The organism is Rubripirellula tenax, assembly GCF_007860125.1.
Lineage (GTDB): Bacteria > Planctomycetota > Planctomycetia > Pirellulales > Pirellulaceae > Rubripirellula > Rubripirellula tenax.
Map to the genome: position 1 here is coordinate 1417243 of NZ_SJPW01000001.1, position 95812 is coordinate 1513054.

Annotated in this window: 67 protein-coding genes, 1 tRNA gene and 1 CRISPR repeat array (1 of these 69 cut by a window edge); of the genes, 33 read left to right on the top strand and 35 right to left on the bottom strand. The window is 56.6% G+C overall.

What is annotated here, in order from left to right; genetic code table 11:
• Window positions 1–1365: the 5' portion of a hypothetical protein gene (locus Poly51_RS05270; RefSeq protein WP_146454886.1), read on the bottom strand. The gene continues 3 nt to the left of window position 1, outside the view; 1365 of the gene's 1368 nt are visible here — the first part of the coding sequence; its start codon is at window positions 1363–1365; its stop codon lies beyond the left edge, outside the window.
• Between the two features lie 160 nt (window positions 1366–1525).
• On the opposite strand from Poly51_RS05270, the gene Poly51_RS05275 reads away from it, so the two are divergent.
• Window positions 1526–2728, top strand: a complete 1203-nt coding sequence (locus tag Poly51_RS05275; protein ID WP_146454888.1) for a hypothetical protein — start codon at window positions 1526–1528, stop codon at window positions 2726–2728.
• Window positions 2729–3032: 304 nt separating this feature from the next.
• Window positions 3033–3578: a hypothetical protein gene (locus Poly51_RS05280; protein WP_146454890.1), complete on the top strand. Its 546-nt coding sequence runs from the start codon at window positions 3033–3035 to the stop codon at window positions 3576–3578.
• Between the two features lie 73 nt (window positions 3579–3651).
• On the opposite strand, the gene fhcD is transcribed toward Poly51_RS05280, so the two are convergent.
• The 4 genes from fhcD to Poly51_RS05300 form a co-directional block, all read right to left on the bottom strand.
• Window positions 3652–4575, bottom strand: coding sequence for a formylmethanofuran--tetrahydromethanopterin N-formyltransferase (gene fhcD / locus Poly51_RS05285; RefSeq protein WP_146454892.1), 924 nt, complete (start codon window positions 4573–4575; stop codon window positions 3652–3654).
• Window positions 4576–4578: 3 nt separating this feature from the next.
• Complete coding sequence (locus Poly51_RS05290; protein ID WP_146454894.1) at window positions 4579–5178, bottom strand: 5-formyltetrahydrofolate cyclo-ligase; 600 nt, start codon at window positions 5176–5178, stop codon at window positions 4579–4581.
• An 88-nt stretch (window positions 5179–5266) separates the two neighbouring features.
• Window positions 5267–6772, bottom strand: coding sequence for a rhamnulokinase (locus tag Poly51_RS05295; protein WP_146454896.1), 1506 nt, complete (start codon window positions 6770–6772; stop codon window positions 5267–5269).
• 694 nt (window positions 6773–7466) lie between these two features.
• On the bottom strand, window positions 7467–7943 hold the full coding sequence (locus Poly51_RS05300) for an NUDIX hydrolase (RefSeq protein ID WP_146454898.1): 477 nt from the start codon (window positions 7941–7943) through the stop codon (window positions 7467–7469).
• Between the two features lie 28 nt (window positions 7944–7971).
• Here Poly51_RS05300 and Poly51_RS05305 point away from each other — a divergent pair, with 28 nt between their 5' ends.
• From Poly51_RS05305 to hrpB, 4 genes are all read left to right on the top strand, one after another.
• The gene (locus tag Poly51_RS05305) at window positions 7972–9300 is read left to right on the top strand and encodes a CCA tRNA nucleotidyltransferase (protein ID WP_146454900.1); all 1329 of its coding nucleotides are present in this window, start codon (window positions 7972–7974) and stop codon (window positions 9298–9300) included.
• A gap of 36 nt (window positions 9301–9336) precedes the next feature.
• The gene (locus Poly51_RS05310; protein WP_146454902.1) at window positions 9337–10404 is read left to right on the top strand and encodes a succinylglutamate desuccinylase/aspartoacylase family protein; all 1068 of its coding nucleotides are present in this window, start codon (window positions 9337–9339) and stop codon (window positions 10402–10404) included.
• A 263-nt stretch (window positions 10405–10667) separates the two neighbouring features.
• Window positions 10668–11771: an endonuclease/exonuclease/phosphatase family protein gene (locus Poly51_RS05315; RefSeq protein ID WP_146454904.1), complete on the top strand. Its 1104-nt coding sequence runs from the start codon at window positions 10668–10670 to the stop codon at window positions 11769–11771.
• Between the two features lie 167 nt (window positions 11772–11938).
• Window positions 11939–14461 carry an ATP-dependent helicase HrpB gene (hrpB, locus tag Poly51_RS05320; RefSeq protein WP_146454907.1) on the top strand — a complete coding sequence of 841 codons (2523 nt, stop codon included), beginning with the start codon at window positions 11939–11941 and terminating at the stop codon, window positions 14459–14461.
• A 9-nt stretch (window positions 14462–14470) separates the two neighbouring features.
• Here hrpB and Poly51_RS05325 read toward each other — a convergent pair whose 3' ends face one another.
• Window positions 14471–14902 carry a cytidine deaminase gene (locus Poly51_RS05325; protein ID WP_390621745.1) on the bottom strand — a complete coding sequence of 144 codons (432 nt, stop codon included), beginning with the start codon at window positions 14900–14902 and terminating at the stop codon, window positions 14471–14473.
• Between the two features lie 54 nt (window positions 14903–14956).
• The gene (locus tag Poly51_RS05330) at window positions 14957–16270 is read right to left on the bottom strand and encodes a thymidine phosphorylase (RefSeq protein ID WP_146454911.1); all 1314 of its coding nucleotides are present in this window, start codon (window positions 16268–16270) and stop codon (window positions 14957–14959) included.
• A gap of 121 nt (window positions 16271–16391) precedes the next feature.
• Here Poly51_RS05330 and Poly51_RS05335 point away from each other — a divergent pair, with 121 nt between their 5' ends.
• A complete protein-coding gene (locus Poly51_RS05335; RefSeq protein ID WP_246114270.1) occupies window positions 16392–17705 on the top strand; it encodes a S1C family serine protease in 1314 nt (437 codons plus the stop codon).
• 57 nt (window positions 17706–17762) lie between these two features.
• Here Poly51_RS05335 and Poly51_RS05340 read toward each other — a convergent pair whose 3' ends face one another.
• Together Poly51_RS05340 and Poly51_RS05345 are read right to left on the bottom strand one after the other, a co-directional pair.
• Window positions 17763–18824, bottom strand: coding sequence for a transglutaminase-like domain-containing protein (locus Poly51_RS05340; RefSeq protein WP_246114271.1), 1062 nt, complete (start codon window positions 18822–18824; stop codon window positions 17763–17765).
• A gap of 216 nt (window positions 18825–19040) precedes the next feature.
• Window positions 19041–19643 carry a hypothetical protein gene (locus Poly51_RS05345; RefSeq protein WP_146454915.1) on the bottom strand — a complete coding sequence of 201 codons (603 nt, stop codon included), beginning with the start codon at window positions 19641–19643 and terminating at the stop codon, window positions 19041–19043.
• 213 nt (window positions 19644–19856) lie between these two features.
• Here Poly51_RS05345 and Poly51_RS05350 point away from each other — a divergent pair, with 213 nt between their 5' ends.
• From Poly51_RS05350 to Poly51_RS05365, 4 genes are all read left to right on the top strand, one after another.
• A complete protein-coding gene (locus tag Poly51_RS05350) occupies window positions 19857–20840 on the top strand; it encodes an alpha/beta hydrolase (RefSeq protein ID WP_146454917.1) in 984 nt (327 codons plus the stop codon).
• A gap of 6 nt (window positions 20841–20846) precedes the next feature.
• Entirely contained in the window at window positions 20847–21722 is an 876-nt protein-coding gene (locus Poly51_RS05355) for an aminotransferase class IV (protein ID WP_146454919.1), read from the top strand.
• A gap of 66 nt (window positions 21723–21788) precedes the next feature.
• Entirely contained in the window at window positions 21789–24998 is a 3210-nt protein-coding gene (locus Poly51_RS31165; protein ID WP_146454921.1) for an amidohydrolase family protein, read from the top strand.
• Window positions 24995–26311, top strand: a complete 1317-nt coding sequence (locus Poly51_RS05365; RefSeq protein ID WP_146454922.1) for an amidohydrolase family protein — start codon at window positions 24995–24997, stop codon at window positions 26309–26311. The genes Poly51_RS31165 and Poly51_RS05365 overlap by 4 nt, the downstream gene beginning before the upstream one ends.
• 47 nt (window positions 26312–26358) lie before the next feature.
• On the opposite strand, the gene Poly51_RS05370 is transcribed toward Poly51_RS05365, so the two are convergent.
• A complete protein-coding gene (locus tag Poly51_RS05370) occupies window positions 26359–27561 on the bottom strand; it encodes a RimK family alpha-L-glutamate ligase (protein WP_146455259.1) in 1203 nt (400 codons plus the stop codon).
• 252 nt (window positions 27562–27813) lie between these two features.
• On the opposite strand from Poly51_RS05370, the gene Poly51_RS05375 reads away from it, so the two are divergent.
• Window positions 27814–29379, top strand: coding sequence for a carbon-nitrogen hydrolase family protein (locus Poly51_RS05375; protein ID WP_146455261.1), 1566 nt, complete (start codon window positions 27814–27816; stop codon window positions 29377–29379).
• A gap of 10 nt (window positions 29380–29389) precedes the next feature.
• Here Poly51_RS05375 and Poly51_RS05380 read toward each other — a convergent pair whose 3' ends face one another.
• The 9 genes from Poly51_RS05380 to Poly51_RS05420 all read right to left on the bottom strand — a co-directional run bounded on the left by Poly51_RS05380 (window position 29390) and on the right by Poly51_RS05420 (window position 45556).
• Complete coding sequence (locus tag Poly51_RS05380) at window positions 29390–30622, bottom strand: MFS transporter (protein WP_186775352.1); 1233 nt, start codon at window positions 30620–30622, stop codon at window positions 29390–29392.
• Between the two features lie 88 nt (window positions 30623–30710).
• On the bottom strand, window positions 30711–31604 hold the full coding sequence (locus Poly51_RS05385) for a lipase (protein ID WP_146454926.1): 894 nt from the start codon (window positions 31602–31604) through the stop codon (window positions 30711–30713).
• Window positions 31601–34249 carry an amino acid adenylation domain-containing protein gene (locus Poly51_RS05390; RefSeq protein WP_146454928.1) on the bottom strand — a complete coding sequence of 883 codons (2649 nt, stop codon included), beginning with the start codon at window positions 34247–34249 and terminating at the stop codon, window positions 31601–31603. The genes Poly51_RS05385 and Poly51_RS05390 overlap by 4 nt, the downstream gene beginning before the upstream one ends.
• Complete coding sequence (gene ectB, locus Poly51_RS05395) at window positions 34246–35595, bottom strand: diaminobutyrate--2-oxoglutarate transaminase (protein ID WP_146454930.1); 1350 nt, start codon at window positions 35593–35595, stop codon at window positions 34246–34248. Before ectB ends, Poly51_RS05390 begins: the two co-directional genes overlap by 4 nt.
• A 188-nt stretch (window positions 35596–35783) precedes the next feature.
• Window positions 35784–36107, bottom strand: a complete 324-nt coding sequence (locus Poly51_RS05400; protein WP_146454932.1) for a hypothetical protein — start codon at window positions 36105–36107, stop codon at window positions 35784–35786.
• A 94-nt stretch (window positions 36108–36201) separates the two neighbouring features.
• Window positions 36202–39567, bottom strand: a complete 3366-nt coding sequence (locus Poly51_RS05405; RefSeq protein WP_186775353.1) for a hypothetical protein — start codon at window positions 39565–39567, stop codon at window positions 36202–36204.
• A 53-nt stretch (window positions 39568–39620) separates the two neighbouring features.
• Window positions 39621–41231: a hypothetical protein gene (locus Poly51_RS05410; RefSeq protein WP_246114272.1), complete on the bottom strand. Its 1611-nt coding sequence runs from the start codon at window positions 41229–41231 to the stop codon at window positions 39621–39623.
• A 5-nt stretch (window positions 41232–41236) separates the two neighbouring features.
• Window positions 41237–42277 (bottom strand): glycosyltransferase family 2 protein, encoded by a 1041-nt coding sequence (locus Poly51_RS05415; RefSeq protein ID WP_146454936.1) that lies wholly within the window; start codon window positions 42275–42277, stop codon window positions 41237–41239.
• Window positions 42278–42463: 186 nt separating this feature from the next.
• Window positions 42464–45556, bottom strand: a complete 3093-nt coding sequence (locus Poly51_RS05420) for an FG-GAP-like repeat-containing protein (protein WP_222435788.1) — start codon at window positions 45554–45556, stop codon at window positions 42464–42466.
• Between the two features lie 558 nt (window positions 45557–46114).
• Here Poly51_RS05420 and Poly51_RS05425 point away from each other — a divergent pair.
• Both Poly51_RS05425 and Poly51_RS30290 read left to right on the top strand, forming a co-directional pair.
• Entirely contained in the window at window positions 46115–47434 is a 1320-nt protein-coding gene (locus Poly51_RS05425) for a DUF1559 domain-containing protein (protein ID WP_146454940.1), read from the top strand.
• A gap of 127 nt (window positions 47435–47561) precedes the next feature.
• A complete protein-coding gene (locus Poly51_RS30290; protein WP_186775355.1) occupies window positions 47562–47735 on the top strand; it encodes a hypothetical protein in 174 nt (57 codons plus the stop codon).
• Between the two features lie 109 nt (window positions 47736–47844).
• On the opposite strand, the gene Poly51_RS05430 is transcribed toward Poly51_RS30290, so the two are convergent.
• The 3 genes from Poly51_RS05430 to Poly51_RS05440 all read right to left on the bottom strand — a co-directional run bounded on the left by Poly51_RS05430 (window position 47845) and on the right by Poly51_RS05440 (window position 53246).
• Complete coding sequence (locus tag Poly51_RS05430) at window positions 47845–49821, bottom strand: tetratricopeptide repeat protein (protein WP_146454943.1); 1977 nt, start codon at window positions 49819–49821, stop codon at window positions 47845–47847.
• Window positions 49822–49848: 27 nt separating this feature from the next.
• Entirely contained in the window at window positions 49849–52926 is a 3078-nt protein-coding gene (locus Poly51_RS05435) for an FG-GAP-like repeat-containing protein (protein ID WP_146454945.1), read from the bottom strand.
• Window positions 52927–53172: 246 nt separating this feature from the next.
• A tRNA-Pro gene (locus Poly51_RS05440) sits at window positions 53173–53246 on the bottom strand.
• 132 nt (window positions 53247–53378) lie between these two features.
• Here Poly51_RS05440 and Poly51_RS05445 point away from each other — a divergent pair.
• From Poly51_RS05445 to Poly51_RS05470, 6 genes are all read left to right on the top strand, one after another.
• Window positions 53379–54383: an NAD-dependent epimerase/dehydratase family protein gene (locus Poly51_RS05445; RefSeq protein ID WP_146455265.1), complete on the top strand. Its 1005-nt coding sequence runs from the start codon at window positions 53379–53381 to the stop codon at window positions 54381–54383.
• A 162-nt stretch (window positions 54384–54545) separates the two neighbouring features.
• Complete coding sequence (locus Poly51_RS05450; protein ID WP_146454947.1) at window positions 54546–55805, top strand: beta-ketoacyl-[acyl-carrier-protein] synthase family protein; 1260 nt, start codon at window positions 54546–54548, stop codon at window positions 55803–55805.
• A 74-nt stretch (window positions 55806–55879) separates the two neighbouring features.
• On the top strand, window positions 55880–56140 hold the full coding sequence (locus tag Poly51_RS05455; protein ID WP_146454948.1) for an acyl carrier protein: 261 nt from the start codon (window positions 55880–55882) through the stop codon (window positions 56138–56140).
• Window positions 56141–56169: 29 nt separating this feature from the next.
• Window positions 56170–56601, top strand: coding sequence for a hypothetical protein (locus Poly51_RS05460; RefSeq protein ID WP_146454951.1), 432 nt, complete (start codon window positions 56170–56172; stop codon window positions 56599–56601).
• 286 nt (window positions 56602–56887) lie between these two features.
• The gene (locus Poly51_RS05465) at window positions 56888–57274 is read left to right on the top strand and encodes a hypothetical protein (protein WP_146454953.1); all 387 of its coding nucleotides are present in this window, start codon (window positions 56888–56890) and stop codon (window positions 57272–57274) included.
• A 240-nt stretch (window positions 57275–57514) separates the two neighbouring features.
• Entirely contained in the window at window positions 57515–58090 is a 576-nt protein-coding gene (locus Poly51_RS05470; RefSeq protein ID WP_246114273.1) for a cytochrome c oxidase subunit 3, read from the top strand.
• 7 nt (window positions 58091–58097) lie between these two features.
• Here Poly51_RS05470 and Poly51_RS05475 read toward each other — a convergent pair whose 3' ends face one another.
• Together Poly51_RS05475 and Poly51_RS05480 are read right to left on the bottom strand one after the other, a co-directional pair.
• Entirely contained in the window at window positions 58098–58766 is a 669-nt protein-coding gene (locus Poly51_RS05475) for a bifunctional 4-hydroxy-2-oxoglutarate aldolase/2-dehydro-3-deoxy-phosphogluconate aldolase (protein ID WP_146454957.1), read from the bottom strand.
• Between the two features lie 28 nt (window positions 58767–58794).
• Window positions 58795–60507, bottom strand: coding sequence for a hypothetical protein (locus Poly51_RS05480; RefSeq protein ID WP_146454959.1), 1713 nt, complete (start codon window positions 60505–60507; stop codon window positions 58795–58797).
• Window positions 60508–60601: 94 nt separating this feature from the next.
• Here Poly51_RS05480 and Poly51_RS05485 point away from each other — a divergent pair, with 94 nt between their 5' ends.
• A complete protein-coding gene (locus Poly51_RS05485) occupies window positions 60602–62128 on the top strand; it encodes a sulfatase family protein (protein WP_146454961.1) in 1527 nt (508 codons plus the stop codon).
• A gap of 46 nt (window positions 62129–62174) precedes the next feature.
• Here Poly51_RS05485 and Poly51_RS05490 read toward each other — a convergent pair whose 3' ends face one another.
• On the bottom strand, window positions 62175–63512 hold the full coding sequence (locus Poly51_RS05490; RefSeq protein WP_246114274.1) for a leucine-rich repeat domain-containing protein: 1338 nt from the start codon (window positions 63510–63512) through the stop codon (window positions 62175–62177).
• A 253-nt stretch (window positions 63513–63765) separates the two neighbouring features.
• Between Poly51_RS05490 and Poly51_RS05495 the strand changes: the two genes are divergently transcribed.
• The 3 genes from Poly51_RS05495 to Poly51_RS05505 all read left to right on the top strand — a co-directional run bounded on the left by Poly51_RS05495 (window position 63766) and on the right by Poly51_RS05505 (window position 68184).
• Entirely contained in the window at window positions 63766–65205 is a 1440-nt protein-coding gene (locus tag Poly51_RS05495) for a Gfo/Idh/MocA family protein (protein WP_146454962.1), read from the top strand.
• 169 nt (window positions 65206–65374) lie between these two features.
• Window positions 65375–67537, top strand: a complete 2163-nt coding sequence (locus Poly51_RS05500; protein ID WP_222435789.1) for an ATP-binding protein — start codon at window positions 65375–65377, stop codon at window positions 67535–67537.
• Entirely contained in the window at window positions 67537–68184 is a 648-nt protein-coding gene (locus Poly51_RS05505; protein WP_146454966.1) for a response regulator transcription factor, read from the top strand. The genes Poly51_RS05500 and Poly51_RS05505 overlap by 1 nt, the downstream gene beginning before the upstream one ends.
• A 296-nt stretch (window positions 68185–68480) precedes the next feature.
• Here Poly51_RS05505 and Poly51_RS05510 read toward each other — a convergent pair whose 3' ends face one another.
• From Poly51_RS05510 to Poly51_RS05520, 3 genes are all read right to left on the bottom strand, one after another.
• Entirely contained in the window at window positions 68481–70394 is a 1914-nt protein-coding gene (locus Poly51_RS05510; protein WP_146454968.1) for a sodium/solute symporter, read from the bottom strand.
• Window positions 70391–70681, bottom strand: a complete 291-nt coding sequence (locus Poly51_RS05515) for a DUF485 domain-containing protein (protein ID WP_146455269.1) — start codon at window positions 70679–70681, stop codon at window positions 70391–70393. Before Poly51_RS05515 ends, Poly51_RS05510 begins: the two co-directional genes overlap by 4 nt.
• A gap of 123 nt (window positions 70682–70804) precedes the next feature.
• Window positions 70805–72949: a vWA domain-containing protein gene (locus Poly51_RS05520; RefSeq protein WP_246114290.1), complete on the bottom strand. Its 2145-nt coding sequence runs from the start codon at window positions 72947–72949 to the stop codon at window positions 70805–70807.
• 296 nt (window positions 72950–73245) lie between these two features.
• Between Poly51_RS05520 and Poly51_RS05525 the strand changes: the two genes are divergently transcribed.
• The 8 genes from Poly51_RS05525 to Poly51_RS05560 all read left to right on the top strand — a co-directional run bounded on the left by Poly51_RS05525 (window position 73246) and on the right by Poly51_RS05560 (window position 87944).
• Complete coding sequence (locus Poly51_RS05525) at window positions 73246–73902, top strand: metallophosphoesterase family protein (RefSeq protein WP_146454970.1); 657 nt, start codon at window positions 73246–73248, stop codon at window positions 73900–73902.
• Between the two features lie 159 nt (window positions 73903–74061).
• Window positions 74062–75639, top strand: coding sequence for a BBP7 family outer membrane beta-barrel protein (locus Poly51_RS05530; RefSeq protein ID WP_146454972.1), 1578 nt, complete (start codon window positions 74062–74064; stop codon window positions 75637–75639).
• 37 nt (window positions 75640–75676) lie between these two features.
• Window positions 75677–76090, top strand: coding sequence for a PaaI family thioesterase (locus tag Poly51_RS05535; protein WP_146454974.1), 414 nt, complete (start codon window positions 75677–75679; stop codon window positions 76088–76090).
• A gap of 105 nt (window positions 76091–76195) precedes the next feature.
• Window positions 76196–77027: direct repeats of the CRISPR family, unit length 36 nt; unit sequence GCTTCAACGAAGCCGCGTTCTTTCGAACGCGGAAAG.
• 123 nt (window positions 77028–77150) lie between these two features.
• Window positions 77151–77480: a hypothetical protein gene (locus tag Poly51_RS05540; protein ID WP_146454976.1), complete on the top strand. Its 330-nt coding sequence runs from the start codon at window positions 77151–77153 to the stop codon at window positions 77478–77480.
• Between the two features lie 278 nt (window positions 77481–77758).
• Window positions 77759–83713: a lamin tail domain-containing protein gene (locus tag Poly51_RS05545; RefSeq protein ID WP_146454978.1), complete on the top strand. Its 5955-nt coding sequence runs from the start codon at window positions 77759–77761 to the stop codon at window positions 83711–83713.
• A 38-nt stretch (window positions 83714–83751) separates the two neighbouring features.
• A complete protein-coding gene (locus Poly51_RS05550; protein WP_146454980.1) occupies window positions 83752–84420 on the top strand; it encodes a hypothetical protein in 669 nt (222 codons plus the stop codon).
• Between the two features lie 67 nt (window positions 84421–84487).
• Window positions 84488–85477 carry an NAD-dependent epimerase/dehydratase family protein gene (locus Poly51_RS05555; RefSeq protein ID WP_146454982.1) on the top strand — a complete coding sequence of 330 codons (990 nt, stop codon included), beginning with the start codon at window positions 84488–84490 and terminating at the stop codon, window positions 85475–85477.
• A gap of 529 nt (window positions 85478–86006) precedes the next feature.
• Complete coding sequence (locus Poly51_RS05560; RefSeq protein ID WP_246114275.1) at window positions 86007–87944, top strand: glycoside hydrolase family 2 TIM barrel-domain containing protein; 1938 nt, start codon at window positions 86007–86009, stop codon at window positions 87942–87944.
• A gap of 301 nt (window positions 87945–88245) precedes the next feature.
• Here the strand turns inward: Poly51_RS05560 and Poly51_RS05565 are convergent, their stop codons facing one another.
• From Poly51_RS05565 to Poly51_RS05585, 5 genes are all read right to left on the bottom strand, one after another.
• The gene (locus tag Poly51_RS05565) at window positions 88246–88785 is read right to left on the bottom strand and encodes a hypothetical protein (RefSeq protein WP_146454985.1); all 540 of its coding nucleotides are present in this window, start codon (window positions 88783–88785) and stop codon (window positions 88246–88248) included.
• A gap of 537 nt (window positions 88786–89322) precedes the next feature.
• Window positions 89323–89454 carry a hypothetical protein gene (locus tag Poly51_RS31550; RefSeq protein ID WP_261344105.1) on the bottom strand — a complete coding sequence of 44 codons (132 nt, stop codon included), beginning with the start codon at window positions 89452–89454 and terminating at the stop codon, window positions 89323–89325.
• A gap of 39 nt (window positions 89455–89493) precedes the next feature.
• Window positions 89494–90120: an SGNH/GDSL hydrolase family protein gene (locus Poly51_RS05575; protein WP_146454987.1), complete on the bottom strand. Its 627-nt coding sequence runs from the start codon at window positions 90118–90120 to the stop codon at window positions 89494–89496.
• A 631-nt stretch (window positions 90121–90751) separates the two neighbouring features.
• Entirely contained in the window at window positions 90752–91144 is a 393-nt protein-coding gene (locus tag Poly51_RS05580; RefSeq protein ID WP_146454989.1) for a hypothetical protein, read from the bottom strand.
• 652 nt (window positions 91145–91796) lie between these two features.
• Window positions 91797–92252 (bottom strand): hypothetical protein, encoded by a 456-nt coding sequence (locus tag Poly51_RS05585; RefSeq protein WP_146454992.1) that lies wholly within the window; start codon window positions 92250–92252, stop codon window positions 91797–91799.
• A gap of 370 nt (window positions 92253–92622) precedes the next feature.
• Between Poly51_RS05585 and Poly51_RS05590 the strand changes: the two genes are divergently transcribed.
• Window positions 92623–92973 (top strand): hypothetical protein, encoded by a 351-nt coding sequence (locus Poly51_RS05590; protein WP_146454994.1) that lies wholly within the window; start codon window positions 92623–92625, stop codon window positions 92971–92973.
• A gap of 930 nt (window positions 92974–93903) precedes the next feature.
• Here the strand turns inward: Poly51_RS05590 and Poly51_RS05595 are convergent.
• Both Poly51_RS05595 and Poly51_RS05600 read right to left on the bottom strand, forming a co-directional pair.
• Window positions 93904–94443, bottom strand: coding sequence for a hypothetical protein (locus tag Poly51_RS05595; protein WP_146454996.1), 540 nt, complete (start codon window positions 94441–94443; stop codon window positions 93904–93906).
• A 120-nt stretch (window positions 94444–94563) separates the two neighbouring features.
• Window positions 94564–95130 (bottom strand): hypothetical protein, encoded by a 567-nt coding sequence (locus Poly51_RS05600; protein WP_146454998.1) that lies wholly within the window; start codon window positions 95128–95130, stop codon window positions 94564–94566.
• Window positions 95131–95812 lie beyond the last annotated feature (682 nt).

Here is a 95812-nt window from a genome sequence, read left to right on the forward strand (position 1 = left end):
GCGTTTGACGGCGACTTCTCGACAGGTTCGGTCGTACACGGCGACCTGCTCGGTCCACTGCTGGCGCAACCGACCGGGCACATCGACGCCGCCAATCACATCGCTAAGTGCGGCGCCGAACGTCGACAAGGTTGCTTCGCTGAACATCGGGTCGATCCAAGCTATCATCCCTCGATCGTCCATGATCGACGCGGCGCCAGGATCCAGCTCGATCGCCGCGGATACCTTGCCGTCACCATCAACAATGACCGGGACCGTTACTTGGTCGGGAACGAAACTCGCCGCGTCTGTGTCAACCAAAATCGCGAACCGCAGTTTGTCACGCAGTTCGTTCGGTAACCGATCCGACCAATTTTGGGCCGTCGCCACCGCGACCATGGTCAGGGGATCGCTGGACATGCGGACCCAGATCGTGATCGGCCGATCGGATCCCCAATCCGTAAACGTGATTCGGTTTTCCGAATCGGTCACGCGAAACGACGACGGCTTTGTCCCCAGGATGCGGGCCGGCCGCGACGGCGGCAGCGGAACAAACCGACGCACCCATTTCGGTGATTCCGGCAGCGGCTCAATCGTCGGCGCTCGATCGGGTGGGTTCACCGTCGCGCCAACCAAATCGATGCTCAACCGAATCGGTTGCGGCGCGGCGCCGGGGCGAAGCGGCGCGACGACATCGGGTAGATCCACCCGGCGCACCAAGGATGCCCGTTCGTCAATCCAGAACTGAAACGTCTGATCACCGGCTGCGACGACCACGCTGCGACATGTGCGACCGTCGACGATATCCGTTTTGCCGAAGTCGAATCGATGCTCGGCCTGGAAGAGCGACTTCATCGGTTCAGGCGAAAACAGCCATTCCAACTGCGGCGGCGGCCCCGCTAAACCGTTGGTGATGCGGCCAGCCAGGATCGGATCTTCCAGCAACTGCGAAACATCAGGACGTCCTGCGATTGCCGCAGACTTCAAAACTTGAGCGTCAAAGTTTTCCGACGATGGATCGGCAATCCAGGCCGTGACGCTCTCGGGATCGCTGGTCAAACGAACGTCGTAGGTTTCCAAATACAGTTCGTTTCGGTCGAACCAAATCCGCATCGGCGCAGCGCGAGTCTCGGTCGAGTTGCCGACCTCGTAGCTCATTTTCACACGTCCGCTGTCACGATAGGACGCCACGGCGCGATACCGGGAAAGCGTCATCCCGAGCAGGTCACGGGGCGATTGAGAGGCGAACGATGCGGGCCGAACGGAATCGATCGGAACGTCAGCGACTTGCGGGGGCGATGGCGAGCAACCGGCCAAAAACAACGTGAAGGCGGTGGCCCCGATTCGACAACATGCGCGGCGGTGAAGGGTGTTTGGCGATTTCACGATGGCAGATTCCGGTGGCATGCGACTTCTCGAACCTCGCCAAACCTACTAAAACCACCAGAACCGTCACAATCGCGATCTCGCGCGTCGCTTCTAGCTTCTAGCTTCTAGCTTCTGGATCCTGGCTTCCTGTCACCTGCCCCCAAAACCTACTCCCCATATGCCGCTGAATTTCTCGCGAACGATCGACGTCCTGGCCAGCGAACAGGTCTGGCAATACGACGCCGTTTCACCCGACCGATGCGGCGACGTGGCCGCGACGACGTATGCCGCGCTGCATCGACCCGATGATTTTCCGCCGCTGGGATCGGCGATCGTACCGGGCGACCGCGTCACCTTGGCTGTCGACCCGAACGTGCCGATGGTGGCCGAAGTCGTTCGTGGTGTGCTGCGTGCGATCAGCGAAACGGAAGCTGAAGGAGTGGACGTGCTGGTCTGGGACGAGGCCACCGACGCTACAATCGAAGCGATCCGCGCCGAACTGCCACCAACCTCGCGAGTGGTGCGGCACCGTAGCGCCGATCGGCGTTCGCTCAGCTACCTTGCCGCCGATCCGGACGCGGACCCGATCTATCTGAATCGGTTGTTGGTGGATGCCGATTTCGTGCTGCCGATCATGGCGGGCCGGCCGATCGTCAAGTCGGCACCACGTGATGTGACGGGCATTTACCCGTGGCTGGCCGACTCGGGGGCTCGGGCCCGGTATCGCGATGCGCCGCCCTCCCAATCGAAGGCCAACGCCAAAATGGCCGTCGAGACGACTTGGTTGCTGGGCGTTCAGATGATGGTGTGCGTCGTGCCGTCGATCGACGCCATGGTAGCCGACGTGATCGCCGGAACGATCCCGGCGATCGACAAACGATTGACCGTTGAAACTGACGAAGAGCACGATTTTCCGCCGCCGGCGGAATTGGTGGTAGCGTCGCTGGACGGTGACACCCAACAACAAACGTGGGCCAACGCCGCCCGCGCCGCAGTTGCGGCCGTGGATCGCGTGCTGCCCGGCGGGACCATCGTCGTGTGGACGGACATCAACGAATCGCCCTCGGATGCAATGCTGCGTCAAGCGAATCGCGACGCCGAGGAAGACGCGTCGAACGAGGAAGCCGAATCGGAATCCGACACAGAGAATAGTGCCGCGAAAGACGACGATATGGAGTTCCCCGCATGGGACGAATCGATCGCACTTTCACGGGCGCTAACGGACATCGCCGCCGAATATCGGCTACTCATTCGCGCGGCGATTGACGATCAAACGATCGAAGCGCTGGGGCTTGGATCGGTCGCCGATGGGGCCGGGTTGTGTCGATTGAGCAAGTCATTCGGCGGTTGCGGCGTGCTGCGAGCGGCTCAGTTTGCGTGAAACGGAATGATTCGTCGCGACAGAAATGGGGCACGCAAAACGCTTCGGAAACGCCATGATTTGCTAGCCAGACACCGAATCGTGATAAACCGTTCCGCTCGTAACGATCAGGGGATGCTCGGGCTTCCAAATTTCTTTGCAAAGGTCTGTTTTTGCTCAATTCCACGTTGAGCGGATAGCCGTGACGGATAGGATCGGAGTCATACCAATGGGTGATGCGAACGGCACAGCGACGGACGCTGGTCGATTCACCCAACGAAACGAACTGATAGCCCCCTGCCGACGAGGCGAGCATTCTATGGACATGAGCGAGACGAGCCGACCGATCGTCGATGAAGTCGACTTGATGTTGGCAAACGCCCGCTTGCGAGACGAATTGGAACCGTACCGGGACGAGTCGATCGATGCTTCGATCCATCGTATGCCGCTGCGAACCGAAAACGAATATCTCGCATCGATGTTGGCTTGGGAACGAGCCCCGGCGCTTCCAATCGCAAGCTGGTTTACTCCCGTGATGGAGTTACCAGCACCGGATTCATTGTCGGACGAGTCGCTGAAGGAATTGCTGATCGGAACAATCATCCGCCTGCATTCCCAACGCGTCGTACTGCGTTGCACGGACCACCTGACGGATCGCGAACTCTACAAGATCATCTACCGCGACATCCTGCCGTGTTGTGAGAAGAAGGTCGAATTGCCAGGCAAGTTCCTGGAGTGGCGTTGCATCGAAGACAACGAAACGTGGCTGCGATTTTACGCCGACGCCGTCGAGCGACGACGCTTCCAAGAAGAATACGACGTCGAATTACCACCTAGCGAAACGCCGCCGTTTCATCGTGACTTGCCGTAGTCGAATAGGCCAGCCCGCCCCCGCGAAAGAAGTCGCGGGGGCCTCTCGTGCGCCAGCGACGCTTAACAGGCTGCTAACCAATCAGTTCGTGCAAGTGCACGAACGTCTTCCCCAAGCGTCCGCCGTAGTTTCCGGCACTGATTCGGACCAGACCCGGCGTCTTCGCCGCCGCGTGAATCGCGTTTCGCGTCGCGCTCTGCAATGCTTCTAAGTCACGGCCGTTGACGATGATTTCCATGATGCTGTTCACGCCGTCGGGAACCTTCGACTTTTCGCCCAGCTTGTCCTTCAACGTCGGACAAAATTCTGCGTAGGTCGCGGCAATCAAGAAATCGTAACTGCTGCCGGCCTTGGATCCGCTTGCCGCCACGCCACCGGGGAACGTCGTGATCACATCCGGCGTCGACTCCGCTGCGATCGATGCTGCTTCGGCCGCGTCCAATGCCGTCGCCTCGTCGGGACCAAAGAACCACAGATTGCCACCCATCACTCCGTCGCGAAACCCGAAACGCCGCGACAAAAAGAACTCGCCACCGAGCGTCGGAATCACCCACCCGGGATGCCCGAAGCGTGTATCACGAAATTGATGCCGATCACCGAACAGGGCGATCTTGCGTCCTAACTTGAAATAGTTCTCGGTATCAAGTTGGTTGAATAGCGCCGTCGTTGGACACGTCAACACGTTCTGGCTTAGCCTCGCCAGCATCACCTTCTCTAAGTGCTTTTCACGGTTCTTTACAAACCTTGGCACGTGAAATTGAACAACCGCGCCGATGCGACCGTCGGGGGTTTCATCGGCGCTGACCCAACGCGACACACCCGCTTCGCAGTCGCAAAGGATCGTGCTGGACGCATGTCCGGTCACCGCGGCTACACAGTGCCGCAGCCAGCGGTCGTCGCGTGCCGTGATCAACACCTCGCCATAGATGCTGCGAAAGCCTTCGGCGTACGTGTCTTCGACCAGTTGCTTCAGATTCAGTTGATTCGAATCGGCCATTCCTTAACCCCGCCCTTTTCCCTGAAAAGCATTTTCTTCGGTAACCACGGTGTCCATGAAGATATCGTGGTCGTGCATCGGAATCTGATCAAACATTTGGCACTCAAATGCCAATGACACCAACGGTGTATCCGCGCGAGCGTTTTCAAGCAGTTTGTCGTAGTAACCTTTGCCATGGCCGGTGCGACCGCCGGTTCGGTCGAACGCGACACCGGGCACCAGAATCAGGTCCAATTCTTTGACGTCGATTTTCTTGGCCGCAACCTCACGAAGGTCCTCGCGTGGTTCCAAAATTTTGTACATGCCGACGGCCAATTCATCCATCGACTCAAGCAAGAACAGTTCCAACTCGCCGTCGACACAGTACGGAATAACAATGCGTTTATCGCTGGCAACAGCGTCGGGAAGCGCGTGGCGTGTCCGCACTTCATCGCGAACGTCGACGTACCACATCACACAGCCCGCCGATTGATATTCGCTCAACGCCATCACGCGATCGGTGATCCGTTGACTGACGCCGTCCTTGTCGGCTTGGGCTTTGCGAGCGGCATGGGCCGCTTTGCGAATTTCGTCTTTTCGAGCAGCGAAGGGATCAACGGTCATCAGTGAGTCTCGGGTGCAAAGATTAGTGACTTGAGATTAGTGACTTGAGATTAGTGATTTGAGATTAGTGATTTGATTGGTGATTGGTTTACAACGTCGCAAACTGCTTGGCCGGCTCGGTCCAAACGTCGGAATTTTGTGGCTGATAAACCGTCGGCTCGAAACTCGCCCGCACCAACGCGCGAGCTTCATCGAACGATTTCAGTTTCCCCAGCCCGACCATCTGCATCAGCACGTTTCCAATCGCGGTCGCTTCCACGGGACCGGCAACCACCGTTCGCTCGCAAGCATCGGCCGTCATTTGACAAAGCAGCGCATTGACCGAACCGCCGCCGACGATATGAATCGTCTCGATCGAGTGGCCGAGCATCGATTCCAACATGCCCAAGCAAACGCGATAACGAAGGGCCAAACCCTCTAGCGCCGCTCGATAGAGGACACCGTCACTGGCGGGCTTCGCCTGACCCGTTTTCTCTGCCAACGCGACGATCGCTTCGGCCATGTCGACGGGCGCGACCAATTCGGGCGCGTCGGGGTTGATCAGCAATCCGAACGGCGGCGCCTCGGACGCCTGTTCGACCATCATGTTCCAGTCCACTTCGTTGCCTCGACGGATCATCGATTGGCGTATCTGTTGAAAGATCCAAAGACCGCCGATGTTCTTGAGCAGTCGAGTGCTGCCGCCGACGCCTGATTCGTTGGTGAAGTTCAGTTCGGCACATCGATCTGTGATCATCGGCTCGGGCAATTCACATCCCATCAACGACCATGTCCCGCTGCTGATGTAGCACCATGACGGCTTGGCGGGCGCGAAGTCTTCGGCCGGAACCGCCAACACGGCCGACGCGGTATCGTGAGTGGCGGGCACGACAACCGGAACACCTTCCAGCCCCGTGACCGACGCGACCGAAGGTTGAACCGGCCCCAGATTTGTACCCGGCAGCGTTACCTCGCCGAACAACTTGGCCGGCAAACCCAATCCGGCGATCAGCTTGTCGCTCCACCGACCCGCCCGAGGATCGAACAACTGAGTCGTCGAAGCGTTGGTGACCTCGTTGCTGGGCCGCCCGGATAACAGCCAGTGGAAATAATCGCCAATCAACAGCATCGTCTCGGCCGTACCCAACGCCGGGTCATCGGCCAACTTTGCGGCCAAAAATTGGTAGATCGTGTTGATTTCCATGAACTGGACACCTGTGGCTTGAAAGATCTCGTCTCGCGAAACCAGCTCACACGCCCGCTCGATCATGCCTTTCGTTCGTCGGTCCCGGTGATTGAAACAGGAACCCGCGAATTGTCCGGCGCGATCGATCAGGACATAGTCGACACCCCACGTATCGACCCCCACCGATCCGATGTGGGCGTACTTCGATGACGCCATTCGCAGTCCCGTTTGGATCTCTCGCCACAAGCCCAGAACGTCCCACTGCAGCGAATCGTGGACTCGAACCGGTTCATTGGAAAACCGATGGATCGCCTCGAGCGTCAATTTCCCATCGACGACGACCCCGGCAATCACGCGACCACTACTGGCTCCCAAATCAACGGCGAGGTGAGCGGTTTGGCCGGAGTCCGATACAGCGTTTGCAGTCATAGGAGTCGAAATTTTGTGACGAGGTGCGACATCCGCGGCATGACTTGCGCGGCTGTTTTCGCCCTAGGTTATCGCACCGAAAGCACGTCGGCCAGACGCGACAATTACCACAAACCCCTCTACAGAGCAATGGCTTTGCTATCTTGTTTTCGCGGCTGGGGAGGGCCGGGCGGCGACACCGAAAAAAAGGGTCCAAGAATGTAACTCGGGGTCCATCAACGCTTTACTGACGACAGCCGGGCACATGGGGGTCCAAAAGCGAAATTCTGGAGTTGACCGGTCCGGCCAAGGGCGTAATCTAACTCTACCGAAGCGACGAACGGCGTGCGAAAACCAAAGTCACTTCGGCACACCAACTTCCGCTGAAATTCGAATGTAAGTCGTTGACAGCATTCGGGTTGCGCTAGGATGCCGCGGCCTCCCTTTTTGGGGGATGGTTGTAGGCTTGCCTTTCCGCAACCCTTCAGCAATCGACTCCGCGAGTTCGCCTTGCGTGAGGTTAACGCGGTCAGCTTGCGGCCACGGGCTGACGTTCGTCGTTGGAAAACGACCACTTTCGGGTGGTAATTTTCCGACGCTCGGAACCTCACGGGCCGGGTACAGGAGTACCCGGCCGCGAACGCTCGCAGGATCTGCTGTCACGCGATCGACGGCGGATTGTCGCCGCTCACCTGTCCGCGAAGCGCAAAGGCTTTTAGTGATCGAGATCGATCTCGCCCCGTCGCCAAGCGGCCACAAACGCCGGCAGACTGGGCAATACATCGTTGACGCTGTTGAGCTCGTCCGGCTTCATCCAAAAATACTCTGAAACTTCGGGTTCATACGGTACCGGCGTCACGTCTTGATCGAGTCGTGCCAACCACCACGCCAAGATCGTTCCCCAGGGCGTGACGCTTCGCCAACATAAACGAACCGGATCGACATCGATCGCCAACTCTTCTTGCATTTCGCGAACCAATGTCTCGTGCTCGACCTCACCCAATTCCATGGTTCCGCCGGGCAGACAAAGCTTTCCGGGTGCCGTCACGGTCAATGAACGTCGAATGATCAACAAACGTTCGTCACGAAAGATGACGCCGACCACTCCGCGCTTGCGACCAAAGTTGTCGGCCGGCCGGCGATCGGCTTTGGATGTATCGGAAGGCGGCGTCGGTGGTGGTATCCTGTTCATGCTGTGCTTTTAGCCGAAGCAAACGCCAATGACAATCGTGATCCGGTCGCGACCGAATCTCTCACCCAAGGCAACGCTCATCACCGCCGCTCAAACCGCATTTTTCCGGGGCCCCGAATCGGCGGAAGCCCTTCGCATCATAGACTGCTTGCGCCAATCTGGATTCGAAGCCGTACTGGCCGGCGGGTGCGTACGTGATGCGCTATTGGGAAAGCAACCCAAAGACTATGACGTCGCCACGAATGCGACGCCCGATGCGGTTCGACAAGTATTCGGGAAGCGAAGCACGCTTGCTTTCGGAGCCTCCTTCGGCGTCATCGGAGTCCTACCACCTCGCGGCGATCGATCCCCCGACGAAACCGTTCAACCGACCGAGGTCGCGACCTTTCGAAGCGACGGCGAATACAGCGACGGTCGACGACCAGATTCCGTCCACTACGGAAACGCGGAACAGGACGCGCTGCGTCGCGACTTCACGATCAATGGACTGTTCTACGATCCGATCTCCGATCAAGTCATCGACTACGTCAACGGCGTCAAGGATCTGCAAGCAGGACTCCTTCGCACGATCGGCAATCCCCATCTGCGATTCGGCGAAGACAAATTGCGATTGCTCCGAGCGGTTCGATTCACGACGACGCTGGGTTTCAAGATTGATCCAACCACCCGTCAAGCCATTCGATTGCACGCCCGCGACCTTCCGTTGGTCAGCGGCGAACGAATCGGTGCCGAGATGCGGCGCGTCTTCACGGCTCCGTCGTTCGTTGACGGACTCAGGCACTTGATCGACTGCCATCTGGATGAAGTCGTGCTACCCGAGCTAGTGAGCGTGGATCTGGATTCATTGAAAACCACGTCTGATCATTTGGCACGACGCGACTTCCCCATCGTGATGGCCTGCTTTTTAATACATGCCGATGCACCGGAGCATGCTCTTCAATCGATCACCCAGCGATGGAAACTTTCGAACGAGGAAGTTCGCCGAGTCACCGCCGCGATAACGCATCACGAAACCGTCATCCACGCCGATCGGCTCGCTTGGTCGACGGTCCAGCCCTGTTTGACCGATCGTGATGCCGATGTCATCATCGAAGTTGCGACGGCCATCACGCACCAACGCGGCCACGATGTCAACGGCTTGTCGATTGCCCGCAAAGCCTTGACGTTGCCAGCGGACGAACTCAACCCGCCACCACTGCTAACCGGCGACGTCTTGCGGTCGCTCGGAATTCCCGCCGGACCGCAATACAAAGCGATCCTGCAAGCGGTCCGCGACGCCCAGCTCGACGGCACGATTCGGACTCGCGACGAGGCGATCGCCATGGCCAGGATCGATAAGCCGGGAAGCACTTCTTGAATTCACCCACACCACTTCAACAACGCTGAGACTTCTATGACTGACGCGTCCGACACACAGCAATGGTTCGGCACCGACCTGGGCCCTGGACAATCGGTGAATACCGAAATTGAGGTGACCGAAAGTTACAGCGGGCGAAATATCGCGATCCCAATTCAGGTTCGGCGCGGGCTCCGCCCCGGCCCCACCGTGTTCGTCAGCGCCGCGCTTCATGGCGACGAACTCAACGGCACCGGTGCCATTCGCACGTTGATTGGTGATGATTCGTGGACTCTCGATTCCGGCACGCTCTTGATGATTCCGGTGCTGAATTTGTTGGGTTTTGAACGGCACTCGCGTTACCTTCCCGACCGCCGCGATTTGAACCGTTGCTTTCCCGGGTCGGCCGGTGGCAGTATGGCATCGCGATTGGCCAAAGTCATCTTTGACTCCGTCGTTGCACGATGCGACTACGGAATCGACTTACACACAGCCGCCGTCCGTCGCACCAACTTTCCGAACGTACGCGCGAACCTTGACCAAGACGAGTGCTTGCGATTGGCAACAGCATTCGGATGCGGAATCTTGCTCCACGGCATTGGTCCTAAGGGATCGCTGCGCCGCGAAGCGACCAATCTGGGATGCCCGACAATCGTGGTCGAAGGTGGTGAAGTCTGGAAGGTCGAGTCGTCGGTCGCCGAGTGCATGACGCGAGGGGTTTTGAATGTGATGAAGGAACTTGGCATGATGCAGGGCGAACCGATCTTGCCCGATTCGCAGGTCATGATTCGAGAAACGAAGTGGCTGCGAGCCGAACGGGGTGGATTCATGTCGATGCACTGTGCCCCAGGCGATAGCGTCGAGAAAGGTCAAGCGATCGCCACCAACAGCAGTTTGTTGGCCGAAGACCAAAACCGACTCGAAGCACCTTTTTCCGGAATCATCATCGGCATGACGACGTTGCCCGCCGTCCAACCGGGCGAACCCGTCGTGCACGTGGGCCGACTTGCGAATACCAAATCAGTCCGCCGACACGCGAAACAGGTCGCCGGCGACGATGTTCAGCGCACAGCGCACGAGCATTTGGCGACCAACATCCAAGTCACAACGCCGACGGAAGAATGATGCCAGCGGTTCGGCAATCAAGTAGCCATCAGGCCCCGTGCGGTGGCTACTTTACGTGACACGTCAGGGGGACACACATTCGGACTTGCACCGGGGGACAATCACCCGGTATGGAACAACTCACAAATGTTCAGAACGCAGTCGGCGGCCAAGGATGGCCGTGTCGATCAGGTTGCCCGTAAAGCACGCGGGCGACTCAGGCAGGGAGGCCTGGTGTGGCAAATACGCGGAGTCGCTCACGAAAAACATCGTGGTTTCCATCGATGTTCAAGATGCTGTTGCTGGCCGTTTTCGGCAGCGGTGGTGTCGGCTACTTCAAGCCCGACTTTCCGGTCATCGGCCCGATCGTCGCGAGCATTTTTCAGCGTGGTGAACCGAATCGCGATGGTGCGTCGGCGATCGATCGCATCACCCAAATCGATCCGGGACCCACATCGCCACAAACGACCGCTCCGCCGCGTTCGAACTCGTCGCCACCCGCCGGCAATCTGAATCCGCGTTCAACGAATCCCGTTCGGACGCGATTGGCATCGTCGCGGCGACCCGATGATCGAATATTGATCGCAACGTTCAACATCCAAGTTTTCGGCGAAAGCAAACTGGACAAACCCGATGTCGTCGAGACGTTGGCAAGCGTCATTCGTCAATTCGATGTCATCGCAATTCAAGAAATTCGCGCGCAAAGCGACGACATCCTGCCGCGTTTCCTGGAAGCCGTCAACGCCGACGGCAGCCGATACGCCTTCCTGATCGGCGAGCGATTGGGCCGCACCATCAGCACCGAACAGTACGCATTCCTTTACGATACGCGTCGCATCGAGCACGATCCCTATTCGTTCGGCACGATGACCGACAAGAACGACTTGCTACACCGCGAACCCTTTGTCGCTCGCTTTCGCGCGCGGACGCCTTCGCCCGAGCGAGCATTCACCTTCTGGTTGGTCAACATTCATACCGACCCCGACGAAGTGCCAGCGGAGATCGCTGCGTTAGCGGAAGTCTTTCCCGTCATGCAGTCGGCGCGCGCGGACGAGGATGATGTCATCTTGCTGGGTGACCTGAACGCGTCCGAACACGAACTCGGACCGCTCGGACGGTTACCGGGAATGGATTGGGTCGTTCGCGATACGAGTACGAACACACGACAAAGTAAAGCGTACGACAACATTTTGTTTGACCGACGGTCGACCCGTGAAGCGACCGGCCAATGGGGCGTGATGAACCTCGAAAGCGTTTTCGGCATCACCAGAGAACAAGCGATTGAGGTTTCCGATCACCTGCCAGTTTGGGCAGAATTTTCTGTGTGGGAATCCATCACACCCGGCGTCGCCAACAGCAACGATCCGGTGGATTCGCAACGAAGGTAGTGATCGATATCGGCATCAGCCGGGTATGATGCACCCAGCCAGCCGAATTCCACCAATGATCCGCGACTCTTTCGAATGACCTTGATCATTGCAAATATCTCGTTCGCGTCCAAAACCGCCGGACCCTGCTGCGTGACGCGTTGCGGCACAGCCATGGCGATCGCATCATGATCTCGCCCGACGAACCGCGACTACCGGTCTCGGATTGCTTGGTCGAAATCGGTGACGCGATCGCAAAGCAGCTCCCCGTTGTCTTGAAGGCTCCGCCGGGGGCCGGAAAAACCACGGGCGTCCCACCGTACCTGATGGAAACTTCCGTCTGTGGAAGTGGAAAAATTCTCTTGATCCAACCGCGTCGACTGGCTGCCCGTTCGGCTGCCGCACGACTCGCATCGATCGTTGGCACGACACTGGGTGACGACGTCGGCTATCAAGTCCGCTTCGACAAGAAGGTCACGCGGAACACTCGGTTGATCGCGATGACAACCGGAATCCTGATTCGCCGATTGCAGGATGATCCGTTGCTCGAAGACGTCTCGTGCGTCTTGCTGGACGAATTCCATGAACGAAGCCTCGAAGTCGACCTGGCACTGGGGATGTTGCATCGCATCCGAACGACGCTTCGTCCCGAACTAAGCTTGGTCGTCATGTCGGCGACCTTGGACCCGCAACCGATCGCCGACTTTCTTGGCAACGCACGTGCCATTATTAGCGAAGGACGAGCGTTCCCGGTAGACATCAAATACACCAAGACCACGTCGCGTGATCGGATCAGCGAACAGGTCGTCGGCGTTTTGCCCGATGTCCTGCGATCAACACCGGGTCATGTGCTCGTCTTCCTGCCGGGCGTCGGCGAAATCCGATCGACTCATCGAGCGATCGTCGATCGACGCCTTGATCGTGATGCGACCGTCATGGAACTGTATGGAGACCTATCGCCCGGCGACCAGGACGCCGTCCTTGGTCCGTCGGATGTTCGCAAGATCATTCTAGCGACCAATGTAGCCGAAACGTCGATCACGATTCCTGGTGTGACGGCCGTCATCGACAGCGGACAAGCTCGCGTGATGCGATTCGACCCCCACGTCGGCTTGCCCAAGCTGATGCTCGAATCCATATCGCAAGCATCCGCCGATCAACGCGCAGGCCGTGCCGGGCGGACAGCACCGGGCGTCTGCCATCGATTGTGGCCCGCAGCCGCGAACACAGCACGCCGACAACTCGATACACCGGAGATTGCTCGCGGCGATTTGTCCGACGCGGTCCTTACACTCGCCGCCTGGGGCGAAAAAGACGTGATGGCATTTCCTTGGTTGACCGCGCCGCCGTTGGACGCCGTCGATCAAGCCACGGAACTGCTGCGGCGCCTCAACGCGATCGACGAATCGCGAAATGTCACGGAAACCGGACATCGAATGATTCGCTTGCCGCTGCATCCAAGGATGTCTCGTTTCATGATCGAAGCCGCCCATGATTCGATCGTCCCCGATGCCGCTATCGTCGCAGCGATTCTGACCGAACGAGATCCGTTTCGTGGCAGAATGCGTCCGGTTGTCACGCATTTAGTTGCTTGTGACATAAGTGATCGACTGGAATGCATGAAACGGTTTCGCAACGGCGACTCATCGGCGGTCGAAAACGCACCAGCGGCACGGCAAATCCTTCGCGTTGCCGATCAAATCAAGCGAATGGTCGATCGCAGCGATGCCCAACCTTCACGCGTAGTCAGCGATCATCCGATCCAAGCGGCACTCTTAGCAGCGTATCCCGATCGAGTCGCCCGGCGGCGAAAGCCGGGTGATGCCCGCGGTTTGATGGTTGGCGGTCGTGGCGTCAAATTGGACCCTGGCTCGGCGTGTCGTGACGGAGATCTGTTTTTGTGCATCGACGTTGACGGACGTGGCACCGAAGCAAGCGTTCGCGCCGCAACCACAATCGATGAACGCTGGCTGGACAAGCGTTTGATGCTAGAAATCGACGAGCCGTTTTTCAATCCAACGCTGGCCGCCGTCGTCGCACGGCGTCGCCGCTACTTCGACGATCTGATGCTTTCCGAATCGCCGATCAAGTGCGAACCCTCAGCAGAGGTTGCGGCGTTGCTGGCTCGCCACGCGGCCTTGAACTTAGAAAACGTCTTCCCGGCGAAAGACAAAGACATCGCCGCGTTCATTGACCGAGTGAGATTCTTGACCGAGCATATGCCCGAACTTGAACTCTTACCCATGGACGATGCGGGCGTACGCGACGTCTTAGAACAGCTTTGTCAATCAAGAACGTCAATCAAGGAACTTAAAACGGCGCCATGGCTAGACCATCTGAAATCGCGATACGATTGGCAAACGCTGCAATCGATTGAGCAGTACGCGCCTGCGAAGATGAAGGTTCCCAGCGGCAATTCAATCACCGTTCACTATGCCGCCGATCGCAGACCTTGGATGGAAGTTCGCATTCAAGAATTGTTCGGATGGTCAACGACACCGAAGATTGCGGGCGGTCGAATTCCACTTCAACTTCATCTTCTGGGTCCGAACTATCGACCTCAACAGATCACCGAAGACCTTCAAAATTTCTGGAACGAAACCTACGCGCACGTGCGAAAAGAACTTCGTCGCCGATATCCGAAACACCATTGGCCCGACGACCCGACGGAGGCTGAAGCCACCACGCGTGGCCTTAAACCGAGACCGTGATTCACAACGTTAGCGATGACTTGGCAAGTGCGACGAATCGAACGCATCGGGCAACAACTGGTTCAGGTTTCGAGTCCGCCGCGCACCGTCGATCACGTCGACCATCACGACGAGTGTGTCGGTGCAAAACTCGGCCAAGAATTGGCGACAGGCGCCGCATGGCGTGACACCGCCAACACTGGCGATCGCGATCGCTTTCCAACGACGATGGCCCGCCGCAACCGCCGACGATGCGGCGACCCGTTCGGCGCAAAGGCACATCGAATAGCTCGCATTTTCAACGTTGCATCCGCAAACGATTGTTCCGTCGTCCATCAACATCGCAGCACCGACATAAAAATGACTGTGCGGGGCGTAGGCTTGGTCACGCGCGCTGATAGCGGAATGAACCAATCGGTCAATCTCGTGGGGTTTCAACTCAGTCATACTGCTAATCGAAATCGAATCATTGCGGTGAAAAAATTGTCGATCGACGCCCTCGGTTTCGTCGCCTCACTATCGGCCAACACCCAATCGGCCAAGGATCAACGGACTCTTGCAGACGGGGCCATCCACGACTTCAACGGCGTTGGCAAGTAGCTTAGCATAATCGTTTGCTTGGACCGTGGAACAATGGAGCGTCAAAATCGGCTCGCCACGTTTCACCGGGTCACCAACACTGTGATGTACGCGAACTCCGACAGCGTGATCAATCGGATCTCCCTTTTTGCGTCTCCCACCCCCCATGGCTACAACGACCTGCCCTATAGAACTGCAATCGAAACGGGCGACAAAGCCATCGTGATCCGCGGTAATTTCGGTTTGCGGGGCAAGGCGTCGCGGTTGGCTCAGTCGTCCACCCTGTGCGGCAATCATTCGTTCAAACCTTTCCATCGCACTACCGTCATCGAGCGTGGACGCCAAACGGGTTCGAGCCGAATCTAGCGAAGGCGCGACGCCGACTTGAACGAGTAAGTCGGCACAAAGTTCGATTGTCAAATCTCGCACGGCACCCGATTGCCCCGCCAAGACGTCGATCGATTCGTTGACTTCGATCGCATTGCCGATGGCGCGGCCGAGCGGTTGGTCCATGTCCGTGATCAACGCGGTCGTCGGCAATCCGGCCTCGCCGCCCACCGCAACTAACGAATCGGCAAGCCGCAGCGCGTCGGATTCGGTTTTCATGAATGCGGCTGAACCGGCTTTGACATCCATGACGAGAGCATCCAAATTGGCGGCCAATTTTTTGCTCAGGATGCTGGCCGTGATCAACGGTATCGATTCCACCGTCCCGGTCACGTCACGCAATGCGTACAGTCGTCGATCGGCCGGCGCGATCCGCTCGCTGGCACCGATAATGAACGCACCGACTTCTTTCAAAATCCGACTTGATTCCTGGTCGGACAAATCAACGGTGAATCCTTCGATCGATTCCAACTTGTCCAGCGTCCCGCCAGTCAACCCCAAACCGCGCCCGCTGACCATCGGAACGTCGACGTCACAGGCCGCCAGCAACGGCGCAAGGATCAAGGACACTTTGTCGCCCAAGCCACCCGTGCTGTGTTTGTCGACACGCGGTCGCCCGCTCGCCAGTCGTCCCTCGGCCAATCTGTCCGGTCGTGGCAGTCGATCCCCACTTTCCAACATCGCGCGGGTCAGCGTTGCGATCTCGCGTCGGTTCATGCCCCTTATGCAGATCGCCATCGCCAAAGCTGACATTTGGTAGTCGGTGACCGCTCCGGAACAAAATCCTTCGATCAAAAATCGAATTTCATCATCGGAAAGTTCATTGCCGTCGCGTTTTTTAACCAGCAGTGTGGATGCAAGCATGCCTGAGAGTGCTTTCTCGAATGTTCGGTCCGATACAGAAGTTGCATTGACCGTTATATTGTCTGCGGATGACCAACGCGATTCGCCTCGGAGCTCTCGGATGATCAAAGCCCCCCCATTTATGTCTAAACACATGACTCAGTTCATCGTATTCATGGCAGTTGCCGTCGGCTTGAACATCCCGACTCATGCGCAAACCTCTGCCACTGCCGAAATTCAAGCCGGCCCCCGAGCTTTGTCCAATGCCTTCCGGGCCGCAGCCAAGCAAGCCACGCCGGCGGTGGTCACGATTTTGTCGTACGGACAACCAGTCGCTCGCCCTAACCAATCGGGCACCGCGAACGAAAAGTCCGACGACAACTCGCCGATCGAGGCGGACGAAAAACAACTGACCGGCATCGGCAGCGGGGTCATCGTCGACGCCGACGGTATGGTCATCACGAACAACCATGTGATTGCCAATGCAAAACGCGTCGTTGTTCAGATGTCCGACGAAACGGAACACGAAGTAACGAAAGTCTTTGGCGACCCGGCCAGCGACGTGGCGACGCTAAAGATCATCAGCGACAGTCCACTTCCTCACGCGCAGGTTGGCGATTCGAACGCGATCGAAATTGGCGACTGGGTACTGGCCATCGGCAGCCCCTTTCGTCTCGAAGCGACCGTCAGCGCCGGCATCATCAGCGCCAAAAACCGCACCATCCGTCGCATCGACCGCGGCCGATTGATCCAAACCGACGCGGCCATCAACCCCGGCAACTCGGGAGGCCCGTTGATCGATCTGGATGGAAAAGTGGTCGCGATCAGCACGGCCATCGCCACACGAAACGGCGGCTATCAAGGCATCGGCTTCGCGATCCCCATCAATCAAGCCAAGTGGATTGCCGAAGAACTGGCCAAGCACGGCAAAGTACGGCGTGCGGCCATCGGCATTCGCATTGCCGAACTGACACCCAAGATTGCCAAGAAATTCGACTTGCCGGTCGGGCTGGGGATCCTGGCCTACCAAATCATCGAAGGATCGGCTGCCGAACGAGGCGGAATCCAACCGCTCGATGTGATCGTTGAGATTGACGGTGAATCAATCAATGATCCCGCCAGCCTGCAATCGGCGGTAGAACGCTTGCCCGTCGGTTCATTCCAAGAATTCAAAGTCTTTCGCGCCGGCAAGGAAGTCACGCTTCAAATTGAAATCGCGTCGATGGAGGATCCGACGTTGTCAAAGGATGCAGAATCGACATCGAAAGATCAAACCCCCGAACAAACCAATGCACCGGATCGCACCACGGCACCCGATCCGGTCGCCGCCGATGACGACGCAGATCGTGAAAATGGCGAATCGGAAAAAGCGGCCGAAAAGATGGACGAAGCGGAAATCGACCAAGCCGATGCGTCGGGCGTGCCTTCTGATATCCCGGTATTGCCGAAACCCTAAACGGGCAATCTGCCAACGTGATTCATTCGCCGGCATTTGGGTCGCGAACGGTTCCGATCAAACGTCGATCAATTCACGGATGAACTTGGGACGCGGGTTACCTTTGCCCTTCCGATCGCACTTGAAGTACTCGCTGACGTAGCGAAGTTGCGTTGAGCTCTCGGGAACTTTGAAACGATCACCCTTTTGCAGCACGGGACGATACTCGTCCATCCGGCCGAATTGTCGCGTCCCCGCCGCCTGACAGGGAAACCAGATTCCCGTCGAAGGCTGGCCATCACTCGGCGGCGTTTCCAAATAGAATTCTGGGTAACAGTGATCCGGAATCCAAACCATGCGAGCGGGGATGCCGCTGTTTCGACACATCGCGACGAACAGGCTGGTCATGTCTTCGCAGTCGCCTTTCCCATCTTTCAACGCATCGGACGCGTTTCGAATCGGTCCCTCGACATACTCGACATTTTCGCGGACGAAGTCATAAATTTTCTCGACGCGTTCCCAGTCATTTTCAACTTCGACCTTCTCCAGATCTCTGGCCGCCATCTTGATCCGCGCGTTGCTGGTGTCGATGTTAGGACTGTTCCCCATCGAATTCCTCAGCTCTCGCGAGGGCCGAGACGGAATCAAAAGATCGTCCGTTTTGTCGGGCGGCAAAATGCGTGACCGCGAGACGGCCAACTCAAAAGTAATCTCAACCGTCGATCCGGCCGTGACACGAGCCATCTGCAGGACGACCTGTCGGGCACCGCCGGGAAGGTCACGCGTTTTCCAACCGGTCACATTTCGGTCGATGTTTTGGTTCAACAGCGTAACGGTTTGTTCGGGCCAATCCATCGGAACGACAAACGTCGCCAACACGTTGCTGCATGTGACGGGCGTTTCCAAGACGAGACCGATTTTCCAGTTTTGGATTTGCGGCGCGTCATAGACCAATCGCGTGTCGCTTGCCGCATCCGACAAAGTTTCCGCCAAAGATTCCGATGCCGCCGTCGCGACGCCTTCTTCACCGATATCTTGTCCGCTTGCTCGGGCAACCAAAACCGATCCAAACGTCAACGCGGTCGCTTGCCGAATCCACGCACGTCGGTCGGAATCGAAAAATCGATTGAATGTATTCACTTCGTTGCAAACCCATTAGGAGAAAACCGAAACGGTCGGGACAAAGACTGCTCGCAAGAGCATCTCTGTCCCGACCGTCGCTCTGTTCATCGAATACGCATTCAGGATCGTTTGGAACTTTGCTTGGATAGGTGTTCAGCCCGACATGTCGAAACGGGCCACCGAAATGTCTATCCCACTATAGCTGCAATCGTTTTTCGCCAACAACCAAAGTCTCTATAACGCTTTGGCGCCGGATGGCAGCGGTTCTTCCCACAGAATTTTATTTCCGTCGGTGTCGATCTTTCGCGCCTGCCAACCTTCCGATGTGACCGGTGCGGAAGGATACGCGCCGCTCGGATAGGACTCCATCGGAATCGACGACGGAGGATACGCCGGCTCGCCAATGACTTGACCTTCGTACGGAATCGAACCACCGTCGTAGACTGAACCTGACGATAGGTAGGGATCCGATACCGCTGGCGCGTAGCTGTCATAGGCGTTGCCGCAACCGCAGGTGCCGCTGGAGTAGGCGTCCGACGGATAGCTCGTACCGGCATAGCTTTGGCAACCGCACGACGGTGCCGTCGCAACACCTTGTGGAGCTTGGAATGCGGGTGCGTACGCAGGCGCAGCAACCGGCGCGGACCCGCACAGACCCGATGCACATGGGGCGGGCATCATGTTTCCAAATTGTGGTTTTGGCAGACAGCTGCCGAGCTTCGTGCACAGGCCGCACTGGGCGCCGCGACCAAACAAAAAGTTTCGTGTCGCGCCACAGCCTGTGCTGATGACGATCAGCGTTACCGCCGTCATCATCGTTGCAATCCGACTATTCATTGTAGTTTCCTTGACATGCATAGAGAGCGTATTCGGTGATCTCAAGTGGGAGACCTGTCAAAAGTACGACGCTCTGAGTGTTGTGCAAACGCAACATCGTTATTTTTAAGCAACAATCTGATGACAACACGCAACACACCCCCTTTGCCAAGCTGCGACCACATGACGCGCCCGCTCCCCCGAATCAACCGACCATTCCCTCGTCTTGGGTTCGTGAAGTGCATCGCCGTTGCGACGATGTGCTTGCCGCTGATGCCCGTGACGAAGGTGTCCGCCGATGAAGGTTTGGTCTTTGACAGTAACTCTGTCATTCCATCGGACGCCGGCGATCGACTGTGGGTATTGAGTACCCGTCGATTGACCAGCGACGTTTGCCGTGCCGATCTGGATTCACCTTCCTTCGATATCGACGGACTCGACGCCTGTGGGAACCGATGGGGATCGAGTCTGGACGAATACCTAGCGAAGCGCGCAGACGGACGGCGAACCGTCATTTATGTCCACGGCAATCGTATGGAGCCTTGCGATGCGATCGAACGAGGGTTGACCGTCTACCAACGCGTTTCCCAGTTTCGACAGAACGACCCCGTAGACTGGCTGATCTTTAGCTGGCCCAGCGAACAAGTCGGCATTTTGGCTCGCGACGTAAGAATCAAAGCAGACCGCGCCGATGCGGAAGGCCTTTACCTGGCTTGGCTACTGCGCAAACACGCCGAATATGGCACGCCCACATCGTTGATCGGCTACAGTTTCGGAGGCCGCGTCGTAACGGGTTCGCTGCATGCCCTGGCTGGTGGCTCTCTTGGCGGACGTTCACTTCCCGGACCGCCCGTGACCGGTTTGTCCTTTGACGCAGGGTTGGTCGCACCGGCGATCGCGAGCAACTGGATGAACCGAAACGGCTACCATTCTCTTGCAACGCAGAACTTGGAAAAGCTGCTCCTTTACTACAATCAACGTGATGCCGTGCTGAAGCGATATTGGTTGATCGATCGTGTACGAGGCCAAGCCGCACTGGGCTACTCGGGCCCAACGTCCTTCGCACCTCGGGCGGATGGCACGAAGCTGCCGGTCAAATCGCGTGACTGTTCGCCCATCGTGGGCCTTCAGCATTCCGAAGTCGACTACTATCAAGCTCCCTGCCGCGCGGGCCGCGGCATGGCTTTGATGATCGACGGCGATTGGACCGGGTTCTAGTTTTTGATGGCAACGTCTCCTTTATCACGAATCAGTTTTTTCAGCGGAAACTGGATCGAACACGATCGCATGGTCGTGTCGATCGATGACATAGGGTTTCGGCAATCCGTCACAGTTGTCGAACGACTGCGCACCTATAACCAACGTCCCTTCCAGTTCGAAGCTCATTGGAAACGCTGGCAGTCCTCGCTCGATGCGTTAGCGATCGACGACACACCCACGCGCGAAGCCATGACTTCGATCACCGATGAACTGCTTCATCGAAATCGCGATTGGGTTAACTCGAATGGCGACGTGGGCATCACTTGGTTTGCGACACCCGGGTTAATGGGGACATCGCCCCATGAACGCGTACCAACGATCGGAATTCATCTGAATCCGATCGACCATGATCGAAATGTCGCCAAACAAACCATCGGGCAACCGCTGGTGATTACAAGCGTTCGTCAGCAACCCGACGACGCTTGGCCAAGAGCGATCAAGGTGCGATGCCGTTTACACTATTTTCGAGCCGACCAAATGGCACAGGCTGTCGATCCACATGCCGTCGGAGTTCTGATCGATGACGACGGGTCGGTTACCGACACCAGCATCGCCAACCTTGCCATTGTGGAAGGCGGCTCGATCGTCTCACCCGAAGCCGATCAAGTCCTGGCCAGCGTGTCGCAAGCGGTCGTCGAACAAATCGCCCATGAATTCAACATCGCCTGGCGAAAAGAACGCGTGCGCCCGGACCGCATCACCCAGGCGGACGAAGTGCTGTTGATGGGCACCGATTGTGGGGTCTGGTTCGCCAATCGCGTCGGCACGGCAGACATCCATGGACGTCGACCGGGCCCTGTTTTCCAGCGAATTTCGAACCATTCGATTTGGAACGGATAGAACTCGCTCTGTTTGATTATCCTTTGAACTAACCCAGGATCCATCAACGCGATTTCGAGTTCATGCATGACGCCGCTGCGCCAACTTCTCATTTGCCTCGGATTTGCGTGGCTCGCATCGATCTCGGTCGCCCAATCGCCGACGTCGACGCGGCCTGTCGAAGGCTTGCGTACTGCCCAGCCGACCTGTGTCCTCCTTCAAGGCGGCGAGGTCGTTTCGCATCCGGGTGCCCCACCTGTTCGCAATGACGTCCTGATCCGTGGCACCATGATCGCCGATGTAGGAATGGAGTTGGACGTTCCGACGGGAACGCAACCGATCGATGTTAGTGGCAAGACGCTGTATGCCGGTTTGATCGATGCGATGCACGATGTGCAGGTCCCTCTCGACGCGGCCCAATCGACGGACTATTGGAATTCGAACATCACTCCTCAACTTCGCGCCGCGACATCGATCAACAGTTCGGACGCCGATGCGAAAAAGTTGCGAGAGCAGGGAATCGTCGCTCAGTTGATGGCACCGAAGGATGGCATCGTGAAGGGAACCAGTTGCTTGGTGCTGATGGTCGATGCAGAAGACCCGCAGCGATTGTTCCGAAGCGACGTGTTTCAACATGCGACCCTGACCGTACCTCGCGGCAAGTCGCGTGATCGGTACCCGAGTTCACCGATGGGCGCAACGGCGCTGCTTCGCCAATCACTGTACGATGCGATTTGGTATCGCGAAGCCAACCGAGTCTCGACTGCGAACCCAGGCCTGTCGAGGCCCCAACGCAACGTCGCACTGGATGCACTGCAACAGACCTTTCAATCGCAAACGCTTGTGATCGATGCGGCGAACGAACGCATGATCCTTCGCGCGCTCGACGTCGCCGACGAATTTTCGTTGCCGGTGCTTCTGCGTGGCAGCGGACGCGAGTACCGCGAGATCGATGCCATTGCCCGCCCCGGGCTGATGGTGCTGCTGCCCGTTGATTTCCCCGAACCGCCGTCGGCGGCGACAGAGTCGTCCGTTCGCAGCACAGAGCTGGTGGATTGGATGCACTGGCACTTCGCACCCGAAAACCCGTCGCGGCTAAACACCGCAGGCGTTGACTTTTGCTTGACCACCGACGGCTTAGATGACCCGGGCAAGTTCCTTGAAAAGATTCGCGTTGCGATCGAGCGTGGTCTCGATCCGATCGTTGCACACGCGTCCGTCACCACAACGCCAGCCCAGTGGATGAAAGTCGACGACAAACTGGGGCGCATCGAATCCGGCATGTGGGCAAACCTTGTCGTGACTGATGGCGACTTGTTTGGCGAGAAAACGAAGGTGCTCGAAACCTGGGTCGCCGGACAGCGTTTCGTCATTGAAGAAAATGGGAAAGACGATCGGCTGCTGGGTAGGTGGGCGGTAGCTCTGAAGTCTGCGAACGCTTCAGTTCCAGCGACTCTGGCAATCGAAAAGAATGACAAGGGTTGGGCTGCGAAGATCGAACGAGAAAAATCCGCGTATGAAGATTCGCCCGAATCGAAGGAAGACACTGCTGGCAAAGAAACAAAGTCGATCGAGGTCAAACTGAAAGACGTGATCCGCGATCGCGTGCGACTGCACGCAACCTTGAATCTGGCCTCGCTTGGTAAAGAGTTTGACGAAGGTGTCTGGCGATTGGAAATTTTGACGGTCAATCACATAGGCGACACCGAACCTACATCCGATTCCTTCGCAACGTTGACATCACCGTCGGGGACGCAACAACAGCTGAAACTGAAACGACTTGAAAACGAGGTCGACGACAAAGGCGAAGACGACGATGCGTCGAAATCGACAACCGTTCAAGGCGAAGAATCGCTAGCGGACGACACTGACATCGACACCATCGAATTGAATCATCCGCTGGGTGCCCAAGGTTTCGTCAATCCGCCAACCGTTCACTCGGCGATTCTGTTTCGCGGCGCGACCTTGTGGACGTGCGGACCATCCGGAAAACTCGATCGTGCGGACATCATCGTACGCGACGGAAAAATCACCGAGATCGGCGTCGACCTGGCCGTACCGAAACCGTGCCATGTTGTCGACGCGAGTGGAAAGCACATCACACCGGGATTGATCGATTGCCACTCTCACATCGCGACCGACGGCGGCATCAATGAAACGGGACAAGCGGTAACGGCCGAAGTTCGCATTGGCGATTTCATCGACAACTCGGACATCGCCATCTATCGACAACTCGCCGGCGGTGTCACCACGGCCAACATCATGCACGGATCGGCCAACCCGATCGGCGGACAAAGCCAAACGATCAAGTTTCGCTGGGGCGCATCGATGAACGACATGAAGTTCGCCGGCGCTGCACCGGGCATTAAGTTTGCGCTCGGTGAGAACGTCAAACGATCGAGCGACCGCTATCCGACGACACGAATGGGTGTCGAGCAATTGCTGCGCGACCAATTCTTGGCGGCCAGACAATACGAAGCTGACCGAAAAGCGTGGCAAGCCGGCCAGCGGTCGTCGTTGCCGCCGCGTCGTGATTTGCAAATGGACGCCCTAGCCGAAGTCCAGCACGGCGATCGATGGATCCATTGCCATAGCTATCGGCAGGATGAAATCGTCGCGACGCTGGACGTCTTGGAAGAGTTCAACATTCGCATCGGAACTTTGCAACACATTCTGGAAGGCTACAAAGTCGCTGATCGAATCGCCGCACACGGCGCGATGGCATCGTCCTTCGCAGATTGGTGGGCTTACAAGTTCGAAGTCTTCGACGCCATTCCGTACAACGGCGTTCTGATGCACGATGCCGGCGTCGTTGTTTCCTACAACAGCGACGACCCGGAACTCGGTCGCCATTTGAATACCGAAGCCGCCAAAGCAACGAAGTACGGTGGCGTACCGGAGGAAGAAGCCTTGAAGTTCGTGACTCTCAACCCGGCAAAGCAACTGCGGATCGACGACCGAGTCGGATCGATCGAAGTTGGCAAAGATGCTGACCTTGTGATCTGGAGCGGTCGCCCGTTGTCGACGACGACGCGATGCGAACAGACGTGGATCGACGGGCGAATTTACTTTTCGATCGCTGACGACGCGAAACGGCGTCAACGCGATCAAAAAATCCGAAACCAGCTCATACAACTTGCAATCGGAAAGAAGAAAGACACACAGCCCGACACCAAGGCAAAGCCGCTGCCTGATGACGCGGCGAACGAAACGCCAGAGGAGGTGGCAGAAGAAGATCGCTGGTTGCGATTCGATGAATTCTGCAACACGAATCAACGCACCGGAGCTTCGCAATGATGACTGTATCACGATGGCATTGTTTGTTGGCATGCTTGGCGATCGCGATCGCCGCGACGCTAGAAGCAAATGATCAGGTTCCCGGAGAACCGCAATCGAACCCGATCCTGATTCGCGGTGCCACGATCCATCGCGTCGACGAGGCTACGATCCCCGTCGGTTCGGTGCTGTTCGACGCGGGCAAAATTGTTGCTGTGGACGTACGCATCGATCCGCCGGCCGGATGCGTTGTCGTGGATGGCACGGGCAAGCACGTGTACCCCGGCTTGATCGAATCGATGACGGACCTGGGGCTTCGAGAGATTCTGTCGGTCGGCGAAACCAGTGACAGCAACGAGCGAGGCGAAAGAAATCCGAACGTGCGTTCCTGGGTCGCGGTCAATCCCGACAGCGAATTGATCCCCGTCGCACGAGCGGGCGGCATCATGATCGCACACGTGTCACCGGGCGGGCCGTTCCTTCGCGGCCAAACGGCGGTGATGCAGATGGACGGTTGGACGGTCAGCGACATGAACTTGTTGGCGCCGGCGGGATTGGGCGTCAACTGGGAATCGCTGCAGCCTCGCGACAAGGACGCCAAAGAAGAAGCGAAAAAACGCGACGACAAACTGCAGTCACTGGACGATTGGCTGGATGAAGCAAAGCGTTATGGCGAAGCTCGCACCGACGGCACGATCGAGATCGTTTCCGATGTCAAATTGGAATCGTTGTTGCCAGTTTTACGACGCGAGCGACCGTTGTTCGTCGAAGCCAATCATCAATCGACGATCGAATCGGCCGTCGCCTATGCGGTCGGACGTGACTTGTCGCTCGTGATCTATGGTGGCTATGACGCAGTTGAGTGCGCCGACCTGCTGAAGCGATACGAAGTTCCTGTGATCGTTGCGGGTACCTATCGATTACCGCTGCACCGTCATGATGCTTTCGACGCCGCTTACACATTGCCCGCGAGGCTTCGAAAGGCGGGTATTCGGTTCGCCATTGCCGGTGAGGGCCTCGGTTACCCCGGTGGATCGTCGAATGCCAGAAATCTGCCCTACCATGCCGCCAATGCGGTTGCATACGGACTGTCCCGCGACGATGCGGTTGCCGCCATGACCATGTCGGCGGCCGACATTTTGGGAATCGGCGATCGAGTAGGTTCGGTCACGGCCGGAAAGGATGCAACGTTAATCGTTTGCGACGGAGACATTTTGGAAACGGAAACGAACGTGATCGATGCGTTCATTCAAGGCCGCCGGGTCGACCTGACCAGTCGACACACGATGCTGTTCGAGAAATACAAAAAGAAGTACTCGCGGCAATCGCGTTGACGTCCACAGTCGGCCGGCGGACGTCAACGCCGTAATCCGAACGCGGCTTAGGCGGACGCTTCGTCGATCATCGATGTGTCCAAAGTCTTGACCTTGGGTGCTCGTTGCTTTTGTGTCTTTTTGGGGACCATCTCTTTCATCGATTCTTGTTTGCCGAAACATAGCAATCGGTCACCCGGTTCAAGCAGTCGTGAACGCTTCGGGTTAGGGATCACGGTCTTGCCCCGATAGAGAGTCAACACGTTGATGTCTTTCTCGGTGAACGCAGCATCGGCGATCGTCATGCCGACGAAATGCGAGCCTTCGGGAACGAACAGTTCGCAGACCCCATAGCCGCGGCTGACGGTCAACCGTTGGCGGATGTCCATTTCGGGGAAGTCGACGTGAGCGGCACAGTAGTCCACGATCGCTCCGGCGATGTCCGTTTGCGTCGCCCGTTCGATGCCTTCTAACCCGGGTGAGCTGTTGACTTCCATGACTTGCGGCCCGTCCTTTCCTTCCAGCATGTCGACACCGGCGACGCGTAGCCCCATGATCTGTGCGGCCCGCAGGGCGGTCTCGCGATACTGGTCATCCAATTCGATCGCTTCCACCTGGCCACCGCGGTGAACGTTGCTGCGAAACTCGTCACCTTGGGCCACCCGTCGCATCGCACCGATGACGCGGTCCCCGATCACGAACGCACGGACATCACGTCCCTTGCTCTCGGCGACGAAACCTTGCACCAAAACGTTTTGCTTTGCCGTTTGCAGCGTTTCAATGATCGCTTCGGCGATTTTGATCGAGTCCGCTAGAATCACGCCGACACCCTGGGTGCCTTCAAGCAGCTTGATGATGACCGGCGCTCCGCCGATCCGCTCGATCGATGGAATCACATCGCCGCGATCACGGACAAAGGTGGTCCGTGGCATGCCGATGTGGTGGCGGCTGAGGATTTGCATGCTGCGAAGTTTGTCGCGGCTGTTCGAAATTCCTGCGGAACTGTTGGTGACAAAGACGTTCATCTGTTCCAGCTGACGAACGACGGCTGTACCAAAGTAGGTGATGCTGGCACCGATCCGAGGCACCATCGCGTCAAATTCCGCCAACGGCTTGCCGCGGTAATACAAGTCTGGCTTGCCGGACTGTAAATCGATCGAGCACTTAAGCGTATTGACAACCGAGACTTTGTGCCCGCGATCTTTCGCGGCCGCGACGAGTCGCCGGGTGCTGTAGCAACGCGGAGCGGTTGAAAGGATTCCTAGCTTGATCATAGCGTCACTTTCGCGAATTGAATTTGAAAGGACCGCCCGATCAACATGCCGAACAATCCTGGGCGAATCCTAACACTGAAACCATGTTTTGGGGAAATCACGTTCGCCCCGACATTCGACGAAGAGGGTGCCGGGATTGCCATGAAAGCAGCCTTGGAAACCAAATCCGCGAGAGTGGCTTGCTGATCGGCCTGGGTTGGCACTATCGTTATTCCGAATCGTCCCCTTGAAATCGATAGCGTGCTAACCGTGGAACCATTGAATCTTTCGGAATTTGAATGGAAAATCGTCGTCCGACCTCTGACGATGGACGATTTCGATGCGCTGTCGGCAATGGCTGAGCGGTGCTTTCCCGGTTTAGAAACGTGGAATCGCGACCAGATCGAGAGCCAACTGAAGGTCTTTCCCGAAGGCCAAATTTGCATCGAAATTGACGGTAAGTTGGCCGCTTCGTCGTCCAGCCTGATCATGGAATATGACGCAGGATTGGAGTGGCACAATTGGAAAGCAATTTCCGATTCTGGATATATCCGCAATCACAAACCCAAGGGCGACACGCTTTACGGGATCGAAATGATGGTCGATCCAGAATTTCGTGGGATGAAACTTTCACGTCGAATGTATGACGCCCGCAAAGACCTTTGCCGGCGAAAGAATCTTTCCCAGATCATCATCGGCGGACGGATCCCCGGATACCACAAGCACGCCGATAAGATGTCGGCGCGTGAGTACATCGATAGCGTTTTGGAAAAACACAATTACGACCCCGTGCTGACCGCGCAGCTTTCCAACGGGTTTATCGTCCGTGGTCTAACGCCCAACTACTTGCCGGCCGACGGCGAATCGTGTGGTTACGCGACCTACTCGGCATGGACAAATTTGGAATACGTCGCCGGTGCGAAACGTCGCTTCCATCACGTCATCGAACCGATCCGCATTTGCGTGGTTCAGTACCAATTGCGAACCATTCGAAAGTTCGAAGAATTTCATCAACAGTGCGAATTCTTCATGGACACGGCGTCGGACTATAAGTGCGACTTTGTGTTGTTCCCGGAATTGTTCACGACCCAACTGTTGTCGTTGCCCAGCGTCGATGCTTCGCGACCGGGACAGGCTGCGCGTCAACTTGCTGCGTTCACCCCACAGTACCTGGACATCTTCACCGAGATGGCGGTCAAGTACAACATCAACGTGATCGGTGGGTCCCAGTTCGTTGTCGAGAACGACACGCTGTACAACGTCGCCTATTTGTTCCGACGCGACGGATCGATCGGCAAGCAGTACAAAATCCACATCACTCCGAGCGAGCGTAAGTGGTGGGGTGTTAGCCCCGGTAAGAAAGTCGAAGTGTTTGACACCGATTGCGGTCCGATCGCGATCCAAATTTGCTACGACATCGAGTTCCCCGAACTGACACGAATCGCGACTCAAAAAGGCGCCCAAATCGTCTTCGTTCCGTTCAACACGGACACTCGCCACGGTTACCTTCGCGTTCGTTACTGCGCCCAGGCACGTTGTATCGAGAACCACCTGTACGTCGCCATATCTGGATGCACGGGGAACCTGCCGTTCGTCGAAAACTCGGATATTCACTACGCTCAGTCGGGCATTTTCACTCCGGCCGATGCCGAATTTGCTCGCGACGCGATCGCGGACGAATGCAACCCGAACGTCGAAACGTTGATCATCCACGACTTGGATTTCGAACAATTGCGACGGCACCGCGATCAAGGATCCGTGCAAAACTGGAACGACCGTAAAACCGATATGTATCGGGTGGTCTATCAAGAGGACGAAAAGACCTTCGAGGTGTAAGCGATTCGCTTCACTCGGGCGAGGGCGGCAACTTCAACGCGATGACAATGGCTGCCGTCGCCGAAATAGCGCAAAGGCACAACATCGCCGCGGGGTAACCCCAGGCGATTTGCAGTCGGCCGATCAATGTTGTCGACCACGCTTCACAAACGTTTGATGCAGCCATAAACGCAGTAAACTGAGTCGCCGCCATCAGCGGGTCTGTCAGATTCATCAACCAATTGTACATCGCAACGGTAAAGCAACCGATCGTGATGGAAACGACCGTCAACGCAACCAACAGGGCGATGCCACCGGATCGATCGCTCGATAGATCCGCGATCGCGACGGCGGCAATTGCCAACAGATTCGCGATCACCGCACCCGTCAAAAGTCGACGGTCCGCCCAACGGTGCGAAAATCGGCCCGCCAAGACGGAGCCGACAATCATGCCGCCGATAATCGCCGTCGATGTGAAACGCCCAACATCAAACTCGGAATACCCACGGTCGACCAAGAACGGTCCTAGAATCGCTTCGGCCGATTTGAATGCGGCTGGGACCGTCAACGCGAACGCAAAGCCAAACCAAATGATCGGCTTTCTCGCGCCACGACGAAGTTGCCTCATCAATTGAAGCATCCGTTGGCCAATCGATTCCGCAACGCCGGCGGTCGCTGCGAGCTGTTTTTCCTTCGCGAACGCCAACACGATCAATGAAAAGCTGACCAAACCGATCAGGACGGCGACTACTCCGTTGAATCCGATCCACCGCTCTAGCATCAACGAACCGCCGCCCATGATGGCCCGACCGGTCAAGACGCCGCATTGCATCGCACCGTTAAGTGAACCACGTTCAGCCAGCATAGATTGCTGGATACAAAGCGAGTCGATCGCCACGTCCTGTGTCGCAGCGGCGAACGCGTGCGCCAACAACCACATCGAAACGATCGCAAAATCGATTCGCAAATCCAACCAAAACAACGGCAAGAGCGTCGCCCCCATCACGACTTGCGAAGCGATGATCGAATGCTTCAATCCCCATTTTGGCCCGCGAAACAAATCGACCAACGGTGCCCAAAGAAACTTCAGCGTCCAAGGCAAAATCAACATTGCCATCAGCCACGTGATCCGGTCCAGCGGCACTTCCATCGCCCGCAAGCGGGTTGGCAGCCCCAGCCAAATGAACCCGATCGGCGCGCCCTCGCTCAAGTAAAGCAAACCGAAAAGAACTTTGCGGCGACCGGTCGTGGCGAGGAAATCCATCCCATCAGTGGAACATATTTCCCGCGGCGTTGCAGCGTCGCCGCCGGCACCCGCGTTGCCTTTCCGAATCGAACCGAAATGCGATCGACTAGGGAACCACTGTCGCGTCCTGGTCCGTCGAACGCGCCGGATTACCGTTGGCTTGCGAAACGGCCATCCAACGCATCCGATTGGCGACATGCGTGACCAATTGCCGGCGGTCTTCGACCATCAACGCCACATGATCCATCGACTCGAAAAAGTGGCTGCTGATCCGGGGGTCGTCTTTCAGTGTTGGAAACATCGCCGCAAATTGCCCTGCATGATTGAAGTAATCGCCAACACCACCGGTGTAGACGAAGTGCATCAGCGCACCGCGTGACGAAAGCGTTTTCAACTCCTCGATCGCCTGCGTTTGCGTCGGAAATTCGCGGACGTCCTTTCCGGGTTGCAGCGAAGTGACGACGGAACCGTCGTCGGTACGGCGGCGTTTCCAAAGCGTTCGCCACTTGTCCAGTCGCAACACTCGCGGCAAAAAATGACGCGTGAAGCGATACCAGTGGTAAAGGAGTGTCGGATAGCCACACCCGTCCATGGCGACCACGCCCACAACGCGCTGGTCTCGCAGCGCCGCGTGGATCGAATCATCCGCTCCACTGCATAGCCCGAACAGAACGAATTGGGTGATCCCGGCGTGCTCTTCGATCCAATTGATCGCTTGACGAATCTCGTCCGCCGCGCGATCGATCGATCGCCCACCAACACCGACGCCCAAACTTTCGCCGATACCCGACAAGTCGAATCGCAACGACGCGATGCCCAGACTTGAAAGCGACTCGGCCAAATCGACGTGCAACCGATTCGGCCCCACGTGATGCAACATTCCCGGCGTGACCATGATTGCTGCGACGGACGAAAGCGTCGGTTCCGCCGCCACTCGCCAAACACCTAGCAAATGCTCGTACTCACCGAACACAACGGCTTGGTTTGTTTCTCGTTTCACTGGCGTGACTCCGCATCGCTAAAGTGCTTTGTGATCGCTTGAAAGCTTTCCGGCGACGAGAACGCGCTCTCGGTGTACCGCGAATCGTTCCACGCCGCGACATCGCGAGTTTCGATCACATGCGTTTGATTCGATTTCCAAGTCGCGGCAGACGGTGACTCGTCCCACCGGTCGGTCAGTACGATCGTGAACGAGTCGCCGAGCGTTCGGGTGGGATCCAAGTGAATCGCACCCAAGCTATTCCGTTTGCGCGTCGTCATCACTTGGCCGAAGCTCTGATCGATCGCACCGCGGGATCGGACTTGGTTGAATCGAGTCAAGGACGTCAGTGCGGCATGGTGAAAGCCATCCGTCGTGGAAAGGAATTGCTCGCCGCAAAGGACGGGATCCCACATCACCACGCTGTCAAAGGTCTCGCGTGGCATCGTGGCTGCGATCGTCGCACCGAAACGCAAACCGACCGCCGAAATGCATTCCACACCCGAACGCGTCGCGAGAAAAGTTTTTGCGTCGGCCAGATTTTGGCGCATTCGATCGATAGTCAACTTGGCGCAGTCGCCTTCGGAATTTCCCGTCGAAGCGTAATCAAACCGCAACACTTCATGACCGGCTTTGCAGAGTTGGATCGCCAATTGTTGGAGATTTCGATACCCGCGTGCATACTCGTGTCCGATCGAATGACACAACACGATCGCTCGCTGGGATGATCGGTTTCTTGGTGAGTAGCGAACCGCGTAAAGGCGATCACCGTCACTGGTGAAGTAGTCCGCGTCGATCATCGGCAAATGATGCCGATGCACTAAAATGTCGTCGTCGTCACCGTTGGTCACTTGACCGTCGGTTTGTTCAAGGTGACGAGCCGCACTCGCGACCGTCGGATTGGCAAAGAAATCGCGTACGGGCAACTCAATATTTTTCTCGGTTGTCAATCGAGCCACAATTTGTGTGACCAACAGCGAGCTGCCACCGAGCAAAAAGAAGTCGTCGTGGATACCGATCTCAGGAAGATGGAGCACGTCTTGCCAAAGTTCGACCAAGTATCGCTGCATCGGCGTTTGTGGCGCGACGTACGAGTCGTCACGTGGAACCACACTCTCAGCCGGCGGGGGCAATCGTCGCCGGTCGATTTTCCCGTTGATGGTCTTGGGAAACGAATCCAAGAACACATAGCGAGCAGGCACCATGTAGGCCGGCAGCTTCTGGCGCAAAAACGAAGCGACCTCGTTTGCCGAAACCTGTGCCGGCCCCACGGCAAGGTAAGCGATCAAAAACTTCTTGCCGTCGACTCCGTCGTAACTGACCAACGACTCCAAAACTGACTCACATTCGTTGACAACAGCTTCGATCTCGGCTGGTTCGATCCGGTACGACCCCAACTTGATTTGGTGATCGAGTCGTCCGCCGAAATCGATGTTCCCATCGGGCAAGAACCGGGCGACGTCACCGGTCCGATAGAGTCGCCGCATTTCGCCATTGATCTCAGTCCGGATGAATGCGGCGTCCGTCAAGTCGGGCCGATTGTGATATCCCTTCGCAAGCGCCGGGCCGCCCAAAAAAAGTTGCCCCGTTTCACCGACATCCAGCACCCGTCGTTGATCGTCCAGCACAAACGCTTCGTAGCGTTTCATCGGCTTTCCGATCGGCATGTTGGCGGCATCGAATTGATCATCGGGAATGAAGACCGTCGCGCTGACCGTTGCTTCGGTCGGACCATATGCGTTGCACCAAAGTACGTCGCGGTCGCAAAGCTGTTGCCAACGACGGTAGTGTGCCACCGACACTTTTTCGCCGGTAACGATCATCAAGCCGATCGACGGCGGGATCCGCTCGCCCGTGGCAACCATCAAATCGACCCATTGGTGCCAGTATGCCGTGGCAAGATGGATCGCAGTCACGCCGAACCGATTGACCAAAGTCGACAACTCGTTGCGTTCATTCGCCCGCCCGCGAGGACGAACGACCACCGCCCCGCCCGTCAGCAAAGGCGGGAAAATCTCCTCGATCGCAATGTCAAAATTCAGTGTCGAAAACTGCAACGTGCGATCGTCTTGATTGATCTTGTAACAATCGATATCGGCGTAGCAGTACGTCGCCAGCGCGGCGTGTTGGATCTCGACGCCTTTTGGTTTTCCAGTCGAACCCGACGTGTACATGATGTACGCCAAGTCATCGGGTGCGATCGATGGAAACGAAACCGATTCAATGTTAGCGTCCAACCAAAGAGACGGTTCACAATCGATCCACTCGCACGGCGCCGCTTCACCACCCACCAAGTTCTTGCCTATCGACGCTTGGTAGTGCGGATGTCCCAAGATGGTCCGGATCGCGGCGTCGCCGACCATGTAGGCAAGTCGGTCGACAGGATATTCGGGATCTAGCGGAACGAACACGGCGCCCAACTTCATGATCCCGATCATCGCCGCGATGGCTTCGGGCGAACGATCGACGCACATACCGACACAATCGCCGGCCGTGATACCTGATGCTTTTAATCGAGCAGCGATCGCGACCGCCATCGCATCCAGCTCCGCGTACGAGAGCGTCCCGTCTTCGGCGATGACCGCGGTGCGATCCGGCGTCTGCGCCAATTGACGCGACCACAGTGTCGGAAAGGCGACCAGAGCTTCGTGTTCCGTTGTCGTCATTGTCCCAAGGTACCCATCGACGCGGATCCACCGACCGACGAAATCGATCCCAAGTCAAGTTGCGGCATCACTTGTAACGCTTGATCGGATGGGGAAGTCTCTTCGCCGACAACTCGGCACAGTACGGCATCCACGACACGCAGTCCTTCAAACAACAACGGCCGCTCGATTGTCAGTGCGGGCATGAACTTCAGCACTTGGTCGTCGGCGCCGGATGCTTCGATCAACAATCCGTCTTGGAAGCATTGGCGAATCACCTTCGCGGCCAGGTCGCCACGCTTGACGTCCAGGCCCCAAATCAATCCGCGACCGCGATAACAAAAGTTCTGTGCCGCGAATCGTTCGCAGACTTGTTTCAACCACGACTGAATCACTTCGCCTCGACTGGCGATTTGGGATTCGAAGTCTGCATCGGCCCAGTGTTTCAAGACGGCGTTGGCGGCGACGAATGCCAAGTTGTTGCCGCGGAACGTGCCGGTGTGTTCGCCCGGTTTCCAAGCATCCAACGGGCGGCGGATCAGCACCAACGACATTGGCAAACCGCCACCGATCGACTTCGACAAACAAACCACATCCGGTTCAAGCCCCGCGTCTTCGAAGCTGAAGAACTTTCCGGTGCGTCCGTTGCCGACCTGGATGTCGTCGATGATCAGCAAGATTTCGTGTTGTCGACATATCTCAGCCACGCGTCGTAGCCATTGCCGACTTGCGACATTGATGCCGCCTTCGCCTTGTACCGTTTCCAAAATCACTGCCGCTGGAACGGGAAGCCCGCTGCTGTTGTCCGCCAACATTTTGGCCAACAGATCGGCCGTGTCGACGTCGCCCAGGTAACCATCGAAAGGTAAATGAGTCACGTTGTTTCGCGACCCATAGAATTCGCTGTGATAGTACTTGTTGCCCGTCAAGGCGAGTGATCCGAGCGAGTGCCCGTGATAGGCATTTGTGAACGCAACGATGTGGCTACGGTTGGTTTGTTTGCGAGCCAGCTTGATGGCTGCTTCCACCGCGTTGGTTCCGGTTGGGCCGGTGAATTGAACCACGAAGTCCATTCCGCGAGGCTTCAAGATCAATCGCTCGAACGTGTCAAGAAAGTCGACCTTCGCCTTCGTTGCGATGTCCAGCGAATGCTGGATTCCGTTTCGCGAAACGTAGTCCAACAATGCGGCCTTCGCGACCGGGTGATTGTGGCCGTAATTCAACGAACCGGCGCCGCAGAAAAAGTCGATGAATGTCTTGCCCGACGCGTCGGTCAGCGTCGAGCCGACGGCTGTGTCGAATACCGCCGGAAACAATCGACAGTATCCACGTACGTTTGATTCGATATTGCCGGTGGCTTCAGACATGGGCTTACCTTGGGGCTTGGTCCCCGATCGAGAAAAGCGGATCCCTGTGTAGATCCTCTCTCGAAAGCTAGATCCGAAAGCTGGCGAATCAAAGTCAATGATGTTGGACCGGCCAATCCATTCGACCGTCGTTCAACCTTTAACGACTGCAACGATTCCACAACTGTTTAGGGACCTATCCGTATCCATCAGGCTTCGAAATCAATGTGACCTTCCGACGCAGGTTCCTCTTGCGAAACCTGGGATTCGTTCGGAGTCGGTGCGTCGGGTTCGTCATCTTTTTCTTGATGACCTTCGAAGGAGTCATACAGTTGGCGACCGTCGCCGCCGCGATCACCCGTTTTCGTGCTAGCGTCGAGCGCCCCCACTTCTAGATTCTTGCCCGTGGATGAATCAGCGGCGGACTGCTTGTTGGTAGCGTCCGAAGCGATCTTGTCGGCATCGCCACCTTTCGCGGCCGCCTGTGAAGTTCCCGCGATGCTCGCTGCTGCGGAAGTCGGTTGAATATTCATGTCCGATCGTCCTGTCTGGTGTCTGCCGAGACCCGTCTCGGCGGGTCAGGTTATCCGGTGTGGATGCTGGTCTGTGTGAAAGGTGTCATGGCGATCATTTGAACCAACCTCGGCTTTGGCTAGCCGAGCGAGGTGAATCGCTTTGTTCCTCGGCTTCGTGGTTCCCGCCCATGCCCGGAAACATGCGTTCGAGTGTTTGTCCGACGCCATCGAGCGCGCGGCGTTCGATCCGCACATCGTTCACGGGGCCGCGAACGTCGATCGTCATCAAGGTGTAACGTTGACTGCGCAGAGGACGAACGATCTTGGTGAACGTGTTCTGAGGACTGACACGCGTGTTGAATGTCAGATCCAATTCTTGACGTCGATCCAAGGTCCCCCCGCCTTCGAGCGAGACCAAATCGCCCCACAGGTGCACTTTATTGAACGTCGCTGTGTCGCCGAACAAGCTGAACTCGATCTCGCCGTCGGTGAAGGCGACATCTTCGGTCGGCGTGACGCTGATCAGATTCATCACCTTGACGATCATTGGCAACTGATAAAGGTTTGCACCGGAGACTCGCGCCGTCCCAGATCCCTTCAACAGATCGCTGGTTCCCAAGTTGCCTCGCAAATTGGTTTGACCGCTAAACGTTCCAGTGAGGCCGTTATCGCCGTGACCAAAGTCCGCCAACAAAGTCGGCACCCGACCCGCCTGAACCGCCATGACGACGTCAAAATCGCCGCTAGACAAGATCACCTCGCCATCAAGATCAATGGTTCCGCCAAACAGTTTGCCGCGGATCGGTGCCGACGCCGACGTCTCGCCACCGACACCAGCCGCGCGTCGATCGAATGCTCGCTGCCCCAGGTCCAACCGATCGTTGTTGATCGAAAATGGACCTTGAATGTTGGTGAGCTGCAGATCGTCCACGTGCATCGAATCGATACGGACGGCGCCCGTCGCAAGGAGTACGGATTCGTTTCGAGTTCCCTGGACCGACACTTCACCCCGCAGCGAATGCACCGGTCCGACATCGGCGATGCGGTTTCCTTCGAGCTGAAGATCCAAGTCCCAATTGATGACGGGTTCGGGCCGAGCTTCATCGGGGATCGTCAATACGGTGGTGCCCCGGATGCTGACGGGGCCTCGCAACTGCAGCCTTCGCATCGCTTCCCGCATTTGCACGGGTAGGGCCGCGATCAGTTCGGCATCGGGGCGCAATCGGCTGCCGCTGTGCAGATTCGTCGACAACACCCAACGCCCGTCTTCGCCGGGATCGCAGCGACCGTCCGCAGAAATCTTCGACCCGTCGTGACTGGCCTTCAACGATTCGATCTTTACGTTCGATCCGTCGAAGCGCACAACGCCACCGGTGATGTCCAACCGATAGGGCAGCGCCGGCGGACGAATGCTTAGAATCCGATTGGTCACTTGTCCGTGTTCCAACTGCCTCGCACTGATGTCCATTCCGATCGGTGAATCGTTTCCGATTTTGACCAACTGCACATTCAATTCATCCAACACCCCGTTGGGCGAGATTGCGTCCCACACCTGTTGGGTCGAATAGGGCAAAGAGGAACGCAGCGACTCGTCCATCGGAACGTTCTGGGCCTGGAAGTTCAACATCAGCCGCGATTCGCTGCGATCGACAACGCCGTGATCGGTGATGCGATATCCTGATGGCATCGCGCCGGCAACTTCCATTTGATAAGTGCCATCGCAAAGAATCACACCGGCATTCGCGTTGGTGGCGCGGAAGCCGGACATCTTCACCAAATGATTCTCGACACGAATCTTCCCCGAAACGTTATACAACGGGTAGGCGAACTTTTCGTAACGCATATGTCCATCGATCACGTCCAAATCGATGGTCCGCGTTTGCCGTCCGGCCGCATCGGTCGCGAAGACGGCCATTGCCAACCGAACCGAACCGCGGGGACGTAGCGAACGAACGAACGATTCCAGTCCGCTCTGTTCGGCCAACCGCGGCGTTAACGATTGCAACAACGTGTTGTCGATCGGGATGGGGCCATCGGTTTGAACGACGAAAGACTTTTCGTTCGTGATGCCCGGCTTGGTCGGCAATCGAAACGCACAAAGCATGCGATTGCTGGATACACGACCACTAAGTCCGTCACTCGAAACGATGCCGGATCGCAGTTCGATTCGGCCGACGACTTGCTCGATCGGGTAAGGAAACTTTTCGTAGCGAACATCAACACCGTGACACGTCAGATCCGCGTTGGTGTCCCATCCGCCGACTCCATGGACAAGGCTTGCATCGATGTCGACACGGCCGAGCGGCTGAATCTTGTGCCACTGTTCCTGCAGCGATGGTGGAAGCGACGCGGCCAACCGCTCGTCCAATAACAAACCTCGTGTCTTGACCGTCAACGTTGCCGGCGACGGCCATTGGTGGCCGTCCAACCGACCGTTGACGATGCGAACGATGGCGTCACCCAAGTTGGCTTGCCCGCCGTCGACCGTGATCCCCGACGGATCGCAAACAACCACTCCCCTTAGCTGCGACAACGGCAACGGCAATGCGAGATGCTCGAACCGACCGTCGTGGACATTCGTCTGCACGCGATAGTCGACTTTTCCCGTCGCAGCTTTGTGATACGAAATCGACGTGTCGCAAGCACACGTCAAGTCTTTTGCGTTTCGTAAAAAATCGCTCCACGCCGATGGAAGGCTGTCGTACAGTCGACGATTGAAGTGAACGCCGGTTGCAGCGCACAAAACATCGACCGAACCGCCGACGTTGGTGATCTTCAGCTTGATGTCTTTGGCAAAGTCGGCGACGCCGGTCACAGTAATCTCGTGATCCGTCGATCCGTCGGCTCGGGTCCGATTGACCACCAACGCACGCTCCAGTTCGGCGTCAATCCATCGGCTGGACGCGTCATCGCCAAACAACCGCAAGTGAATTTGACTCAAATCGATTCGCGGCGCCGCCGGGCCGAGCTGCGGCAGCGGCAGTAAAACCGCCAAAGAAGAATCGCCGTTTTCACGCAGCCAAACGTTTGCGGTGACTCCTTCGACGACCACACGCCGCGTTACCAACGGGTTCTGCTGGTCGAGTAGCTTTTCGATTTGAAAGTCACCCATCACGGTGATCCGTTCGATCCGGACCATCTCGCGACTGCGAAGCGAAAGCATGGACGTCGGCTCGCTGATCCGCAGGTCTTCCAAAACCAAACCGATGTTGGGATCAAAGTGTCCCCGACGTACCGAGATGTTGTGATTGGGGTAGTGCGTTTGAAGTTGGCAAATGAATTTCCGCCGAACCGTTTCGCCGATCGTCTGTGGTGCTAGCGAACGGATCGCGAAACAGGCCGCGGCAATGATCAGCGCAGCGAACAGCCACCGTGACATACGTCCCGATTGACGAGGCTTCGCAGCTTCCGTGTTGCCGGCCAAATCTTCCGTGCCTTCCAATGGCTCTGCGCAGCCGTTTGCCCGGTGATTCTTCACCTTGGTGGGGCAAAAATAGCCCGACTGCATCCGACCGGATGGTACGCCCGTGGCTAAGCGTCAATCCACCCCAAAAACTGCCAAAAACGGTACAGCCACGGTGATTGCCAAGGCGACGAGAGCGCCGTCGACATCGAAAAGATACTCATTGCTAGCAATGCCCACACCGACCGCCGGCCGAGCGTCGAACGAACACACGCGTCGATGGCGACCGCAACCATTGCTAGCCAAAGCGGCGCAAACCACAACAACCAGCGTAAACACGTGCTAACCCCACCGTAATTGCGATCAATCATCGGTCGGAACAGATAGAAAGCAAAACAGACCAAGGTTGCTAGCAAGATCGCGGCAACCATCCGCCGGTATTCGGGCGGCCCCGTCCGCAGCGACATCGCAAAACCAAAAGGCAGCAGACACCAGATCGGCGTCAACGAAAAAAGACCGTAATGACCGAAGGTCATATGGAAAAAGTAGATCCATCGCGACGGTTCGCCGCGGTCGACACCGCGGCGACGCCCGTCTTGCCAGTAGCTTCCCGGGTACTCGTACCAGTCATCCCAGCGCGAAAGCTGCCATCCGGTTTCGTCACGAACCAGGGCGAACGATCGGTCGTCGGCAAACACGCGGTAACGCTTCGATTCGTCCGAGGGCTTGATTGCGAACGTCGCTTCCGCCGGTACCAACCCGCGATCGACGATCACCCGCTGAACGTCTGTGGCGAGTTGTTGGTCGGGGGATTCGGTGGAAGCTTCAAAGTGGGCGACCACAGCGCCGACGCCGCGATGGGCATAGGGCGGACGGAGACTTTCGTGCGCAATCCACGTCGTGGCGAAGAACGCGACCGCGACGACCGCTACACCGCCCGCCATCGGAATCACGGATCGACGATCCAACCAAACGGCAAGCACGCCCCAGAAAACGGCCATCGAAAGTGCTGGCAACTCGTTGGCCGCCGCGAATGCCGCCAACATCCCCATCGCGCACCAGGAGCACGCGCTGACTCGCAGCGAGTCGCCACGTTGGGCGCCCGCGATCCGGTCCCCCGCCGACAAATAGATCGCCATGGCCGCCGCCATCGACGCGGCGGCGGGCAAGTGGTTGTTCAACGAGACCGTGAACGGCAACATCATCGTCCCGAAACAAGTCGCCGCGACGGACATCACCTGCCCTTCGACCGACTCGCAAACGCGACGGATCACCGCGGTGGTCGCAACCAGAAACACCGCCAACATGGGCAGGTTCACCAGCGCTAAGATCAACCGGGGCACATAGATCGGCTGGGCCGTCATCGTCATGCCGGTACTCAGGTGCACCAACTTGTAAACGCCAGCGACCATTGTCGGAAACAGCGGCGGCTTGCTGCTGTAGTAGTGCAACTTGCCATCCGCCCCCGTATGCCGGACCTTGTCGATCGTCCCCCATGGACGACGGTTGCGGTGGATCGGATTGGCAATTTCGATTTGACGGTCGATCGCATAGGTCCCGTCTTCGACCAGGCTGGCGATCGTACACCAGCGACTGCGATCATTCGCCGACAGAAACGCGGTGTCGCCTTCGGCGCTGGTCACCGTCGCGATTCGACCAGCCGCGATCGCCACCGAGACCAGGATCATGGTGCCCAGAATCGTTCGAATCATTCGGTGATGGTCCGTGTCGTTGCGCATGTTAGTCATTCGACGGTGTTGATTCGCCCGTGCTCATCCGACTGGGGCAATCGCTTTGCGACACTGTAAACGCTGGTCCGATTATCCGTTCGCGACACGATCAGTTCCGCCAGCAATCCTGCCAACATGAATTGGGCGCCCAGCAAGACCGAAAAGATGCAGTAGTAAAAAATCGCGGTCTCGTGCAGATGCAGATCCGCCATCGAGTCCGATAATCGCGAAATCACCCAACGTGCCGTCAAGTAAATCATGCCGACACCACCGGCCGCAAAGAAGAACATTCCGAAACCGCCGATCAAGTGCAACGGTCGCCCCGGAAAGCTGGTCAATAAATAGATCGTGATCAGATCCAGAAAGCCTTTGATCAGTCGCGACACGCCGTACTTTGACCGCCCAAATTTCCGGGCGTGATGCAGCACTTCGATTTCGCCGACGCGCCAACCGCGGGCGGCGGCCAAGACGGGAACGAACCGATGTCGTTCGCCGTACAGCCGCACTTCCTCGAAGATCTCGCGGCGATACGCCTTGTACCCGCAATTGTGATCGTGCAACTTCACCCCCGTCATCCGGCTGACCAAGGCGTTGAAGACGCGGCTGGGAAAGACCTTGTGCCAAGGATCGTGCCGAACCCGTTTCCATCCGCTGACGACGTCGTAACCTTCGTCCATCTTGGCCAAGAAACGTGGAATCTCGTCAGGATCGTCCTGCAAATCCGCATCCATCGTGATTGCAATCTCGCCCGTCGCGGCGGCGAACCCGGCTTCCAGCGCGGCCGCTTTTCCAAAGTTACGTCGGAACCCGATCGCCCGGGTTTGATCGTCGACGGCTATCAACGACTGGATCACTTGCCACGAATCGTCGGTCGATCCGTCATCGACAAAGACAATTTCCCGATCGATACCACTGGCATCGCAAACTTGAACAATCCTGGCATGCAACTTCGCAAGCGATTCCGATTCGTCCAACGTCGGAATCACGAACGACACACGTCGATTCCGATCGCTATCCTCATCGAGTTTGGTTGCGGGTGATGACAGGTCGCTCAAGGAAGCCCAATCAGAAAACGAGTCTCAGAAAACTTGGCACAGGGTGGGGATGCGAGATGTCACCCAGTATGATCGCCCGCGGTTGACGAACCAACCCGTCGCGATCGCCGCTGAGCGTGATTGGCAGGCAAGACCAAAGACAAGCTGACCTGTGTTTTTCGGCCATTTGCGTTTTCCGACCAATCGTTAGCGGCCCCACGCGATGTCGTCACCTTCGATCAATAGGTAGCGACCGTCGACGGCTAAATCTGAATACGACTGTTCTCTGCCATCGGGCCAGCGGACCGAAACGGTGACATCGTCACCAGCGGCCCCTAGACCGAAATGCACGACTTGTTCGTTGCGACCTTCGTAACCATCGCCGGTAGCAACCAAGGTTGTTCGTTGCAACGAACCTGTGTGAATCGTCACGGATGCTCCGATGGCGTCGCGTTCCGACGCTGTCCCTGCTAGTTCGAATTGGATCCAGTGGTTCATTGTCTGCGTTCGGTTTTCCAATAGTTGCATGGGTGCCATCAAATCAGCGACCACAGCGTCCATTTTCCCGTCCCGGTTGTGGTCCAACCGGATCACACATCGGCCCAACTGCGGCTTAGTCCAGAACGAGTCATCGGCATGGTCGGCCGGTTCGAAGTGGTTACCGCGATTGATCAACAACTGCGGCAACATTTTAAACGGCACGTCGATGTGCGAAAGATCGTCGATGTGCCCGTTCGCGATCATGACATCCAAAAACGAATCATTGTCCACATCGATGGCTTGTGCGCCGAAACCTAGAACTCCTTCGCTGACTCGATCCAATTGGTACTGGGGCGCGGCATCACGGTAACTGCCTAGCGACGACTGCAAATACAAATTCCACCACTCGTCGATCCAATTCGTTACCATGAAATCGGACAATCCGTTGTTGTCAAAGTCACCCGACGCGACACCCATGCACGCGCTGGCTTCGCCACGGGAACTGAATGCGCATCCCATCGCGACGGCCTTGTCGTCGAATTCGATAGCGGCCGATGGGACACCGGCGTTGGAAGCATCGCTTTGGCTTCGCGACCAAACTTGGTTCGGACGCGTATCGTTGGCGACAAACATTTCCAAGCCCGGCTGACCGTCAAGATCGGTAACCACCAAACCCAACCCCGGATGGTTGCTGCCCCCGTCCAACGCGACCTCGTCAAGATCGCCCGCCGCTGATTGGACCCAAACGCGATCCATCGCAGAACGAAACATCAAAGGCCCGGGGTAGACCAATAAGAATCCTTCGGGCGTGACATCGACGGGTTCAAAAATCTTCGGATCGTCAACGTGATTGACTTCGATGATATCAGGGATCGCGTCACCGCTCACATCGGCGATTGCGACCGCCATTGTAAAGTCAGACGGATTCTGATTGGCCCGATCGGTTGCTTGCCGAAAGGTTCCATCACCCTGGTTGATCATCCATTGGTTGACGCCCAAATTGCCGACCACGAGATCGGGGAAACCGTCCTGATTCAGATCACCAGCCGTCACGCACATACAGTATCCGTCGTCGCCTGCGTTGCTGGGCTCGGTCACCGCGACGAATCGCTCGGGTAGCCGACGAAACAATTGATTGGACAACTTTGCCTGGGCACCCGGCGGGTCACCATCGCCCTGTCCGCAATAGAGATCCGCCCATCCGTCACAGTCAAAATCGAATGCCGCAACACCAGCGCCGAACGCTTGATAGATTTGAAAGTTCTTGGTTCGCGGAACCGCAGCATTGACGTATGTGAAATCCAATCCCAACTCGGCGGCGACGGCCACCAAACTTGGTCGAACTGCATGGGCGGTCCGAACACCTGGGTTAGGCGCGGGCGACGTCGGACCATCCGTTGCCAATCGATGCAAACGCAACTCCGACGGCAACGCGAATTCCGACGGTTCAAGGCCCGCCAAACGCCTTCGCATTTGATCGGATGCTGGTTCGTCACGCAGCCGCGTTAATCGCGATGGGACCCCAACGGCGATTTCCGAATCGGGATGACGCGACGCGACGATCCTCAACCATGCTGCGGCTTGTTGGTTTAGACCCAGCCATTCCAAGTCGTCGACCAGGTCGCTGCCGGCTCGCAAATCATCGGGATTCCCCTGACCGATCGCACCACCCGCTTGCGACGCGGCGATCAAACGCCCCAGTCGTTCGTCAACCGACTCGGCAGCTTTGACGTCACCGATCTGAATCAATGACGCAGACAAACGCTCGTGAAGGATGTGGTGCGTCGTGTCTCGCTTGAGTGCTTCCAAGTAGCATCGCACGGCACTCCGGTGCGTTCCCTTGCTCGTTTCATAGTCACCTTTTGCCATCCAATACTGGGGCACGCTTTCGACATCGGCGTTCGTTCGTGAAAACAATGCTTTTAGATCCTCGAACTGCTGCAACTCGGCCAGCGATGCGGCCAGAAACGCGTAGGCAACCGGATCGACGGAACGGGGGTTCGACGCAGTCCACTGCGTCACCAAATCGGCCGCTTCACGGGGACGCTTTTCACCGAGCAACCCAAGCACTCGGGCCAGCGGTCCCTCCTGGATCGATTCGGCCAAGGAAAGGTCCGTCGGAGTTTGCGTCATCGACCACGGCACCGATACCTGCAGCAATGATCGCAATTCGCTTTCGGTCACTTCGCCCGAATCCAGTAGCGGCGTAAGGACTTCCGCGGCCTCGTACCGCCAACCCACACGATTCAAAAAATTGGCTAGCTTGTGCCGAATCATCGCCACATCGGGCAGGCGACTCATGACGGCGTAGTACTTTTCTTTGGCCGGATCCACTTGTCCGATCGCCGCCAACCAATCCGCCGACTGCCCCGCCGCAGCGATGCCATAGTTGGGGTCGTCGATCGGGATCCCGTCCAACATCGCCGCCGCCGAAGCGAGCGAGCCGTGGCGACTTTCGATCTGGGCGGACAAAAAGATCGCGGCGGAGTGCCCGGGTTGGCGAATCAAAATTTGCCTCAGCGCGTTTTGCGCTGCGTCGGGCTTGCCCACTTCCATCGCTTGCTGGGCGAGCATCAGCAGTTCGTCAATCGAAGCTCCGACGTCTTCGGTATCCTCGGGGACCGTGGCCGTGACTTCCGTGGGCGCTGGCGGCAAACGCTGCTCGACCGAAGTGTCTCGCGGTGGAGTGGCGGTTTTGTTGCTTTTTTTCTGGCATCCACCCGCCACCAAAGCCCCCAGTGAGGCAATCGTAATCACCGTTAAAAGCTGCCGGACCGACGTTGCGACACGCAGTCGCGGGGACGAAGTGTGTGGGCACATAGTGGGATATTTCGAACGAACCGTGAAAGAAGCTTGCGGAAACCGTTGTATCCGATCGAAGCCCGTCATCAATTTGCCAATTTAATTTGCGTTCTACCGACAAACCGGCGCCCGACAAACCGGCGAACAACGAAAAGACCCCGAACCGATGGAGACGCCCACGCACCCCACGCAAATCGTTGCCCAACTTAGACCACTCGGTGGCGAACCAGAGGAGCCGCAATTCCAAAAAAGCCAATGAATTGCGACATTGCGCTAAGGAATTGCGACTCAACCTGAGTGATTTCGCCCGGTCTCTGAAAGCGGTACCAAAAGGACTTCGTCGACATGCCGGCCCGACCGCTGGCGAAAAACACCCCCTCCACAGGACCAAGCAATACAGCCCCTCCCAGCTCCCTTATCTTCGCGATTGCGCCGCAATCCGTTCCCTAAAGCATGGACATTCGTTTTAAGATTCACTACTATGTACCAATATGTACGGGCATTCAGTTTCACGGTTTTCACGTTTGACTTGAAATCGCCTTCAATTCTTGGTGTTTTCTTTCTCAGGAGTTTTTGATGAAGAATCTTCGAAATGTTCGGCAGGGCTTTACGCTCGTCGAACTGTTGGTGGTCATTGCGATCATCGGTGTTCTTGTTGGCCTGCTTTTGCCGGCCGTACAAGCTGCACGGGAAGCCGCTCGTCGCATGAGCTGCAGTAACAACTTCAAGCAAATCGGGCTTGGGTTGCACAACTATCACTCGGCCTACAAAAAGCTACCTCAGCAGATGAACGGGCCATCGCACATGAGTGGCGCCAACCCAGCTTGGATCCACAACCAGGATCAACAGTCGGTCATGGGGCAGCAAAGCTTCTTGGTCGCCATCACGCCGTTCATCGAACAGCAAGCGGTTTGGGAACAGTTCGCTAACCCATTCCCCATCGGCAATCCGCCCACGACGATCCTGCCACCGTTCGGCCCCGGTTCGGATAACGATGCCTGGAGCAACAACGGTCTGTACACCCCATACATCACTGAACTGCCCACCCTTCGTTGCCCCAGCGATCCGGGAACTGGCGTTCCTGCACAGGGAAGAACGAACTACGCCGCTTGTATGGGTGACTCTCCCCACCGGGCAAACAGCGGACCTCGCGGTTGCGCTTGGAACGGGTCGATCTGCTTGTGGCTGGAAGGCCAGGACAGCGGTCGTTCGGAGATGTCGCGTGCTTCGCAACGTGGTGTTTTTGTATCGCGTCAGCAAACCGGATTCCGCGACATTCTGGACGGATTGTCCAACACCATCGCCTGTGGCGAAATCGTGACCGACTTGGGCGACCGCGATGCTCGTACCAGCGTGGGGCATGCTCCCGGCAACGGTGCGAACAACGAGGATGAAGATGGCGCAACCGCGTCGGCAACATCCGGTGCTGTTCTTCCCAATGCTTGCGACATCAACCTTGATCCGCTGCGTCCCCAGTTCTGGGCGGTCGGTATCAACTCGGGTGCGGCGCGTGCGGGTGCAACTTGGACAGCTCGTTATGGCCGCGGCTATCGCTGGGCAAACGGCTATCCGTTGTTCTCGGGATGCAACACCATTCGCCCCCCGAACAAGGCGGCGTGTAACGACCGCGACGACAACTGGGCTCCTTACATTGGTGAAGGCACATGGCCCATGGGCAGCCGTCACCAAGGTGGTGCACACGTCTTGATGGCGGACGGTGCCATCAAGTTTGTGACCGATTCGATTGAAGCGGGCGACCAGACCCAACGTCCGGTTCGCTTACGCAATCCGGTCGGCACCCCGCAACCAGGTGCTCAAAGCCCGTATGGCGTTTGGGGTGCCCTGGGCACTCGCGCCAACAAGGAAACGATCAGTGCCGAACAAATGATCGAATAGGCTTTTCGCGAAGAACCTATTGCTGAATCAGCGAAACCGAAGGGCCCCGCACAATGTGCGGGGCTCTTCACGTTTCGCGAGTCCCGACAATCAACCTTCCCCCTCCGATTACCCAAGGATCAAGACCATGCGATCGCTCGCAATTGCTGCCCTATTCGCTTCGTTGTTCACCATTGCCGGTTGCGGCGACGCTAAGCCGGGTGTTGTCGCCGAACCCGGTGACTACGATGCGTATCTGACGCCCCCCGGAGCCATGGAAGAATCCATGGATGCCGCGCAATCGCAGATCAAGAAGAAGTAATCCCTTTCGCACGCTTTAGCGAAACCCACGCGCCCCTTCGGTTTCCGAAGGGGCGCTTTTCGTTGTCCGCCGGTTTGATTTCGTCGCTTGATGGATCCTCGTACCGCGTTCAACGACGTTCAAGACGACGGAGCTGTTCAAGAACATCAAGGTGCAGTCGAGCGCGATCGGGATCCTGTTCATTGAAAATCGCCACCATCACTTCATGTGCTGACGCGAATTCGGGCTGAATCCGTAGCGCTCGTTCGATCGCTTCGATGGCGTCGTCCATCCGCCCGGCATTGCGAAGGCAAAGACCGAGGAAGTAGAAGTCTTTGGCCGAGTGCCCGCTTTGACACAGTTGTTGATAGTGGCTCAAAGCCGCCGCATTGTCGCCCGAGCGGAAGGCCACTTCCGCCAACACGCTTGTCGCGGAACTGGCGATTTCTGTGTTGGAATCCGCGATCGCAATCGCCGCGTTGGCATACTGCGCCGCGGCAGCAAAGTTCTCGCCGGACAAGGCAAACATCGCCAGGATTGCATACGTTTCCGCATCGACACTGTGATCAGCGACACTGTGATCAGCGACCCGCGCCAACATCGCTTGACTGGCCCGCTGGACCTGCGAGGCTGGAATGGCCAGCGATGGCTTTGTTAGCAGCAATCGCCCCACTGCCAAACTCTCCCGACGTTGCCGTTCGTCGTCCGACAACGAATCGTCGGCAATGATTGAGGCAATTTCGCCGCTGTGTGGGGTAACTTCGCCGCCGGGCGGGGCATCACTTGTCAAAGTATCCGGGTGGATACCGATGCGGTGATGGTGCAGCGCGGCATGTGCAACATTCGTTTCTTGCTTTGGCATGTGACAGGCAACACAAGCATTCTTGTTCGTACGCAAACGCTGATCCGAATCGATGCCGCAATCCTGATCCTGATGGCACTGCAAGCAATGGTCGCGATAGTGGGCGACGGGATCTTCGATGACGCCGGATGGATGCGGGTTGTGACAAGTGATGCACGTCAACGTTTCGGACTGTTGATAACATCGACTCGCGTGTATCTGTTCGACATGGCCCACAATTTTAGACTCCGCCGGTCCCGTGCTTTGAAAATCCGTGCGAAGATCGATCATCCGGTCGCCGGGCCGAAAATCCCATACCGACGCCCCAGAAGCAGTGATCATGGTCGCGCCTTGCAAGTGACACTGCTGGCAGATCGCTTCGCTTCGTTGTCGATCCAACTTAGCGGGGTGCACGATCCGGTCGCCCATTGAATCTTTCTTCGCCTCACTGCTCGAATCACTTTCGGATCGCGACGACATTGTCCCATCGAGACTTCGATAACGATCGATGTGTTCTTTGCCCGGACCGTGGCAACGCTCGCAACCGATGGTTGCTTCGACGACTTCGAATCGATTCTCATTTTCCGAGGAAATGCTGATCCGTCCTGCGTGACAAAACAGGCACGCATTGGGCACCACGCGATGAAACGAGGCGTGATCGACAGCGTCGTAGCCCGGCGACAACTGCCATGTCTTGGGTTCGGAGTACCAAGTGATTGGCGATTCCAACCAAAACCCGTCGACTTGAAAAAGATAAGTGTGAGCATGGGCTCCCGAACCCATCGTGAAGTCGATCGGTTGGTCTGTCACCGCAATGGACGCACCGTCCGGCGCCTTGAGAGTTTCGCGATGAACCATCGAATCGCCGCGATAGACCACATCGTACTGACAAGACGATTTGGCGTGAAAGAAACTGCCCGGAGGAGGATCGAGCGCCCGATCTGTCTCGCGGAACGAACGACTGTGCGTGGTCCGTGAGTAGCTCTCGAACTGATCAGCGTGGCACTCACGGCACGCATCTCGCCCCACATACCCGTCGTCATCCGCCAAAGCGTGCGACGACGATTTCGCGGTAACCGAGGACACGTCTGAACCGGACCACTGCGACGCCGGTGACACCTTCGCTTGCCAAGCCGGAATCCCGTCGAACAACGCGTCATCGTCGGTCCACTGGAACCAGAGCCCCACTGCGACGGCAAGCACTGCGACGGCGAGCAACCACTTCGACAGTGGGGTAAAAAAACCAGTAGAGAACGTTCTCGACATCAAAAAGATTTCGCAGAAGTGATGCGGTTATTGCACAAACCAAGATTCATCGCCTTGCACGATGACGATTCGTCGGTCGATGGGCAAATCATGGAATTGTGATTCGGTACCGTCGGGCCACTGGATGGTCAGCAGATCGACTTGGGATTGCGCCCCCAATCCGAAGTGAACGACGGGTTCGTTTCGGCACAAGTAACCATTGCCACCAACCAACCATTGCCTGCTCTTCCTGCCGCCTGCTTCGATCGTCGCGACGGCTCCGATCGGCAGTCGTTCACAATCCACACCGACCAATTCCAAGTCCAGGTAATGCCCCGTTTCGCTTGATTGATTGACCAGCACCGCGGACGGTTGGCCCATGTGCGTGATCACAAGATCTTGTCGACCATCGCGATCCAAATCGACCGTCGCCATCGCTCTTCCGATGTGCGGCGTCGTTGCATAGCTGCCAGACTTACCTGCGACGATCGGTTCAAACGTCTCGCCGACATTCGCAAAAAGTTGAAAGGGTTGATTCAGCGGCGCGGTATCGCCGGCAACCGCATCGACGTGACCATTGGTGACGACAATGTCGACCGCGCCGTCGTTGTTGTAATCGATCGGTTGAGATCCAAAACCGACGTGGGGCCGACTCGGGTCCGTCAAACCGTACGCCAGGCTACGATCACGAAAACCGCCGTTTTGGCCCAAGTACAAACTGACAGACTCCTTCGCGAAATTGGCAATGTGCAAATCCAATTGCTGGTTGAAGTCATAGTCGGCTGCGGCGATTCCCATCGACGCCGTTGGGCTGCCGTCACGATTGAACGCGCAACCGCGTAACATCGCAACTTCTTCCCAAACGGGCGAACCCGCCACTGAATCCGGTTCCTTCGATCGTGTCCAAAGCTGGTTCCGCTGGACATCGTTGCCAACAAAAACATCGTTGCCGGGTCCACCTACCAAATCGGCAACGACGATGCCCAACCCGGTCGCTCTCGCTTCGTCGTCGGATGAAAACAACGACGGACGTCCACGGCCTCCGGGCGTATTGACGTAGACGCGATCCGAGACGGCACGATACAGCAGCGGCCCAAACGTTTTTTCGACTTCGCCTTGTTCATTGGGAACGGGACGCTCGAAATCGCTGGGATCATCCACATAGCGAACCGTTATCAAATCAGGTAGCCCGTCACCCGTCACGTCGGCGATCGCGGCCGAAGAATCGATGCCGTGAATGGAGTCCGATGCCAATCGCCAATCGCTTTTTCGAAACGTTCCGTCACCGTTGTTGATCAGCAACAAGTCGGGTCCCAGGTTGGCAACATAAAGATCGTCGAAGCCATCTTGATTCCAATCACCGGCGGTCACGCCCGTCGAAAAGGAAGTCTCCGTCGCACCGCACAATTCAGTGATATCCGAAAGTAATGAGTCCAGATTGCGAACCATGACATTGGACGCTCGTGTTTCAAATTCAGGCGGATCACTTGCACCTTGAGCAAAATAGAGATCGGGATTCCCGTCGCGATCGAAATCGGCGACCGCCACTCCGCCACCGATCTGTTGGTAGATCGCAAACCCCGAACGAATGTCTTTTGCCCCAGGCTGAAACGTATGATCACAGCCCCACGCCGCGGCAACGTCAACGAAATTCGCATCCGTCGCCTCGAACGTTCGCCCGCTGTCCTCTGGCACTTCGATTCGCAGCGAAGCAAGTTTTTCGTCGGAAGCGGGAAACTGATCGATGTCGATTTCGCCGGCAAGTTCGGCAGGGGTCGGAAACGACATCTGTTGTTGGATTAACTGCAATCGAATCGCGTTCAAGTCGGCAAGACTCTCGCCGGCCTGATCGTCGTACAGCATCGCGATCGAACGCCACATCACCGACTCGATTCGGCGATGGAGCCGTTCCAACCGACCGGAAATTTCTCGAAACAGTTCCGCATCTGGCGGCGAAGCACCGGCGATCTTTTGCGTGTCACGTCGAAGCAGTGTGTTGGCTTGAAAACGGAGCCCCCAAAACTCGGCGGAATCGTTTTCGTTGATCGATAAAAAGCACTGGCGCAACCGACGAATCGTTCGGTTGTCCGATGGTTCTTCGGCGACCGCCCGCAAGAAAGCGCCGATGGCTTCGCGAAACTTACCGTCGTTGACTTGCAGAGTTCCGATCGCGACCCAGTACTCGGGGTGCGGTCGCACATCGGATGTTACGTTTTCGAGCCACCAATTCGTCGCCGCCTCGTCTTGCATCTCGGTCACGACGCGACCGTAAAACGCCCACACCCAGTTCGGCGCATCGCCACGATCGAGTTCTGCTCGCAACAGTCTCGCAGTCGTTGCAAGATCGTCTTCGGTGTACGCCTGCCTTGCTCGCCCCGTGTTTCCGATGGGCAGGTACGGCCGGTCGCCCGCCGCCAGTGACGCGACCGTTTCGGCGCGATGGTAAATCGCGTCGGGCACCGAAATCAGACTCTGCAGTTCGTCTTCGCGGACGTCGCCGGCCTGACACAAACTGCGGATCAATCGGGCGGCTTCATATCGACGCCCTTGGCGGTTGTAGATGTATGCGAGCGGTCGCCTGGCCACGTTGGCATCGGGATACCACGACAAAATTTGACGATACCGTTTGGCGGCGCCGCCCCAGTCCTCGATCTCCATGCACCAATCGGCCGCCTGACCAAAAGCAGCAACGCCGGCCTGCGGATCGTCACTTGGAATTTCGCCGAGCAGATCGATTGCGCCTCGGACGTCACCCAGGTCTTTCAAAACTTGCGCCAACCGAAACAGGATGGATGCATCGCCCGGGTCGCGAACCAGCATCCGCTTCAGCATCGCCGCCGCATCCGACAATCGCCCGGAACCGATCGCCGCATCCACGGCCTGGTTCTTGTCGGCGGTTTCGACTGGGGGTTCGGTTCGCGTGGGCTCCGTCCTTGTGGGTTCTGGTGAAGTCATTGGCTTCCCCGTCGCGGAATCGCCTTTTTCCTCGGAAGAAGAAGTCCGCTGGGAATCCGAAACCGTTTCGATGGGGTCCGATCGACTGCATCCAAAGACGGCAAGCAATACCGTCATCGCGACATGCGCTCGAAAAAACGCAACAGATCGGCCCAGTTTAGGAGTTAGCATCGTTTGCCGAACTTAGTGAAGACCGTCGCTTCGAGACGGCGACGAGGAGGCATCATTCTAGTGTTTTGGGACGACTCCATTTTAGAGCAACGAAACACGTTGGAAGTTCTGGTTGGTGTTGCGTTTTGGGCGAAAGCCTTGACGGCCCCACCAGCGGCCGACACGGGAACGTTTAACTTTCCCGGTCAATCGCTCGAGCCAGAGTTGACTCGGAAGAAATGGCTGAGCCCGTGGACTCAACCGCAATCGGGGCGACAGGATTCGAACCTGCGACCTACTGGTCCCAAACCAGTCGCGCTACCAGCCTGCGCCACGCCCCGTTCAGTTGCGTTTGCACAGAGTAGCTGACCGGCGGCTTTTGCGAAAGGTTCACTTGCATCATGCTTTTTGGAGCCGTCCGACCGGTCGGCGGCAACGGGCTTGGCTTCATCTGGATGCGGGAAAAACGGCAAATGCGAGTCTTAGTGACCGGATGCGGTGGCTTTTTGGGGGGCGAAATCGTTCGTCAATTGCTGGAACGTGGCGACGAAGTTGTCGGAATTTCTAGAAAGGAATACCCCGATTTGGTCGCAATCGGGATGAAGCCGGTCCGCGGCGACTTGTCGGATCCTGATTTTTTTCGTCGCAGTGGATCCGAAATCGAGTTCGGAACCCTCGATGCCGTCGTTCATACCGCTGCAGTGGCCGGTGTTTGGGGGCCTTGGCAGCACTATTTTCGCAACAATGTGACGGCGACGGAAAACGTGATCGCGGCCTGCCAGTCCCGCGGCATCGGGCGACTCGTTTTCACCAGCAGCCCCAGCGTAACGTTCGCCGGCACCGACCAACGGGGCGTCGACGAATCCGAACCCTATCCGACCCGCTGGCTGTGCCACTATTCGCACACCAAAGCGATCGCCGAACAAGCCGTGATCGCGGCCGATACCGTGGGAGACTTGAGAACGGTTTCGCTGCGGCCTCACTTGATTTGGGGTGAAAACGACCCTCATTTGCTGCCGCGAATGATCGAAAGAGCCCGTCAAGGACGGCTCCGAATCGTTGGCGACGGGAACAACCGGGTGGATACGGTCCACGTGATTAACGCAGCAGCCGCCCATCTGGATTCGCTCGACTCACTGGCCGGCGATGCCGAACGAGCTGCCGGACGGGCCTACTTCATCACGCAAGACGAACCGGTCGATTGCTGGGATTGGATCGGCGAAGTGTGCCGGATCGCCGGCGTCCGTCCGCCCGACAAACGGATCTCGGCCGGTACTGCATATCGGCTGGGGGGGGCGTTGGAAGCGATCTATCGAATTCTGAGAAAATCAGACGAGCCGCCCATGACGCGATTCGTGGCGGCTCAATTGTCGACCGATCACTACTTCGATACGTCCGCGGCCAAGCAACGGCTGGGTTATCGGGTGCGAATCAGCATGGAAGAGGGGCTGGATCGGTTGCGACGGGCTTGGGCATAAATGCGATGCGAGGCTTGATGAAACCGAAGTGTCGGAGACTTCCATTCGCAAAAGACCAGCCCGTTGCCTTAAAACGGCTGGATTGTTAGCCTTTCCGGTTACCTCCCGCGGGTAAGATTCGGTAAGCCGAGTCCCCACCAACGTCACTCAATACGCAATCCAGTGATCGCACCCAGCCGCGCCTCCGAACTGCCCGATCACCAACGCATTGTCATCACGGGGATCGGCCTGACCGCCCCCAATGGCAACGATTGGCAATCCTATCGCGCGGCCCTTTTGGAAGGCCGAAGCGGGGTTCAGCCCTACGAAATTCGGTACTTCGGCAAAACGCTGGCGGGCATCTGCGACTTCGACACGCTGCGGTACCAAACCAAGAAAGATCTTCGACGGGGCACCCGCGCCGGCAGCGTCGGCATCTATGCGGCCAACGAAGCAGTCGAGCATTCGGGGCTAGACTGGGAAAACATCGACAAGTCGCGAGTCGGCATTTACGTCGGCGTCACCGAACACGGCAACGTCGAAACCGAGAACGAGATTTTCCTGATCAAGGGATTTGATTACGACACCAGTTGCTGGTCGCACCATCACAACCCGCGAACCGTCGCCAACAATCCGGCGGGTGAGATCGCGTTGAACATGGGCATCACCGGGCCCCACTACACCATCGGCGCCGCGTGTGCCGCCGGTAACGCGGGGCTGATCCAAGGCGCACAAATGCTGCGATTGGACGAATGCGATGTTGCGATCGCCGGCGGAACCAGCGAAAGCATTCATACGTTCGGTATCTTCGCCAGCTTCAATAGCCAGAACGCGCTCGCAACCAACGACGATCCGACCAAGGCGTCACGTCCGTTCGATGTCAACCGCAACGGGATCGTGGTCGCCGAAGGCGGATGCCTATACACACTGGAACGGCTCAGCGATGCGAAGGCCCGTGGTGCCGAAATCATCGGCGAATTGGTCGGTTACGCGATGAACACGGACGCGACCGACTTTGTGCTTCCCAATCCCGAGCGGCAAGCCCAGTGCGTGGAATTGGCGCTGAAGCGGGCCGGCTTAGAACCCGATCAAATCGACATTGTCAGCACTCACGCGACCGGCACCAGCAGCGGTGATACCCAGGAATGTTTGGCGCTGCGAAACGTATTTGGAAACTGCACCAACACGCGAATCAACAACACCAAAAGCTACATCGGCCACGCGATGGGTGCGGCCGGGTCACTGGAACTTGCCGGCAACCTGTCTTCGTTCCAAGACCGTGTCGTTCACCCAACGATCAACGTCGACGAATTGGACCCCGGGTGTGCACTGCCTGGCTTGGTATTGAATGAATCGCAACAGGTCGCCAAAGTCGATTACATCCTCAATAATTCTTTCGGGATGCTCGGCATTAACTCGGTCGTGATCATCGGCCGCGTCTAAAACTTAACCTATCTACCACATTTTCTTAGATCACAACCATCGTCGGAACCGACGTTTGGGGAGCAAAATAAGCGATGACGCCTGCTGAAATTCGAGACGAGATTTTGGACATCCTCGAGGACATCTCGCCAGACGACGACCTCGATGGCTTGGACGACCAAAAAGCGTTTCGCGAACAACTCGAACTCGACAGCATGGACTTCTTGGACATCGTCATGGAACTGCGAAAACGCCACCGTGTCCAGATTCCTGAAGAAGACTACGGCCACTTGGCCAGCATGCATTCGACGGTGACCTATTTGGAACCGAAGATGCGAGACATCGTTAAGTCGTAACTTCTCTAGACCTCCAACGGTTCATTGCGGTGAATGGGTTTCGATCCGGCCTGTTGACGATCGCTATCGCTGCCACCGTTGGCGTTGGGATGGCCGATCCCCCAGCCGACAATGCCGTTCGCAGCCGCAAGGAGATTCTGCGAGACGCCAGCGACGCGGGCGTCGGCCTTAGCATCGGTCGGCACCGGGGTTATCAACCCGCCGCCGATCTGGCCCAGCGGCGGAGTCAATTCTTTGGCCCCGATGTCGGGGCGACCGATGAATTGGCCAATCGGTTGCTCAACCAACAATTGCTGTATCGCAACTTCTATCGACAAGGGGGCCCGATCGGTTGTCCCGCCGATTTCAGGTCACCGATTTACCAATGGCAACCGCCCGTCGTCCAGCAGGACGGTCGCCAGTGGTTGATCCAGCCTGGGTATTTTTGGTTCCGACCGACGTCACCGCTCTGGACCCCGTGAATCCAAATTGCGACAACCCGCGTGTCATTCCGACGACACAGCAGGGTATTCTGGGTCCATTTTCAGCCACGGCAAGACTCAAAAAAACATCCTAAAAAACCCATAACCAACTTACCACAAACGACTTACGACGAAAACAGGAACTCAACAACGGTGACAGAAGACAAGTTTGGCGCGGTTGATGCAGTATTATTGCAATCGCGGTCCAGGCACTTCGCCTGACCCAGCAACCTCCGCCGCGCCGGCAACTCGCCGCACGTGGCAACCGCAGAAAGGCCCCCCAAAGATGTTAACGCTCACCAAGTGGATGGTGGCACCCGTTCTTGCCGCCGGTTTATTGTTCGCTACCGACACACCAACGGCCAACGCTGGTGGGTTTTCCATTTCGATCGGAAATGGGGGATTCGGCAATGGTGGTTACCGATCGTATCGCCCCAGTTACGGTGGCGGTTACTACAACTCCTACCGACCGTCCTACGGCACGAACTACGGCGTCCGCTACGGACACGTGCCCAGTTACCAAGTGCCTCGCTACTCGGTCCCTCTCTATCGCAGCAACTACGGCGGTCACTACGACTACCATCCAACCGAAGTCGTACCGCACGGCAATCACTACGACGTGTACCCCGGTCACTACGACTACCACCGTGGCAGCCATTACGGCCACCACTAACCCAAGTCGGGCCAGCCACCTCTAGCCAAGCACCGAAAACGGGGTCGGCCAAACGTTGCGGTTTCCGTTAAACATTCACCGCCGTTCTGTGAAAGCAGAGCGGCGGTTTTTTTATGCCTGGTCGATCAGTGTTGCGATCAAAATCGTTACGGTTAACAAACGGGCCGACGGTTTCTAAACTCGATGCTTCCTTTCGAATCGTCCTCTGCGTTCGACCACACCAATCCCCCATCGCATTCCATGCTTCCCAACGATCGACGGTACCAATTCGGCGGTCTTTTATTTCTCGTGTCGTTGACCGTATTTTTTGTGTCGAGCATTTTGCTCTATGCGATCTACGCCTATTCCCGACGCGGCGACGTGCAGAGCACCGCAGCACTGCCGCAGAGCTTTCTTATCAGCACGGTTTGCTTGATCGTGATCAGCGGCCTGGTTCACATGGCGACACGATCGGTGCGTCGCGATCGTCGGGTTGCCACGACGACACTGCTTACCATCAGCGCCATGTCGGGAACGATCTTCATGGGAGTCCAGTTTTTGGCCATGAGCGAGATGCTGGCGGGCCCAGCCCTTCGAGGCGGCACCGGCAAAGGCGTCGCCGGAATGGTGGCCGTGTTAGCCCTATTGCATGCCTTGCACGTCGCCGGTGGCGTGATCGCATTGGGCATCGTGGCGATGCGTTCGTGGAAAGGCTGTTACGACCACGAACGACATTGGCCGGTCGATTTCTCGGCCCAGTACTGGCACTTTCTCGACGGCGTTTGGTTGTTCATGCTGGCGGCCTTTTGGTTCACCACAGGCGGATTCGATTTTTGAAGTCTCGTCACTTCACTTTCATTTCCTTGACGATCGCGGCAGCTTCGATCGCGTTGTCAATCACCGCCGACCAATTCTGATGACGAATGAAATTCTGGGGCGCGATCCAAGCGCCGCCGACGGCGATGATGTCGTTGTGATACAGATACGCGGTCATGTTTTCGGGATTGATGCCACCGGACACGAAATATCGGATCCCCAAATGCTCGTACGGCATCGCCATGGTTCGCAAGTACTTGATTCCCCCGATCGGTTCGATCGGGAACACTTTCAATTGCCGGCACCCCAATTCGATCGCCGATTCCATTTCGGACGGTGTGATCACGCCCGGTGCAAACGGAAAACCATTTTGCCGAGCCTCGCGAACGACTGCTGGCGACAACCCGGGTGCGACTCCGAACGCAGCGCCCGCTGCTATCGCTTCGTGGACTTGATCCGCCATCAATATGGTCCCCGCACCGACTAACATGCCGGGAACCTCATCGCGGATGCGTTTCATCGCCTCGGCCGCCGCGCGGGTGCGAAAGGTGACTTCCATCACATCGATGTGACACGCAAGCAATGCCTTGGCCAGCGGCACGGCATCGTCCGAATTGTCGATCATGACGACGGCCATTGCACCGCACCCACCGATGCGTGCGAGAAGTTCGGGCGAAAAATCAGCGTCGCTGGTCATCGTTCTTTTCCATGGAAGCGTCAGGTGGTCAGGGTGCAGAACGCAACTGCAACGGATTGAAATCGGCCGACGTTGATTGACGCAGCCGGTCCGTCCCCGCGTTCGTGATCTCGGTCCGTTGAACGTCGACACTGCTTAGCTTACCCATCCCAAGGATCGCGGGGATCGATTGATCGGTAATCTTGGTGCCCGTCATCCAAAGCACTTCGATACCTGCGGCCGACTTGACCGCGTCGATCACACGATCATCGACCTTTGTCCAACTGAGATCCAATTCACGCAGTTTGTTCGCACCGGCCAACCAGGTCGCCAAACCAGCATCAATGCGGGTCGCTTCCAGCGTCAATTGCTCGATCCTTTGGGACGACGGAACCAGGCCGGTCACCGCGTCGTTTCCGATCGGCAATCGAGCCAAATCCAACCAGGTCAAGTTCGCCTGAACCCCCATCGAAGCCAGCCCAACGGACGTCACCTCGCATCCGGCCAAGCACAGCGATTCGAGTGAGCGCGTCGGCCGATTCGCAATCAGGACCGCGTCGTCGACGGCCAGAAACGGACGCGTCGATGCATCATCCGGCATCGAAACCGGATCATCACCGAAATCCACGTCGATCTGGTACAGCTTCGCCAATTCGCGATAGACCCACATACGATCCTTGGCATCGTTGCCATCGATCAAACGATGCATTTGCGTAATCGCATGAGCATACCACCGCGCGATGTCATCGCGTTTCTGGGCCGCCAATCGCCCGTCACGCTGCAGTTCGTCGATTGACATCTCATCACCGCCGACGAGCGTTCGATAGCGACCGAATTGCAACCGCGGCGAATCCCAACCGCCGACCGTCGCGAAGGTGTCACCGACAAACAGTGACTCAAAGTATCCGGCGATCCCTTCGACCAACCAGAAACCCGATCGTTCGCCCGGCATCGACCGAGCGAGTCGGCTGCGCGTCGCTTCGCGAAAAAGTTGATGCACCAATTCATGACGCCGCGTCGCCGCATCGTCAACGTCGGAAGCGTACAAGCACATCGCTTTCCGAGCGTCGCTATAAAACCCCGTCGACCGTTCGATTCCGGGAACGTCTCGGCTGAGCGCGAGCGCGTATTCCACGGCGTCACGAAACAACACCACCTTCAATTTGCTTCGGACCGTGATCCGTCCGCGATTGTCGGCCAAGTGATTCGACACCGGTGACGTCGCGTCCCAACCGTCGAACACGCCGGACACTTGATCACGGGCTTCCCAAAGTGGAAAGAACATCTGGGTCCACACCCAATAACAACGCTCTAAGTCCGTGGCCACCGCCGACGACGCCGCCTCGTCCGCTTGGCTGTAGATCACGAAATGCGGCGTATCGATTTCGGCGTAGGTTCCTGGCTTCCATCGCAACCAAGTCGGCGCAGTGCGACTGCGTTTCGCCGACCAGTTTGGCGCATCGCCAATCGGCAAGCCCAAAAATCGACGAAGCACACCGTCGGTCGGATCGCGGCGATGTGCTTTCCACACCTGCAAATAAGCACTCCAACCGCCGCTACGATTTCCAACATTGGCTTGGTCCATCGCATCGTCGGGGAACCGCGAAGTGGGCGACAACTCGTCACATTGGACATTCGCATCCAGGGGAATGAACATCGTCGTACGATCGATCCACGAGTCCACTGGATCGCCGGCTCGTGAATTCAATGCAGCTGCGAACAACCAAACCATCACGGCCAAGGCGGCTACCTTTTTCGCCATCACGACGTCTCCTTGCGTTAAACTAACGACCTCGCGTCACATGCCAAATCGTATGCCGCCCCCTCCGCATCGCAACCCCCACCAAGTTGTCACCATGCCGCTGCCGATAAGAACTTTCATCTGCCTGTTCGTTGCCCTGACTTACTTCCCCACATCCTGGGCAGCGGAACGAAACGTCTTGTTCATCATCACCGATGACGAAAGTCCCACGCTTGGATGTTACGGCGATACCGCCGCAAAGACACCCGCAATCGACGCGATTGCCGCCGATGGCTTGATCTTTCGCAACGCGTTTGCAACGACGGCATCCTGCAGCGCCAGCCGCAGCGTTGTCATGAGCGGGCTACACAACCATCGCAACGGTCAATTCGGACACCAGCATCACTACCACAAGTTCTCATCGTTCCACGACGTCGTTCGTCTGGCGCTACCGCAGGTACTCGACCGCGCCGGCTATCGCACTGGGCACATTGGGAAGTATCACGTTGCGCCGGAATCTGTTTACCACTACGAAACCTACCTACAAGGCAACGAACGCAATACCGTCGCGATGGCCGACGCCAGCCGTGAATTCATCACCGACACATCCGACGACCGTCCGTTCATGCTTTATTTCGCGACATCCGACCCACACCGTGGCGGCGGTGTCGACAAAACATCGGCGTCGAAGCACAAGCCGGATCTGTTCGGGAACAAACCCAACGACGGGTCTTATCCGGGCATCAACGAAGTGATCTACGACCCGGCCGATGTCGTGGTGCCGCCGTTTCTGCCCGACACACCCGAGACACGAGAAGAGTTGGCACAGTACTATCAATCGGTCGCGCGAATCGACCAGGGCGTTGCCCGCTTGGTCCAGATCTTGAAGGAAGCCGACCTGTACGACAAAACGCTGATCCTTTTCACCAGCGACCACGGCATGGCGTTCGCCGGTGGAAAAACGACGGTGTACGAAGGCGGACTGCGAGTCCCAATGGTCGTCCGCGATCCCTATCAAAGCAAACGCGGTGTCGAAAGCGAGGCGATGATCAGCCACATCGACATCACGCCAACGCTGCTGGACTTCGCCGGCGGATTGGACGCCAAAACCAACGGACCGATCAAACCCGTCAACGCAAAACAGTACTGGAAAGAACGCGACGAAGCGGTCATGGACAATCGCGACGGCGGTAAAAAATTCGACGCCTATCACGGTAAGTCTTGGCTGCACTGTTTGGCGACCCCATCGGAATCGCATCATGACACGATCTTTGCCTCGCATACGTTCCACGAGATTCAGATGTACTATCCGATGCGTGTGATCCGCGACGACAAGTACAAACTGATTTGGAACATCGCCCACCCGCTTCCTTATCCGTTCGCGTCAGATCTTTGGAAGGCAAGCAGCTGGCAAGCTCAATGGGAAAAGGGAAAAGACGCACCCTACGGAAACACCACCGTCGGACGATACGTGCAACGGCCCGCATTTGAGCTATTCGATATCGCGGCTGACCCGAACGAAACGACGAACTTGGCAACCAGCCAAGGTCATCAAGACGTTCTCGAAACTTACAAAGCAAAGCTAAAAGCGATGCAAAAAGAAATGGACGATCCGTGGGTCATGAAATGGGACTACGAATGACCGACGTGCGGTCAGCGCGGACTTTCGCGGATCAAGAGTTAACGGATCAATAGTCGATGACGTTCAGGTCGTCTCGCAATTCGATCAACTTGTCCAACACCCCATAGCCGATGGACGTGTTGGCGACTCGAAGCGTCTTCAATTTGGTGAGCTTGCCGAGTTCGCCGAACGTCTTGTCGGTCAAACGAGTTCCGCTGACGTTCAGTTGTTCCAAGTTGGTCAACATCAAGATCGTTGGCAGCGATGCGTCGGTGATCTTGGTCGAACGTACATCCAGGTTGTTTAGTTTGGTGAGTTTTCCAAATTCGGCGAAGGCGTCGTCGTCAAGGTTCTTGGTTTCCCACAAACTCAACAACTTCAAGTTCGTCATCTTGCCGATCAACTTGAATCCCTCGGAAGTGACCAGACGACACTCGCTGATGTCAAGGAAATCAACGTTTGGCAGCGAAGCGATGATGGCCATTCCCGCATCGTCCAGCGACGAGTCTCGCAATTCCAATTGCTGCATTTTCGTCAGCCCTTGGATGTGCTTGAGCCCTTCGCCCGTGACGTCCGTGCCTCGGATTCGCAGGCGTCGCATGTTTTTAAAATTCGCGACTGCCGCCATGCCTTCGTCGTTGATCTTGGTGTAATCCATTTGCAAAAGCGCCAGCGCCGGGTTCTTGCCCAACGCTTGCAACGTGTCGTTGGTCAGCGTGGTGCAATAATTCAAATTCAACGACGTCAGCGGCAGCGACGCCAACCGCATCGCCCCCTCGTCATTGATCTTCGCCTTTTCTAACTGGATGTCTTTCAACGTCTTGATCTTGGCAAGTGATACTGTGCCCGGATCTGCAATGTTCGTATTTCGCAAATCGATTGCCCGCAACTTTGGCAAACCGGAAATATTTTTGAGTCCTTCGTCGGTAACGGCGGTGCGACGCAGGAAGAGCACCTCCAACGACTGAATTTCTTTGATCGCCGCCAGCGCACCGTCCCCGGCGGCCGAGTCGGACAGGTCCAAACGCTTCAGCCCATTCAGCTTCGCCAACACACCGAGCGCATCGTCGGTCAGCCCCGGCCCCGACAACGTCAATTCCGAAAGGGCGGGCAAACCCTCCAAATCGGCCAATGCCGAGACAATCTCTGGCGAAACAACGCCTGACACCTTCACCACGTTTCCGTTCGAATTTTCGCCCAACGTAAAACCAGCTTCCGTCAGCGTCTTGACCGCGTCGACGTCATCTTTCGCGGGCGGGGCAGCCGGCTTCGGCTCCGCTTTCGAAACGGCTGTCTTGTCGCTCGGTTTCGATGCCGTGTCCGTGGAATTTCGACAACCCAATGAAAACGCCAAAATCACAACAGCGTTGAAGACGACGGCGAATTTGGCGAGGCGAAACATCATGAAACGGTACTTCCGAGGCGGGTGAGAAACGGGCGTGGGCGGGTGGGCACCCGGGTAGGAGTCGGCGCAAATCGTTGCCCCGCAATCTCGCCCTTGGTATGGTAAGAGCGGCGTCGTATTCTACCAAGTTGCGTAGAAACCGGAACGCACAGAAACCGGAACGCATTGAAACCGGAACGCTCGGGCGTTGATTGAATTTGCGTCCGCCTCAACCGAACAGAACAGAACTCTCCACCGCTTTGAAAGAACATTCATGAGTAAAAAGTCCACGCGTCGTTCGTTCCTGGGCCAATCGGCGGCTTTGTCCGCAGGTGTCGGCTACTTCGCCAGCACAACGCCGCGATTGTTCGCCGAAGACACCCCAATGCAAAAACTGGCAGCAGGTTGCATTGGCGTAGGCGGCAAGGGCGGAAGCGACACCAGCCACATCGCCGACAATGGCGTTCAAATTGCTGGCTTGTGCGACGTCGACGGAGACATCCTGACCAAGAAGGGACGTGAATTTTCCGATGCGAAACAGTTTGATGATTTTCGCGAAATGTTGGACCAACTCGGCGACAAGATTGACATCGTCACCGTCAGCACGCCCGACCATACGCACGCCGTCGCCGCGGTCAAAGCGATGCGAATGAAGAAGCACGTGTATTGCCAAAAGCCGTTGACGTGGTCGATCGCCGAAGCGCGTTTGATGCGAGAAACCGCCGAAGAAACCGGCGTCGTCACTCAAATGGGCAACCAAGGCACCAGCCAAGATGGACTGCGCGAAGGCGTCGAAGTGATCCGAAGCGGCGCGATCGGCGATGTATCGGAAGTCCACATCTGGTCGAACCGTCCCGTATGGCCACAAGGTCAAGGCCGGCCCGAAGGCGAAGACCCGATCCCCGCCAACCTGAACTGGGACTCTTGGATCGGTCCGGCACCAATGCGACCTTACAAGGCCGGCGCCTATCACTCGTTCAACTGGCGCGGCTGGGTCGATTTTGGTACCGGTGCTCTCGGTGACATGGCGTGCCACACGACCAATTTGTCCGTGATGGCGCTTAAGTTGTGGGATCCGATCGCCATGACCGCGCTGATCAATCCCGGCATCGTCGAAGGCGAGACGTTCCCCGGAAGTTCATCGCTGAAGTTTGAATTCCCTGAACGTGAAGGCTTTCCCGCCTGTGACTTCTTCTGGTACGACGGTGGCAATCTGCCGCCCGATCACATCATCAGCCAGTTGCCAAAATCATTCCAAAGGAAGATCGAATCGCTGCGAAAAGACCCGACGCAGCGCAAGACAAGCGGCGCCGTCGTCGTCGGTAGCAAAGGCATGTTGTTCTCGCCGGACGATTACGGCGGGCAATACGTGCTGTTGCCCAGCGATCAATACGCCGACTTCAAGCCACCGGCACAAACGCTGCCCCGCATCCCATTCGACAGCGGCGTCGACGAACGTCAAAAGTGGGAATTCGTCAGCACCATCAAGGGCGAATACGAACCCGGCACGATGTCCAACTTCGGCTACGCCGGTCGCTTGACCGAAACGATCCTGGCCGGCAACTTGGCGATGCGAGCCGGTGAAGGTCAACGCATCGAATGGGACGCCAAGACGATGACCAGCCCGAACGTGCCCGCGGTCAACGACTTCGTCAGCCGCGAGTATCGCGAAGGCTGGGAACTCGAAGGCCTGATGCAACCGGCACACGCGTAAGCCGTTGCCATCGCTTCCATCTGCTAACCCAACGTGTCCAAGGCACGTTGGGTTTTTTATTGGCCATGCCAATGGGTTCGCCTACAGACTCGCTCCCCATCGAACCTGACCGACTCTGTCTCGCGAAGCGACATACCGTCGCTTGATGACGATAGAATTGTCGCGATCGATGCTTCTTATCGTCGATTGGTCGCGGGTGAAATCATGGGGCAATCGCATGTTTGAGTTCTTTCAAAAGTTGTTTGACACGTCGGACTATCCACCGCGATGGTTCTGTGGAAATTGGTCGCCCGGCGCTGGTTGGTTGCATGTATTGTCCGACGTCGCCACGTTTGCGGCCTACGTCGCCATCCCGATGGCGTTGCTTTGGATGGTGCGTCGGCGGGGTGCAGACTTCCGATTCCCGAAGGTAGCATGGCTGTTTGCAGCTTTCATTTTCGCCTGCGGTAGCGTGCACCTTGTCGAAGCAATCATCTTCTGGCACCCCATCTATCGCTTGTCCGGACTGCTGAAGTTGATCACAGCGGTCGTTTCCTGGGCATCGGTCATCGCAGTGATCCGCGTCGCTCCATTGGCCCTCAACGTCCCGGGTGTGTTGGCAATCAACGAAGAACTGCGTCTTGAGGTGGAACGACGCGCGCGTACGGAAGAACGGCTGACTGCGATCCTGACCAGCATGAGTGACGGAGTGATCGTTTCCGACGCCGAGGGGAACATCGAACTGGTCAACCCCGCCGCGGTATCGATCTTCAAATTCGACCCAAGCGACCGAAGTTACTCCGAACGGCTTAGCAAGTATTCACTGTTGTGCGACGAGGGAAAAACGGAACTTAGAGCAGAGCAACTTCCGCTGCGACGCGCAGCAGGCGGCGAAGAAATCGATGACCTAGAGATCAACGTCCTTTGTGAGTCGAAGAGTGTCGACAAAACGATCCTGCTTCAAGGTCGCCCCATCCAACAGGGAAGCGGCAAGCGGAACGGTGGGGTCGTGATTTTTCGCGACATCACCCAACTGAACGAAACGCTCAAGGACCGCGATCTACAAATGCAGCGACTCGAACGCATGACCGCCTCGGCTGCTCAAGTCACACACGCACTTCAAAGCGCCAACAAGGGTGACGAAACATTCCTGCGTGTCATTGCCGACGTGTTCGATTGTTCGACGGTGATGCTATCGATGTGCGAACCTGAAAACACGTCAAGTTGGCAAGATAACGCGACGGTGGAGATCTACCGACTCGAGACTCAGTATCGAGGGATCACCAAAGAATCCCACGAGCTGCCCAAGAATCGTTTTTCGGAAATTCCATGTGACCGGCTGACGACCGAAGCGATCGGCTTGGACGTGTTTTCGTTGATCGGTAACGACGTCCACCACGTCGGGATCGGCGGTCTAGTGACCGACGAACGGGTCCGAGGCGTATTGATCGTGGGAGATCGACCAGAACCGTTCAACAACGAAGAATTGGACTTGCTCAAACGTCTGTCGCGACTGATATCTGCCGCCGTTTTCACTCGTCACCAAATCGAGTTTGAAACGAACGCTCGCATCGCGGCAGAAAAAGAATTGACGGCCAGCCGGAAACAATTGGAGCGATTAAGCCGGATCAACAGCGTCGGCGAAATGACGGCAGGCATCGCGCACGAACTGAACCAACCGCTAACCGCGCTGATCAACTTCACCGACGCGGCCCATCAAGCCCTTGATTCCAGCCTCAACAACAAATCGATCGACGAAAACATCGTTGCCGAGGCGAGAACATTCGCTCGCCGCGCGAACGAGCAAGCCCTGCGAGCCGCAGGCGTTTTGAAGAGCATTCGATCGATGGTGCAATTGGATTCGATTTCGTTTTCCAACGTACGTATCGGGCCCCTGATCGACGAAACGTGCCGGCTGATGTGCGACGAAATTGGCGATCATCAAGCCGACATCGATGTCTCGCATGTCAACCGAAGCATCGAATTTCAAGCGGATCGAATTCAAGTGGAACAACTGCTGACCAACCTGATTCGCAATGCCCTGCAAGCGATGGCCGGAACATCGCAAAAGTGCATCAAGCTGTCGGCAACGTCGGATGCGACGAACGTGACCATTTCCGTCCAGGATACCGGAGGCGGAATCGCCAAGAACGAGTCCGAAAAAATCTTCGACGCATTTTTCACGAACCGCAGCACGGGCCTGGGCCTTGGCTTGAAGATCTGTCGATCGATCGTCGAATTGCACGGCGGACACATCCAAGCGTCAAACGCACCATCCGGCGGCGCGGTATTCACGGTTACACTACCGACGAAACAATCCGTTACCGTCGTTTCTCAAGATCGAGCGTTCTGATGACCGTATCGAATTCCTCGGTCGCCCATACGGACTCCACACCCACCATTTTCGTCGTTGACGATGACCAGGCCGTCCTCGATTCGGTCTTTGCCGCACTTCGGCCACTCGGTTTGCCCGTTCGTACATTTTCTTCGGCGGAATCATTCCTGGAATCCCTTGCGGATCCTCGACCGGGTTGTGTGCTGTTGGATGTTCGAATGCCCGGAATGAGTGGCATCGAACTGCAACGAATCCTGGCAATGGACCACGCGTACCTGACCGTGATCATGGTGACCGGGCACGCGACCGTATCGATGTCTGTATCGACTTTGAAGAACGGTGCGACTGATTTTTTGGAAAAGCCATATCTACCGGACCTGCTTCGGGCCGTCGTTCAGGACGCTGTGACCACGTCGATCCAAAATTTGGACAAGAAAAACCAACGGGACACCTATCAAGCATTGGCCGCAGATCTTTCGCCTCGCGAGAACGAAGTCTACGAACTGCTGCTGCAGGGTTTTGAAAACAAACGAGTCGCACATTCGCTGGGAATTAGCCCCAGCACGGTCGAAAAACATCGCCTCGCTGTCGTCCGTAAAATGGGCGTGGACAACGTGACTCAACTGCTAAAACAAAAGATCGATGCAACTCAATCGCTGTTGTAAAATCAGCACATCCGGCACACGCGTCAGCCTCAATGCGACATGGACATTTTCGCCATTGGCGAACACGGCGGAATGGGCGATATCATTCGTGGCCAAGCAAGTGTCCCCCGCGGACTCTTGAGGACGATCGATCGAGTGCCCCACGGTTGCGTCCTGCTAAACCCCTCTTTCGTAAACCAATCGTGCCCGGGAAACCGATACGAGTGTTTCAAGATTTGCCCCATCTTGATCGTTTCCGAAAGAGGTTTTTTCGTTTTCACTCGGCCGCATATAAACCGACGAAGAACAGCGAATCCCTATTCACGTTCGCTTTCACGTGTCATCAAGGACACAACGATCAGTGTTGCGAACGCCAACGGGATCGTCACGATACCGGGTTGGCTGAACGGTGCGATCGCATCGGCCGGGTCCAGCCCGTATACCTTCGCGTAGGTGTCCGACGACAACAGGATCCACCCGAGCGACGAGATGGCGCCCACGACGACGCTGGCGATGATGCCTTCTTTGGTGGTGCGTTTCCAAAACAACAACATCACGAGTGCTGGCAAGTTCGCACTCGCGGCAATGCTGAATGCCCATCCGACCAGATAGCTGACGTTCATCTCTTTGAACAAAATGCCCAAAACCATCGCAATCGCGCCGACGGCGACGGCTGCGATTTTGGCAATACGGACTTGTTGATGGCCCTCCAGTTCGATGCCCATCACGCCTCCGATCAAGTCGTGGGCGACGGCACCACTGCTAGCCAAAATCAAACCGCTGACCGTTCCCAATACGGTCGTAAAAGCGATCGCCGAAATGACAGCGAACAACCATGGGCTGATGCTGCGTGCTAACAACGGCGCGGCCATGTTGCTGTCCGTCAAATCGAGCGCACCGCTTGTCATCGCACCCAAACCCAAATACAGGGTCAACACGTAAAAGAAACCGATCGTTGCGATGCCCACGATCGTACTCTTTCGCGCCGCCGCACCGTCCTTGACCGTGTAGTAACGAATCAGAATATGGGGCAACGATGCCGTGCCGCAAAACAGCGCTAACATCAACGAAACAAAGTTCATCTTGTCTTTGAAATCGTCACCACGGATCCCCGCAAACGTCGGGTGCTTTCCAGGTCGAAGAATCTCGGTTCCCGAAGTCGGCTTTTGAAAATAGACCTTCGTCGTCGAACCGTCACCGTGCGTGATCGTCTCGTTCCCCCACAGCACCACTTCGCTGTCGCGAAGCGTCGTGAAAAATTCGAGCGGGCCGAGCGGTCCCGTTTTCGTTTTCCCGTCCGGCAACTTGGACAGTCGGCCGACCGAACGAAGTTGCTTTTCACGCGGTCCCGTCCCCAACATCGCACCATCAACGACCATTTGCCCGTCCTTGGTCGTAACCGATTGGGCTTGTCGCAACATCACTTGGTCCGAACCTTCGATCGCTTCGATGCGAAAAACGTCAAAGCCGGCGTCATCGATGCTGGACAATCTTAGAAACGGATGATCCTGCCAACCATCGTCGGTCGGGACCACTCCGCGACCTTCGATCGATTCGGCCGTTAACGTCTCTTTCGATATCGGACCAATGCTCTCGAACGATTCGTCATCGGTGGTGAAACCCTGGTTCAACAACATGACAACCAAGACGGCACTGAAGATCACCAACAACGATCCCTTCAAGAACTGGACCCATGTCGTCGAAACCATGCCGGCGGTCACCACAATCAGGATCACGACGATACCGACCATCACAACGCCGACCCAGTGTGGGTAGCCCAACAACGGTTGGATCAAAACGCCCGCACCGACCATTTGCGGAATCAGATAGAAGACGCTGACCACTAGCGTGCTGATGCCGGCGGCGGCCTTGATGCCACGCGAATTGAACTTCGCATCCAGCGCGTCGGCGAACGTGAACCGTCCCAATCGCTTCATAGGTTCGGCGATCACGAACAGGGCCACGATCCAACCGGCCAAGAAACCAATCGAGTACAGAAACCCGTCGTAGCCGTACGTGGAAATCATTCCGCAGATGCCCAGGAACGACGCCGCCGATAGATAGTCGCCCGCAAACGCGACTCCGTTGACGGCCCAGGGAATTTGCCCGTGCGCCGCAAAGTAGCCTTCGGACGACTTCGTTTTTCGCCCCAGGAAGAAACTCAATCCCACCGTTACGAAAACGAACGCCAGGAACACCACCACTGCCATGACCGAAGGTTCGTAAATCACTTGGCGGCTCCTTCGTTTGCGGAATCGCCATTTTCGGTGCTGCTTCCCTCGCTGCGGCACATCGCACCGTAAATCAGTGCCATCACCAACGCCGCAATGATCAAGCTGAATCCATAAACGATTGCCAGATTCAATCCGGCCAACACGATGGTATCCATCACATCGGGCGCGAACGCGTTGATCAGCACAAAGCCGACGTACAACGCGGTATAGATCGCAAAAAGATAAAGGCCGAGACGGATGTTGTAGCGTCGATTTCGCATCGACGCCGAATCAGAGTTTTCCATACCGACAGTGATACTCAAGTCAGGGCAACGTGGAACAAAAGCAATCCACCGTTATACCCGCTGTCGACGCGATCGTGGTCCGTCGACATCCCGCGCCGGACAAAAAGTGCGCGGCGACCAACTTTACAACTTGGGAACCGGGCGTTTGGGTGCCTTCTTGATCATCTTCGCTTTGTCGTCTTTAGGCACGTTATTGTTATTATTGTTGTTGCCGGGCCCCCTCTCCTTCTTCGGTGCCAAGTCAGTGAACTCTTCTTTCCAAGTCCAACCGATCGGAACTTCCAGTTCTTCTTTAGCTAACAAAGCCCACGGGGTCCCCGGGTGATCCTTCACAACGTCCGTTAAAAGCTGTCTTGCGGAATCGGATTCGTTCTTCCATTTGCTGCCCACCGATATTTCTTCGCTGGGCTGCAGAATCCACGTGTTGTTCTTAGCTTCTTTGAACGCCATTCCTAACTTGGCTCGCGCCAGCATCGCGTTGTACGTTTCGGTGCGCACCTTTTGGGCTAGCACCCGCCCCATCGCCAAATCAAAACCGGCGCGCCATCGGGGGCTGTCCTCTTTTTCTCGGTACTTCATTCCCGGCTCTAACGTTTGCGCCATCCGCGCCAACGGATTTTCAAGCACGGCGGCGGCTTGTTGGGCATCGCTAAGATCACCGGCCAATTGAGCTTCGTTGATGCGAACGAACTTGGTTCGCGGGCGACTTAGACCCGTCGCGGGCTTCAACTGGGCGGCTTGAACCAGGGATTGGCGTAGCGGGCTGGCCTTCACCTTTGAAACGTAATCCGATTGTGAAAGGTAGTCGGGACGGTAACGCGACATCGCCAACGGATCAAAGAAGTACTTCAAGTCCGACGCGAACGCATCGACTTCGCCGCGACGGACTTCGCGGTTTACGTTTCGGTTCGGGTGAACGGTAAAATAGATACCGCCGGTCTCGTAGCAAAGCCGCGTCAACGCGTAGGGACCGAATCCGCTGTCAATGACGGGCTCTTGTTCAAAGTTGCCGGTAAAGCCGACTTGAACTCGTTCGGGCAAGTACGTTTCGGGGCCCTGGTCGACTTCTGCCCATTGAGGTGACTGGTCGTACTTGGGATCAGGGTCGACATACTTTACCAATGTGTGTTGGCGGCCGAACGGCGCGGGAACACCAATCACATAAACCGGAATGCCCCATTTGCGACACGCATCGATCGACGGTTCAAGCAAGTTGTCATCGTCGCCCTTCTCGTCGGTGACGACGATGAAGAGGACGTTCCGCTGAGGCCCGGCGGCACCGACGCTGCGACGCAGCGAACGGTATTCATTGGCCGCCGATGTGATCGCCGAGAACACCTTTTCTTCACCGGACGAATCGATCGAAATGTTGTCGATGATGTCCTTGATCTTGTCCAAATCGTCCGTCGGCTCTTCGGTGTACAGTTTCACTTCCTTACCGAATCCGATGACCGACGTCAAAAGCGGGATGTCTTTGTCGTTGCGTCGGAACGCCTTGGATTCGCTCTTTTCGGCGATTCCCAATTCGGTATAGATGCGATCGAAGCGGTCACGGATCTCGCGGCGTTGGCGATGCAGAGAACCGCTTTGATCGAACAGCCAAACGATCAACGTCGGGCGTTCTTCCATCGATTGCAACAACTCGAACGTGATTCGATCGACTGCACCGACGGCGCCCTCGGCACCTTGTCCGACTTTACCTTTTTGGTTTTCTAACTTGTCCAACGGCGCGACGGCTTGGGTGAACATTTCGTTGAGCAAAAATTCACCGCGATCCGACTGCTCCAATTCGACGGGACTGGGGATCTCTGAAATCTCTGCAAAGATCTCGGCGGATGCTTCGGCCATATCGGCTTCCGCCAAACTGTTCGCACCGACGCGGAGCTGGGGCATGTCGCTGTAGGTGACTTCGTCGATCATGTCGACTTTCTCAAGCGTCACGGCCGGCGGCTTCGACACGATCACAACAGCTTCTTCGTCTTCGGTCATCCGCAGCGGCATCATCGCCAGCGACAGGATGATGATCAGGTGGACCAACATGCTGCCGATCATGGCGACAGTTTCGCTGTTTTCTAAAAACGCCTCGTCTTCCAAATCATCCTCGGACCAAGGATCCAAGTCCTCGCCCATCGCCGAAACGTTGGACGGCAACGAACCCACGGATGAATGATCCGTCGGATGCGACGTTGCTGGACTCGACGGCGCTGAACCGCGAGAGTCCGTGACGCCGTGTTGCGGGTTCGAGTCCTCGGGCGGGTTGGTGGTCATCGACAAGGCAGACTCTCCAAAAATGCACCCGATTAACGGGGGGTGCGACGGGGCCGAGGCAATTCAAGCGGTCTAGACAGTTTCACCCAAGCTGCACAAACTTTCAACGTAAAGGGTGATAGTTTCCCTATGCGTACTCTATTAAACGCAGACCTGACCGCTTTGTACCCGATTCGACGGTCAAGGGCGAATGTCAAAACCGTGTACAATCAAACACCACGCCGTTTCTGTGAAGAGACGACGCGGTCGTTCGTTTGATCACGTTTTCAGCTTCTTTTCTTCTTGGAGAACACAAATTGCCCGGGCGTTTGCTCGCGATTGGTGACATTCACGGATGTCGCGTCGCACTTGAAAAATTGCTGGAACTGATCGCGCCGACGCCTGAAGACATCGTCGTCACGCTCGGCGATTACGTGGATCGTGGGCCGGATTCACGAGGCGTCATCGACGTCCTCGTCCAATTGGGCAAACAAACGCGCCTCGTTAGTCTGCTTGGCAATCACGAAGAAATGATGCTTTCGGTGATTCGACACGGCGAACCGCACCATAGCTGGCTTCGCCACGGCGGTGTCGAAACGCTGGACAGCTACGGATTTGACGGCAATTTGGACTTCTTGTCCGACGATCATGAAGCGTTTTTCGATTCGCTCGGTGATTACTTCGAACACGGCAACTTCTTTTTCACCCACGCGGCCTACGATCCCGACGAACCGCTCGACCAACAAACGCCCGATATGCTGCGGTGGTATTCGTTGACCGAAGGGCTGCCGGCACCCCATCTAAACGGGAAAACCGCAATCGTCGGGCACACGGCCAACCGTGACGGCGAAGTCCTGGACGTGGGCCATCTCCTTTGTATCGACACGTATTGCTATGGCGGCGGGTGGCTGACCGCCGTCGATGTCGAAACGCGTCAATACTGGCAAGTGTCCGAAGATGGGCGGGTTCGATAGGGCGAATCCCGACCTGAATTCGGCGGCAAACAACGCTTAACCGACAAAGCTTGCCAAAAACCCTCAACCGGCACATCCGCCACGGTCGAAGTAGTCACTACAGCCGTGGTGCGCTCGCCGCGGTCGATGATGAAATTTCGATTGCCGGAAGAATCAACGATGGATCGAACTCCAAACCGTTTTGCCAACTCACCACGCATTTCGCTGGCCCTCGCTTGCGCGGCGGCGATCGCCATCGCCGGGGCTCCATCAGCATCCGGACAAGTCCGCGGCAAGAGTCCTGATCGAGGCGTCTATCAGCCGCCGAAACTGGAATCGGTGGCCGTCGAAGAAATACCGTCGCGCCGCGACAACGGGGCTGAGCAAACGTTTGCAACAAAGGAAGCCGAGTCGCAGCAAAGCGAGCCTCCTTCGGCACTGCAAACCGTCGGGCACGAAGAAGTAGTGCTGGTGGCACCGCACACCAACATCATCGGATCGGGTGCCGTCCATCACGACACGCCCGCCTTCTATGAAGAAAGCAGCGACTTCGGCGACTTTCCATCCCCGATGCACTACGACGGAGGTTGCGATGGCAACTGCGGCGGTGGATGCGACCGAGGCTGTGACGGTGGTTGCGGCGCCAGCGGTTGTGACTCGATGGGCTGCGGCGGTTGCTCTAACGGATCGATCTGCTTTTCACGCGATCAGTGGTTCGGCGGAATCGAATTACGAATGATGTTTCGAAACGGCGACCGCTTGCCCGCCTTGATCACAACAGGCCCCTCGACCGACCTTGCCACCGCCGGTCGATTGGATCAGGCGACGACAAGCATCTTGGCAGGTGGCGATAAAGAATACACCGATGCATCCTTTGGTGGTTTGGTCACACTGGGCACATGGTTGGACGATTCGCAATGTCGCAGCTTGGTGTTGCGTGGATGGGCGGCATCGGAAGATTCGTTCGGTTTTGACAGCGACCAGAATCGCAACAGTGTCTTAGCCCGACCATTCAACAATTCCGCCGTCACACCTAGCGAACCCAGCACCATCGTGGTCGCGTTTCCAACGGCAGCGTCGGGTTCGGTTCACGTCGCCGGGTCAAGCAATGTCTATGGTGGCGACATCTCCGTACGACAATTTTGGTACGGCAATTATGGAGGTACCGTTGATTTGCTTTACGGATACCAGTACATGCGGATGAATGAAGACTTGAATGTGTCCAGTACCTCGCTGTCACTCGACGGATCATTCGGGCCAGCCGGTTCGGTCATTTCGATCGGCGATTCGATCGATGCGATCAATGATTTCCACGGCGGACAACTTGGTATCGCCAGCAACTATCGCGAAGGATGTTGGTCGTTCCGTACGCTGACCAAAGTAGGCTTCGGTTCGTTGCGTCGGACTGCGAAACGAAGTGGTTCCACGGTCACGCAAAGCGGGGCCGATGTCTTTAATGATCCCAACGGTCTGCTCGTCCGCAGCACCAACGCCGGTACCCAAACCGACCACACGTTCGGATGGGTGCCCGAACTGGACCTGTCGTTGGGGTGGCATCGATTCCCCCACTTCGACGTGACGCTCGGATACCACATCATCGCCATGACCGACGCCCTCCGCGTTTCCGGGGCGCTGGATCCGAACCTTGCATCCAACCTGTCGGACCCGCTGGTCGGAGGCTCCAACCCATCGGCGGGACTTAGCTTTGACACGTTCTATGTCCAGGGTGTTCATCTCGGATTACAGTACGTCTACTAGTTCACTTGGTAGCCGAACCGTGTAGCGAGATAATTGATTGCCCCAACCTTCCAATCGTTTTTCTGATGCCCCGATATCAAGGCTGGTGGGTTTCGACGTGTTGCCGGCCGACCCGGACTCGACCGACGAACTGGGATCGGCGACCGTCCAAATCCGCTGCGGCGCGCACCATCACAACCCGATGCAGCGAGTCCACGGTGGCTTGATCGCGGCACTTGCCGACGCGGCAATGGGCATCGCGTTCGGCCGAACCTTGATGGACCGCCAAGACTTTTCAACGATCGAGATGAAGATCAACTTCATCCGCCCGGTCAAAGAAGGCATGATTGTGGCGAAGGCACGCGTGGTCGAGCGAGGCCTAAGAATCGGCTTCGTCGATTGCGAGATCACGAACGAGCGAGGCAAACGCATCGCCACCGCCACATCCACGTGCACGGTGATCGACTCATAGTCGACCAAGTTCGAATCTCACGCACAGGCCGTGTAAACCAGAATGCGGCACGGCGACCTTAGCCCGTACAATCGCCCGCACTCAACGCCGTTCGCGGAGATCCTCCTGACAACGAAGCCGCATCCTTTCGAACGCGGAAAGAAGCGGTAAGCGCGAACGAACCGACCGATTGTTCGAGCTTCAACGAAGCCGCGTTCTTTCGAACGCGGAAAGCTATGGTGGATTATGTGATGGCAAAGATAACTGAATTCGCTTCAACGAAGCCGCGTTCTTTCGAACGCGGAAAGGACGACTCGCACGTTCCCCGACTCGGCTTGACCGCTGCTTCAACGAAGCCGCGTTCTTTCGAACGCGGAAAGTCGGCAATCGGCACACAGGTCACCCAAATCAAAGAGCTTCAACGAAGCCGCGTTCTTTCGAACGCGGAAAGGATGGTGGCGTGGTCGGATGGAATCATGACTACCGAGCTTCAACGAAGCCGCGTTCTTTCGAACGCGGAAAGCACTGGTCTGCGATATTGGACAAGGCCGCGTTGTACGGGCTTCAACGAAGCCGCGTTCTTTCGAACGCGGAAAGCCAGATTCTTGAGAGTGGCTTGGCTAGGTTCGTGGTGCTTCAACGAAGCCGCGTTCTTTCGAACGCGGAAAGCTGCGATGTATCCACCTGCCCACATCCACCGACGATCGCTTCAACGAAGCCGCGTTCTTTCGAACGCGGAAAGGCTTGTCTTTCCGTTGATACTCGTCGGCAAACGCGGCGCTTCAACGAAGCCGCGTTCTTTCGAACGCGGAAAGCATAACCAAGCGTAATGTGTGGTCTATACCCTGGAGCTTCAACGAAGCCGCGTTCTTTCGAACGCGGAAAGTCAATGTCCACGTTCATGGATGAGGTTCGGGACCGCGCTTCAACGAAGCCGCGTTCTTTCGAACGCTGGAAGCGCCAACCCGGTGGTGGCGAATTCAGTTACTACAACAACAAGGATCAAAAGAAAGCACTCGGCCCCGATGGTCCCAACGGCGTTTCCTTTGAAGACGCCGCCAAACAGTTCCACATCAGCTACATGATTGGGAACGACCAGCCACGATTCCAACCCGCCGATCGCATCAAGTCGGCAAGCATGGCGACTGGATATCGGTTTCGTGTTGCATCGGCCCAAGTCAAGGGCAGCGAGTTGACGCTGCGTGTCACCAACGACGGCGTAGCACCGCTTTACCGCGACGCGTTCTTTGCGGCAGGCGAGAAAAGATCGACAACTTCACTGCGCGGTCTGTTGCCTGGCGAAACCATCCAGTGCAGCATCCCAGGCGTAACTAGCCAGGACCTGAAAGAGATATCCATCCAGTGCGATGCAATCTTGGCGACGCAAGCCATCCAATTTGATTCCGAATAGCGGTGATTTAGCCTTAGCTCAAAATACTGCCCGACTAGTATTTCCAGGAACACCGCTCGCCAGTCCTACACTCAGCGAATAACGACATGCCCGTCATAAGACGCTCCCCACGCGTAACGGCAGATAATTCGCCATCGATGCGTTGTTTCGGAAACGCACGGCGTTTAGTCTAGTAACCTCTTGGGCGTTTGTTCAGCGCCAAACGAGTCAGCCTTCCGTCGTTGACGACTCATCTCATCTATCTCGATCCAGTACGAGCGTGAACTTTGAAGCCATCTTTGCAGACCAGAACCAAGAGAGTTCCCCGCCGTCGACGCGTCGCTCGTAAACTAATCGCCGAACGACTAGAGCCTCGCGTGGTGATGGCGGCGACTCCGATTATCAGCGAGTTTCTGGCATCAAATTCGGGTGGGCTGGACGACATCGATGGCGACTCGAGCGATTGGATCGAAATCCACAACCCGACCCAATCGAGCGTCGATCTGTCGGGTTGGCGATTGACCGATGATCCGCTGAATCTGAGCGAGTGGACATTCCCATCGGTCACCCTTGCCGCAAACGATTTCTTGGTCGTGTTCGCATCGGACAAAGACCGCGCGGTTTCGGGCGAACAACTGCATACCAATTTCAAACTTAGTTCCGGCGGCGACTACCTTGCCTTGGTCCAGCCTGACGGAACGATTGTTAGCGAGTTCGCGCCGCAGTACCCGGCGCAAACAACTAACGTTTCCTTCGGTGTCGAATTTGACGTTGATGACCTGGTCGAAGTCGGTGATGGTTCGACGACTTTCGTGCCGGCAAACGCATCGCTCGGTGACAGTTGGAAGACGACGTCGTTCGACGACGCATCCTGGACTGCTGGGCCCACTGGGATCGGTTTTGGAATCGAGCAACCAGGTTTCGATGTTCGTTATGTAAAAGCAAAATCGTCGGGAACTTTCGATGGCAGCATCTCAACCCTGACGGATGCCGAACTGGTGCTCGCGACACCAGCCTACCAGTTGCTAGATCTGAACGAAAACACTAACACGATCAATTTCTTAGGCACCGGCGCAAACGGTCAATTTGACAACGACAACCCGTTCCCCAATCAGTCGATTGGTGACGACGTCAACTATTTCGTTATCGAAGCCACCGCGTCGATCGTCGTCCCGAGCGCTGGCGAGTGGTCATTTGGCGTCAACAGCGACGACGGATTTGGATTAACGTTAACTGGCAATGGACAGACTTTCTCGTCGTCATTCGAAGGCACACGCGGCGCCAAAGACACAATCAGCACGTTCAACTTGCCGGCGGCCGGCCGTTATGAGGTCAGGCTAGTCACGTTTGAGGGTGCGGGCGGCGCGTCGGCAGAGTTCTTTGCGGCGCAAGGCACCCATTCAACGTTCAACGCCAATTTTGCGTTGGTCGGCGACACAGCCTCTGGCGGGCTAACGGCGCTGCAACCTTACGTGGCCGGCCAAAATCCGTTTGTTGCGACCGACGTTTCAGCGTCAATGTCTGGGATCAACCCATCGGCGTACACGCGGGTCCCGTTCACTGTCACCGATGTTACAGATGTCGAAACGTTGCTGTTGAAAATGCAGTACGACGACGGATTTGTGGCTTGGATCAACGGCGTCGAAGTCGCCCGCCGAAACGCACCAACGTCGCTCACGTTCCATTCCGCAGCGACGACGACACGCGACTTTGCCGAAACGGTCAACGCCGAATCGATCCTGCTGGACACGACTGCCATCGCCTCGTTGGTCAATGGAAACAATGTGCTAGCGATCCAGGGGCTGAACGCGTCAGCGTCCAACAGCAGTTTCTTGATCGCACCCGAATTGGTTGCCAGCAAGCTTTCCACCGAGTCGCCAACTTACTTTGCCACGGTAACCCCCGGCGAGGTCAATCAGGATCCGGTCTCGGGCATTGTCGAACGGGTCGTCGCGGACGTACCAGCGGGTTTTTACACGACCGCGCAAACGATCACACTAACGTCACCGACCTCCGGTGCAACAATCCGATACACGACCGACGGCAGCGAACCGACCAGCAGTAACGGCACCGTTTATACGGGGCCCATTACGGTTAGCGCGACGACGAATCTACGTGCCGCGGCGTTCCTGCCCGACTACGTTTCGCTGCCTAGCATCACGCGGACGTACTTGTACCTAGACGACGTCCTGACTCAGTCCAACGATGGTGCTGCGCCGGTTGGATGGCCGACGACCTGGGGCACCAACTTCGTCGACTACGGTATCGATCCCGATGTGATTGCGTTCGAAGGCGAACAAGCAGTGAAGGACGCATTGCTGTCCTTGCCAACCATTTCGCTGACGACCGAGTTGGCGAATCTATTTGATGAAGAATTCGGCATCTACTCCAACGCCGTGCAAGACGGTCGCGACTGGGAACGGCCGGCATCAGCCGAATGGATTAATCCGGACGGCACACCGGGGTTCCAAGTCAACGCGGGCTTGCGGATTCGCGGTGGCTATAGCCGCGGCGATTTCAATCCCAAGCATGCCTTGAAATTGTTCTTTCGAGGATCCTACGGCGACTCGACCTTGAACTATCCGGTCCATGGCGATGCCGGCGTTTCGGAATTTGACAAGCTCGATTTGCGAACGCCCCAGAACTATTCATGGAGCTCTGCTGGAAATGCGACGAACAATTTCGTTGCGGAAGTGCTGGCCCGCTATGCGCAGCGTGATCTAGGTCAACCCTATACGCGAAGCACATGGGTCCACCTCTATCTCGACGGCCAGTACTGGGGCATCTACCAGACTCAAGAGCGGGCCGACGCCAATTATGCAGCCGCCTACTTTGGTGGTAACGTCGCCGACTATGACGTGCTGAAGCCCGAACGCGGTGATTATCGAAACATCGCAACCGACGGCAACTTTGACGCTTACACCCAGCTATGGGAACAAGCTTACGCGCGTGCCACCGATGGAGTCACGCCTGCGTTCGTTGAAGACGCTGCCTATCTTCAAGCGCAAGGTAAGAATCCTGATGGCAGCGACAACCCGAACTTTCCGGTTTTGTTGGACGTCGACAACCTGATCGTTTACATGATGGAAACGCTTCGAGGTGGCAACTTAGACGCACCCATTTCGAACTTCTTGGGCAACAATCGTCCCAACAACTATTTTGCAGTTCGCGACCGTACGGGGCGCGAGGGGTTTCGGTTTTTCCAGCATGACGCCGAGCACACGATGCGAAACGTCAACCAGGACCGAAATGGCCCCTACAACGACGCCAATTTCGAAGTCGGCGTCGATTGGTTCAATCCGCAGTGGTTGCATCAACAATTGATGGCCAACGATGAATACCGGATTCGATTCGCCGACGCGATCCAATCGGCGTTCTTTAACGATGGGCCGCTAAGTGTTTCATCGATGATTGCAAGACTGGATGACGAGGCAGCAAAAATCACGACCGCGGTGATTGCAGAATCGGCTCGTTGGGGCGATGCGAAACGCGGGGACAACTCGCCGCGAACGCAAGCTGATTTCCTCAACGCGATTGCCGACCTGCGCGACAACTACCTGCCGGCTCGCGAGTCGATTGTGCTGGATCAGTTCCGCAACACAACGCTGGTGCTAAAAGACGGTGCGGGTGACTACAACGTCGTCGTCTCGGCGCCACTGCTTCCCTCGGTCGATGCGCCACAGTTCTTGGCCAATGGCCAGCGACAACATGGCGGTGAAGTGCCGCCTGCGAGTTTGGTTGGTTTTCAGTCAACCGGCGAATTGGTTTACTACATGACCGACGGCACCGACCCAAGACTGTTCGGTGGCGGCATTCATCCGTCCGCGCAAGTCTACGATCCGCAGCTCGTCCAAGAAACGGTCGTTGCATCGGGGCAGACTTGGCGGTTCCTCGACGACGGGACTGAGCCCACCGGCGCATGGACATCCGACGACGGTGGCTTCAATGATTCGCTTTGGAACACCGGCAATTCGGAATTTGGTTACGGCAACTCGGCGACCGCGACCCCAATCTCGTACGGCCCCGATTCAAACAACAAATTCATCACCACCTACTTCCGCCGTTCCTTCAACCTGGATCTCAGCAGCGGGTCACCCACCGGTGCGACCATCCGCGTGCGACGCGACGACGGTGTTGCGATTTACATCAACGGCGTCGAAGTCGTTCGCGATAACCTGCCGACGGGAACGTTGACGTCGACGACGCCTGCTAGTTCCGTGGTCGGAGGCACCGACGAGACCACTTGGTACGAGTTCCCGATCGATCCCTCGCTGCTGCGCGACGGAGCTAACTTAATCGCGGCAGAGCTGCACCAGATTTCAGCAACCAGTAGCGATACGACGTTCGATGCTGAATTGATCACCAGCACTTCGGCGCCGGCACCAATCACGGTTAGTGGTCCGATCGAATTGATCGCACGGTCGCTTGCGGCCGACGGGACATGGTCGGCTGCGGAACAGGCTTCGTTCTTCATTCCGGTTGCTGCAGCTTCCGCGTCGAACTTGCGAGTCACCGAGGTTCACTACAACCCGGCCGACGAGGGCGACCGGGAATTTATCGAGCTGAAAAACATCAGCTCGGAACCCATTTCGCTCGCCGGTGTACGCTTCACCGACGGAATCACGTTCAATTTTGATGATGGATCGATCAGCCAACTCGGCCCCGGCGAAATCGCGTTGGTGGTGGTCGATCAAAACCTCTTCGAAGCGTTCTATGGCACATCGCTTCCGGTTGCGGGACAGTACAGCGGCAGCCTCAGCAACGGCGGCGAAACGCTAACGATTTTGGCCGCAGATGACTCGAGCATCCAATCGTTCACTTACGACGACAAGGGCGGCGACTGGCACTCCCCAACCGACGGTGATGGGCCGTCGCTAACGGTGCTCAGCACATCCGGCGACTACGATTTCGGGACCAATTGGCGGCCCAGTTACGTCGTCGGCGGAACACCTGGAATCGATGAAAATGACAAACCGCTCGCGTCCGCCGGTGGCCCTTATGTGGTTGCCTCGGGTGCAACGATCCAGTTGACCGGATCGGCCAGCGACTATGACGCCGACCAAACGCTCACGTACGCGTGGGACCTGGACTATGACGGCGTCACCTTTGACGCCGACGTAACTGGTCTAACGCCTTCGCAAACGTTTACCGGTTCGGGACCTCGAACGATTGCGCTGCGAGTTACTGACAATGGAACGCCGAACGAATCGACGATTGCGACGGCATCGTTGGTTGTGACCACGCCGCAAGTTGTCAAACGTAGTGTTGCCTATGCAAACGCCTCTGCCGGGTATGGAGCATCGACACCGGCTGACAACATTGTCGGCTTGCTACCCGGCCAACCAGCTACGTCCGCCAATTTCACCAACTACGTCAACGGCCTGAACCGAGTCGTTATTGATATTGAAGACTCGGCGGCAACTGCCCTGACCGCTAGCGACTTCACCTTCAAAGTTGGAAACTCGCAAGACCTGACGCAGTGGACCGACGCCCCGGCCCCAATTTCCATCGACACCACCGTCGGTGGCGGAACCAGTGGCTCGACACGAGTTGTCATCAGTTGGCCAAACCAGGCGATCCTGAACCAGTGGCTGCAAGTCACCGTGCGGGCGTCAGGCGGCGCGGGATTGGCGACCGACGACGTGTTCTATCTAGGCAATCAAGTCGGCGAAGTCACCGGTGCGGCGACAGGCAGCCAAGTGCGAGTCACGTCGACCGACACGTTGGTGATTCGCGGAAACCAATCGACCGCTCCGGGATCGGCGGGAATCGAAAATCCTCACGATCTCAACCGCGACGGACGAGTGAATTCGCTTGACACATTCATCGTACGAAGTAGTCAGGCGATCCAGGGGCTGTTGATGATCACCGGGCCACAGCCGCTTTCGGTTGCTCCGCCCCAGCAAAGTGGTTTAGTACTATCTGCACCGAATCCGGCTCAGGAAGTGATTGCCAACGTGACCCCAGTCGCACCAACGGCGCCCTTCACGCCGACGGTTCCATTAACTTCGACCATGGCGGAAGCAACCTTGCCGACCGCGCGTGAGCACAGGCGAGCGATATCGATGGGCTATCGAAAAGTGCGACTTCAGTTAATCGCTTTGCGACGAGTTGATTTGCGACAAGCGAGCGAAGTCAGACGCGACGTCACCGCGAGGGTCCAAGAATTTCGACAAGAATCGATCCACTCCCTTGACGCGGTTGATGCGTTCTTTGCGAAGTTGACCGCCGAAATTGACGAATTGGCCCTTTAAAGTAACCAATTTCAGTTGCCTTTGACTGTATGAATGAAATGAAGAACTTTCGACTTAGCTTGATCGCCCTGCTGTTGCTGCTTGCCATACAAACTCGGTCGGATGCCGACGTTATCATCGCCTTCGATTCCGCGGGTGCCGCGGAATCGTCGATCCGGCAAGCGGCGAACCAAAAGCTGAATTTTTTCGTCAGTAGCAACGCGGCCGACCGAGTGCTTGGTATCGAAATCGGATTCCTGTTTCCTTCAGCAACCCTGGTGACTGCGAGTGATATCGGCACGACCTCGTCGGAAGATCGCGGCTTCTATGCCGACACGAACCTGAGCACATCGTCACTCTTCGTATTCCCGTTTGAAGGCGACACCGAAGTTTTCGTTGATCAAGAACTTACGAATGTCCAGGCCCTCGGCGTTACCCCACAGCGTTGGTTCGAATTAACGATCGACGCGTCCGCGCTTGCGATTGGTGACTACGTCATCACGCTAGATCCAAGCACACCCGGCTTCAACACGGACCAAATCGATCCCCAGACGAGACTGCCCGTACCGATCGCCTTGGCGAACACGACGTTCAACCTTTCCGTGACGGCCGTACCCGAACCGTCAACGACGAGCTTCTTCGCGATCACCGGACTGGCATTGATATGGTGCGTTCGACGTCGCATTCCAGACCGAACCAAACAACGATGCAAGTGTTCGGTTTCGTAACCAGATTTCAATAGCGACGGCGAAGAACGTCCTGATGTAAAACGATGGGCACGAAGGTGATACGCCAATGATCGACGATTCCCGAGCGACGGCTACCGTTTTCATCACGGGCGGATTCGGGTGCGTCGGCGCGGAAACGGCAAAATGGCTGATCAGTAATAGTGTCTGCGACGTTGTCGTCGGAAGTCGCCGCATCAGTCGCGAACGAAAACGCGAGGTCTTTGGCGAGGCCGTCTCTTCTCGATTGAAGTTCGCTCAGGTTGATGTGGTCGATCGCCCGCGACTGCACGCCACACTGGTCCAATACGATGTCACTCATGTCCTGCATTTGGCGGGCTTGGAAACACCGGATTGCAATGAGCATCGCGATCTCGGCTTGCAAGTCAACTTGGCCGGCACGCAGCGCTTGATCGAAGCGATGAAGGTAAGTGGACGCGACTTAAAACGATTCGTGTTTGCGAGTTCAATGGCGGTCTATGGACGGCGGTCCGCCTACGCGGCCGGTGGCGTGCCGATGCACGCGGAACCAAATCCGGTCAATGTCTACGGGACGTGGAAGCTAGCGGGCGAGCATATCTCGCGACTGTTTTACGAGGAAACCAGAGTCCCCACGATCAGCGTACGTCCAGGAGCATTGTCTGGTCCGGGCCGCGATCTTGGTCTTACTGCAACACCAACCACTGCGATGAAACACGTTGCCGCAGGGCTTCCCTACGAGATTCCGTACCACAATCGACAAGACTACCTGTACGCGCCCGATGTTGGGGCCGCCATTGCTCAGTGCATGGTGCAGCCATTCGATGGCTACCAGGCTTTCACGCTGCCTAGCCATACCGTTGACTCCGACACCCTGGTCGAAGCGATGCGGTGTGCGGCGATTGAACTTGGGCTGGCCAGCGATCCCCAAATTTCCGTTGGCGATAAAGAAGTACCGTTCATCTGTGATGTCGACTTCCAGCCGTTTCTTGAAGCCTTTCCCCAAGCTCCCCATACGCCGCTAAAACAAGCGACCCGGCAATCCATCGACCATTTTGTCAGCCTCGGCGAGCATCGTTAGCACTCTACTTTAGTCTCTAACGCTAACGTCCGACGGTCCACCCAACTAGCATGCGGGTGCCCAGGGACCGGCTCCGGACGACGTCTCGAAGACTGGATAACCAACGACATTCCGGGTTTTCTGTGTGATTCAGAAAATCTTTCGGAATAATTGTTCCAGTTTCGCCTACCCCGTGCGATTACTTTAGCTCGCCAAATTCAATTGTCGTGCAGGGATCGATTCCCGCTTTGGACAACCCACTGTCGAATTCCATTGCGTCGAATCCCATTCACCCAAAGCGTTCCATGCAGAATTGCAATTGGGTGACCAAGTGTTTCGGCCGCAGCGTTTGTCGAAACACTCGGTTTGTTGAGAACGACGTGACCTGGCAATACCATGGTTCCACCGTCCACATGATTTCGTTGTCCGCAAATGGCCAACGTCAACATTACGGCGAACTCAAAACGTTAAACGTGTTCATGCTCCGAAACGCAGGAACGTGACTAACAATCGAAGTGCAGTCTCGAAACGAAGTTTGAAAGCGATCTCTATGAAAAGTCAAATCCACCCCTTCCGCACCATTGCTTTGGCTTCTGTCGTGGCAATTGGTATGTTCGCCGGCGGATCGGTCCGCGGTGATGCTGCAAAGTCGATGACTGAAAGCGTCGGCGAAAAAACATCATTCAACGCCGACTGGACGTTCCATAACGGCGAAGCAGAAGGTGCCGAGGCAGTTGATTTTGACGACTCGGCGTGGCGGTCGCTGAACTTGCCGCACGATTGGGCGATCGAAGGTCCGTTCGATGTGAAGTACAACGCTCGCTGCGGTGGGCTGCCGTTTCATGGGACAGGTTGGTATCGCAAGACATTCCAAGTGCCCGCAGACGCAAAGGGGAAAGTCGCTGCAATTACTTTTGACGGCGCGATGTACAACGCCCATGTTTGGGTGAACGGCACGTTCGTGGGCAATCGTCCGTTCGGATACATCGAGTTCCAGTACGACATCAGCAAGCACTTACGATACGGCGAAGAAAACGTCATTTCGGTCCGGCTAAAACCAGAAGACCTTTCCTCGCGTTGGTATCCCGGCGCAGGGCTCTATCGGAACGTTTGGCTCGAGTACAAAAACCCGCTGCACTTGGCTCACTGGGGAACCTTTATCACGACGCCGAATGTTCAAGATGACCGTGCGACAGTAGCTGTCGAAACATTGATCCAAGGACGCGGCGACGACGCACGAGTGATGTACGAAGTGTTCGATCACTCGGGCGAGATCGTCGTTGCGATGGGAGCAACACTGTCGGCCGACCAAGCCGCTGCCAAAGGCGAACTGAAAGTGGCCAACCCGCACCTATGGCAGTTGGACGATCCGTACCTTTACACGCTGCGGACGACGGTCCGTAGTGATGGACAAGTGGTCGATCGTGACGACACTCGATTTGGCATTCGTACGCTGAAGTTCACAAAAAAAGAAGGCTTCTTCTTGAACGGCAAGCACACTCGGATCCAAGGTGTTTGCTTGCACCACGACAACGGCCCCCTTGGTGCGGCAATCAACCGTCGTGCGATCGAGCGAAAGCTACAGATCATGAAGCAGATGGGAGGCAACTCGATACGAACCAGCCACAATCCACCTTCAAACGAACTGCTTGACCTGTGTGACGAAATGGGACTGCTGGTTCAAGTCGAAGCATTTGATGTGTGGGAAATCGCCAAAGTTCCCAATGGCTACAACAAGTTCTTTGCCGAGTGGGCCGAGCGTGACATCAAGGACATGGTTCGCCGAGATCGCAATCATCCATCGGTGTTCATGTGGAGCATCGGAAATGAAATCCTAGAACAGAACAACGCCGAGAAAGGAAATCGTGTCGCAAAAATTTTGAACGACTACGTCAAGTCGATCGACACAACTCGCCCGACCACCTGCGGATTCAACTACTATCCGGCCCCCTACAAACACGGGATGGCAGCACAGGTTGACATCGCTGGCATGAACTACAAACCGCTTGCCTATGGCGAACCGGTGGATGAGTTCCTACCGAATAATCCTGTGGTTGGTTCGGAAACCTCATCATGCACCAGCAGCCGCGGTGTCTATCATCTCCCAATCGACAAGTACCAAACTCACCCGTCCAAACAAGTGACCAGCTATGACATTATCGGCCCACCATGGGCCTATCCTCCGGACGTCGAATTTGACGCACTCGAAAAACACCCCGAAGTTCTAGGCGAATACATCTGGACCGGATTCGACTACCTCGGTGAACCGACGCCCTATGGCGGCAAAGACAACAGCACTAACGGGTACTGGAACGCCGACTGGCCGTCACGCAGTTCCTACTTTGGCGCCGTCGACCTGTGTGGCTTTCCCAAAGATCGCTTCTACCTGTACCAAAGCCAATGGACTGACGATCCGATGGTGCACTTGCTACCGCACTGGAATTGGGAGGGTGTGGTCTCTTCAGGGCGCAGTTTGACGGTTGATTGAGGTGCGTCGGTTTCGCGGCATTGCGTAACCTCGGATTGGTGTTTCAGAACAAGGGCGTCCCGCGTCACACTGATGTTGCAAAACAAAAATGGATCAAGACGGTCGAAGCGCTGAGTCGCTAACGCAAAAGCCGAACGACAAACTTGCAATCGAGCGTTGCTGCAATCGCTAGTGCGAGCGAACAAGCCAAACACCTGAGCGGTCAGTCCGATAACGACTGCGGTAACCGGGCCGCCGCCATGAAACTTTGATTTCAAAACACGCGTCATCGGCGGCTCCGGTTCACCGCTTGGTTCTGCCACTACCTCGACGTCCGCTGGTAGTCCGCAACAACTCCATTAGTGTGCGATGCGATGCAATCCGCGAGTCTAGTCATAAGTTGCTGGCAGTTTTTCTTACGCGACTGATTGTATATTATGTACCTTGTCTTGGCGGCCTTGACTGACGAAAGGTGAGCCTTGGGAACTGAGCCGTCTATCTTGGGTTGGTCCTTGGGTTTGGCCCGGACCGTTTTTTCATAGTCGAAGCGAGACGTGTACAATTCGCACCATGGCAGCTTCACGCCGTTCAGCATTTCAGCAATCGGCAGTCTGTCACCAATCTCAACAAGGCTGTCGAATTCGGCCATGGATTCTCCAGCATCATCGAAGGCTCCTACGACCAACATCGCACCTCCGTTGATAGTGGAAAGCGATTTCTTCTGTATTTCATCGGCGTTACTGGGTATGTAGCCGCCCAGCGCCATAAATCGAAGTTGAATCCCTGCAGCCCATGCGAGATCCGCCAGCTTGCGTCCGTTAAGCGAAGAACTCGACGTGTAAACGGCGACAGCAGTTTTCATGCGACTCATCCTCTGCGACCGTTATGGCAGAACGGTACGCATCACCGGGCGGCGGCGATTAACGTGCAAGCAGACGCGAAAATTGACCACCGCCGCTCCGGTGCATGCGATGGTTACCCTTCCGAACGCGTCCGAGCACTCAGTAACCCGATCATTCTTCGTTCGGTCCAATCGAGTGTAACGGCAAGGCACATTGTGCAAAACCCAGCCCCCAACTGGTAGACCGGAGCAAACACGAGATTGAGACCACCCTGTGCGTCTTTGTTGACGTAGCCAAATGCATCGACACCGAGATACCAGAAACCAGCGAGGGTCAGAGCAATCAAAGTTACGCCGGACCAAGTCGTAAGAGATCGGCATGCGAGCCATAGCATCAAGTATGGAGCGGAGATCAGGCCAAGAATAACGAGGGCAAATGCGGAAGCGCCACTAGAAAGCGACAGGCCCCAGCAAACGAAGACTGCGGCAGATGCAAGTGACACGACGCCCAAGGCACGGCCTGTGTGCAGAACCAGTTTTGAAGCGTGTCGCGCCGTCTCAACGACGTCCCGCGTTGCTGTCTTTGGTGGAGCGTAGGGGTGATGATTCGTTGTCAAGTGGCAGCCATTTCAGGTCGGCATCAGTCGGATAACGGTAGCCGTCACCGGGGACGGCGAGTTCGTTTTCCATTTGTAAACGCGCGACGCCGTCCTCCGGTGCACGGCATGGTTACCCGACAACACGCCGGAAATCGTGACCATCGGACAACGCATTGGTGATCGCTCGCGCGATCTTGCCACCGCCACTTGCCGATGGTTCAATCGGCGAAACCGACGAGTAGTCCGAAGTTTCGTTGCATATTGTACGCAAGTCAATCAGCGTTGTGCCAAGCTCGAAAGCGGTTCGTGTGATCGTGTCGTTGAAAACGCAGAGTCCAGCAGTTTCCGAAGAATCGAGTCCAGGTACGGAATCGTAGACAGTACAGGTAGCGAGGGGAAGTCTCAGTTCGCGTAATTCGCAAACCAGTCGCCTGTATTCCGTTGTAAATTCCGTTAGCAGTTCAGCGATACGTTGCAATGACGACCGTATATCAGCGGTCTCCTGTGAGAAGATGTTGCCGGCCATCCAGAGTGCGTCATTGCCACCGACGCTAAGAATCAAGTGCGTTGCATCGTCAGGAATTCGGTCCAGTTGTCGAAACACCGAGGAGACCGTAGCGCCGTCCAACGCGACCATCGTTGCGCGGTCACCGTCCGGCAGGACCCGACGGACATGTTCGATTACGGACGGGCCACCCGGCACATAGAGTGCATTGTCGAAGATGGAATCGCCGAGTAGTACGATGTGACGTGTCAATCAAACCTCATTCGGGTAACGACCGCCATCAGCGGGCACGGCGGTTGGAGTTTCCATTTGTAAAAATCCGATGCCGTGCTCCGTTGCATGGCATGGTTCGTCGCTCTTTTCGGCGGTTGATCGACCACATGCAATCGATCGACTTGGTCATGTGACCTACTGCGCCGTCAACGCTCTGCGGCAGATTCGATTTGCTCGAGGATCTTTCGGACCCTCTCACCGTCTTCTTTGCTTGCATGAGTATGAAGTACGTCACCCTCGTCAATGTGTTCAATTCTTGCCGGTTTTCCGGAATCCTTGAAAGCTTCTCGAATTGCCTGTTCCAGATGTCGACGGTTCCATGTTCTGTGAGACACCCAACCGGCACAGTATGAGGCAGTCACCATCGCGATCACGAGAAGAAAACGAAGGCTGAATTGTAACCACGGTCGACGTGTTCGAGATCCGGTTGGTCCTGCCATTGCGTTCCTCGTTGTTCAGATGTCGGATTCGCACCAACGCGACGAACGGCGGACATCACGGGGGACGGACGAAAGGCTCTCCACTTCAAAAACCTCGCAAGCCGTCCTCCCGTGCATGTCATGGTTCGTCACGCTTTCGGGCTAAGGGCTTGCCGTTGCTCGGGGGCCATTCAAGTCGGCCCGCCGTCGCTCTGACGTTCATTGTATTCTGCAAGTAGCGATTTTGCATTAACGTTTGTAAGTTCAAGGTGGCGATTGGTTTTTTCGGATTCGGGTGACCAGCCATTATTTCGTGCGTGCTGTATGAGTACTGCAAGCACACGAGGTGTGATCTCGATCGTGTCTTTCGTTTCGGAATAGTCTTGGTTTGTCCAATGGCCGTAGTGATGAAAGTAGTCGAAGTTTTGTAGACCCTTGATAACGACGAAGGAGCGAGTACCGAAGTCGGCACGGATAGTCACTCGCAGGTGTACAACTTCGTCGTCGTAGGTAGCGGATACAGACGCGAGGTATCGTTGCCCATCAAAAACCATCGGCTTGTTACGAAGCACGCGTTTTCGCATCAGGGCGGTCTTCCATGTCGCGACGAACGACCGCCGTCACCGGGCGGCGAGAGTAAGTTTAACCATCAGAAAACGCGTTGACGCCGCTCCGGTGCACGGCATGGTTATCAGACTTACAACGCTGCGCTTCGGGGTGGCAGTGGAGGAACATTCGCCCGCTGCCGCAAGCTTCCCATCTTAACACAATTTGCCCCGCTCACGGGTGGGAAGTGGGTGGTGTTCCTGGAGATCCGCTGTTTGATCGCGACGGGTCGTCGTCACTCGACATCGCCGCGCAAGAATGTGTGTGCAGGGAACCAAGTGCGATCCCAAAGAGTCCCATGAACACAAAAAGACCGAGGCGATGGTCACCGAAGTATGTCACAGTGACCGCCAGAGCCAGAATCGCGAAAAGGTGCATTCCGAATCGAAGAAGCGATGGCTTGTGTATTGGACGAAGGAGGCCACCTTGGGGACGGTTGGGCATGGCAAGCCGATCGGAGTGCAATAGGTGGTGGAGGCGAGTTTGACAGCGGGGAATGTGCTGGTCAGGAATCCCAGTACGGATAACGGTAGGCATAACCGAGTGGCGGCGAACGATCCACCACTTCAAAAACCACGACTCCGCCACTTCGGTTCATGCCATGGTTCTGTCTTTGATTGTTGCTGCAACTCAGGGTGAAGTCCAGTGAAACTCTGAACCGAAAGCGTTGGGATCATCTCGCAATGCCTTCAGCGCATGATCCACGACGTTGCGAATCTCAGATTCAAGCGTGTCATTGTTTCTTCGTTGCGGAGCGAGTCCGATCCAGAAAACGTAAACGCCAATACGAATCTGTTGTTCTTCTAATGTGTCGTCGCTACCAGAATCGTCAACCAGTTGTTCGCTCCTGGTCGGTCGACCCATGTCAATGCTAAGCATGTATTCGTCTGGATCACCACGAAAGTCACGCAACGCTGAATCAACGAATTCTCGATACCTCGACTCGACGGCATCGATGTCTTTCAAGCGGAGCCAAGAAACGTAGATCGCGTTCCGGAAGGAAGCGCCGAGCATGTCCGCGTGTTGACGGATGACTGCACTTGCCAGTTCGACTGATTCTGGATCATTTGGATCCATAGCGACCATTGAACGCTCCCTATTTTCTTATTGACAGAACGTTGCGGTTCACCGGGCGGCGGCGAAACGCTTGCAAGTTTAGAAAAAGCTGGCCACCGCCGCTCCGGTGCAACCGATGGTTATCCGTGATTATGTTTACGACGCGGACCGCCAGCGGGCAAGGGCCGCGCGAGCGGAAAACATCGACGGAACGTCGCCGCGATGATCTGCGCGAGCAGAAAACAACGGCGGGACGCCGCCAGCCTGTACTCCGTGCACCTGGGTGACACCCGTCGGATGTGCGATCGTACCAAAGTCCAGTCAGTCTGGCAAGTTTCGGAGTGCAGATGTACGTAGTGAGTTCAACGCACCAATGAACGGGTATGGATTCAGCGCGACAATGAACGGGTATGAATCCAGCACACCAATCGTCGAGGATTGGTCGAGCATACCAATCATCGGGAACGGAGTCGGCGTACAAGCTTCGGGCACGGGGTTCTCACTGCGATTGGCGAGCATTGCGATAGACGAGCATTGCGATCGCGCAACTTCATGCGCCCAGTCGGATAACGGTTCGGTTCAGCGGGTGGCGGGTGAAGACTTGCAAGCAAACGGAATCGCCGACCACCGCCACTCCGTTGCAACCGTTGGTTATCCGCCGTCATGGGGCGATCCGTTCAATGGCAGCAACGACTTGAGTTTCGGGGTCGTCGGAATGGAATCCGATTGGCGTCCCATCCGTAGGGTATAGGACGAGCACCGGGAGTGCAACGAAACCCTGGGTTTTAAGTCGACGGAACGTATCACCAGGATTGTCAGTTAAGTCCGCCGACATGCATACGAAGCTTGAACTAGCGAGGGCCCGGGAAATGGCAGCAGAAGCCAGGGTGCCTTTGGGATCAGCGGACAAGGTCCATCGGGCGAAGTACAGAACAGCGGTTGGCCTGCTGCTAGATGCGTTTTCAGCGACAGCGGCAGTCGAATACGGAACCCAGTCGACCGACGAAGGTCGGAATGCAAGTACCGCCGCGATCGCAGCAATCAAGCACGCAAGCAGAAACATAGCGTAACGTACGGCCCTAGGCTTCAATGTGGTTTGCAACTGTGAGGATGACGGGCCCGGGAGGATTTAGTCGGATAACGGCGGACATCACGGGGCACGGAGAGTTGACTATCCTTTGCAGACAAAGCCGCAAGCCGTGCTCCCGTGCATGTCATTGTTCTGTGCCTGCCTTCGAGAGAGGAGCCGTATATCGTGGAAGCGCGCAGTCGAAAACAGAGGCACAAAATGCCCCTCCGGCCGCGCCCATGATTCCGCAGATCGGTCCAACAAAGAAGATAAGGATGAATGGAATTGGATTACCGCAATGTGCTTCATTCGGTCCCAGCGTTACGTTTGCTAAGTAGGTCCATTGATACACCGTACCACGAATGCCAAAAATGACGGGCACCGCCGCTGCGAGAATGAAGCCGATCATCGCCCAACGTAACGTCTGTCTTGGTGCCACAACTGCACAAGACGGTTGCCCAGGACTGTTCGGCGAACTGTAGGGGTTGGTGTCACGCATCATAGGATGATGGAACGGTGAATGGATTGTGCACAGAACGTCAGACATCACGCGGGACGGGCGAAAGACTCGCAAGCAGACGAAAAACCGCGACTCCCGTCCTCGCGTGCATGTCATTGTTCCCCGCTCGTCTCCGTTGAGAGTTGAAGCATTGTATTTGGTTTAGCGTTTCGTAGCCGCTCAATCGCGTCGTCACTAAACGGGGCGCTACCAGAGATGATAACGTATGGTTCGTCGATTGACGACAGTGAGTCCACCGACGCATCCGTTAATTCCGGGCAGTCGATAGACAAGCACGAGATGGGAAGTGTGCATAGTGATCGCATTCCGTCGTCGGAAATCGACGAGTCCATCAATGTGACGTAGAAAAGCCGCGATTCTCCCGGACCAAGTAGCGTGAACCCATTCGGTAGTTGTCGCAATGTAGGCAAGATTGCAGCAAGCGTTTCATCGGTAGCAGCGGTGCCGTGTAAATCGAGCATGTAGTTGCCGTCAACCAAGTCGAGACCAAGTGTTCCGCCGTTGGCCGCAACCAATGCTTTGGCCGCATCGAGCTGAGAATTGCGAAAGTGGTAGATCAGGCTTGGCGTCGCGATAATTGCGAGAATCGCGAGGGCGACAAGCGACAATGCGATCTTTGCGCGACGAGTCATGCGTCACTTCTGTCGGGGAACGCCTGCGATCAGCGGGCGGAAATGGCGCGAGTGATCTTGAATTTAGGGAAAAATCGGAACGCCATTTCCGCTCCGTTGCATCGCTTGGTTCTGCCATCATCACGACACTTGCGTTCCAAGTATTATATCCGGTTTTCCACCTAGTAGCCAGCGCAGTGTTTCAATCGCGCACCGCTCATTCTCGTCCAGGTTCTCAGTTTCGGCGATTTCAGCAATTGCGTTTGTTACTGCATCTATTCCAAAGCATCGACATAGGTAGAAAGGCCATTGTTCGACGCTTACGTTCCATAGAGGTAAAGATCGACGGATCGTGTGTTGAAGTGCTCGATCAAATTCTGGCATCAGCTCAAGCAGCAAGACTCCTGCCGGTTGTTGGCAATCATAATGCGTCAGCGTTTCCGTCGAGCAATCATTAAGAAATGGGCAAAGCAAGACATCAAGTAGAGCACCTTCACCGAACTGTGAGCGGTATGCGGCGATGTGTTTTGCTTTCCATCGGCCAGAAGCGATGAGTCTCGCAACCTCGATGGGCGCCCGTGGTGTCATCATCTTTATGGCAGAACGGTTGGCATCACCGGGTGGCGGCGAAAATCGTGATTTCGAGAAGACCGCACCACCGCCACTCCGGTGCATGCCGTGGTTATCCCATTGCATTGGATAGAGCATTGAATCAGCGTTGGGCAGTTGTGACCACCGTTGCACAGCATAGCGGGCGTTGCGTCGGTCAGCAAGTTTCGAGCGTTGCCGACCGTCAGCGGATCGGGCACGGCGAACGAAGGGAGCCGAAACGCGGACTCTCTCGCCAATGGCGAGGCCCGGTGGGAAAAGACAAATAGAGCCATTGGCGAGAGAGTCCGCGTTTCGGCAGGCTGCAGCGGAGTAAGCCGTTCCAATGCCAAACGAGGTACAAGCTTCGGGAACGGGGAAACGTTGGCAGCAACTGGGAGAACGTGACGTTCCGCATCGCCGGAAAAAATCGATCAGCGCGACCAAGAGATTTTCCGGCGATGCGGTACGTCACGTTCGGCGGTGATTTCGACGCAACCGTTTGAGGAAAAGTCAGTCGGCATCGCCGGCAGTCGAGCGTTGCCGATCGAACCGCAACGAAGCACGACCAGTCGGCACCTCCGCGCATTAGTTGGGATAACGTTACCGATCACCGGGTCGGGAGTGTTGATGTTCCATCTGAAAACGGCCGCAAGCCCGACTCCGGTGCATCGGATGGTTATCAGACTTACAACGCTGCGCTTCGGGGTGGCTTTGGAGGAACAGGTTTTTAGTTTTTGGTTGCACGTCATGTTGTGATTTGTGAGAATCAAAATGCACGGATCGGGTCGCGGAGACCGTC

Excerpts from the sequence above, each read along its gene's own strand:
- Poly51_RS05335 (WP_246114270.1), top strand. The coding sequence starts at position 16,392 with ATGTCTAAACACATGACTCAGTTCATCGTATTCATGGCAGTTGCCGTC.
- Poly51_RS05430 (WP_146454943.1), bottom strand. The coding sequence starts at position 49,821 with ATGTCGAGAACGTTCTCTACTGGTTTTTTTACCCCACTGTCGAAGTGG.
- Poly51_RS05485 (WP_146454961.1), top strand. The coding sequence starts at position 60,602 with ATGCCGCTGCCGATAAGAACTTTCATCTGCCTGTTCGTTGCCCTGACT.
- Poly51_RS05495 (WP_146454962.1), top strand. The coding sequence starts at position 63,766 with ATGAGTAAAAAGTCCACGCGTCGTTCGTTCCTGGGCCAATCGGCGGCT.
- Poly51_RS05580 (WP_146454989.1), bottom strand. The coding sequence starts at position 91,144 with ATGCGAAAACGCGTGCTTCGTAACAAGCCGATGGTTTTTGATGGGCAA.
- Poly51_RS05330 (WP_146454911.1), bottom strand. The coding sequence starts at position 16,270 with ATGCTTGCATCCACACTGCTGGTTAAAAAACGCGACGGCAATGAACTT.
- Poly51_RS05490 (WP_246114274.1), bottom strand. The coding sequence starts at position 63,512 with ATGATGTTTCGCCTCGCCAAATTCGCCGTCGTCTTCAACGCTGTTGTG.
- Poly51_RS05345 (WP_146454915.1), bottom strand. The coding sequence starts at position 19,643 with ATGAATAGTCGGATTGCAACGATGATGACGGCGGTAACGCTGATCGTC.
- Poly51_RS05390 (WP_146454928.1), bottom strand. The coding sequence starts at position 34,249 with ATGACGACAACGGAACACGAAGCTCTGGTCGCCTTTCCGACACTGTGG.
- Poly51_RS05565 (WP_146454985.1), bottom strand. The coding sequence starts at position 88,785 with ATGAAAACTGCTGTCGCCGTTTACACGTCGAGTTCTTCGCTTAACGGA.
- Poly51_RS05425 (WP_146454940.1), top strand. The coding sequence starts at position 46,115 with ATGAAGAATCTTCGAAATGTTCGGCAGGGCTTTACGCTCGTCGAACTG.
- Poly51_RS05475 (WP_146454957.1), bottom strand. The coding sequence starts at position 58,766 with ATGACCAGCGACGCTGATTTTTCGCCCGAACTTCTCGCACGCATCGGT.
- Poly51_RS05275 (WP_146454888.1), top strand. The coding sequence starts at position 1,526 with ATGCCGCTGAATTTCTCGCGAACGATCGACGTCCTGGCCAGCGAACAG.
- Poly51_RS05280 (WP_146454890.1), top strand. The coding sequence starts at position 3,033 with ATGAGCGAGACGAGCCGACCGATCGTCGATGAAGTCGACTTGATGTTG.
- Poly51_RS05540 (WP_146454976.1), top strand. The coding sequence starts at position 77,151 with ATGATTGGGAACGACCAGCCACGATTCCAACCCGCCGATCGCATCAAG.
- Poly51_RS05435 (WP_146454945.1), bottom strand. The coding sequence starts at position 52,926 with ATGCTAACTCCTAAACTGGGCCGATCTGTTGCGTTTTTTCGAGCGCAT.
- Poly51_RS05295 (WP_146454896.1), bottom strand. The coding sequence starts at position 6,772 with ATGACTGCAAACGCTGTATCGGACTCCGGCCAAACCGCTCACCTCGCC.
- Poly51_RS30290 (WP_186775355.1), top strand. The coding sequence starts at position 47,562 with ATGCGATCGCTCGCAATTGCTGCCCTATTCGCTTCGTTGTTCACCATT.
- Poly51_RS05585 (WP_146454992.1), bottom strand. The coding sequence starts at position 92,252 with ATGGTCGCTATGGATCCAAATGATCCAGAATCAGTCGAACTGGCAAGT.
- Poly51_RS05500 (WP_222435789.1), top strand. The coding sequence starts at position 65,375 with ATGCTTCTTATCGTCGATTGGTCGCGGGTGAAATCATGGGGCAATCGC.
- Poly51_RS05365 (WP_146454922.1), top strand. The coding sequence starts at position 24,995 with ATGATGACTGTATCACGATGGCATTGTTTGTTGGCATGCTTGGCGATC.
- Poly51_RS05470 (WP_246114273.1), top strand. The coding sequence starts at position 57,515 with ATGCTTCCCAACGATCGACGGTACCAATTCGGCGGTCTTTTATTTCTC.
- ectB (WP_146454930.1), bottom strand. The coding sequence starts at position 35,595 with ATGTCTGAAGCCACCGGCAATATCGAATCAAACGTACGTGGATACTGT.
- Poly51_RS05465 (WP_146454953.1), top strand. The coding sequence starts at position 56,888 with ATGTTAACGCTCACCAAGTGGATGGTGGCACCCGTTCTTGCCGCCGGT.
- Poly51_RS05445 (WP_146455265.1), top strand. The coding sequence starts at position 53,379 with ATGCGAGTCTTAGTGACCGGATGCGGTGGCTTTTTGGGGGGCGAAATC.
- Poly51_RS05520 (WP_246114290.1), bottom strand. The coding sequence starts at position 72,949 with ATGACCACCAACCCGCCCGAGGACTCGAACCCGCAACACGGCGTCACG.
- Poly51_RS05515 (WP_146455269.1), bottom strand. The coding sequence starts at position 70,681 with ATGGAAAACTCTGATTCGGCGTCGATGCGAAATCGACGCTACAACATC.
- Poly51_RS05355 (WP_146454919.1), top strand. The coding sequence starts at position 20,847 with ATGGCAACGTCTCCTTTATCACGAATCAGTTTTTTCAGCGGAAACTGG.
- Poly51_RS31165 (WP_146454921.1), top strand. The coding sequence starts at position 21,789 with ATGACGCCGCTGCGCCAACTTCTCATTTGCCTCGGATTTGCGTGGCTC.
- Poly51_RS05550 (WP_146454980.1), top strand. The coding sequence starts at position 83,752 with ATGAAGAACTTTCGACTTAGCTTGATCGCCCTGCTGTTGCTGCTTGCC.
- Poly51_RS05315 (WP_146454904.1), top strand. The coding sequence starts at position 10,668 with ATGTTCAAGATGCTGTTGCTGGCCGTTTTCGGCAGCGGTGGTGTCGGC.
- Poly51_RS05530 (WP_146454972.1), top strand. The coding sequence starts at position 74,062 with ATGGATCGAACTCCAAACCGTTTTGCCAACTCACCACGCATTTCGCTG.
- Poly51_RS05305 (WP_146454900.1), top strand. The coding sequence starts at position 7,972 with ATGACAATCGTGATCCGGTCGCGACCGAATCTCTCACCCAAGGCAACG.
- Poly51_RS05455 (WP_146454948.1), top strand. The coding sequence starts at position 55,880 with ATGACGCCTGCTGAAATTCGAGACGAGATTTTGGACATCCTCGAGGAC.
- Poly51_RS05555 (WP_146454982.1), top strand. The coding sequence starts at position 84,488 with ATGATCGACGATTCCCGAGCGACGGCTACCGTTTTCATCACGGGCGGA.
- Poly51_RS05505 (WP_146454966.1), top strand. The coding sequence starts at position 67,537 with ATGACCGTATCGAATTCCTCGGTCGCCCATACGGACTCCACACCCACC.
- Poly51_RS05595 (WP_146454996.1), bottom strand. The coding sequence starts at position 94,443 with ATGACTCGTCGCGCAAAGATCGCATTGTCGCTTGTCGCCCTCGCGATT.
- Poly51_RS05380 (WP_186775352.1), bottom strand. The coding sequence starts at position 30,622 with ATGGATTTCCTCGCCACGACCGGTCGCCGCAAAGTTCTTTTCGGTTTG.
- Poly51_RS05410 (WP_246114272.1), bottom strand. The coding sequence starts at position 41,231 with ATGCGCAACGACACGGACCATCACCGAATGATTCGAACGATTCTGGGC.
- Poly51_RS05590 (WP_146454994.1), top strand. The coding sequence starts at position 92,623 with ATGAACGGGTATGAATCCAGCACACCAATCGTCGAGGATTGGTCGAGC.
- Poly51_RS05290 (WP_146454894.1), bottom strand. The coding sequence starts at position 5,178 with ATGACCGTTGATCCCTTCGCTGCTCGAAAAGACGAAATTCGCAAAGCG.
- Poly51_RS05480 (WP_146454959.1), bottom strand. The coding sequence starts at position 60,507 with ATGGCGAAAAAGGTAGCCGCCTTGGCCGTGATGGTTTGGTTGTTCGCA.
- fhcD (WP_146454892.1), bottom strand. The coding sequence starts at position 4,575 with ATGGCCGATTCGAATCAACTGAATCTGAAGCAACTGGTCGAAGACACG.
- Poly51_RS05600 (WP_146454998.1), bottom strand. The coding sequence starts at position 95,130 with ATGCTCTATCCAATGCAATGGGATAACCACGGCATGCACCGGAGTGGC.
- Poly51_RS05310 (WP_146454902.1), top strand. The coding sequence starts at position 9,337 with ATGACTGACGCGTCCGACACACAGCAATGGTTCGGCACCGACCTGGGC.
- Poly51_RS05560 (WP_246114275.1), top strand. The coding sequence starts at position 86,007 with ATGAAAAGTCAAATCCACCCCTTCCGCACCATTGCTTTGGCTTCTGTC.
- hrpB (WP_146454907.1), top strand. The coding sequence starts at position 11,939 with ATGATCTCGCCCGACGAACCGCGACTACCGGTCTCGGATTGCTTGGTC.
- Poly51_RS05400 (WP_146454932.1), bottom strand. The coding sequence starts at position 36,107 with ATGAATATTCAACCGACTTCCGCAGCAGCGAGCATCGCGGGAACTTCA.
- Poly51_RS31550 (WP_261344105.1), bottom strand. The coding sequence starts at position 89,454 with ATGGAAAACGAACTCGCCGTCCCCGGTGACGGCTACCGTTATCCGACT.
- Poly51_RS05420 (WP_222435788.1), bottom strand. The coding sequence starts at position 45,556 with ATGTGCCCACACACTTCGTCCCCGCGACTGCGTGTCGCAACGTCGGTC.
- Poly51_RS05300 (WP_146454898.1), bottom strand. The coding sequence starts at position 7,943 with ATGAACAGGATACCACCACCGACGCCGCCTTCCGATACATCCAAAGCC.